A 110539-nucleotide genomic window follows, 5' to 3' on the forward strand; every position below is an offset into this window, starting at 1 on the left:
GGCGCTCGCGCCGTCGAGCTTTGCAGGGGAAGTGCCTCCCTATAATCCGCTGAAGCTCATGACCGACGCCCGCGCTCCCGAAAACGCCGCCGAGGCCGATCTCGCCCCGGATCTCGCCGAAGTCTCGTTCGAGACCCGAGACCTCGCCGCCGTGCCGGTGACGGCTCAGAGTGCCCAATTGACGCTCGCCGAAGCGCAGGCGCAGGTGATTGAGCAGGTCAAATCCAGCCTCGCCGCCGGAACGCAAGCGGCGGCGCTGCCCCTGCCCGGCCAGATGCTGCTCACGCGCACGAGCCGGGCGGCGATCGACCCTCTCGCGCTCGCCTATGCGACCCCAGGCGGGTCGCTGACGCCCTTCTCCGGAATCGAAGTGCGCATGGTGGCGGAAAACGTCACCATCGCGCCGCGCGATACGCTGCAGCCGACACAGATGGAAGAGAAGCTTGTCGTCGTGAAGCGAGGACAGACGCTCGCCGACGTGCTGGACAGCGTGGACGTGCCCAAAGGCCGGGCCGCCGCAGTCGCCGCCGCATTCAAAAACAAACGTGGCGAGCCGGTGCGCGAAGGCCAGCGCGTCAAATTGCTCTTCGCCGACTTCGACGGCTCGGGCAAGAACATGCAGCTGGCCCGCATGTCGGTTTACAACGATGAAACGATCGAATCGGTCGTCGCTGCGACCGACAGGGGCGCATTCATGCAGACGCCGACGGCGCCCACGTCGCTCGCCAACAATGGCCGGTCGAAGTCGCACAATGAGGTCGAGGAAGACGAAGGCGCGATGCGCCTCTACGATTCTCTTTACGAAACCGCTCTCAAGCAGCAGATTCCGCGGCCGATCATCAATGAGCTCGTGCGGGTTTTCGCAAATGACGCCGATCTGCAGCGCGGCGTTTCCGGCGGCGATACGTTCGACGTCTTCTATGACGAAGCGGAGGACGGCGCGAGCGTGGGTCGCGACGCGCTGCTCTATGCGTCGCTGACGACCCGTAACGAGACTTATCGCTATTATCGCTTTTTTACCCCGGACGACGGGCTGCTCGACTACTACGACGAGAACGGCCGCTCGAGCCGCAAATTCCTTGTGCGCAAGCCAATCGCCATCGGCGAAACGCGCTCTGGCTTCGGCATGCGCCGCCATCCGATCCTCGGCTATTACAAGATGCACACGGGCGTCGACTGGGCGGCGCCGATCGGCACGCCGATTCTCGCGGCCGGCAACGGCACGGTCATCAAGGCGCAGTGGGATTCGGGCTATGGACGGCGCGTTGAGATCCAGCACGCCAACGGCTACATCACCACCTACAATCACATGTCGGGCTTTGCGCGCAGCGTGAAGGAAGGCATACGGGTCAAGCAGGGCCAGGTGATCGGATTCCTGGGCTCGACCGGATTGTCGACCGGACCGCACCTTCACTACGAGGTGATGGTCAATGGCCATTTCGTCGATCCGATGCGCGTCAAGCTGGCGCGCACGCGCGAGATCGAGGGCCGACTTCTCGCAGAATTCAGGAAAGAGCGCGATCGCATCGATTCGCTGATGGCGAAGGCGCCGAACAACAACGCGAAAGTGGCGACTCGTCAGGCCCGGTAAGCTTCGATCTCCGTTGCGGCCTCCGGGCTGGCCCCAAACGACCTTTCTTAGGCTGCCTGGCGCCATTCGTAGGCGGGAGCGAACTGGGCGGCGCGAACGCCCCGGACAATATTCTCTATCGTCGCCATCGTCCGGCGGTTGAGCGAGTCGCGCGGGAATTCGACGCGAAAGTCGCGCTCGATCGCGAGCAGCAGGCGAATCGCCGTATAGGGCGTCATGCCCAATTCATAGAGATTGGCGCGCGGCGTCAGATGGCTTGCCGGGATGCAGATCTGGGCTTCCTGATCGATCAGGCTTTGGATCGTCTCGAACATTTCGCTCTCCCTTGCCGCTTTGGATCTCAATGATCGAAAGCTACCCGGAACCCGAGAAAATGTTCGTGCGCCGACACACACGGAGCACCGCAGGGCGATCGGGAGAAGGGCTTCCTCATCCTGAGGAGCGTGCGCAGCATGCGTCTCGACGGACGAGCCTGCTGTCGCTTTTGCGCAATCTTCCGAGGGTGCCGCTTGCCAGCGCCGACGAAGTCCTGGAGTTGATTGACCGGCGCGCGTTGCATGGCGCGGGCATCGGATATGTCGACGCCCATCTGATCGCAGCAACGCTGCTCGCCGCGCCGGCGTCGCTTTGGACAGGGGACAAACGACTGCAATCCGCCGCAGCGCGCATCGGAAACTCGGTTCTATAGGCCCACGCGCCGGCGCACGTCGGCTGGCGTCCAGCCCTCCGCGCGCAGCGCCCGCAGCGCTGTCGAGGCGGCGCTCTTCGCAAGCTTCTCGCCGTTCTCGTCCAGAACGAGGCCGTGATGGCGATAATCCGGCGCCGGCAGGTCGAGAAGACCTTGCAGCAGTCGATGCAGGCTCGTCGCTTCAAACAGATCCTTACCGCGCACGACGTCCGTCACGCCCTGCAGCGCGTCGTCGATGACGACGGCGATATGATAGCTCGCCGGCGTATCCTTGCGCGCAAGGACGACGTCGCCCCATTCCGCCGGATCGGCGACAATGTCGCCGGCGTCAAATTCGCGCCACGAGAGCCCCTGCCCCGCCAGAGCAGCCGCCTTACGCATATCGAGCCGCAGCGCGACGCCGCGCTGCGTTAGGACCTCGCGCGCCGCACGTCGCGGCTTGTCGCGGCAGGTTCCAGGGTAAAGCGGCGCGCCATCGGGGTCGTGCGGCCAATTCGGTTTCGCAACGGCGGCGCGGGCGATGTCCGAACGCCGGCAATCGCAGGCATAAAGCAGCCCCTTGTCGTCGAGCCGTTCAAGCGCCCGCGCGTAATCGTCGAAATGTTCGGACTGGCGCCGCACGGGCACCTCCCATTCAAGCCCGAGCCAGGCGAGGTCTTCATAGATCGCCGCTTCGAACTCATTCCGCGCGCGGCCCGTATCGATATCCTCGATGCGCAACAGGAAACGCCCGCCGCATTGGCGCGCGAGATCGAAATTGAGGAGCGCCGAATAGGCGTGGCCGAGGTGCAGATAACCATTCGGCGACGGCGCGAAGCGGAAGACGCGCTGGCCACCCGCTGTCACTCCCGACGTCATTGCGAGGAGCGCAGCCACGACGCAATCCAGCCGCCCACCAACGCCTGAATTGCTTCGCTTCGCTCGCAATGACCAAACTTCAACGTCGCGCCTTTTCCACCATTCCCCGCGCGGCCGCGAAAGCCTCCTCGATGTCGAGGTCGGTCGTGTCGAGCGTCACCGCGTCGGCGGCCGCCTTTAAGGGCGCGGCGCTGCGGGCGCTGTCGCGGGCGTCGCGCTTCTTTACGTCTTCGAGAATGGCGGCGTAGTCGGCGTCTTCGCCGGCGCGCGCAAGCTCCAGAGCGCGGCGGGTGGCGCGCGTCTCCGGCGCCGCGGTGACGAAAATCTTCACCTTCGCGTCGGGGCAGATCACCGTGCCGATGTCGCGTCCGTCGAGGACGGCGCCTTCCGGCCGCGCCGCGAAGCCCCGCTGCATGTCGACGAGCGCCGCGCGCACCGCCGGCATAGCGGCGACGACGGACGCCGCCTCGCCCATGTCGCGCGCGCGCAGCCGCCTTTCGTCGAAGTCGGTGAGCGACAGGCTGCGCGCGGCGGCGACCGCAGCTTCGACGTCGTCGAGCGGGAGACCCTCCTCCAGCAGCGCGCAGGCCGTGGCGCGATAGAGCAAGCCGGTATCGAGATGCGGCAGGCCGTAATGCGCCGCAAGGCGTCGCGCCAGGGTGCCCTTCCCCGACGCCGCGGGGCCGTCGATGGCGATGACGAAGCTCACGAGAAGCGCGCTCCGAGTCGCTCCATCAGCGGGCGAAACGCCGGAAAGCTCGTCGCGATCATCGTGTCGTCGTCGACCGTGACTTTCTTCTCGGCGGCGAGACCCATGACCAGAAAGCTCATGGCGATGCGATGATCGAGATGCGTCTCGACCATGCCGCCGCCGGCGACCCTGCCGCCGCGCACGATCAAGTCGTCATCGATGATCTCGCAGCCGACGCCATTGGCTTTAAGCCCGGCGGCGACCGCCTCGAGACGATCCGATTCCTTCACGCGCAATTCGGAGAGCCCGCGCATCCGCGTCTCACCCTTGGCGAAGGAGGCCGCGACGGCGAGGATCGGATATTCGTCGATCATTGAGGGCGCCCGCGCCGCCGGCACATCGACGCCGGCAAGATGCGAGAAGCGCGCGCGAATGTCGGCGACCTCTTCGCCGCCCTCCTCGCGCCTGTTCTCCAACGCGATATCGGCGCCCATTTCCTTGAGCGTCGTCAGCAGACCGCTGCGCAGCGGATTGGTCATCACCCCTTCGATGACGATGTCCGAGCCCTCGATGATCAGCGCGGCGACGAGCGGAAAAGCGGCCGATGACGGATCGGCAGGAACCCGCACCTCCCGCGCGGTCATTTCCGGGCGCCCTTCAAGCGTAATCTTGCGGCCATGCGGGCCATGAGGCGCGCTTACGACCTTTGCGCCGAAATGCGCGAGCATTTTCTCGGTGTGATCGCGCGAAGCCTCGGCCTCGATCACCGTCGTCTGGCCGGGCGAATTCAGTCCGCAGAGCAGCACCGCCGATTTAATCTGCGCCGAAGCGACGGGCGTCTTGTATTCGACCGGCAAGGGCTCGCTCGATCCTTGCAGCACCAGCGGCAGGCGGCCGCCCTCGGCCTGCTCCAGAACCTGGGCGCCTTGCAGCGCCAGGGGATCGAGAATGCGCTTCATCGGGCGTTTCCGCAGCGAGGCGTCGCCGTCGAAGCGCGCGAGGATCGGGTGGCCGACGACGACGCCCATCATCAGCCGCGAGCCGGTGCCGGCATTGCCGAAATCGAGGGTCTCCGTGGGCTGCAGCAGCGAGCCGAGCCCGGCGCCCCAGACGCTCCAGCGACCGTCGTCATGGCGCAGGATCTTCGCGCCAAGCTGGCGGCAGGCCTGCGCCGTCCGCAACACGTCCTCGCCTTCGAGAAGCCCTTCGATCTTCGTCTCGCCGATGGCGAGCAGGCCGAAGATCAGCGCGCGATGCGAAACCGATTTGTCGCCCGGCGGGCGCACGCGGCCCTTAAGCGGCCCGGATTTATGGGCGCTGAGCGGCGCGGCGGGAGCATGGGCATGGGCGGCGTGCGGCATAGTCGCTTTCGGTCGAGCGCGATTCAATCGCCATCCGCTTCGCACTTTTGGCGACGATGCTCAACAGCGGCGGCCGGCGTCTGCGGGCGGATTTTTGCGTGGTTGGCTGGAGATTGGAGCGGGCGATGGGAATCGAACCCACGACATTCAGCTTGGGAAGCTGACGTTCTACCTCTGAACTACGCCCGCGCGCTCCTTGTGTAACGCGGGAGGCCGCCCGTTTCAACGGCGCAACCGAGCGCTCCACCCCACCCCGCGCCTTCGGCGCGACCCTCCCCCTCGAGGGGAGGGTAGACCGGCGCGCAGCACACACCCTCCCCTGGAGGGGGAGGGTCGGCGCGCAGCGCCGGGGTGGGGTGAAATTAAGCTCACCGTCCGCTGTTGGGATTCCTTACCTCCCCCTTCTCCTTCTCGATCTCTTTCAGCTTCGCGCGGATCGGGCCATAGGGCCCGTATTTGTGCTGCTCCTCGGAGAAGCCGTCGGCATAGGGGCCGTAAGGCGCGTCGATCGGCTTTTGCAGAAGGTCGGGAAAATCCCTTTCCAGCCCGGCGCGATGCGGCCGTGGCCTTGAGATCATCAGCGCCGCGACGTCCCAGGCCTCCTCCGGGGAAAGTCGCGGATGCAGATAATCGACGCCGTCCGGCATGTTGGAATGAATGAAAGTCGCCGCCGTGATCAGCCGCGCCATGCCGGCGCCGTCGTTGAAACTGTCCGCGCCCCAGAGCGGCGGAAAGGCGTAGCCGGCGCCAAGGCCTGGCAGGCTGTTCTGCACGCCGGCGCCGTCGACGTTGTGGCAGCCGATGCAGCGCGCCTGATAAATATCGCGCCCGCGCATCGGATCGGCGGCGCGGTCAAGCTCCGGCACGGTCCCCGCGCCGAGGCCCGAGAGCTTTTCTCCCTTGCGCACGCCGGTCGAGAGAAACTGAATATAGGCGACGATGGCGCGCATCGGCGCGGACGAAACCGGCAAAGGGCGGCCGTTCATGCTGCGCGTCATGCAAGAATTGATGCGCTCTTGCAGCGTGATCTGCGCGCCCGCGCGCGCGCTATAGGCGGGGAAATCCTCGGCGAGGCCAAAAATCGGCAGGCCGAATTTCTTCACGCCGGCGTCGAGATGGCAATTGCCGCAGGCGAGATTGTTGCCGGCATAGCGCTGCGCGGGGTCGGGCATATCCGGCCCAATATGGGAATAAGTCGCGGTGATGAGATCGCGCCCGTGGCGGATCAGCCGGCTATGCGCGTCGTAAGGCAGCGCGTCGACTTGCGGAACCGACCAGAACTTCGCGCTTGACGCGCCGAGTTCTTCCGCAGCGACGGAAGTCGCGAGCGCCAAGAGCGCGAAGAGCGCGCCGCCAGTAAGCGCCTTGCGCATGAGATCACTCCGCCATGAAATGTTTCGAGAGCTTGAGCCCCTGCCCCTGATAATTCGATACGCCGCTCTGGCCGTAAAGCGCCTTTGGGGTTTCCGCCATGCGTTCATAGACGAGGCGGCCGATGAACTGGCCGTCTTCGAGGATAAAGGGCACTTCGCGCGAGCGCACTTCGAGGACGGCGCGGGCGCCCGGCCGGCCGTCGGGGCCGGCGCCGAAGCCGGGATCAAAGAAGCCGGCGTAATGTACCCGGAACTCGCCGATCGCCGCGTCCATCGGCGCCATTTCGGCGGCGAGATCGGGCGGAATCGCGAGGCGCTCGTGCGAGGCGAGGATGTAGAAATCGCCCGGATCGAGAATGAGCCTTCCGTCGCGCGCCGGCAGCCGCTCCCAATAATCGTCGATGTGATAGGCGCCGATCCGATCGACGTCGATCACGTCGGTGTGCTTTTGCGCGCGATAGCCGATGATTCCCCCGAACGCGTCGGCGTCGAGCGCGACCCGCAGCACGACGCCGTCGCGCAAATTGAGCGGCCCGTCGACGAGCGGCGATGTGCGATGCAGTTCGGCGAGCGCCGCGTCGCCGAGCGTCCCGCCTTGCGATTCGCTCTGCGCATGCGCGCGAAAACGCAGTTGGTTCAATCGCGTGCCGGTGCGGACGCGCACCGAAAAGCTACGCGGCGACACTTCGGCGTAGAGCGGGCCGTGATATCCGGGCGCGACCTCGTCGAAGCGGTCGCCGCGATCCGTGATCAGCCGCGTGAAAATATCGAGGCGCCCCGTCGAGCTTTTCGGATTGGCGGCGCCGAGGACAGCGTCGCCGAGCGCCAGGCTTTCCAGAAGCGGCACGACATAGAAGCAGCCGCGCTCCAGCACGGCGCCGTCGCCTTCAAGCGACATCTCGTCATATTTGAGCGCGGAGAGGAGCTCGTCGACGCCGCGCCGCTTTCCCGGCAGAAAACTGGCGCGCACGCGATAGGCCTTGGGGCCGAGCCGCAGATCGAGACTGGCCGGCTGAATCTGCCCATGCGCCAAAGGCGCGGCAAGGCGGATCTGACCGGCCTCGGCCATCGCCTGAATCTGCCGGCTGGAAAGCACGCCGCCCATTCGTCTACCGCCCTGTCGCCTTTCCTTGCGCTGGCATAAGCGCCAAATCGCGTCGCCTTTCAAGCCAAGGCTGTTGACAGCTGAGGTTCCTCTGGCCTCTATAAGCGCACGTGGTTATTTGAGCCGGCCGGCTTGCCGCCACGAAAAACAACGCGCTAAAAGGCCGGGTCTCCCTATGGAAGCCCCGCTTTTTGCGTAGCAGCGCCGTTCGGCGCGCATCAAGCGAATGGCGCGCCTTCGCGCCGAGGGAGAACCAATGTCCGCCGACGCCCCGCCCCGCAGGCCGCTCAAACCCGCGACGCAACTCGTGCATGGCGGGACGCAGCGCTCTTCCTTCGGAGAATTGTCGGAGGCGCTCTACCTCACGCAGAGCTTCGCCTATCCGACGATGGAGGCGGCCGAGGCGCGATTCAAGGGCGACGAGCCGGGCTTCATCTATTCGCGCTTTTCGAACCCCACCGTGGCGATGTTCGAGCAGCGCATGTGCCTTCTGGAGGGTACGGAAGCGGCCCGCGCCACGGCGAGCGGCATGGCGGCGGTGACCGCAAGCCTGCTCGCCCAGCTCAAAGCGGGCGACCATGTGGTTTCGGCGCGCGCGCTGTTCGGCTCCTGCCTCTATGTCGTCGAGGATTTGCTGCCGCGATTGGGAATCGCTTCGACGCTCGTCGACGGCGCCGACCTCGAACAATGGAAGGCGGCCGTCCGTCCTGAGACGAAGCTCTTCTTCCTGGAAAGCCCGACCAATCCCGGGCTGGAGGTCTATGACCTCAAGGCGATCGCCGACATTGCGCATGAGGCCGGCGCGAAGCTCGTGGTCGACAATGTCTTCGCGACGCCGCTCTTGCAGAAGCCCTTCGATTTCGGCGCCGACGTCGTCGTCTATTCCGCGACCAAGCATATCGATGGGCAAGGTCGATGTCTTGGCGGCGTGATTTTGGCCTCGCAGGCGCTGATCGAAGAGAGCGTCCACAATTTCCTGCGCCAGACCGGTCCGGCCATGTCGCCGTTCAACGCCTGGGTGATGCTCAAGGGATTAGAGACATTGCCGCTGCGCGTCGCGCAGCAGACCGCGAGCGCGGCCAAAATCGCCGACTTTCTGGCGACAGAGAAGGCCGTCGGCCGCGTGCTTTATCCGTTCCGCGCCGATCACCCGCAGGTCGATCTGGCGCGCCGCCAAATGTCGGGCGGCGGCACGCTGGTGAGCTTTAGTATGGCGGGCGGCAAGCCCGCGGCGTTCCGTCTCGCCAATGCGCTGGACGTGATCAAGATTTCGAACAATCTCGGCGACGCCAAGAGCCTCATCACCCATCCGGCGACGACGACCCATCAACGGCTGACGCCGGAAGCGCGCGCGTCGCTCGGCATCGGTGACGGGCTGCTGCGTCTTTCGGTCGGCCTCGAGGACGCCGACGATCTCGTCGACGATCTCGCGCGCGGGCTGTGGGCCGCCGCGCGCGCCTGAGCTTTACGGCCGCGCGCGGGGCCGCCTCTCGCGGCGGGGGGGAATTTTCGCCTCCTGCATCGCGCAGTCGGCGACGAAACAGGACACGGCAAGTATGGCGCAAAGCGTCTCAAGCACGACGCCCGTGATCAGTTCGTTCATCAGCATGCCCTTTGGAAAGCAATCGTGGCGGAATGGTGAAAGTCGAAGCGGCGGCCCGCGGCGGCGGTGGGAGAAGAGAATTGACGCCGACGCAGGCCGTTTCGCGACGCAGCGCTAGGCCGCCGGCGGGGCGCGCGGGCGGTGCGCCGGGCTGGGACGGGGCGTCGGCGCGACGCAGTCCGCCACCGTCCGCGCGAGCATGAAGCTCGGGACGGGCGTCGCGCCGATCGGGCCGGGCCGCGCCGCGAGAGGCGCAAGACCGCTGCAAAACGCCTGACAGAGGATACAGGCGGAGCGATCGTCTTTGGGGCCCAGCCGCCCCGCAAGCGCGCCGGGTTGGGAGGCCCCCGGCGCGAAACAGATAAAGAGTTGAGCGATCAGACGCCCCCCGACGCCCGACTCGGCGACGCCGCGCGCGAGCGGCGCGACGGCAAAGAGCGACGCCGCCGAGAACAGCAGAATCGCACCAAGCCGCGCACGCGCGCGACGCAGCGAAGCGAGCCTGAACGCCGACGGAGACATCGGTTCAGGTCGCGTCGGTCAAAGGCCGCGAGAATCTCGCGCGGCGTTCGAGGTCGATGAGGCGGATGACGCGCTGGTCATTTCCACGCCACAGAGGCGTCGGCACGATTGCGGCGAGCGCCGCCATGCCGGGCGAATGACCCAGCTGCGCGCGCTCCCGCTCGATGAGAGATTCCAGCGTCGCGCCGGCGACGACGCTTTCCCGGCCGCTGGGGCTACGTTTACGAAACATGGGCTTACTCCCGATCCGCCGCTTTGGCGCGGCGTTGTCCTTAAGCTGCGCCCGATGCTGCGCGCGCCCGGAGTTCAGGCGAGAGCGCAAAGCGGCGCGGCAGCGTCGAAGGATCAGGAGTTGGCGGGAGGCGCTCGCGCCTGTCGGGAAAAATCCTGCAGGCGGGTCGGCAGGGCGCAGTCCGCCACCGTCCAATCAAGCGCTGTCCATTGGACGGGCGCCTTGCCGAGATGAATGACGCGTGCGGCAAGCGGCGCAACGCCATCGCAATGGTTTTGACAAAACAAACAGACGTCGCGGTGGCCCTTTGCGTGGCCTGGCGCCTGCGATCGGTCGCTCGAGGCGACGTCGGTAAAGCAAAATTCGCTGACGGCGTCTCCGGCGCCCAGCCGCGACGCGACCTGCGCCGCCGCAGGCGCGAAGGCCTGAACGGTCAGCGCGAGCGCGAACAGCAGAACTGTCAGCCAGTTACGACGCATAAAGTCTCGAGCCTTGGAATCGGCGCGCATGCGGAATTCACATGCGCGCATTGATGTAAGCAAAAAGCGAAGGCCACGACAAGTTAATCTTGGGGCGACCGCCTCGCCGCGGCAATGCGTCTCAGCAGGACGATCGCACGCTCGGAACGTCCTGGCGGCTCACCTGACCGCCGACGTGCCTCCGGAACCACCCCGGTCGATCGTTACGCCCGATCCGTCCGGGCCGCCGAAGTCATAGTTGAGCGCGATAAAGAAGGTGCGCTGCGGATAGGGATTCGGATTCACATAGGCCTTCCAGCGGCCGATGTTGTTCACGCCGACGGACAGCCACCAATTCGGCTCGAGCCGGTATCTCGCCTTCATATCGAAAACGAGGATTTCACTGTCCACATTGCCGTAATTGTTGTGGTTGAAGTCGGTGTTCGCAAAGGTGACGAACGCCGGGGACGAGTAGCGCGCGCCAAGGGCGAACGACATGTCGGGATTGGGGCTGTAGCTCGCGACCCCGCGAAAACGAATTCTCGGGACGCGCGGGAACTGATTGCCGGCAAAGAGAATGCTGTTGAGATTGCCGCTCGACAGATTGGTCTGAATTTTCGCGTCGGTGAAGGTCAGGCCGCCCTCGAAATCCAGTCCCGGAACGAGAATGTCTTTCATATGCGCCGCCGCCTCGATGCCGCGAAACCGAACCTTATCGAGATTGGCGTTTTGCGAGACCTGCGTGCCGAAGATGGAGAGCGCAGTCTGGCTGGCGATGGCGTTCCAGCGGTCGTCGAGGAACAGGCTGATGCGCGGGTTGAAGAGCCCGATCGCGCCGCCGAACGCGTCGACCGTCCGATACTCCCCGGTCAGATCGTAACAGGTGCAGATTTCAGGCTGCAAATTTGGATTGTTGATGAGCACCGAACTTGGGCTCGACAGGGACTGGAACAGTTCCGTGACTGTCGGGAAGCGGTAGGCGCGGGCGATCGAGCCGCGCAATGAAAGCTCTGGCGTAAAATAATACTCGAGCGCCGCCTTCGGCGAGAAGGCACCCTTATAGGAGTCCGGGAAATAGGTAATGTTCGCGGCTCTAAAGGGAAGGCCGACGATCGCCTGGCCCGCAGGGTTCGACGCGTTGGCGAACCCCCCAGTGCCGTTCATGCCGCCAAAGGCGCGCCACCACTCGCCGCGCGCGCCTGCGGTGAATTTCCAGTCCGGCAGAGGCCGCCAGACTTCCTGAACGTAGAGGCCTTTGGTTTCGGTTTTGCCGAAGTTCAACGCCTGGATCCCCATATAGTAATTATTGGGCCAGGACACGGTGCTGGTCTGCTTGGTCGCCAGCGAATAAAGATCGCCATGCGCGCCGAACGACACTTCATGCTTGCCGAGAATGTCGTAAGGCACGCGCCAGATGAAGCGCGCGTCGCCGGTGCGCCAGAACGTTCCGCCATTATTGGTGTTCAGACCGCGCGGATCGACATTATAGGCGGTTCCCGCTGCATTGATGCGTGGTCCGTAGGACTGCGCATTGTTGGTGAAGTCACGCAGGAAGTTGAACGAAGTCGCCGACAGATCGAAATCGAAGACGCCGCCGGTGTCCTGTCGAAGCTCCAGCGCCTGCATCAGGTGGTTTGCGGCGCCGTGCCCGGGATTGACGCCGCCGGGCGTGACGGAATACGGGCCAAGCTGCACGCGCCCGCTCTGGGTGTTGTAGATCGGCATGCCGTTCTTGTCGTTAATGAAGCTTTGGACGCTGGTGGTGTTGTTCAGCGTCCAGAAGCCGACCTGATATTTGGCGCGCAGAAGCGGCAAGATGTCATAAGAGACTTTGACCTTCGCCAAATCCGTTTGGACATAATCGGCGCCAGCCGCCGCCGTGATGATGCGCGGACGACCCTGTTGGTTGAAGTCCTGGAAGCCGCCAGAGAACGCCGAACCTGTGCCCGGCGTCAAAAAGTTGCCGGGGAAAGTTTGCGCCTGTCCTTGATTGTCCAGGTGTTCATAGCCGACCCAGTAACGGAAGTCGTTGATGCGATCTCCGACCAGGACGTTTGTCACGCCGCCGAGATTGAGTTCTTTCCTGCCATAGAGGCTGAACGGCTGCACCGCCACGGTGCCCATGGCGTGGACCTCGAAATCGTCCGGCATGCGCGTCGTCATCGTCAGCACGGCGCCGATCGAATTGCCCGGATAAAGCGCCGAGAACGGCCCGTACATCACATCGACGCGCGAAATTTCGGCGGGGGAAACCATGCCCCAGCGCGGCGCGAAGTTGAAGCTGTTGCCGAGCAGATTCGAGAGCAGCACATTGTCGGCATAGACAAGCGTCAGCGCGCTCTGAATGGTGCCCGTGGTGCGTGTCGAGACGATCGCGTTGCGATCGCCGATATAGCGCTCGCGAATGAGAATTGACGGCATATATCTGAACGCGTCGGAAGAGGTCATGATATTCGTGGTTTTTTGAATCTCTTTGCGCGTCCTGCTCTCGACGACCGCCGGAATGTTCGCCGGCAAGGTGCGGCTGAACGGCGCTGGCGTTGGCTCCGCGTAACGATCCGCCACAGCAGGCCCCGGCACAGGCGCCGCTGTGGTGACGCGTCCCTGTCCGCCGACGGGTCTGCCGACAGGACCCGGCCGCACAGGGCCGCGGACGCCGCCGACGCTGATCGTGGGAAGCGCCTGCTGCGCATCCGCGACCGACGGGGCGAGTAGGCTGATTACGGCGAAAGAGGTTCCTCCGAGGAGGCGAGAACGACGGATCATGACGGTGTTCCTTGGCGCCGACGCCAGTCGGCATAGGGAGAGCGGCCGCAACGTTGAACGCAACGCGCACGCGGACCAGTGATAATGGAGGCTGCTTTTTGGGCGGCAGATCGAGAACCGGACTGCGCGCTCTTGCGCGCGCCAGCGGTCTCAGGCGCGTGAGAGGGGCGGCGCCCGTGCGCTATGTGCGCGCGATGATCGCTCGGAGAGCGACAGCACCGCATATGTGGGCGCGTCGATCAGCGCATATTCGCCCAGCGCCACAACATGGTCCGAGGCCAGCGAAACCCATGCCGGCGGCGGTTCGCCACATAAGAGGCAGGATTGGCAGTTGTGCCGATGGCCAAGCCGATCGTTGGGCGCGGACTGTTCGCCTGCGCGCACCTGCTCGCAATGAGCTGCAAGCGTCTCTTCGGGAGAGATCGAAGCGGCGCGCGCCAGCCCGGCTCCGCCGGCGACGGTCTGGACGACCATGGCCAGGATAAGCAGCAGGGTGCGAAGCGTCGTGAACCGCATTTTGATTCCGGTCAAAACTGACAACCCACTATTTACAATTCACTGCATCGCGGATAGTCGCGGCGCGACGAAATGAGTCCGAAAAGCCGTTGGTGTGGCTATTGGGCCACAGTCTGTGATCGTTTGCGCGCCGATCGGCGCCCAATCAAAAACATTTCACTTTGCTGGCGCCCGTTCTAATCTTGCATCCATGTACATCTCCATCACCAGAGATATTCAGGTCACGGCGCTTCCCGACTTTCTGCCGGATCGCTCAGACCCCGACCAGGATCGCTACTTCTGGTCGTATACGATCGAGATCGCCAATCTCGGGCGCGTTCGAGTGCAGCTTCTGTCGCGTCACTGGATCGTCATCGACGCCAACGGGCGCCGCGAGGAAGTGCGCGGACCGGGCGTCGTCGGCGAACAGCCCGTGCTGGAGCCCGGGGAGACGTTTCGTTACGCCTCCGGCTGTCCGCTTGCCACGCCGTCAGGGATGATGCAGGGCAGCTATCGGATGATCACCGACGCCGGCGAAACCTTCGACGTCGAAGTGCCCGCTTTCTCGCTCGACAGTCCGCTGTCGCGTCCGACGCTGAATTAGGCCGGCGCGATGGACCGCCTGGAAGACGCGATCGACCTGCTCTCCCGATTGGTCGCTTTCGACACGGTGAGCTCCAAATCCAATCTGCCGCTGATCGATTTCGTCGAAGCTTACCTGCGCGAACAGGAGGTGCGCTTCGTGCGCGCGCCGAACGCCTCCGGCGATAAGGCCGCCCTCTTCGTCACGATCGGCCCCGACGCTGACGGCGGCGTGCTCCTGTCCGGCCACACAGACGTCGTGCCGGTCGCCGGGCAAGCCTGGAGCGCCGATCCGTTCACGCTGCGGCGCGACGCGACGCGACTCTATGGGCGCGGCGCGGTGGACATGAAGGGGTTCGACGCCGCTTGCCTCGCGATGATCCCGGAATTCAAGGCGGCGCGGCTGTCTCGGCCGATCCACATACTCTTGAGTTATGACGAGGAGACCACCTGTCTCGGCCCTCTCGACGTCATCGCGCGGTTCGGGGCCGACCTGCCGCGCCCTTCAGCCGTGATCGTCGGCGAGCCGACGTCGATGGAGGTCGCCGACGCGCATAAGAGCGTCGCCACCTATGTGACGCGCGTGCGCGGGTTCGAGATCCATTCGGCCAATCTGCATCGCGGCGTCAGCGCCGTGCATGTCGCCTGCAAACTCGTGTGCGAGCTGGAGCGCCTCGGCGAGGAGTTGCACGCCGCAGGCGATCCGAGCGGTCGCTTCGATCCGCCCTTCTCGACCATTCACGTCGGCGTGATTCACGGCGGAACGGCGCGCAATATCGTCGCCAAGGACTGTGAATTCCAGTGGGAGTTTCGAGCGTTGCCCGGCGCGCCGGCGAATTTCGCTTACGACCGGCTGGAAGCCTATTGCGAGGCTCTAAGACGAACGATTTTCGTCGGCTTTCCCGATGCCGGCGTCGAGACCACGATTGAGAATCAGGTGCCGGGGCTCGCGCCGCAGCCGGGCTCCGAGGCGGAGACCCTGGCGCTGCGGCTCGCCAAGCGCAATGGGACGATCGCCGTCCCTTATGCGACCGAGGCCGGTCAGTTTCAGCGCGCGGGCGTGGCCGTCGTCGTCTGCGGCCCTGGCCGCATCGACCAGGCGCACCAGCCCGACGAATTTATCGACATCGCCGAGTTGGCGGCCTGTCTTGAGTTCCTGCGTGGCCTAGCGCAGCAACTTCGCGCGTAAGAATCCTGCGTTAGCCGCAGACCCACATCCAGGTCTGACGGTAGGGATGCCAGCGCCAGCAACGGCCCACGCCGTAATCCCACCAGCGTCCGCGCCACCAACGCCCGCCGCCATGGCGCCCGCCGCCGCCTCCCCAGCCGCCGTGGTGACCGCCGCCGCCCCAGCCGCCACGGGGACCATGGCTGCCGCCGCCCCATTTGCCGCCGCCGCCCTGGCCACCGCCGCCTTGGCCGCCGCCACCCCATTTGCCGCCGCCACCGCCCTGGCCGCCGCCGCCCCATTTGCCGCCGCCGCCCTGGCCGCCGCCCATATTGCCGCCTTGGCCGCCTCCCCCTTGACCGCCACCGCCTTGGCCGCCTCCCCAGCCGCCGCCCGCGGCGCCGGCCGCAACGGGCATCGCCAGCGCGCCGATGAGCGCCGCGACCACAGAAATGTTCTTGAAAGCTGACATGACTCCACCTTCCGTTGAATTGCTCAGCGATCCGCGGTTCGGCGGAGGCTTGGGCTGAGGCATGACCCCACAGGTCTATGTGGCGTCGTTTGTACAATTTGCGAGCGATCCCTCTCCGGCGCCGCAACTGGGGGACTCGCGAAAGCGCATCGCCCGGCGACAGCGGTTCGAGTGGCCTCAGGCGTTGGCCAAGCAAGAGGCCTCTTCGGCCGCCGCCGAAGAGTTTAGATTTCTTGCTTGGGTTCGAAGCTGGTCAGCACACCCAATGCCACTGGCCGTACCACCAGCGCCAGCAGCCGCCGCCGTAACCGCCCCAGCCCCTGTGGCCCCAGCCGCCATGCCAGCCACCGTGCCAGCCATGGCCGCCATGCCAGCCATGACCGCCATGCCAACCATGGCCGCCATGGCCGCCATGCCAGTGGCCGCCTGCGGCGGCGGGGGAAGAGGCAAAAAGCGCTCCCGCCAAAAGCGCGGCGTAGGAAAGTTTCTTCAACATGATTTTCTCCTGACAACACAGACGCCCTTAAGGCGCCTTACACTGACTATGCTCTCCAGCGGCGAAGGGCGGTGCGTGGCCGCACATTCGGTTGCTCGCGCTTATGCGCGCGCATCACGTGAAGTCGGCCGCGCGCCATTGCTTTCGTGAAGTGACCGGCTATAGTCCGCGCCCGTTCGGCGCTTGGAAATAATCCGCGTCGGGCTCCGAGCCCTTTAAAGAGATTTTCGCGATGAAGCTGATCCCGGACGCTTTGGCCCAAGCCCAGACGCCCTCACCGCCTGCCGCCGAGACGCCTGCGAGCCCGCCGGCGCAGCCGACGGCGCCTTCCACGCCGGCGTCGCCAACTCCGCCACATCCGCCGACCGCCACCCAGACGGGTCAAGCCGTCGAGACGCCGCCCGAAGCGCACCAGCCTCCGACCATGCCGGAGATGCTCGGGCAGCTTATTCCCATCTTCGTGGTGATGGGCATCGTCTACATCTTGGTGATCCGCCCGCGCTCCCGACGCGAGAAGGAGCAGCTCGCGCAGCTGCGCAACGTCCGACGCGGGGACACGCTCGTCACCACGAGCGGAATCGTCGCCAAGGTGACGAAATCCATCGACGACGCTGAAATCGAGGTCGAGATCGCGCCCAACGTGCGGGTGCGCATGCTGCGCACGGCCGTCGCCGAAGTGCGCGCCAAGGGCGAACCCGTAAGGGAGGAGACGCCGCCGACCGCCAAGACTGGCGGAGCCAAAGGCGGCGGAAAGTCGGCGAAGTCTGCTGAAACCAAGTCGAGCGACGTCAAGACCGGCAACGGCAAGGCGGGCGACAGCAAGCCCGGAGACGCCGGATCCGGCTCGCAGAGCTGACGCGGATCCTTTCGATCACTAGCCGATAGCAGGACAATGCTGCGATTCTCGACCTGGAAATTTCTCGCCATTGTGGCGATGACTGTCGCTGCGGTGCTTGTCGTCGCGCCGAGCATGTTGTCGCCGTCCCATTATGAAGAGTTGAAGTCGCGCCTGCCCGCCTGGCTTACGCCTCCGACCATCGTGCTCGGCCTCGACCTGCAGGGCGGCTCGCATGTGACGCTCGAAGTGGATCAGGCGGATCTCATCAGCACGCAGGTGAAAAATCTGCGCGACGACGTGCGCCGAATCCTGCGTGAAGAAAAGGTCGCCATCTCCGGCGGCATCGGAACGACCACGCGCGGCGTACAGGTGCGCGTCGCCGACCCTGCGGATCGAGAGAAAGTCCTTCCAAAATTGCGGCAGCTGCGCAACAGCTTCAGCGGCGCTCTCATGGGCGGGCCTTCCCCGCTCGACGTCGAGGCGTCGCCGGACGGCCTCATCCGCGTGACCGTCACCGACGCGGGCATCACGGACAAGTCGCGCAAGGCCGTCGAGCAATCGATCGAAGTCATTCGGCGGCGCGTCGACGCCCTCGGCACGCGCGAGCCGAGCATTCAGCGTCAGGGCGACGACCGCGTGCTGGTGCAGGTGCCGGGCCTTCAAGACCCCGAAACGCTCAAGGAAATTCTCGGCAAAACCGCGAAGCTCGAATTCCGCCTCGTCGCCGATCCCGGCCAGAATCCGTCGGAAGTCGAGGAACTCGATCAGGTCGAACAGGAAGGCAAGCTCGGCGTCGAGAAGCAGGTGATGGTCAAGGGCGAGGATCTCACGGACGCGCAGCCGGGATTCGACCAGCAAAGAAGTGGCGAGCCGGTCGTCAATTTTCGCTTCAACATCCGCGGCGCCCAGGCCTTCGGCGAAGTGACTTCCAAGAACGTCGGGCGCCTCTTCGCGATCATCCTCGACAACAAGATCATTTCCGCGCCGCGAATCTTGACGCCGATCACCGGCGGCTCCGGCCAGATTTCCGGGCGCTTCACCGTTGAACAGGCGAACAATCTCGCGATCCTGCTGCGCGCCGGCGCGCTGCCGGCGAAGCTCAACATCGTCGAAGAGCGCACCGTCGGTCCGGGACTCGGCCAGGACTCGATCGACGCCGGCAAACGCGCCGCCTATGTCGGCGCGGGCCTCGTCGTCGTCTACATGCTCGTCACCTACGGCGTCTTTGGCGTCTTCGCCAATCTCGCGCTGTTTGTGCACATCGCCTTCATTTTCGCCGGCCTTGTGCTGCTCGGCTCGACGCTGACGTTGCCGGGCATCGCCGGAATCGTGTTGACGATCGGCATGGCGGTCGATTCGAACGTGCTGATCTACGAGCGCATACGCGAGGAAAATCACGCCGGGCGCTCCATCCTCGCCTCGCTCGACGCGGGCTTCACGCGCGCCTTCGCGACCATCGTCGACTCCAACGTCACCATGTTCGTTGCGGCGGCGATCCTTTATTTTCTTGGCTCGGGACCTGTGCGCGGCTTCGCCGTGTCGCTTGCGCTCGGCATTCTGACGACCATCGTCACCGCGGTGACCATGACGCGCATGATGATCGCCGTCTGGTATCATTACGCGCGGCCGACGAAACTGCCGATCTGAAGGGGCGACATTTATGAAACTTCTGCGCCTCGCTCCGGAGAACACCAAGTTCCCGTTCATGCGGTTCCGCCGCGTGAGCTATCCATTCTCGGCTGTGCTGTCGCTGATCGCGGTCGCCCTCTTCGTCTTCAAGGGCATGAATTTCGGCATCGACTTCGCCGGCGGCACGGTGATCGAACTGCGCGCGAAATCCGGCGCCGCGGAAGTCGGCACGCTGCGCACGCTTGGCGAAGGCCTCCAGCTGGGCGACATCGAGGTGCAGGCCTTCGGGAATCCGGCGGACGCCACATTGCGCTTCGGTCTGCAGCCCGGCGGCGACGTCGCCCAGCAGGCGGCGGTGGAACGCGTGCGTGGCGCCGTCGGCGGATATTATGATTTGCGCCGCGTCGAGGTCGTCGGCCCGCGCGTCTCAAACGAATTGGTGCAGTCGGGCACGCTCGGCGTCGTGCTGTCGATCATCGCGGTGCTGACCTATCTTTGGTTCCGCTTCGAATGGCAGTTCGCGATCGGCGCCGTGATCGCGACGATGCACGATCTGCTGCTCACCGTCGGCTTTTTCTCGATCACGCAGCTCGAATTCAACACCACATCGATCGCCGCGATCTTGACCATCGTCGGCTACTCGCTGAACGAAACCGTGGTGGTGCTCGACCGAATTCGCGAGAACATGCGCAAATACAAGAAACTGCCGACAGCGCAAATGGTCGACATGTCGATCAACGCCGTCCTGCCGCGCACGATCATGACCGCGACGACGGTGATGCTTGCGCTGTTCGCGCTCGTCGCCTTCGGCGGCCAGGTGATCCGCTCGTTCTCGGTCGCGATGATTTGGGGCATTTTCGTCGCGACCTACTCGTCAATCTTCATCTGCTCGCCGATGCTGATCTATCTCGGGCTGCGCAATGAAGACGCCGACAAGGCGGCGCAGAAGCACGAGACGGAGCGCAAGGCCGACGCAGCAGTTTCCGCGCGCGAGGACGTTGCGGAAGCGCCGCTCTCCGCGCCGCCGAAGTCCGCCGAAAAAGCGTCCGCGCCCTCTCGGAAGGCGTCCGGCAAACGCGCCAAGACGAGGCCGGCTTGACGGGCGGGTCCGGCGGCTATGTTCCCGGCCGTCACAAAATCGATGACTATGGCGGCGGCGGCTTCCGCTTCGCCGACATGTCCCACCGCGGCTCTATTCTCGCGCTGCCCTCCGGCGTGCGCGCCGTGCCTCTGACCAGCGCTGCGGAGATCGACGATTCTATGATCGATAGCGCGCTTTCCGAAAGCGGCGGCCTCGACGTGTTTGTTGTCGGCACCGGGAAGGATTTGTTGCCGCTTGCCGGCGGCCTGCGTGCGAAGCTGCGCGCGGCGGGCGTCGGTTGCGAAACCATGGCGACGGGAGCCGCCGTGCGGACCTACAATGTTCTCGTCGACGAGAATCGGCGCGTCGGCGCGCTGCTGATCGCCGTGTGACATCATGACCGCCGCCTCGCGGGAGCATTATGTGCAATGCGAGGAACTGCTGCGCGCGCGTGATCGCGACCTCTGGCTCGCCTGCCTCTTTGCACCCCAGGACGCGCGCCCGCACATTCATGCGCTCTACGCCTTCGCCCAGGAAACGGCGGACGTCAGCGGCAAGGTCACGCAACCGCTGCTCGGCGAGATGCGGCTGCAGTGGTGGGTCGACGCGCTGGAGGCCGACGCCGCGCAAGGCGAAGGCGTGCGCGCCAATCCCCTGGCCGACGCGCTGATCGACACGATCGAGCGATTCTCCCTGCCCCGCAGCGAATTCGTCGCGCTGGCGCAGGCGCATATTTTCGATCTCTACGACGATGCGATGCCGAGCTGGACGGCGCTGGAAGACTATTGCCGCGCTACGACGTCGGCCCCGATTCGCTGGGCGGCGCGAATTCTCGGCGCTGATCTTCAAGCCCCGTCGGCGGGGGCTTTCGATGAGGCGGGAGTCGCGCTCGGCCTCACGCGAATCTTGCGCGCTCTTCCTGAGGGTCCCCAACAGGAGAAATTCCTGCCGGACGAGGCCTTCACGCATGACGGCGGAGCCTCAGGCCGGCGCAGCGAGCTTGGTCCGATCGTGAGGAAATTGCACGCGCAGGCGCGCTCCCACTACGAGCGGGCGCGCCGGCTGGCCGTGGATCTCGGACCCGCCCGCGCCGCGCTGCTCCCGTGCGCCATCGCTCCACTTTATCTGGAGCGGCTGGCGCGAAGCGATTACGATCCGTTTCGCCCGCTTGGCGAACCCTCGCCGCTGCGGCGACAGTGGCGCATCTGGCGCGCGTCGCGCGGCGTGGGATTGTGACACGAGCCGGAAGCAGCGCTCCATGGAATTACTGAAATGACAACCGTCGAATATGATTATGACGCGCGGCGCCTGCGCATGGAGACGCTGCTCATGCTCCGCTGGGTGGCCATCACCGGTCAGGCGGCGGCATGTATCGGCGTCTATTTCGTTCTGGGATTCGATTTTCCCGTCGGCCTCTGCTTCGTCTTCATCACGGCGTCGGCGACGCTCAACATCGGCATGCGCTTCGGCACGCCGCGCAGTTTCCGCCTCGGCGACGTCGAGGCCGCCGTCCTGCTGGGATACGACATCATCCAGCTGGGATTTCTGCTCTATCTCACCGGCGGACTGACGAACAGCTTCGCGATGCTGTTTTTGACGCCGGTGATCATCTCCGCCGTGTCGCTGCCGAGCAACCTGACGCTGCTGCTCGGCATCGTCATGATCGCGGTCGCGACGGTGCTCACGGTCGAATATTATCCTTTGCCCTGGTATGCCGACGAAAAACTGACTTTCCCCATCCTCTACCGCACCGGCGTCTGGGCGGCGCTCGCGCTCAGCGCGGCGTTCATCGGCATCTACGCCGCGCGGGTGTCAGACGAGGCGCGGCTCCTCGCCGACGCGCTCGCGGCGACGGAATTGGTGCTCGAGCGCGAGCAGCACCTCTCGCAACTCGACGGCCTCGCCGCCGCCGCCGCGCATGAACTTGGCACCCCGCTCGCGACCATTACGCTGATCATCAAAGAATTGCAGAATTCCCTGCCAGAGAATGCGCCGGCGCTGCGCGACGACCTCGCGCTTCTGGCGCAGGAGACGGCGCGCTGCCGGGAGATCCTGGGCAAGCTGGCCTCGCTTGGCGCAACGGACCAGAGCAGCGTGATGAATCTGCTGTCGATCGACACGCTGATCCAGGAAGTGGTTGAGCCGCAGCGTGAGATCGGCGTTGAGGTCGAAATTTCCAAAAATGGACCCTCCGACCCGCCGGTGCTGGCGCGTAATCCAGCGATTCTTTATGGGCTGGGCAACCTTGTCGAAAACGCGATGGACTTCGCCCATTCACGTGTGAAGATCGACGCTTGGTGGAGTTCAAGCTACGTGACGATCGCCATTCAGGACGACGGGCCCGGCTACTCTCCAGACATTCTTGATCGTCTTGGGGACCCTTATCTGCGGGGTCGGCCGCTCGAACGGCGCACGAAAAACGATGCCGAGTCAGGGCTTGGCCTCGGCCTCTTCATCGCCAAAACCCTGTTGGAGCGCTCGGGCGCTACAGTCGAAACAATGAATGTTTCTCCGCCGCGCACTGGCGCGATCGCTAAAATCACTTGGCCGCGCGCCGCGCTCGAGCCCGCCGCGGCCAGGCCAAGGCTTCCCCAACAGGACAAATAGAATCGACGCGACGCTGGCGATAAGCTAGATTTGACAAAAATCAGGGTTGGAAACGCACGATGTCGACCGAAGAATTGAAGGCGGATCGAGAAGGCGTCTCGGAACCTGAGCAAGTTCCAGCGCTGCCACAGGATCGTTCACTGCTGATCCTGGATGACGACAAGCCGTTTCTTGGCAGATTGACGCGTGCGATGGAGGCCCGCGGCTTCCTGGTGACGCCCTGCGAAACGGTCGCCGAGGGTCTTGCCGCCCTTGAAACGAACCCACCGGCGTTCGCCATCATCGACATGCGGCTTGACGACGGCAATGGCCTCGACGTCATCTCAAAGCTGAAGACGTCACGTCCCGACGCGCGCGGAATCATCCTCACCGGCTACGGCAACATCGCGACCGCGGTGACCGCGGTTAAGCTCGGCGCCTTCGACTATTTGGCGAAGCCCGCCGACGCCGACGAAATCTATCACGCGTTGATGGCGACGCAGGTCGATAAACCCGACGCTCAAGAAAATCCCATGTCCGCCGACCGCGTGCGCTGGGAGCATATCCAGAGGGTTTTCGAGTCTTGCGACCGCAATGTCTCGGAGACGGCGCGGCGGCTCAACATGCACCGCCGGACCCTGCAACGCATTCTCGCCAAGCGTGCGCCCCGCTGACGACTTTAATTCGCCTGTTCGTCGCCGAAGGCCAGCAGGCAGTAACGGTCCGCCGCCATCGCCGCGAAGCGTAACAGCATCGAGCGTCGACGAGCGGGCGCGAGGGGGAAAGCCGGCGCCTCGCGCGTCAGTAGCGCCCCGTGGGCGTCCGCGACGATCAAGCCCGCATCATTTGGAAAAATCGCCGGATCGAGCGATGCGGGAATCGCGAAATAGAACCGATCGCAAAAGCCGCGATACTGCGGCCATTTAAGATCCGCGCGGAAATCCGCGTAGCTCGACTTGACCTCGACGATGCGCAGGCCCCCGTCAGATGCGAGCGCGATGAGATCGGCGCGTCGGCCGTTCGGCAGGGGCGCTTCGCAAACGATCGAAAATCCGCAGGCCCTCAGATAGCGCCGGGCGCCACGGGCCACGCATTTGGTCACGTCGGCGCGGCTTTCGAGCGCCGTCGCGCCTTCTACGAGGATCGCGGTCATAGTGTCTCCGCTGGCGTGTCGCCCGCTCCACCCAGCATGGCGCGTCGCCAAAGCGCGCGCAACCGTGATAGGTTCGCCCCATTGATCCACTACAGGCTTGGCGCATGAAACGGCTTCTTCTCGCATGCCTCCTCTCGCTCGTCGCCGCAATATCGCCCGTCCTGGGCGCAGAGCGCGCCGTCAACATTTTCAATTGGAGCGATTACATCGATCCAAGCGTTCTCGAGGACTTCACCCGAGAGACCGGAATCAAAGTCATTTACGACACCTATGACTCGAACGAAATGCTCGAGGCGCGGCTTCTTGCCGGCGACACCGGCTACGACGTGGTCGTGCCGTCGGCGACGTTCCTCCAGCGGCAGATTGCAGCGGGCGTGCTGCAGCCGATCGACAGAAGCAAGCTGGTCAACGCGCGCAATGTCTGGCCCGAGATCGACTCCAGACTTTCGCGTTTCGATCCGGGCAACCGCTACGCCATCAACTACATGTGGTACACGACGGGCGTCGCTTACGATGTCGCGAAGGTCCAGGAGCGGCTTGGCAAGCCGATAACGAGCTGGGATCAGGTCCTGCGGCCGGAAAATTTAAAGAAGCTCGCCGACTGTGGCGTCTACATGCTCGACAGTCCGGAGGACATGTTCGCGATCGCGCTCAACAACCTGAAGCTCGATCCCAATTCGAAAAATCCGAAGGACCTTTCGCGAGCCGCCGGTCTCTTAGGAAGTCTGCGCCGCTATGTGAAGAAATTTCATTCCTCTGAATATATCAATGCGCTGGCGAACGGCGACATTTGCGTCGCCATCGGTTGGTCGGGCGACAGTTTGCAAGCGCGCAATCGCGCCCGCGAAGCCGGAACCGACGTCGATATCGCTTACGTGATACCGACCGAAGGTTCGCTCCTGTCGCTGGACAATCTCGCGATCCCTAAGGATGCGCGCCATCTCGAGGAAGCCTATCTCTTCATCGACTATCTACTTCGACCAGACATCGCCGCGCGCAATTCGATCGCCACCAATTTCGCCAATGGCGTCGCGCCGTCACGACCGCTGATTGACAAGGCGGTCGCGAATGATCCGTCGGTCTATCCGAACGACCTCACCATGCGGCGCCTGTTTACCGTCACGGCGCCCGATCAGACGGTTCAGAAACTGATCACCAGATTGTGGACGACGGTGAAGACCGGACGATGAAGAGATCCGGCGCCGACGTGCGCCCGACGGAACGCGTCACGCATGACGCGTGAACCCAGCCGAGCGACGCTGTCTACTGCTCGCTCAATATGCGCTTCAGAAGTTCGATGACTTCGGCGAGCCCTTTGTCCTTGGAGGCGAGTTCCTCGATTTTCCGCACCGCGTGCAGCACCGTGGTGTGATCGCGGCCGCCAAATCTACGGCCAATCTCCGGCAGCGAGCGCAGCGTCAGCACTTTCGAGAGATACATGGCGATCTGCCGAGGCCGCACCACATTGGCGGTGCGCCGAGACGACAGAATGTCGGAGCGTGAAATATTGTAGTGGCTCGCCACGAGCTTCTGGATATCGTCGATCTTGACGCGTTTGGGATCCTGTGTGCGCACGAGATCGCGAATGGCCGTTTCCGCGGTCTCGACGGTCAGCGGCGCCCCGGTCAGCGTGGCGTGGGCGAGAAGCCGATTGACAGCGCCTTCAAGATCACGGCCGTTCGTCGCGATCGTCCGCGCCACGTAGGAGATGACCTCCGGCGGCACGTGGAAACTGGATTGCGACTCCTTCGCCGATGCAATGCGCGCGGCGAGGATCTTGATGCGCAAGGACTCGTCCAGCGGGCCGATGTCGACGCAAAGCCCGCCCTTGAATCGCGACAGCACGCGCTCGTCGAGCGTGTCGAGCTCGGACGGCGGCCGGTCGGCCGCGACGACGACCTGACGGCCGGCGTCAATCAGCGCATTCAGCGTGTGGCAGAATTCCTGCTGGATTGATTTGCCTTGGAGAAACTGAACGTCGTCGATGATCAGCACGTCGATGCCGCGCAGCTTCTCCTTGAACGCCAGCGACGTATGCGTGGTCAGCGAAGAGACGAAGCCGCTCATAAAGCGCTCAGCCGTCAGATAAATCGTATGGCGGCGGTTGTCGTTCGACGCATGCGCGAGCGCCTGCAGCAGATGCGTCTTGCCGAGCCCGACCGCCGCATGGGCGTAGAGCGGATTGAACATCGGAAGATCGCCGGAGCGCGCCTCCGCGACACGGCAGGCGGCCGCGTAGGCGAGCTGGTTCGACGGCCCGACGAGAAAGGTCGAGAAGGACAGCCGACGATCAAGCGGCGAGCCGACGAATGCGTCGGCGTCGTGACGCATGGTCATCGGGCGAGCGGCGCGGCGCGCATTTCCTTCGTTGGCCGCTTCGAGAGCAGGCGCGAATGACGCGACGGCGCGCGCGGCGCAGTGCGTCGTGTTGGACTCGACCTGATCTGCGCCGTCTTCACGCGAGCGCGCTTTGCGCATAGGCGAACGTACGTCGATGACGACTCGCTCGACCTTCGAGAATTCGCTCGCGACGCGCGCCTTGATGCGCGGCGCATAGTGCGACTGCACCCAGCTTTTCAAAAATTTGGTGGGCACCGTCAGATGCACCGCGCCGCCGTCGATACGCTCGAGCTCCAATCGCGTGAACCAGGAATTGTAAACCGCGTCGCCGAGGTCGCTCCTCAGTCTGTGTCGGACTCGGTCCCATTTCGAGCGATCTTCAGCGGTTACTCCGTCGTCTGCCAATTGTTCTCTATGATCGGACATATCAGACCTTTTTTCCGAAACGAGCGCCAGAAAGGGAGCCCTCGGCGAATCTCGCCGCTGGCGCTGATCGAAAGGAACCTAGTTGGATCGAGTAATTGCCGCCGCGAACGGCGCTAAATCAACACTCTTGAAGGCGGCCCAATCGCGAGCCGCGCGCATCTGCCGACGCTGGCGTCTTGCGTGAAACAGACGCCGCAAGACGTCCCGAACGACCGCATGTTGATGCGATCGTTGACGCTGCGCGCTCCCTGGACTGTCTCGGCCAACCGCCCCTTCGCCATGGCAAAGCTCTCCCCTGGTCCGGGATCAGCGAGAATCCCGGATTGATGCGCGTCGCAGGAAACGGAATTTACTCTACGCCCGTGCGAACTGATCACTTGAGTTTTCAAGCCGAACGGCTGGAAGGCGGCAATGCGTCTCGCTCTGTGGGCCCCATCCGCGCCGGGGAACGCAGGTCGTTCCCCTCACTATTGCGCGCCCATGAAAAACTGACGCCGACCGCCCTTCGTTCGACCCTTCGAAGCTACACGTCAGCGCCATCACGCGCAACGACGCTCGCAATTAAATCTGTCATAATGATTGGACTTTTGTCGCGTGGCGCCGTGAACTTTCTTCATCTTCGACGATAAGCCGATGATTCGCCGCTCTTAAAATTCCGCGGGTGACATGCGCGTCGGGGCGACCGCTGCGCGCGGAGTAAGCGCCAAAAATAGTGTCAAGTGCCCGCGCTATTTCCCGTTCGTGACAGCTTGATTGCAAGAGATTGAATCGGGAGAATTTTGAATGATCACGACTTATTGCTGCGAAAAAAAATTCCTGGCCGTGTCATCTGCGCTTCATGCGACGAATTGCCGTCGCCGTCCTGCGCAATAAAAAAGCCCGGCTCTCGCCGGGCTCCATAAATGCTGCGTCTACGTTATGCGCGGCGAATTCTCTATGCTTGTGCGGCCAGCGCCTTCACTCGCGCGGTCAGGCGCGAAACCTTTCGCGAGGCCGTGTTCTTGTGAATGACGCCTCGCTGTGCGGCGCGCATCACGATCGGCACGGCATTTTGCAGCGCGTCCGCCGCCACCGAGGCGTCGCCCGAGGCGATCGCCTCCTCGACCTTGCGCACAAAAGTGCGCATACGGCTGCGACGCGCCCGATTGACCGAAGTGCGGCGGGCGATCTTGCGAACGGCTTTCTTGGCCGAACTCGTATTGGCCATGCTTTGCGTGTCCTTGAAAGTGACGGCGATGCCGCCCAAAAACCAAACGGCCGCGAAATCGCGGCCAAGTGGCGTGGTTTATAAGCGCGACGGCCGCCTTTCGTCAATGGCCGCCCTATCGATTGGCGAAGGCCGGCTTCCGCTTTTCCACGAAGGCGTTCATGCCTTCCTTTTGATCGCCCGTCGCGAAAAGTGAATAGAAAAGCCCTCGCTCATGTCGGATTCCCTCGGCGAGCGTCGATTCAAAAGCGCGATTGACCGCCTCCTTGGCCATGAGAACCGCGGGAAGCGACATAGACGCGATCGTCGCGGCCGTCTTGATCGCCTCGGCGAGAAGATCGGCGGCCGGGACAATCCGCGCGACGAGGCCGGCGCGCTCGGCCTCCTCGGCGCCCATCATCCGACCCGTCAGTATGAGATCCATCGCCTTGGCCTTGCCGACGGCGCGGGTCAGCCGCTGCGTGCCGCCGGCGCCGGGAATCACGCCGAGCTTGATTTCCGGCTGGCCGAATACCGCCGTGTCGGCCGCGAGTATGAAGTCGCACATCATCGCGATTTCGCAGCCGCCGCCCAGCGCGAAGCCAGAGACGGCGGCGATGATGGGCTTGCGGGCCCGCGCCACGACGTCCCACCGGCCGATGAAATCGTCGAGAAAGGCGTCGACGAAGCCCTTGTCGCGCATCTCCTTGATGTCCGCGCCAGCGGCGAAGGCCTTCTCGGAGCCGGTGAGGACAACGCAGCCGACGCCGTCATCGGATTCAAACTTCGCGAGCGCGTCGTCGAGCTCGGCGATGAGCCGCGCGTTCAGCGCGTTGAGCGCTTCAGGCCGGTTGAGACGGATCAGTCCGACTCGGCCCTGCGTCTCGACTGCAATCGTGTCATAAGTCATGCGCGCCACCTCGCCAGTCCAGCGACTTCGCCGGCTCGCGCGCTTCATATCTCAAAATCGCCGCTCGCGTCCGCCCTTTCTCCAAAACCGAGCGTGACCGCGCGGGCGTGCAGATCGTCGAGCGTCACGTCGTCCAGTTGCCGGAGCGCGCTTTCTTCGGCTTCAGCGATGATCGGCTCCAGCACCGCCGAGAGCAGCGGCGGCGCCACGTCCGGCGCCTCCTCTTCAGCGCGCAAGGCGACGCGAACGATCTCGCCGACCGAAAGACGGCGCCTCTCGCGGGCCAGCGCATAGCCCCCCGCTGGCCCTCTTACGCTTTTGAGAATCCCCGCTCTCACCAGGGCCTGCAGGACCGTCTCCAAGCGTCGCGGGGGAAGATCGTGACGCGCGGCGAGCTGCTTTGACGACACCGGTCGACCGCGCGCATGAAGCGCCACGTCGAGCGTCGCCATGAGCGCGAAGCGAGCGGTACGCGGCAGGAGCTTCATCACGCGCCTTCTCCGGTCAGTCCCGTCGACCCGAAGCCGCCGGCGCCGCGCGTCGTTGCGTCGAGATCGTCGACCTCCTCAAGCGTCACATGCGCCACCGGCGCGATCACGAGCTGGGCGATGCGCATGCCGCGAACGATCTCGAAGGGCTGCCCCCCAAGATTGATCAGCAGCGTCTTGATCTCGCCGCGATAGTCGCTGTCGATGGTGCCCGGGGCGTTGAGAACGGTGACTCCATGCTCAGCGGCGAGGCCCGATCGCGGGCGAACCTGTCCCTCATAGCCTCGAGGCAGAGCGATCGAGAGCCCTGTGGGGATGACATCGCGGGCGCCCGGCTCCAGCACCAGCTTTTGCCCCGGCGCCAGCGCGGCGTGAAGATCAAGTCCCGCCGCGCCTTCGCTGGCGTAAGCTGGGAACGGCAGACCATCGCCGTTCGGCAGTCGGCGGATCGCGATTTTCATGACGCTTCGCCGCCGATCATCTGCGCCAGGCGCGCCACGAGCCGCTCGGCGAGGTCTTCCTTGCGAAGCCGCGGCCAATCTTCGACGCCCCCTCGCGAGACGAGGTGGGCCTGGTTCGTGGCCCCGCCAAATACGCCGGTCCCCTCGCTGACGTCGTTGGCGACGATGAGATCACATCCTTTTCGGGCGAGCTTTTCCTGCGCGTGGCGGATCAGGTCGCGCGTTTCCGCAGCAAAACCGACCACCAAGCGCGGACGGTTCGGTCCGCGTGAGACGCTCGCAAGAATGTCGGGATTTTCGACAAGCGACAGGCTTGGCGCGCCGCGCTCGCCTTTCTTGATCTTGTCGACCGCCGGCTCCGCGCGCCAATCGGCGACAGCCGCTGCGGAGACGAATATATCCGCCGGAAGCGCGGCCTCCACCGCGGCCAGCATGTTTCGCGCGCTCTCTATATGTATAGTCTCGCAGCCAGGGGGATCTGCGAGGGCGACCGGCCCTGAGATCAACGTCACGCGCGCCCCTGCGCGCGCCGCCGCCGCCGCAATGGCGTGCCCTTGCCGCCCTGACGAGCGGTTGGCGATGTAACGAACCGGGTCAATTGGCTCATGGGTGGGCCCGGAGGTGACGACGACATGCAGCCCTTCGAGCGCGCCGCCGCGCGTCAGCAGGCCTTCGGGCGCGGGCAGCCGGGTGTCCTGCTTCAGCGCGGTCTCGATTGCTTGGACGATCTCCAGCGGCTCGCTCATGCGCCCGGGTCCATATTCGCCGCAGGCCATGTCGCCGACGTTTGGGCCGACAAACCAAGCGCCGTCGCCGTGCAGCGTCGAGACATTACGCTGGGTTGCGGGGTGAAGCCACATGCGCACATTCATCGCCGGCGCATAAAGAACGCGCGTGTCGGTCGCGAGCAGCAGGGTGGTCGCAAGATCGTCGCAGAGACCGCGCGCGGCGCGCGCGAGAATATGCGCCGTCGCGGGGGCGACGACGAGAAGATCGGCGTCCCGCGACAGCTGAATATGGCCCATCTCCTGCTCGTCGGTCGCGGAGAAGAGATCGTCGTAGACTTTTTCGTTCGCGAGGCTGACGAAGGCGAGCGGCGTCACGAACTCCTTGGCCGCCGCCGTCATGACGACGCGCACCCGCGCGCCGCGCTCGCGCAGGCGCCGCACGAGATCCAGCGATTTATACGCGGCGATCCCCCCGCCGACGATCAGCAAGACGCGCTTGGCCTTAAGGCTCCGCGCACAACCCACGCCCGCCACTGAAAAAACTCCGATCGCCGCAGGCGGAGAATACAGATTTTATGCGTAAGGCCAAACGACTTCGCTCATCCAATCAGGAGAGCTTTTCCGCTCGCGGGACGCTTGCGCCAACATGCGCCGCTCTGCGATAAGGTCGCGCGCGACGCTTTCCGGCAGGGCCAGGCCGACAAGCATGGTCTCTCCCGATTAAAACGCGGCTTCGCTGGCCTCAAGAATGACTGAAACGCGTTAGGCTTCAGCGATGCGACTCCTCGTCGCGCATGCCCAACGTCGGCCCCTACGGCGAATGACATTCGATTAGACCTTTCGCAGCGCGGTGCTAGTGTGCGCCGGCGCCGCATATGTCGAGTCGAAAGGAAAAGGTGTGCGCGATGCCGCTTAGCCCTGCCCCGCGTGTTCTTGCCCCGCGTGTTCTTGCGCTCGCTCTGGTCGTGAGCGCTTTCGTCACGGAGTGCGCGGCTCGGTCGCCGCTGCCGTCGGCTCAGCCCGTCATCGTCAGCCCCGACGCCACGACATCAGCTCCGGCGGAGAAACTCGCGCTTCGCGGGCGCACGTTCATTCCGCTGCATTCGACGCTCATCGGGCAAGGCGGCGTGACGCGGCTGAACTTCTCCGGCGCGCTCTCGATCCACAACGCCTCGGCGACGAATATTCTCGCAATCGAAAAGATCGAATACCGCAGCGGCTCGGGTCAGTTGATCGAAAGCTACCTGAATGATCCCATCTATCTGAAGCCTTACGCTTCATCGCAGGTCACCATTGCGCAAGACGACGTTCGCGGCGGCACCGGCGCAAGTTTCACGGTCGACTGGTCAACGGCGCAAGGATCGGACGAACCCTTGATCGAAGCCGTGATGACCTCCTACACAGGTCCCCACAGCTACGCCATCCTCTCGCCGGGCCGCCGCGTTTCCCGGCCACAATGATCGCTCACGCGAAGGCGCCGCGTCGCTTTGACGCGACGGCGTCATGATGACCCTTGCGATAAAAAGCGCGCCGCGCGTGCGCCGCCTGACGCTCAGCGACTTCCGCTCCTATGCGGCGCTCGATTGCCGCTTCGAGTCGACGATCATTGCGCTCTTTGGCGAGAATGGCGCGGGCAAGACCAATCTGCTTGAAGCGCTGTCGCTGTTCTCGCCTGGCCGCGGCCTACGCCGCGCGGAACTCGCCGAATGCGCGAGACGCGGCGGCGCCGGCGGGTTCGCCGTGTCGATCGAAGTCGAGGCCGACGGGGTGGCGACGCAGCTCGGCCACGGGCTGACGCCGTCAGGCGAGCGGCTTTTTCGCGTTGATCGCATGCCTGTGAGCTCTGCGCGGGCCTTCGCGGATCATGTGCGGGCGCTCTGGCTCACGCCAGCGATGGATGGACTTTTCTCAGGCGCGGCGGGCGAAAGACGGCGCTTTTTGGATCGGCTGGCGCTCGGCGTCGACGCCGAGCACGGCGCGCGCGCCAACAGGCTGGAGCGGGCGCTGCGCAACCGAAACCGGCTTCTCGAAGAAGGCGTCGCCGACCGGCGCTGGCTCGACGCCGCCGAGCAGGAGATCGCCGCGCTCGGCGTCGCCGTGGCCGCCGCGCGGCGCGAAACCGTTTCGCGGCTCGTCGCGCTGATCGCCGCCGGACGCGACGACGCCTCGCCTTTTCCTTGGGCGGACGTGACGATCGAGGGCGAACTGGAGCAGCGGTTGGCGCTCGATCCGGCGCTCGCGGTGGAGGAGTGGTACCGCGGCGAACTCGCCGCATCACGACGCCGTGACGCCGCCGCCGGGCGCACATTGACGGGCCCGCAGGCGAGCGATCTCGCCGTGCGCCATGGCCCCAAGAACGAAGCCGCGCGCGCCTGCTCAACCGGCGAGCAGAAAGCCCTGCTGATGGGTCTAACGCTCGCGCACGCCCGCCTCGTCGCCGCCATGACGGGACTCACGCCGCTCGTGCTGCTCGACGAAGTCGCCGCGCATTTCGACGTGACGCGCCGCGAAGCCTTGTTTCAGGAGCTTGAAACGCTCGGCGGGCAGATATGGATGACGGGCGCGGACCCGCTGCTGTTTGCGTCATTGCAGGGACGCGCCCAGCTCTTGCGGGTGACGCCGGGGAAAGTGGAGAAAGCCTGACCTCCTCCGCGATCGTCGAAGCCCGAATCGATCTGGCTGGTCCGCAGCTTGCGTTCCTGATCGCCGCGCGAGCCTCTCCCATGCTATCCCGCCGCCATGGCCATGCTTCCCCCGCAGGCGCGCGTCCTGCTCAAATCGGTTTTCGGCTATGACGACTTCCGCCCCGGTCAGGCCGAGATCATCGTCGCCGTGCTCCATGGCGGGCCGGTGCTCGCGGTCATGCCGACCGGCAGCGGCAAATCCATGTGCTATCAGCTTCCCGCGATCATGGAAGGCGCGCTCACCGTGGTCGTCTCGCCGCTCATCGCGCTGATGCGCGATCAGGTGCGGCAGATGCAGGCGCTCGGCGTTGCGGCGGCGACGCTCAACTCCATGAACGGCGCACAAGAGAATGACGAAGCCCGCCGCGCGATGCGAGACGGCGCGTTACGACTGCTCTATGTCTCGCCCGAGCGCCTGATGATGGACGGGCTGATCGCCGATCTGCGCCGCGCCGGGGCGCGACGCCTCGCCATCGACGAAGCCCATTGCGTATCGGAATGGGGCCATGATTTCCGTCCCGAATATCGCGAGATCGGTCGCGCCGCCGAAGCGCTCGGCGACATCCAGGCGATCGGCCTCACCGCCACGGCCGACGCCGCGACGCGCGAGGACATCGCCAGGCGGCTCTTTCCCTCGCCGCCACAGCTCTTCCTGCACAGTTTCGATCGGCCCAACATCGCGCTTAATTTCGCTCTGAAGGACCAGCCGAAACGCCAGCTCTCGCACTTTCTCGAAAAACACAAAAGCGAGAGCGGCATCGTCTATTGCTCGTCGCGCAAGCGCACCGAAGACCTTGCGGATTACTTTCAGGAGCAAGGTTACGACGCGCTCGCCTATCATGCGGGGATGGATCAGGCGGCGCGCAATCGCAATGGCGACCGTTTCCTGCGCGAGGACGGCGTTATCGCCGTCGCGACCATCGCCTTCGGGATGGGCGTCAACAAGCCGGATGTGCGCTTCGTCGCACATGCCGACATGCCGTCGTCCGTCGAGAGCTATTATCAGGAGATCGGGCGCGCGGGCCGCGACGGGCTGCCGGCCGATACGCTGACGCTCTACTCGCTTGACGACATGGCCTTCCTGCGCCGGCGCATCGACGAAAAGGACGTGAGCGAGGAGCGCCGCCGCATCGAGCACGACCGCTTCTCCGCGCTGGCCATGCTGTGCGAGACGCCACGCTGCCGGCGCCAGACGCTGCTCGCCTATTTCGCGGAAGAAGCCGCGCCTTGCGGATGCTGCGACGTGTGCCAGGGCAAGGTCGCGGTTTTCGACGGCGTCATCCCGACGCAAAAGGCGCTCTCCGCCATCTATCGCACCGGCCAGCGCTTCGGCGCCGGACATATCGCCGACGTGCTGAGAGGCGAAACGACCGACGCCGTGCGCCGGCATGGGCATGACGCGATCAAGACCTTCGGCGTCGGCAAGGAATTCTCCAAATCGCAATGGTCGTCGATCATGCGTCAGCTCTTCGCCGCCGGCGCGCTGCGAACTGCAAGCGCGGAACATGGCGGCTTCGCCCTCACGCCAAAGGGCGAAAAAATTCTCTTCGGCCGCGAGACGATCATGCTGCGCGGCGATCCGCTGACGCGCAGCGACCGTCGCAAAAAAGCCGCCGCCGGCCTCGACGAGACGACGGATCGCATTCTCGCGGCCCTCAAGCGCAAGCGGCGCGAACTTGCGCAGGAGGAAGGCGTGCCGGCCTATGTCGTCTTCGCCGATCGCACGCTGATCGACATGGCCGAAAAGCGGCCGGCGACGCTCGACGACATGCTCGCGGTGCACGGCGTCGGCGAGAGGAAAGTCGCGCGTTACGGCGACGCCTTTCTCGAAGCCTTGGCGGAGGCGCTGCGTTAGCTTTTTCCCCGGCGCCGAGGCATAACCCTGGCCGGGAAGCCGGCGCGGGCCCGCCGCCCGCCGGAAAGGCTGTGAAACCGCCGGAAAGCGCAGTTATTCCGTGCATTTTGCAACCATTCCGGGGTAAAATCGGCCTTCTCGAATCGAGGGTCGTTCGACCCCCCGACAAATAGGTCAAATGAGCGAAGAAACCGAACGGAACGACCCGGCGGAATATGGCGCAGGGTCCATCAGGGTGCTGCGTGGCCTCGACGCCGTGCGCAAGCGTCCCGGCATGTATATCGGCGATACGGACGATGGCACCGGCCTCCACCACATGGTCTACGAGGTGGTCGACAACGCGATCGACGAGGCGCTCGCCGGCCATGCCACCCATGTCGACGTGACGCTCAACGCAGACGGCTCCTGTACGGTCTTCGATAATGGCCGCGGCATTCCGACCGACATCCATCACGAGGAAGGCGTCTCGGCGGCCGAAGTGATCATGACGCAGCTGCACGCCGGCGGAAAGTTCGACCAGAACTCCTACAAGGTTTCTGGCGGTCTGCACGGCGTCGGCGTCTCCGTGGTCAACGCCCTCTCCGTGTGGTTGAAGCTGCGCGTCTGGCGCGACGGCAAAGAACACGCAATCGAGTTCGCCAATGGCGACGCGGTCGCGCCGCTCGTCGTCGTGGGCGACGCTCCGGTCGTCGACGGCGCGCCCAAGCGCGGCACCGAAGTGACGTTTCTGCCGTCCTCCGCGACCTTCACGATGACCGAGTTCGACTTTGCGACGATCGAGCATCGGCTTCGCGAACTCGCCTTTTTGAATTCCGGCGTGCGCATCGTTTTGACCGACGCGCGACACGCCGAGGTCAAGCGCGAAGAGCTTTATTACGAGGGCGGGCTCGAGGCTTTCGTGCGCTATCTCGACCGCGCGAAGACGCCGCTCGTCTCGGCGCCGATCCTCATTCACGGTCAGCGCGACCAAATCAACGTCGAAGTCGCGCTGTGGTGGAACGACAGCTACCACGAAAATGTGCTGGCCTTCACCAACAACATTCCGCAGCGTGACGGCGGCGCGCATCTCGCTGGATTTCGCGGCGGGCTGACGCGCCAGATCACAGGCTACGCCGAATCCTCGGGCGTCGCCAAACGCGAGAAAGTCGACCTTACCGGCGATGACTGCCGCGAGGGACTGACCTGCGTTCTGTCGGTGAAAGTGCCGGACCCGAAATTCTCCTCGCAGACGAAGGACAAGCTCGTCTCCTCGGAAGTGCGCCCGGCCGTCGAGAATATCGTCAACGAATTGCTCGGCCAGTGGCTGGAGGAGCATCCGGCCGAAGCCAAGACCGTCGTTTCCAAAGTGTGCGAAGCGGCGGCGGCGCGCGAAGCGGCGCGCAAGGCGCGCGAGCTGACGCGCCGCAAAGGCGCGCTCGATGTCGCCAATCTTCCAGGCAAGCTTGCCGATTGCCAGGAGCGCGATCCGGCCAAGGCCGAACTGTTCATCGTCGAGGGCGACTCCGCCGGCGGCACGGCCAAGCAGGGCCGTAATCGCGAATTCCAGGCGGTGCTGCCGCTGCGCGGCAAGATCCTCAATGTCGAGCGCGCGCGTTTCGACAAGATGCTGTCCTCCGAACAGATCGGCACGCTGATCACCGCGCTCGGCACGGGCGTCGGCCGCGACGAGTTCAACGTCGACAAGCTGCGCTATCACAAAATCATCATCATGACGGACGCCGACGTCGACGGCGCCCATATCCGCACGCTGATCCTGACCTTCTTCTATCGGCAGATGCCGGAGCTGATCGAGCGCGGGCATATCTTCATCGCGCAGGCGCCGCTCTACAAGGTGATGCGCGGCAAGTCGACGCAATATCTGAAAGACGAGCGCGCGCTTGAAGATTATCTGATCGAAAGTCTGCTCGACGGCGCCGTGCTGCGCACCGGCGCAGAAGATCGCGCCGGCGCCGACCTGCGTCAAACGCTCGAAGATACCCGCGCGTTCCGCAATGTGATGCTCAGCCTGCATTCGCGCTATGACCGCGCCGTCGTCGAACAGGCGGCGATGGCCGGCGATCTGACGCCGCAGACAGATGAAGCAGAGGCGAAGCGCTACGCCGACGACATCTCGCGACGCCTCGATGCGATATCGGAGGAGACCGAACGCGGCTGGACGGGCGAGGTGCGCGACGGCGGGCAGAGTCTCGAATATGTCTTCAAGCGCACGTTGCGCGGCGTGACCCATGCGGTGACGCTCGACGCATCGCTGTTAAATTCCAGCGAGGCGCGCAAGCTGCATGAGCGCGCCGAGAGCCTTCGAGAAATCTTCGCCGCGCCGGCGACTCTGATTCGGCGCGGCGACGAGGCGCCGCTCTCCGGGCCGCTCGCGCTTTACGACGCGATGAACTCGATCGGCCGCAAGGGCCTGACGATCCAGCGCTACAAAGGCCTTGGCGAGATGAACGCCGAACAACTCTGGGAGACGACACTCGACCGCGACGCGCGTTCGCTGCTGCAGGTGAAGGTGAAGGAAGCGGCGGAGGCCGACGATATTTTCGTCAAGCTGATGGGCGATGTCGTGGAGCCGAGGCGCGAATTCATTCAGGAGAATGCGCTGAACGTCGCCAATTTGGATGTGTGAGCCAAAGGCCCTCATCCTGAGGAGCGCGCAATGCGCGCGTCTCGAAGGACGAGGGCCGCCTCCAGAAACCAACGACTGTTAGCGCAGCCCTCGTGCTTCGAGACGGCGCCTTGCAGGCGCCTCCTCAGCATGAGGACTGCTTAGGCAAACGCGGCGCGAGCAAATAATGCGTTCTCTGTCCCAATTCGCCTGCGGGCGAATCCATCATTGTACGAAAGAGTTCGCGTTTGACACTACGCGCAACGACGACGACATTCGCGTTGGATTGATCGAGAGAGGTATCGGCGCCACGGAACTGAGTAATCATGACGGCGCATAGCCCACACATAGATATCGGCCTCTCCTCCGATCCCGAACTCGCCGCGGCGATCGCCGGCGAGTTGCGGCGGCAGCAAGAGGGCGTCGAACTCATCGCCTCCGAAAACATCGTCTCGCGGCTCGTGCTTGAAGCGCAGGGCTCGATCCTCACCAACAAGACCGTCGAGGGCCTGCCCTTTGCGCGCTATTACGGCGGAGCCGAATTCGCCGACGCGATCGAAGCGCTCGCGATCGAACGTGCGAAGAAACTTTTCAAATGCCGCTTCGCCAATGTGCAGCCGCATTCCGGCTCCAACGCCAACGCCGGCGTGTTTCTCGGCCTCTTGAAGCTCGGCGATGCGATTCTCTCCATGAATGTCGCCGCCGGCGGCCACATCAGCCATGGCCATCCGGCGACTTTGACCGGGCGCGATTATAAAATCGTCTCCTATGGCGTCAGCCGCGAGTCCGAACGCATCGATCTCGACGAGGTGCGCGATCTCGCGCGGCGCGAAAGGCCGCGCATGATCATCGCCGGCGGCTCCGCCTATGCGCGCGCCATCGATTTCGCGTCGATGCGCGCGATCGCCGATGAGGTCGGCGCCTATTTCCTGGTCGACATGGCGCATTTCGCCGGCCTTGTCGCGACTGGCCTCTATCCTGATCCCCTCCCCCATGCGCATGTCGTGACGACGACGACGTACAAATCGCTGCGCGGCGCGCGCGGCGGCATGGTTCTGTGGAACGACGAAGGCCTGAGCGGCCGGATCAACGCCGGCATATTCCCCGGCGTGCAGGGCTCGGTGCTGCTGCATGGCGTAGCGGGCAAAGCGGCGTGCCTTGGCGAAGCCTTGCGTCCGGAATTTGCAGCCTACAACCGTGCGGTGATCGACAATGCGCGGGCGCTGGCGCGCGCTCTTGAAGATGCCGGCCTGCGCATCGTCACCGGCGGCACGGATATGGGTTTGATGCTGGTCGATCTTGCCGCGCGCGGTTTGACTGGCGATGTCGCCGCCAAGGCGCTGGAGCGCGCCGGCCTCGCCGTCAACAAGAATATGATCCCCTTCGATCCGCGTCCACCCGAGGCGCCGTCGGGCCTGCGCCTTTCGAGCAACGCCGGAACGACGCGCGGCTTCGGCGCCGCCGAGTTCGAAAGGATTGCGGGATGGATCGATCGCGTGCTGAAAAATCCGAAGGATGACGCGTTGATCGAAGCTGTCCGCAAAGACGTCGCGGCGCTCTGCGCGCAACACCCAATCTATTAAGCGCCCCCGTGAACGCTCCCCCCGTTCGTCTTCTCGTCTGCGTCGGCCCGCGCTGCGACGCCGAAGGGAAAGGCCGCACGCTGCTCGCGTCGGTCGAGACGTCTTTTGCGCAGGACTTTTCGCAGGAGCTGGCTTCCGGCCGTCTCATCATTACGACGCGCGATTGTCTGCGGCTCTGCACGCGCGATCCCGTCGTGCGTTTCGAACCGTCAGGCGACGCCCTGTCCAATCCCTCGCTCGACGACCTCTTGCGTCTCACCCGCGCCGCCCTTGTCGAGCAAATCCCAGCGCCATCGCGAAGTTACGATGAACAACAAAAGCTTAGTTGAACCCGCTTTGCTTTTCTCAAGAACGGTTCTACGCTTAGGTTTGCGCATTACAGACGCGTAGGTGTGAAAGGATCAACATGCGTAAGCTCATTCCGTTTTCGTTTCTCTTGGCGTTCGCCGCCGCGACCCCCGCCTACGCTCAGGGCACGTCGCAGGAACGCTCCGACTGCATGGGCGACGCCCTGAGATTCTGCAGTTCCGACATTCCTTTCGTCGAAGAAATCGAATCCTGCCTGAGCCAAAATGTGGCGCGACTGAGCCCCGCCTGCCGCCGCGAGTTCGGCCCGACGCAGAGCACGAAGCTGCGCGAAGACCACTTCCAGTAAGTAACGCGCCAAACGCGGCCTTTTGCGCCGCGCTCGATCATTGAATCTTGCGCCGAAGGCCGTCGAGCCACCTCTTGGCTCGACCCAGATCAATCTTTTTTGCTTCCTGCAAGCCGATCTCTTGCGCGAAACTCCCTTCCGACCTTGCAGCCGCCGGCGTGGACTCGCGGGCGCTCCCCGACTGGAAAAAACGCGCGAAAATGCGCACGACCACATAGAAGGTCGGCGTGAACGCGAGGCCGAACAGCGTCACGCCGAGCATGCCGAAAAACACCGCCGTGCCGATGGACTGACGCATTTCGGCGCCTGCGCCCTGCGCGACGGCGAGCGGCAGCACGCCGAGAATGAACGCCAGCGACGTCATCAGAATGGGCCTAAGACGCGTGCGGGCGGCGGTGACGGCAGCGTCGAATTTGGACTGGCCACCGTCTTCAGCCTGCTTGGCGAATTCGACGATGAGGATGGCGTTCTTCGCCGCGAGGCCGATCAGCACGACGAGCCCAATCTCGACCAATATGTTGCGATCGAGCCCCCTTGAGACGACCCCGAGCATCGCCGCGAGAATGCACATCGGCACGATGAGGATCACCGAAACCGGCAGGAGCAGGCTCTCATAGAGCGCGGCGAGCAGCAGAAAGACGAAAACCACCGCAAGGCCAAACGCGATGGCGGCGGTATTCCCGGCAAGCTTCTCCTGCAGGGCGATTTCCGTCCATTCGAAGCCGAATCCTTGCGGCAGCTTCTCCGCCGCGAGCTTCTCGACCGCCGCGATGCCCTGGCCGGAGGAGACGCCGCGCGCGAGATTGAGCTGCACCTCCGCGGCCGGATAGAGATTGTAGCGCGGCACGCGGAACGCGCCCGTCGTGTCGCGGAACGCAGCGACGGCGCCGATCGGCGCCATCGCGCCCGAAGCGCTGCGGGTCTTCAGATTGGCGATGTCGCGCAGCGTCAGGCGAAAGGGATCATCGGCCTGCGCCATGACGCGGTAGGTGCGTCCAAGGACATTGAAGTCGTTGACGAAGGTCGAGCCAAGATAGACCGAGAGCGTCTCGAAAACGCGCGAGATCGGCACGCCGATGAGTTCGGCCTTCGTGCGATCGACGTCGGCGAAGATCTGCGGCGTGCGCGTGTTGAACAGGGTGAACGCCTGCGTGAATTCTCCCGACTGACCAGCCGCGCCCGCGAGCGTCCATGTCGCGTTTTCGAGCGCAGGAAGTCCGCGCCCGGCGCGATCCTGCACATAGCCCTTGAGGCCGCCGCCGGTGCCGATTCCGGGCACCGAAGCCGGCGCCAGCACGAAGACGAAGGCGTCATTCAGTTTGGACAGTTGGCCGTAAAGGTCGGCTTGAATCTGCGCGGAGGACAGCCCCTTCTTTGCACGTTCCTCGAAGGCCTCCAGCGTGACGAAGATCACGCCGGTGTTCGGCGCATTGGTGAATGTCGCGCCGTCAAAGCCGGTGAAAACGACAGCATCCTTGACGCCCGCGCGCTTCAAAATAATGTCGGTCGCTTCGCGCATCACCTTGTCGGTGCGATCGAGCGTCGCCCCGGGCGGCAATTGGAAAGCGGCGATCACATAGCCGCGATCGAGTTGCGGAATGAGGCCGGTTGGCGTTCGACGCAGTAGATCGAAGGCGAAAAAGATGAGGATCGCATAGACGGCGAGCATGACGACGCCAAGCCGCACGAGACGGCCCGTCGCCGCGCCATATGCCGTCGACACCCTGTCGAACGCGGCGTTGAAGGCGTCGAAGAAGCGACGCAGCGGCGCATGCGCCCAGCTCAGCCGATGCGTCTTCTCTTCCTCCTCGACATCATGCGGCTTCAACAACATCGCCGCCAGCGCCGGCGACAGCGTCAGCGAAACAAAGGCTGAGATCAGCGTGGCGCTCGCGATGGTGATGGCGAATTGCTTATAGAACGCGCCCTGCAAGCCGCTGATGAAGGCGGTCGGGATGAACACGCCGCAGAGCACGAGCGCAATCGCGATCAACGCCCCGCCGACTTCATCCATCGTCTTGTGCGCGGCTTCCTTGGGCGAGAGCCCTTGCGCGAGATAGCGCTCGACATTCTCAACGACGACAATCGCGTCGTCGACGACGATGCCGATGGCGAGCACCAGGCCGAAGAGCGAGAGCGTGTTGAAGCTGAGGCCGGCGGCCGTCATCACGGCGAAGCTGCCGATCAGCGACACCGGGATCGCCGCCACCGGAATGATCGCCGCGCGCCACGTCTGCAGGAACAGGATGACGACGAGAACGACGAGGACGATCGCCTCGAGCAGGGTATGGACGACTTCGTCCACCGACTGCTGGATGAATTCGGTGGGATTGTAGACGACCGTGTAATCGACGCCGGCAGGGAAATTCTTCTTGAGCCGCTCCATCTCCTGCTTGACGGCCTCGGCCGTCTGCAAAGCGTTCGAGCCGGGACGCTGAAAGATGCCGAGCGCCGTCGCAACGTCGTGGTTGAGATAGGCGTTGAGCGTATAGTCCTGCGCGCCGAATTCGATGCGCGCGATGTCGCGCAGGTAAATCTGCCCATCGGCGTCGGCGCGGATGACGATGTCGCCAAATTGCTCCGGCGTGCTGAGCCGTCCCAGAGTCTGCACCGAAAGCTGGAAGGCGCCCGCCGAGGCCGCTGGCGGCTGATTGACCGCGCCGGCGGCGACTTGCAGATTGGCGCCGCGCAGCGCGGCGATGACGTCGCCCGCCGTCAGATCGCGCGCCTCGACTTTCGCCGGATCGAGCCAGACGCGCATCGAATAGTCTCTCGCGCCAAACAGGCGCGCGTCGCCGACCCCGTCGATTCGGGCGATGGCGTCCTTCACGTAGAGCGTCGCGTAGTTCGAAATATATTGCTGGTCGCGCGAGCCGTCGGGCGACAGCAGATGGACGACCATCATCAGATCCGGCGAGGCCTTCTTCACCACGACGCCGAAGCGCGTCACCTCCTCCGGCAACCGCGGATTGGCGATGGCGACGCGGTTCTGAACGAGCACCTGCGCGAGATCGATGTTGACGCCCGGCTTGAACACGACGTCGATCGACACGCGTCCGTCGCCCGTCGATTGCGACGTGATGTAGAGCATGTCGTCGACGCCATTGACCTCCTGCTCGATGGGCGAGGCCACGGTCTCGGCGATCACGTCCGCCGACGCGCCGGGATAGGTTGCGCTGATATTCACTGTCGGCGGCGCGATTTCCGGATATTCGGAGACGGGAAGCGCGCCTTGAGCAATCGCTCCCGCAAGCGTCAGAAGCACGGAAAGCACCGCCGCAAAGATCGGCCGCTCGATGAAGAAGTGCGAAATGCGCATAGCGTTCCTGATCTCGACGTCTATCGGTCGCTAACCGCGACAGGCGCTTCCTTGATCTCGCCTTCCTTGGGCTGAACGGTCGCGCCGGATCGAACCATCGGATTTGCGAGCCCGCCGATCACGATCCGATCCTTCGCGTCGAGGCCGGATTGGATCACGCGCAGACCATTGTGAATGGGGCCAAGACTCACGGATTTGGCGATGACCTTGTTGTCGTCCGACACGACAAGCACGGTCTTGCTCGTCTGATCGGAGACGACGGAAGCATCGGGAATGAGCAGCGCGGAGACGTCGCCGCCGAACAGGCGCAGGCGACCAAACGTGCCGGGCGTCAGAAAATAGTCCTTGTTGTCGAAGACGGCGCGGCCACGGATCGTGCCGGAGCGCCTATTGAGCTGATTGTCCATGAAGTCCATGACGCCGCTGCGGGTCCACTCGGTCTCGTCAGCAAGCCGCACCGAGACGCGATTTTTGAACTCGCGCGAGGTCTCTTTCGGACGCTCCGCTGAGCGCGCATAGCGAATGTAGTCGGCCTCGGAGGCGTCGAAGATGAAGTGGATGGGATCGAGCGTCACGATCGTCGTGAGCAATGTCGCATCCGCCTGTCCGCCCTGAACGAGATTGCCCGAATCGACGCGACGGTCCGACACGCGTCCGGCGATCGGCGCGCGGACCTGCGTCCATTCCAGATTGAGTTCCGCGTTGCGAAGCGCGGCTTCGGCGCTCAAAACCTGGGCCTTGGCGATATCATTGCTCGCTTTGCGCTGATCGACGTCGCGCGCGGTGATGGTGCGGCCCTGCGTCATCTCCTGCGCGCGGGCATAATCGCGGGTCGACGCCACGGCTTGCGCCTGCGCCCGAGTGAGCTCCGCACGCGCGCTGTCGACCGCGATCTGATACGGCCGCTGATCGATGACGAAGAGGACGTCGCCAGCTTTGACGAACTGCCCATCGGTGAAATTGATCTTCTCCAGAGCGCCGGAGACGCGCGCGCGCACCTCGACCTGCTTTAAGGCCTCGAAACGACCTGTATATTCGTCCCAGCGCGGGATCGTCCTCGCGAGCGGGCGGGAGACCACCACTTCCGGGGCCGGACCCTCTGCGCGCGCCACTGCTGATTGGGCGAGAAACACCAACGCCGCGAGCGTTTTAAACAATGCGCTTGCGACTCTCCCGTGACCATCGCCGCCGCGCGCCGCCACAAAAGCCAACAGCATCTCACCTCCGGTTTTGACGTTCGCATTGAACCGGCCGTTCTTGACCGGCGCATAACGCAGGGACGACGTAAGGGCGGCGCTCCCAGAAGGCAAATCGCGCTGCGCAGCGTCTCCCCCGCCCCGCGTTGCCAAGCATTGCCGAAACGCGCAAACTGCCGCCTCCGGACGGAGGACGAAAACATGCCCTTGTTCCTGGCGCAGTTTGCCTATTCTCCTGCCGCTTGGTCCACCTTCGTCAAGGCGCCCCAGGACCGCGCCGCGGCTTCCGAAGCGCTTCTCAGGCACTTCGGCGGCCGCCTCATCGGATTATATTACACGCCCGGCGCAGAATATGACGGATTTGCGCTCTTCGAAGCGCCCGATGAAACCACCGCCGCGGCTATTGAGATCGCGGACGTCGCCGCAGGGCATCTGAGCCGCAATCGGCTCACCAGAGTATTCTCGGCTGACGAGACGAGCGCGATGCTCCTGCAGGCGGCCACGGCCCCGAGCATGACGCCTAAAAGTACGGCGTAGCACATCAATAGGCGCTGAGCAGGTCGACTTTAGCGTTCGCAAGCACCAAACGCCTCGCCAATAGCGCTGCAAGATTTCGCATGATCCGCTCTCCGCTTGCTGGATGGCTCTTGCGGAACGAAGCATAGGCGTTCAGCGGCAGGCGCGGACGGTCGCGTTTTCTTCGTTCGTTCCGCGCCGCTATTCAATTTCCGGAGCGTAAGATCAGCGGCGAGGCGCTAAAAGAGGCGATCAACTCGTGGCGCCTCGTCCAGTGCAGGAGCGCTCGGCCAAAGAGCGAAGCTATTCCCGTCAGCAGGACGACGGAGCCGAACTGCCAGATGCAGACCGACACTGCCGCGTCCTGTCTGAAGGAAAGCAGCGAGGCCGCCGCGGCCAGGGCCGTCGATGCGAGCGCGGCAAGTCCAATCGTCACGAATGGCGCGCCGCGCTTATCGACTCTGCGCTGGAGCGGGGAGTCCGCTAACGCTCGTTTTAATCGATCAAGCGTCGGCGCGCCATCTCACCTGACTTGCTTGTGCAGAGGAACGCAGACTGTAACCTTTGACGCCGTCGCGACGAAATTGACCCATGAGACGGCGAACGGTCGACTTGAATTGCGCGCCGAATACGTCAGATTTCAACCGATCGCCGTTTATGGATGAATCGGACGCAAGCAGAGGGAGATCAGAATGTCAGACAAGAAGCTTTGCGCCGCGATTGCGATCGCGGGCGCCTTCGCGACGGCCGTCGCTCTGGCTGAAACGGCTAAGGCCGCGAACGACCAAGAAAAGTGCTTCGGCGTCTCCTTGAAGGGCAAGAATGATTGCGCGGCGGGCCCGGGAACCAGCTGCGCAGGAACGTCAAAGACCAATTATCAAGGCGACGCATGGAAATATGTTCCGAAGGGCACGTGCACGTCTATCGTAACGCCCAAGGGCAAGGGCAGTCTCGAGCCGATTTCGCACTGAGGCCAGGCATGGGCGCGCGTTCCGCCCCCGAACATTGCCGCGAGCGCGCAGCGTCCTCGCTGCCCGCTCGCGCTGGAGTCGGTTTCAAGAGCGTGCATTTCCCCGACATCGAAGCCTCGGCGCGCGATGTCGGTTTTTTCGAAATCCACGCCGAGAATTACATGGGCGCCGGCGGGACTCCGCACGCGCAGCTTATGCCTTTGCGCCGAGATTCGCCCCTCTCGATCCATGGCGTCGGCCTGTCGATCGGCGGCGCTGAGCCTCTCGATCGCGCGCATCTTGGCCGTCTGAAGACGCTTGTCGAACGCTATGACCCGGCCGCGTTCTCCGAACATCTCGCCTGGTCGACGCAGGGAACGCGCTTTCTGAACGACTTGCTGCCCCTGCCCTATAACGCGACAACGTTGGCGCATGTCGTCGCTCATGTGGATGAAATCCAGGAGGCGCTCGGCCGGCCGATCCTCCTCGAAAACCCAGCAGCCTATCTGCGGTTCCAATCCTCGGAGTATTCGGAGATCGAATTCCTGCGCGAGGTCGTGCGCCGCACGGATTGCCGGCTGCTGCTCGACGTCACCAACGCCTATGTCAGCGCAGCAAACCTGGGTTTCTCAGCGGATGAGTATATCGACGCCTTCCCAATGTCCTATGTCGAAGAGATTCATCTTGCCGGATATGCCGACGATGTCGATGAAGTCGGCGCGCCTCTGCTGATCGACGCGCATTGCGCGCCCGTCCCTGACGCGGTTTGGCGCCTCTATGATCGCGCGCTGGCGCGACGCGGACCGGTCGCGACGCTAATCGAATGGGACAACAACATTCCCTCCTGGCCGACCCTCTTGGCGCAAGCCACGCAAGCGGAGGCGTTCCTTGGAAGGCGGCGGCGTGCTGTCGAAGACAGCTTGAGATCGGAGGCGCTTCATGACGATCTCGGCTGACTTCGATCAAGGCGCATTTGTCCGCGCCCTACTCGACCCAGAGCTGCCGCCGCCCAACGAGCTCGAAACCCCCGGCGGCTTTCGGCCAGAGCGACGGTTCGCCGTCTATCGCAACAATGTGTGCGTCGGACTGGTCGACGCGCTGGCGGAGCGCTTTCCAATTTGCTTACAGTTGGTCGGCGATGAATTTTTCCGCGCCATGGCGCAATGCTATGTGCGCGAACGCCTTCCGCGCACGCCGATGCTTTTCGAATATGGCGACGCGTTTGCGACATTCGTCTCGAATTTCAAGCCGGCGCGCGAACTTCCTTACCTTCCGGACGTCGCGCGGCTCGAGTATGCCGTGGGCGCAGCCTATCACGCCGCTGACGCCGCGCCGCTACCGTTGGAATTGATCCGCGCCCTGCCGCTCGATCGATTGGAGAGCGCAACGGCTGTTCTGCATCCCTCGACGCAGGTCGTAGCGTCCGCCTATCCGATCGTTTCGATCTGGCGGCGGCATATGTCAGATGAAAAGATGAAGCCGCTGGAATTGGACCGCGGCGAAGAGGCGCTCGTCGTTCGTCCTGAGCTGGCGATCAGCGTGTCACCGCTTCCTTCCGGCGGATCGGATTTCGTGGATGCGCTTAGGAGCGGAGGAACATTCGGCGAAGCCGTGAATGCGGCGACCGCCGTCGCGATGGATTTCAAACTGACCGACTGCTTGCGCGAGCTTCTCTTGACTGGAGTCTTCGTAGCCGTCAGCGTCGCGCACTGAATTTAAAAAACGCGTTTTGGCTTGGCCGCGGCGATCATTGATGGAGTTTGAATGCAATGAATTTCATAAGAAAGATCGCACGCTGGTTGGATGCGATCCCCTACGCCCTGATCGCCCTCTTCCTGCGCATCGTCGCCGCGCATCCGTTCTTCGTCTCCGGTCAGACAAAGATTGAAGGACCGACTCTAGGCCGCGAAATTTTCGGCTTTGATCTTTCGATCCAGATTCCGACAGCGGTTCGCAGCGCGACCTTCGCGCTATTCGCCGACGAATATAAACTGCCGCTCATTTCGCCGACCGCCGCCGCCTATGTGGCAAGCGGCCTCGAATTCGTCCTGCCGCTGCTGCTTGTCCTTGGGCTTTTGACGCGCCTATCGGCGTTCATTCTTCTGGCGATGACAATCGTCATCCAGATCTTCGTCTATCCCGATGCATGGTGGACGGTTCATGCCTATTGGATGGCGATCCTCACCGTGTTGGTCGCCCGCGGGCCCGGCGCGATCTCCCTCGACCATCTGCTGTTTCGGCGCCGAAGCTAAGCGACGCGGCCCCTCTTGAGCGGCGGCGAAAAGCGCCGTCGCTGCATCCGAGACGCAAGCTCCATCTGTTCGTCGCCCACGCCTGATTCACCGCTTACGGCGCCTCGACATAGACAACAGATCCTGTCTGCTGAGGCGCAGTATGGGCATGAGCCAAACCGGTGCCGACTCCGAAGAAGATGACCGACCCGATGACGGCTCCGACAATCGCGCTGGTAAAATTCGACATGACGTCCTCCTGTTGTTTTGCTGAGGAGAACGCTACTCGTTACAGATCCGTGCGAATGTGCGCCATCGCACGTGGCCCTCGAGAGGACCAAGTCGCGTGGCTTCTCAGCGCCTTCAGCAGGAATTGCGTCAGCGGCGATTTGCCCACACGCCGAGGATCGCTCCGCCGATCGCGCCGGCGATGGCGCACACGAATGCAACGGAAAGTCCTGCCGCGGCGACGCCCAAACCTGCGGCCAGTGCGGAGCCGATTCCGGCAAAGGCGAGTGGAGCCGTCGCGCCGCTGATGTCGTCAGAGGTCTTTGCGTCGGTCGTGGCGTATGGCTTGGCGTATGGCTTGGCCATCTTCGGTGTCTTGGCCATTGTAGTGTTCCTCGCTTGCGCTCAGGCCTTCCGCCTGATCGCGCTCGCAAGGACAGATAGGGCGCCACGCTTCGAAGGGACGAGGCGTGCGAACGCTGAAGCAGCTTAAGGAGGGGACCCCACGACCATTGCGCGCGTGGTGCGACGCCGCGCTCTAGCAAGATTTTCAATCCGACTTCAGGCGCGGCCGTCTCAGGCGCGATACACGGCTTTACATCACCGGCGGCGTAACGGGTAATCTTCGCTGTCGTAAAGCGGCCGAATCTCGCGGCCGAAAAAGTGCTCTTCATCCACTTCCAGGGAGCAGCCGGCGAGCGCTTTTGGCGTGAGCTCCTCTACGGCGAAGCGAATAGCCTCCGAGGCGTGCTCGAAGCGCCGAAAATTGAGGGACTTCGAATGCGAATTGGCCGCCTTGGAAAAATAGAGAGCGGCTTCCGTTGTATATTGCTTCGCGTCCATCGACCACCTCCAGAAACTATTGCATGAACTCTTCCCGCGCCACGAGTTCGAGAGCGGATTCTACGGCGACCCTTTCCTGCCCATCGCGTTCTCTCTTCATCCGGTACTGCAGGCCGGCGCCGGCGTCTGGCAGATGGCGCGTGACGCTAAACGAATCGGTTCCCGTCGCGGCTCCGAATTTTTGGATCACGCGAACCCCGATCGCGAATTTATGCGATGGGGTGGCGGTAAGCCTTTGCGCCGGACGCCGAAAGCTTCGGATCGTATCGTTGTCATTGGTCATGTGGAGGCGCTCCTCGAGTGATCGTCATGAGCGCATTCAGGCGATGAGCCCGCGATGCGCTCGACTTAACGCCGTCGCTTCGCGTCGGCTTCGCGCGCCTGAAGCTTTTCAACGGTCAGCCAGGACGAATCCTTAAGGACCGCCGCCGCACCCCCGTCGCGGGTTTTGTCTTTCTTGGGCTTTTTCGCTTCGCGATTACTGCGCCGTTGGCCTTTAGCCATGTCCGCCCCCTCGTGTGAATGGGCCTCGCGCTCAACGTCCACTGCTGCGCTTTTCTGCGCGGACGCTTAGTAGTCTCGTTCCTCCTGAAAGGAACATTCCCGGCCCCTGCCGATCGGCCGCATTGCGGCTGGACCACCAGGGGCCGGGAAGATGATTAGGCTGCGACCTGCAGCTGATCGGCAGAAGATTTTCCGCTACGACGATCGATGGCGATTTCGTAGTTGAGCTTCTGGCCTTCCGCGAGACCCATAAGTCCCGCGCGCTCAACCGCGCTGATGTGGACGAATACGTCCGGGCCGCCGGACTCCGGCTGGATGAAGCCAAAGCCTTTTTGGGCGTTGAACCATTTTACGATACCGGTCTGCATTGACGTGTCCTTTCGAGAACAGCTGTCTGCGCCATGCAGATTGCGTGGCGCTTGGGGATCGAAGTTCTGGAGAGGAAGTCAGAAGCCGACGCGCCAAGGGAGCGGAAGCAAGATCATTCGGCCGAAACTCGATATGTAATATTTAGCGCATATCGGCGAAAATACAAGCTGCAACGCGGGAAGGACTGAGCGAATATGAGGCCTCGGCCGACCATCGAAGGCGAAACATTCCGACCCTTTGATGGAGGCAAGAATAGGCTCAGCTTCACCTTCGAGACGAATTAAGTCCAGAAAGAAATTGCTTTCGTCGATCGCAACGCCCATTTCGTGGACACCCTCCGGCTTCGCGGCAGTGAGCACACGGCGAAGGAGCAAGGGCGATGAGCGAAAAAGCGATTCTCCGATTTGCGTCATCCGCGTGGTGGGCTGAGCATCCCCGCACGCATCTGGTTGTCGTGCATGCGATTCTTTTCGCTCTCCACCGAGATCTGACCTCAGAGGAGATCTGGCTCTCGCCCACCACCGACGAGTGGCGAAAAGTTGCTGAACTCGCCGCTGACTGCTGCGATGACGGCGATTTGGCGTTGACCGGAGATAGAATGGCTTGGCGGATCCTATCGAGAACATTTCGCGGAGACGCGCCGCCCTTCTCGATCTAAAGGCGTCGGGCGCCAGTAGCGGAAGCCGCTCCGACTTTCTGCCCCATTCCGCCTAAATAGACGGCTGACACGCCAGCTCCCGCGCGTCATCCGCAGCGCTCGCGAGTAGACCAGCAAGTTTCAATTCGCATTCGATCGCGGAAACTCCAGCTTGAACGTCGCGCCGCCTCCGGGCGTGTCCTCGACCCAGATATGGCCGCCGTGTGCGTCTACGATTTCCTTGGCGACGGCGAGGCCAAGGCCCGTGCCGGGAGTGGTTTCGTTCTTTCGCCAGAAGGCCTCGAAGACCAATTCGCGGTCCGTCTCTTCCACGCCGCCACCATGATCGATTACTTCGAGCGTTGCGTTCTCGGCGACGCGAACGTGAACCATGCCGCCCTCTGGCTCGGCGCGAAGAGCGTTGTCGATGACATTCGAGATGACGGACTCAAGCGCCGGCCGATTGCCCTGTATAAGAGCAGGCGCGCTGGGCGCGTCGAGAACGATCTGGCGCCGCGCCTTCAGCGCCAGAAGCGCTGCGTCCGCAATGATCGTTCTCGTCAACGCGACGAGGTCGATCGTGTGATCAAGCTTTGTCGATTGTTGACCGAGCCGCGCGGAAGCCAGCAGCTGCTCGACGATGTTGCGTATTCGCCGATGATCGCGTTTCAGATCATTCTTAAAGGTCGGCTCCTCAGGCGCATCAAGCCGCACGCCGAGCACGTTAATGGGCGTGCGGAGTTCATGCGCGGCATTTGCCGTAAAACGCCGTTGCCGGGCGACGCCGGCATCGAGCCGCGCCAAAGCGTCGTTTACCGCGTCGACGAGGGGTCCAACTTCGCTCGATACGTCATTTGCATCGAGGCGTTGGTCCAGGCTGCTCATGTCGATTCGTGACGCCTGTGCCGCCACGCGTCTGAGCGGCCTCAATCCCCACCGCACGGCGAACCAGGCTGCGCCTGCCGACATCAAAATCGCCATGACCAGGTAGGCGGTCAACCAGCGCGTTTCCTCAATGGCGGCGTCGACAATGTCGCCCCAACGAAATTTCTGTCCGTAGACGGCGATGTGAAGGCGCCCGAAGGGAGTCCATTCTGGTTCCATAAGGCCCGCACGAATAGCGCTTGGATCGCCAGGCAGGATGAAATGCACATGGGTCGGGCTGATCTCGATGAGAGGCTTCAGCATCGCGATGAGCTCTGGCGAGGAACCGGCAATTGGGTCACGGCTCAGCCTTCGAAACGCCGCGAACTTCATAGCGGGCGCGCGCTTCAGATCTTCTAGCAGGTCCGGCGTCGGCCTGATCTCCAGCATTTTATCTTCATTCATCGCCAACGATGCGATGATCTGCTTTTTTGCGCGAATCGCCGACAACTCATCGAGCGATGTGGCGAAAATTTCTACTCCCGTAAGGCCGATGCCGATCGTTACCAGCCATGCGATCGGAAAGGCTATAATTTGTGCAAGGAATAGACAGCCGACAATGCGTAATACGAGCGAATGCCGTCTCAATCAAGCAACTCCGTCACCATGTAGCCAACGCCGCGAATAGTGTGAATGGCGACGCCAGCGTTCAACACGATGACCCGTCGCCGCAAACGCGACACCGCCATATCGAGCGTATTGTCCTGAACGTCGTCGTGTGGAGAGAAGACCTCGTCGAGAAGAGTCTCGCGCGAAACCACGCGATTGACGCGCCGCAGAAGAGAATCGAGCAGGACCAATTCCCGCCGGTGCAGCGTGACGATTCTGTTCGAGATACGGACGTCACGCGTCGTCGGGTCAAAAGACAGCGCGCCCACGACGATCGGCTTTGGCGCGCCGCTTCCCGGACGCCGAACGCAGGCCCGTATTCTCGCGACCAGCTCCTCTCCTTGAAAAGGCTTCGTCACATAGTCGTCCGCGCCGAGATCGAAGCTCGACACCTTTTCTCCCGTGTCATCCATTGCCGTCAGCACCATGACGCGAATGCCCGGCCTCAGTTGCCGCGCAAGCGGCATGAGCGACAGCCCATCGCCATCAGGCAGACGACGATCGAGAAGCAAGAGGTCATAGTTTGATCGTTCGACAGCTTCTCGCGCAGCGCTCAGACAGCGGGCTTGATCAACGTCGAAACCGGCCTGGGCGACTAACGACGCCGTCAAACGCGCCGCGTCCAGCTCGTCTTCAACCAACAATATTCGCATCTGGGCAACGATCCCTTCGCGCCGTTGATTATCGAATTTGGTTTCTAAATTCGCAAGACAGGACAGATCGGCGCGAAGGGCCGGCTGTTGCCCGAAAGACACAGCGTCTCGAATTCGCGCCAAAATTTCTCACGTCAGACTCATGTCAGGCACATCGGCCCCGCTTTGGCTATTTATTCTCCACCAGGCGAAGAACGGCGACGATGCGGCAGATCGGAAGTCCCGCGACAAAGACGAGCGAGAACGCTGATTGGCGTTTCGGACGCGTTCGCGCGGCTCTGTTCGGCTTTGTCGCATTTGTCATGGCGCTTCAGGGAGTTGTTTTCGCTTCGCCCTGGGCGCGAAGCGCTTCTCATGAAGAGATTGCCGTAGTCTCGATCGCGGCCGTCGTCGATTGTGCGCAAGATGACTCGCGCCTGCCAGCGAGCGACGGTCACGCGCATAAGTGCTCTTTGGCTGGCCTCTGTTGCTTGGCAAGTTGCAAGGTGCAGACGTTTGGTCTCCCGGGAGCGGCATTTAGCCTAGCGCCCTGGCGCCGATTGGCGGCCGATGCTGTTAAGCGACACGCTCCCGCACGCAGCCGACTCGCGCTTGCCGGTTGGGCGAGCGCCTGGTCTTCGCGCGTCCCGCCGCAGGCGGCCTAATTCGCGGCTCGCGCCCTAAGCTCTCCTCTTCTTCTTCTCGTCTGCTCGAGCGCCGTGACAATCGCTCTGGAGTTTCTCAATGAACTCGTCCGTTCTACTGCGCGGCGTTTCCGCCGGCGCGCTGTTGCTCGCCTTCGCGTCTGAATGCGCCCGCGCTCAGCAAGCGTTGCCTACGATCAGCATCGGAGGGCGCCAGCGCGCGCCATCGACTCACATATCGGGTCCGCCAACGAACGAGCCCGCCACGTCCGATTCGGGACCGTCATCCAATTTCCCAAGCGAGCCGAAGACGCCCGCCGAAGGCTATGTGGTGAATGACGCCACGACGGCCACCAAGACCGACATCCCAATCAGGGAAACGCCTGTGTCGGTGAACGTGGTCCCCAAGCAAGTGATGATCGACCAAAACAATACAACCGTCCAGGAAGCCCTAGAGAATGTGCCAGGCGTGCGGTCCAACAACAACGAGGTCGAAGGATACAACTTCAAGATTCGCGGCTTTCAGAGCCTCAATATCTATCGCAACAATCTGTCTCTCGGCAATGTCAACCCCGGCATGCTCGACACCGCCAATCTGGAGCGCATCGAGGTGCTCAAGGGACCAGCGTCGATACTTTACGGACGCGCGGAGCCCGGAGGATTGATCAATCTGGTGACCAAGCAGCCGCTCGATCGCGCCCGCTACGTTGTCGATCAACAGTTCGGATCTTTCAACTGGTATCGCACGCAGTGGGATTTCACCTCTCCTGTCGCTGAGGTTCCGGGGCTCGCCTATCGTGTCTCGGGAACCTATCAGAACAATGGCTCATTTCGCGGATATTCAGGGGGCGGAGAGCGCGTGCTCGTCGCGCCGGTGGTAAGCTACCGTCCGAGCGCCTGGACCGAGTTCACCCTAGAAGGACAATATTCAGGTCTGAAGGCGCAAAGCGACGTCGGAATCCCGACAATCGGACCGAAGTCCGCGCCGGTCCCGTTGAGCCGCTCATACCAGGAGGCCAATGATCCGCGCGACCGCTTCGAGAACTATCTAATCAGTTATAAACTCCGTCAGAATCTCAATGAGGATTGGAAGGTCACCAACCGCTTTCTTTACGCCGCCGCCCCAATTTTCGATAAGCCCAATATCACGCCACTCTGCGTGACGCCGATGTGCGTCGACACGGATGGGCGAATGCTGCAACGCATCGGGCAATACCAGTTCGCGTCCGCTCGTACCTTCTCGACCAATATTGACATCGAAGGGAAGTTCGTGGCGCTTGGCGGCAAACACACATTTCTGATGGGGCTCGATTATCTGAACACCTATTACGACTATTACTTCGCCAACGGTGCCGCACTCTATCCGATCGACATTTTTAGCCCGATCCATGGAACGGTACCGTCCTTCGCCTATTTTGATTCACAAATTGGATCGGGAGGCAAATTTCATTCATCGACTCTCGAGAGACAAAAAGGGCTTTATGTCCAGGATTATGTCACATGGTTTGACCGTCTGCATGTGCTTGTCGGCGTCCGCTACGATGTAGCGGATCAAACGATAGGAACGTCATCGAGCTTTGAGAATGGCGGCGGCGTTTACGATGCGAGCAAGGACTTGGCGATCGCCAGTCGACTGCGATCGCCGACGGCCATCGACAGGGGTTGGAGTCCGCGCGCTGGCGTCGTCTACGACATTCTTCCCCAGGTCAGCGTTTACGGCAGCTACTCAAGATCTTTCGGCCAGAACAACGGCTTTACCGCCGACAGACAGCCTTTAGGGCCGCAGCGCGGCCTGCAATGGGAGGTCGGTCTGAAGGCCGAGCCTCTGCCGGGCCTGAGCGCCACGCTCGCCTTCTTCCAAATCACCAAATCCGGGGTGCCGACACGGGATTTCGCGTCATTGGCACCCATCGCGCAGAAGCTTGCCGGATTGCAGCGCAGCCGCGGAATCGAGGTTGACGTACTCGGCCGCGTTACCGATCGCATGACGATCGTGGGCAACTACGCATTGATCGACGCGACGGTTATCGCCGACAATCCGGTGAATCGATTAAACCCTTTTGGCTTTTTCGATGCCACGATCTTCGGAGAAGGTGGCGGCCTTCTCGGCAACCACCTCGACAATGTTCCGCGTCATTCGGGCAAAATCTTTCTGACCTACGCTTTTGGCGACAACGGCCTCGGATTACGTGTCGGCGGCGGCGTAACGGCCTCGACGCGTGCATGGGGCGATATCCAAAACACATTTGTGCTGCCGGGATGGGCGCGTCTCGACGCCTTCGCGAGCTACGCGACGCTGGTCGAAGGCTATAAGGTGACCGCTCAGCTCAATCTCAAGAACATCAATAACGCGCAGTATTTCACCGGTGTGGACGATTTCTTCAACTACAATGTTCCACCGCTGAATGCCATTCCCGCTAATCCCTTCACCGCGACTGGGCAGATCAGAGTGGAGTTCTAGCGATGCCGCGCGCGCTGTTCGTATGGCTGCATCGGTGGGCTGGACTGACGATGGCAGGCTTCCTGATTGTAGTCGGCCTAACGGGAAGCCTGCTCGCGTTCTGGGGCGAGTTGAATCACTGGCTGACGCCGGAACTTTATCCCGGTCAGCGCGCTGGGATAGAGCTCGACGCGGCGACGCTGGCGCGCCGCGCCGAATCCATCGTCCCGCAGGCGCGCGCAGCGACCGTCTACATGGGCCATCCAGGCTCGGTCTCGATCGGCATGGAGGCGAGCGACGGCGCGCCGCCGCTCGACTTCGAATTTATCCATCTCGATCCGGTCGATGGCCATGAACTCGGGCGCGTCACGTGGCATGGATTGCCCAAACGCAAGAACGACATCATGCCCTTCGTCTACGGCCTTCACATGTATCTGGCGATGAGCGGGATCGGCGACTGGATACTGGGCTTCGTAGCGCTCACTTGGACGCTCGATTGTTTCGTCGGCTTTTATCTGACGCTGCCCGCGGCCGGCCAGCGCTCGCGCAAAGGCTTCTTCGCGCGCTGGAGGCCGTCATGGCTGGTGAAGCTCAAGAGCTCCTTCTATCGCGTCAATTTCGACCTGCATCGCGCGAGCGGCCTGTGGCTCTGGGCGATGCTGCTTGTCTACGCCTGGTCGAGCGTGTTTTTCACGCTGCCCAATTTCTACACGCGTGCGACGCAGCTTGTTCTCGATTCCGAAACTCCCGTCTGGGCGCAGGAGGGAACGCCGCAGAACGATACGCGCGCGCCGATGGAATGGGAGGCGGGGCAAGCGACCGGCGAGCGGCTAATGCAAGAGCAGGCGCGCGAGCACGGCTTTGCGATAGAACGCCCGCTAGCGCTCTATAATCTGCGCGACAAGGGCCTTTACGAATATCGCGTGCGCTCGTCGCGCGATATCGGCGACAAGGCTGGGTCTACTTCGATCCTGTTCGATTCACGCTCGGGCGAACTGAAGACCATCAGCCTGCCGACAGGCCATCGCAGTGGAACGACGCTGACCACCTGGCTCGTCGAACTGCATATGGCCAATCTCTTCGGTCTTCCCTACCGCATCTTCGTGTGCGCGATGGGGCTCGTGATCGCGATGCTTTCTGTGACGGGGATCTACATCTGGTGGAAGAAGCGTTCGGCGCGGCTGTCGCATGTTCAGCGGCGGAGTGCGGTCCGGCCCGCGCCGGCGGAGCGAACGCCCGCGTGATTTGAACGCGCATGGATTGACTTATTGATGGAGCGACAAATGGATTTAGACCGGATCGAACGTGGAAGTCTTGTCCAAAATCTGCGCCGCGCGCTGCCGCTCTCGGCGCATCCTAAGCAGGCGCTCATCGCTTTTTTGCGCGAACGCGGCGTCGTCACGCGCGGCGCGCCGCGGCTCGTCGTCCTCGATATTTTCGACGCCGGAGCGGCGGGCGGCCTGATGTGCCGCTTCGCCATCGCCGAGGATGGCGAGGCCTCAAGCTTCATCGCGCCGCTGACGCAAGTCGCGCTCTACCGCAGACATCCCGGCGCGCGTTCGCGTGTCGTACGCCGTCGAAAGGCGCCGCCTCCCGGCGCGGCATGAGAGCGACGCTTGTCGCTCTGCTTTGCATATGCGTCGGCGCCGCGCAGGCGCACGCCGAGGAGCAGCGGGAGAACGAGCGCAAGGAGACGCTGCAATGCGAGGGCAAGAGGCGCGGCAAAGAGACGAGCGGCGCCGAAGAGCAGAACAAGGAGCGCAGCCAAATCGAGCGCAGACAAGGCGAGCGGCGCGCCGACGCGCCCAATGCGCAGACGCTCGGGCGCGACCAGAGCGGCGTCTATGTCAACGCGCCCGCCGCCAACAGCGCCTATTCGCCAAGCTTCGTCATGCGCGGCTTTCCGAGCGGACTGACGCTCTTCGACGGCGCCTCGCACGGCTTCACGGCCCAGGACGTCGATCTCTCCACCGTCGATCACGTCGAATTCTTCAAGGGTCCGGGCGCCATGCTGTTCGGCAAGGCGCTCGGGGGCTATGGCGGCGCCGCCAATTACATCCGCAAGGCGCCGACGCAGGAGACCTTCGCCCGCGCCGTCGCCACCAAGGCCAGCTTCGACGTCACGAGGTTCACCGCCGACGTCAACGCGCCGCTCAACGACGAGAAGAGCCTCTTGTTTCGCATGACCGGCTCGGCCCAGAGCCTCGGGAGCTTCGTCGATTTCACGCGCACCCGCAGCTTCGATATCGCGCCGATGCTCGCTTTCACCGCCGACGATGGCGACCGCGTCAGCCTGCGCGCCGAGCACAATGGCGCAAGGGTCGTCTGGCGCGACGGCCTGCCGGCCGATCCGGTGTTTCTGCATGTCCCCAAGGAGTTCTACGCCGGACTTCCGGCGAATGAACATGAAACCCCCTTCTTCGACGATCTCACCTTGCGCTATGAGCACGCCTTCAACGCCGACTGGAGGGTCGCCGCGGTCGTCGATTATTTTCTCACCGCCAACCGCTGGGGCTGGTTCACCGGCTGGGGCTATGACGGATTCCAGTCGGTCGTCTTCGGCAGTCCGGTGCGCGCGCGGACCGCCAACCGCAGCTTCGACGCGCAGTTGCGCCTCAACGGCCGTTTCGACACGGGCTTTCTCGCCCACAGCGTCTTTCTCGGCCTCGAACATTGGGACTTCTATTTCGGCTACGACAATGACGTCGCGCGTTATGAGGCGGCGCCGCTCAATATCTTCGCGCCCGTCTATTCGCCCGGCGTCAGTTACGCCGGCGCCTTCTGGTCGAATGGCGTGGCGCGCGCCATCAGCCGTTCGGTCTACGGCCAGGACCTGATCGACCTCAACGAGAACTGGCGCATTCTTGTCGGCGGGCGCTACGATCTTCTTTCGCAGCGCGAACGCGTCTTCGATCCCCTCGGCGCGCTGACCGGCGAGCCGACATCGAGCCTGAGCAAAGGGACCAGGGGCTATTTTTCGCCGCGCGCCGGCATTCTCTATAGGCCCGACGAAGAGACGCAGTTCTTCGCCGCTTACGGCAAATCGCTGATCCCCAACACCGGCGTGCGCATTCAAAGCGGCGAAGCGCCGCCACCGCAGCAGGACACCCAATATGAGATCGGCTTCCGGCGCGAGTTGCTGGATCGCAAGGTGAGTTTCGAAGTCGGGCTCTTCGACATCACCCGCGACAATGTCGCGATCCCCAATCCAGCCAATCCGAGCGGCTTCTATTCGGTCGTCACCGGCCAGCAGCACAGCCATGGCGTCGAGGTCAACCTCGGCGGCGAGATCCTGCCGAATCTCAAAATCAACGCCGCCGCCACTTTCCTGCATGCGCTCGTGTCGAAGGACGACAATATCCCCTCGCAGCGGGGTAGCGATCTCTTGGGCGCGCCGCGCCGCGTCTACAACTCTTCCGCCAATTACACATTCGACACGGGCGACCTCAAGGGGCTCGAACTCGGCGCAAGCTACTACTACGCCAGTCGCCTCGAAGCGACGCTGCCCAACACCTATGGCTTCACCCTCGCGCCCCAGCAAATGCTCGGCGCGACGCTCGGGTACGCCCTCAACGACAATCTCAAGCTGGAAATCAACGCCGCCAACTTCACCAACCGTCCAAACTGGACCTCAAACGGCGCGCTCTACCATGGCGAGCCGCGGACCATCGCCGCGAGCCTCAGTTACAAATACTGATGGCTTTCGACATTCGCGCATGGCGGCGAGCAAGCGTCGTTCGGCAGCTGAGAGATCCTCTCTCTCCTGCTCCGGTTTGGCGTGCCGGCAGCGCGGCGCTGACCGCGCCGCTGGTCGTGAGCAGGCCGACGCTTCTGATACTGATGCGCCCGCCGCGACCATCTGCGCGCCCTCGCCCCGAGGGTCGAAGTCGGCGAGCGGGAAGTCCGCATCATCGGCAACAAGAGCGCCTTGCTCCGCACCCTCCTCCCCGCGTCAGGCGGGAAATCGACGGGAATTGGCGTCCCCAGTTTTGTTCGGAAGTGGCGCGCCCGAGAGGATTCGAACCTCTGACCTCTGCCTTCGGAGGGCAGCGCTCTATCCAGCTGAGCTACGGGCGCAGGCGCAGAGCTTTTCTACAGGAAGGACCGTTGCGCCGCAACGGCGGCGTCTGCCCGAGACGACGTTCCGGCGACATGCTAAGGCCAAGACCTGAATCCTGAGGGTAAGACCTTAAGCTGAGAGACCGTCTTGGCGTTACTCGATCAATGGCTCGAGCGATTGCGCAACGCGCGCGATGAGCTTGTCGCCAATCCGCGATTCCAGCGCTGGACGTTGAAAAATCCCATCACGCGGCCCTTGGCGCGGCGCGGCGCGCGCGCCGGCCTCGATCTCGCCGCCGGCTTCGTCTACTCGCAGGTTCTCGTCGCCTGCGCCCAACTGAAGCTCTTCGACGTTTTGCGCGACGGCCCGTTGAGCCTCGACGCGCTGGCGTCGAAACTCGCGCTTTCTGAGCCCGCCACGCGGCGCCTGCTGGAGGCTGCCGCTTCGCTGGGCCTTGCCGAGCGACGCGGCGCGAAATACGGGCTGGGATTGCTCGGCGCCGCCTTCGCCGGCAATCGCGCGGCGCTCGCGATCGTCGAACACCAGCCGCTGCTTTACGCAGATCTCGCCGATCCCGTGGCGCTGCTGCGCCAGGAAAAGCGTGGGCGGCTCGCCGATTATTGGCCCTATTCGGATGGGGATGCGCCCAAGGCGTTGTCGGCGCAACAAGTCGGCCCTTACAGCGCCTTCATGGCTGCGACGCAGCCGATGGTCGCGCAGGAAGCGCTCGACGCCTACGACATTTCGCGTCATCGGCGCCTCCTGGACATCGGCGGCGGCGAAGGCGTGTTTCTCGCAGCCGCCGCGGCCCGCGCGCCGCATCTGCAGCTTGCTCTCTTCGATCTTCCCGCCGTGGCGGCGCGCGCCAAAGAGCGGCTCGAAGAGTCCGGCCTCCTCTCGCGCGCCGACATTCATGGCGGCGACTTCCTCAATGACGCTCTTCCAGAGGGCGCCGACGTCGCGACCCTTATTCGCATCGTGCATGACCATGACGACGCTTCGGCGCTGAAGCTCTTGCGCAATGTGCGCAAGGCGCTCGCGCCCGGCGCGACGCTGCTCATCGTCGAGGGCATGTCCGGCGTCAAAGGCGCCGAGCCGCTCGACGCCTATTACGGCTTCTACACGCTGGCCATGGGCCGCGGCGAGCCGCGCCGCGTCGAAGAGATTGAGGCGCTGCTGCGGGAAGCAGGCTTCGGCAAATTCCGACTCCTGCGCAATGCGTTGCCGGCTCTTGCGAGCATACTTTCAGCTAAGGCAGTCTGAGCCGTTTAGACTGGATTCCCGATCGCGCGTCGCGCGTCGGGAATGACAGCCAATGGAACGAAGCTGCAGAATGTCATTCCCGACAAGCCGCAGGCCTGATCGGAATTCCGACTAAAGGCGAAGAAAGCTGCGTCTTCGCGCCTTTGGCGGTCGACTCAGTGCGCCCTTCGCCACGCGATCAAGCCTGCGGTCGAGCCGTCCAGCCCTTGCGTCGATTCGTCCCTGTTCTCGACGATCGGCGCCAGGCGGTTGGCGAGTTCCTTGCCCAGTTCAACGCCCCACTGGTCGAAGGGATTGATGTCCCAGATCACCGACTGAACGAAGACCTTGTGTTCGTAAAGCGCAACGAGTCGCCCGAGCGTGCGCGGATCGAGATGTCGGTAAAGCAGAACGCTGGACGGGCGATCGCCTGGAAACGTCTTATGCGGCGCGAGGCGTGCGATTTCCTCCTCGCTCAGCCCCTGCCCGCGCAATTGCACTTTCGCTTCCTCTAGCGTTCGACCGCGCATAAAAGCTTCGGCTTGCGCCAGGCAATTGGCGAAAAGCAATTCATGATGGTGCTCGTCGGCGGCGGTGGGCTCGGCCGCGACGAGGAAGTCGATCGGGACGACGTCGGTTCCCTGATGCAGCAGTTGAAAGAATGCGTGCTGGCCATTGGTGCCAGGCTCGCCGAAAATCACCGGCCCGGTTTCATAATCGACAGGCGCGCCTTCGCGCGTCACCGACTTACCGTTCGACTCCATGTCGAGCTGTTGCAGATAGGCCGGAAATCGCGCGAGGCGCTGATCATAAGGGATAACCGCATGCGCGGCGCATCCCATCACGTTTCTGTGCCAGACGCCGAGAAGTCCCATCAGCACGGGAATGTTTTGCTCAAGCGGCGCTTCGAAGAAGTGCGAATCGATATCGTGCCCGCCCTGCAGAAACTGCAGGAAGTGTTCCGGTCCCACGCCGATCGCGAGCGCAAGGCCGATCGACGACCACAGCGAGTAGCGCCCGCCAACCCAATCCCAGAAGCCGAAGACGCGCGCGGGATCGATTCCGAATTCGGCGACCTTGTCGAGCCTGGTCGAGACGGCGGCGAAATGCGACTTCACCGCAGCTTCGCCGAGCGCTGCGACGATGCGGGTGCGCGCGCTTCTCGCGTTCGCCATCGTCTCCTGCGTCGTGAACGTCTTCGATGAGATGATGAACAGCGTGCGCGCCAAATCGAGATTTTGCAGCGTGTCATCGAGATCGGCGCCGTCGACATTGGCGACGAAATGCATGCGCGGACCCTCGCCGGCAAAGGGCGAGAGCGCGCGCGACGCCATCGCCGGACCCAGGTCCGAACCGCCGATGCCGATATTGACCACATCGCCGAACGGCGCGCCTGTCGCGCCGCGAAGGTCGCCAGAGCGCACGGCGCGCGCGAAGGCGAAAACCTTGTCGCGTTCGGCTTCGATCAGCGGCCGCATGTTTTCGCCGCCGACGAGAAGCGGACGCGACGAGAGATCGCGCAGCGCCATATGCATGGCGGCGCGCCTTTCGGTGTTGTTGATGCGTTCGCCAGAGAACAACGCTTCGCGCCGCGCGTCGAGATCACGCGTCTTCGCCAGCGAGGTCAGCAGCGCGATCGTCTCGCGCGTCACTCGGTGCTTGGAGAAGTCGAAGAGAAAATCGTCAAGCTTGACGCTGAAATTTCTAAAACGCGCGGAGTCCTCCGCAAAGAGATCGAGCGTTCGCGTCCGCGCCAAAGCGGAAGCGTGGAACTTCAGCGCCTCAAAAGCGACGGCGACGGCGTCCGACATTCTATTCTCGAAAAGCAAGGGTGTTTCCTTAGCGATTTGTAGCCGATTCGAAGGCGGAGGGCGCGCAACGACTTTACGCCGAGAGGCTGGACCCTAAATTTTTACTGTATTGTGACAGAGGGATGTGAAATCCATATCTGTTCAATGACGGTTTTCTGACAGCAAGGACGACGATGGACGCGATTCACTTCCTCGACGTGCGCGACGGCGGCCCGGTCGCCCATGCGACGGCGCGGATCGACGCGGCGGCCGCGCTTCGCAAGGCCTGTCTTGGCGCGGCGGCGCCGGTCGGCCGCCTGTGCCTGCCGCCGATTGACCGTATCGCCGCGAATTGGCTGAAACGCTCCGCCTCCGCCTATCGGGGGGAGCTTGAGCGCATCGTCGCCATTCTCGGCTTTCCCGGCGCGATGACGCTGAACATGTCCTATCTCTTCGCCTGCACCACCCAGGCTTACGAGGACGAGCACGGTCTGCCGCGCCTGCGCCGCACGCTCGACTGGCCCTTTCAGGGCCTCGGCAGGGGCGTCGAAATCGCGTTGCAGTCCGGCGCGGCCGGCGAATTTTACAACGCCACCTGGCCGGGGGCCGTGGGCGTGCTGAGCGCGATGGCTCCCGGCCGCTTTTGCGCCTCGATCAATCAGGCGCCGATGAAGCGGCGCACGCAGGGCTCCATCGGCTTCGCCTATGACGCCGTCCTCAATCTGCGCGACGCCTTGGCAAGCGAAGGCGGCTGGCCGCCGGACCATGTGCTGCGCTATGCCTTCGAAAATTGCGCGAATTTCGAGGCGGCCGTCGAGTTTATCGCCAGCGCGCCGATTGCGCGTCCAACGCTCTTCACCCTGGCGGGGGTCAGGCGCGGCGAGTTGGCGCTGATCGAACGCACGGAACATGAGGCGCGCGTTCTGCGCGGGCCGGTCATCGTCGTCAATGATTGGCAGGAGCCGCAGGCCGGCTGGCAGGCGCGCATGAGCTATGAAAACAACGTCAATCGCAAGGCGGCGATGCGCGCCGTCGCGCCCGACGCGCCGCCCTTTTCCTGGGTGCGTGAGCCCGTGCTCAACCGCTTGACGCGCCTCGCGGTGGAAATGTGCGCCGTCGGCGTGGGCGATTTCGCTGCGCGCGGCTACGAGTGCCCCTATTTGAAAGGCCAGCCGGAGCCTGTGACGCAGGATTTCTTTCTGAACGCGGCCACGCCCACGGCGCTCGCCGCCTAATTGAGTTTCGGCGCGCTGGCGCGTCGCAGCCGATCATTGATCGCCTCGCCCAGCCCCCGCTCGGGTATATGCGCCACGGCGACATTGGCGATTTGGCGCGCGTCGAATTCCCGCAAATGGGCAAAGAGGTTAGCCGCCGCCTCCACGAGATCGCCCGACGGCGATAGATCGAGCACAAAGGCTCCGGGTTTGGCGCGCGGGGCGAGCCGGGCGCCAAAATCGAGCGCCGCTTCGCCTTCATTGAGGTCGAGCGCCTCCAGACGCAGGCGCGCGGCAGGCGCGTAATGGGACGGCGTCATGCCGGGCGCGAGGATTTCAGCGTGCGCCTGCGCCGCAAGCTTTGCCCCGAGGATCTTCTCGATCGCCTCGCGCGCGACCGCGCCGGGACGCAGCAATACGGGGGAGCTTTCACAAAAGGACACGATCGTCGACTCCAGCCCGGCGGCGGTGCGGCCGCCGTCCAGGATCATGTCGACCTTGCCCGAAAGATCTTGCGCGACATGCGCCGCAGTCACCGGGCTCACATGGCCGGAGCGGTTGGCCGAAGGCGCCGCGATCGGCCGGCCGAGCGCGGCGATCAGCGCTTGCGCGACAGGATGCGCCGGAATCCGAACCGCGACGCTCGGCAGGCCGGCCCGGACGAGATCGCAAACCGCCCCGCCCGGCGCGACGGGCGCGACGATCGTCAGCGGCCCCGGCCAGAAGGACGCGGCGAGACGCAGCGCAAGCTCAGGCAGAGCCGCCTCGCGACGGGCGGCTTCGAGATCGGCGACATGCGCGATCAGCGGATTGAACGAGGGGCGGTCTTTGGCGTCGTAGATCCGGGCGACCGCCCACGCCTGCGTCGCATCGGCGCCGAGGCCATAGACGGTCTCGGTCGGGAAGGCGACCAGTCCGCCCTCGCGCAGGATCGCCGCGGCGCGAGCAATGGCGGCGGCGTCAGCCGGCGCAACAATCGTCACGCGTTGCGGCCGCTGTACGGAGGCTTGGGGATCGCCATATGCGCCTCGCGCAGCGCCTTCGACCAGCTCTCGCGCAAATCGCGAAAATACGGATCGTTCGAACCGATCCGGGTCGCCACCTCCGTCTGCAGCGCGTCGCGACGCAGCAGCGCGATATCGATCGGCATGCCGACCGAAAGATTCGAGCGCATGGTCGAATCCATCGAAATAAGCCCGATCTTCAGCGCATCATAAATGTCGGTGTCATAGGCGACCGCGCGGTCGAGTATGGGCTTTCCATATTTGTGCTCGCCGATCTGCAGATAATTGGTGTCCGGCGTGCATTCGATGCTGTTGCCGGCCGTATAGATCATGAAAAGACGGAGCGGCCCCCCGGCGATCTGACCGCCGAGCAGCAGGGACACGTCGAAGCTGACGCCCTGCGCCGCAGGCTCCCCCTCGGCGTTGCCCATCTGGGAGCGCGAAAGGCGGACCGCGCGCCCCACGAGCTGCGCGGCATGCAGCATGTTCGGCGTATTCATGACGCTTTCCACGACGCCGCTCTCGGGATGCTCGATCCCGTCGCCGATCAGGTTCACGACGCCCTGCGTCACCGAGAGATTGCCCGAGGCGGCAAGCATCAGCACGCGCTCGCCGGGCCGCTCGAAGAGATACAGCTTGCGGAACGTCGAAATGTTGTCGAGCCCGGCGTTGGTGCGGGTATCCGCGATCATCACCAGTCCATCGCGCACCAGAATGCCGCAACAATAGGTCATGTGACTCCGCAGCGGTTCGCGCCAAACGCTGCAGGACTTACAAGTTTCAGGCCATGAGGCAAGTGTGGCGGAGCCACAGCGAAGGAAAATCAGTCGCCGTTTTCGCTCTTGTAAGGAAGCTCTGCCGCATGTTCGGCGGCCCATTCCGCCACCGCCGCGCGCTCGCGCGCCAGATAGTCCGAGACCGCCTCGGCGAGGCGCGGGTCGGCCAGGTAATGAGCCGAATGGGTGATCACCGGCCGATAGCCCCGCGCGATCTTATGCTCGCCCTGGGCGCCGGCTTCGACGCGCTTGTAGCCGTGGCGGATCGCGAATTCGATCGCCTGATAGTAGCAGACCTCGAAGTGGAGAAACGGCAGCGCCTCCAGCGCCCCCCAATTGCGCCCGTAGATTGCGTCGTCGCCAAGAAAATTGATCGCTCCGGCGATATGCCGCGCGCCGCGACGCGCCATGACCAGCAGGATGCGATCCGCCATGCGCGCGCCGATCTCGTCGAAGAACGCGCGAGTCAAATAGGGGCGACCCCATTTGCGCGCGCCTGTATCCATGTAGAAGTCGAAAAACGAATCCCAGTGCTCCGAACGAATGTCGCTTCCCGTCAGCAGATCAATTGTGATGCCGTCGCCGAGCGCTTCGCGTCGCTCACGCTTGATCGCCTTGCGCTTGCGCGCCGTGAGCCGCGCCAGAAAATCCTCGAAGTCGGCATAGCCTTCATTGACGAAGTGGAACTGTTCTCCGGCGCGGTAAATGAATCCGGCGCCGCTCAGCGCAACGCATTCCTGCTCCGTGCAGAACGTGACGTGAATGGAGGACGCGCCGCTCGCCTTGCGCAATCCCTGCAAGGCGGCGATCAGCGCATCGCGCGCCCCTTCGGGCGCATCACGCGCGATCAGCAGCCGACGCCCGGTCACAGGCGTGAAGGGCGCGGCCACCTGAATCTTCGGATAGTAGCGTCCGCCCGCAAGCTCATAAGCCTGCGCCCAACTTTGATCGAACACATATTCGCCGAGGCTATGCGTTTTGATATAGGCCGGCGCGCAGGCGACAAGCCGCCCCCGCGAATCTTCGACGAGCGCATGCGCCGGCGCCCAGCCGACGCGCGCGCCGACCGACTTCGACGATTCGAGCGCGCGCAAAAACGCGTGCGAGATAAAAGGATTATATCGCTCGCCGACCGCGTCCGGCAGGCCGGGCGGATTGGCGCAGGCGTCCCAAGCCTCAGCCGCGACGGAGTCGAGCGATTCGGCGTATCGGACCGAAAATTCTTGCGCCGAAAATTCTTGCGCCATGTGTCCGGTGGAGCAGCCGCGTTTCAAAGCTTTCTAGCACAGCGTCGCGGAGCCCTCTAACATGGCGCTGAGGGCGACCTCATCCAAGCGCGACGTTTTTGATGGAAGCAAAAAGCGAGCCGCATGAGAATTAACAGTCGCGACTACAGAACGATCTGGCTCGATTCGGACGGGCGGCGGGTGCATGTCATCGATCAGACCGTGCTCCCGCATCGCTTCGAGACGAGAACGCTCGCGAGTTGCGAAGACGCCGCTGAAGCGATCTGCGCGATGAGGGTGCGCGGCGCGCCGCTCATCGGCGTGACCGGCGCCTATGGCATGGCGCTCGCCGCCTGGCGCGATCCAAGCGACGCCGCCATCGAGAGCGCCCATTCGGCGCTGCTCGCCACGCGGCCAACGGCCGTCAATCTGCGCTGGGCGCTCGATCGGCTGCGTGCGCTTTTGCTCGCCGCGCCGATCTCCGCCCGCGCCGGCCTCGCCTATGCGGAGGCCGCCAAGATCGCTGAAGAAGACGTCGCCGCCTGCCAAGCCATCGGCCGCTTCGGCGCCGAACTCATTCATAAAGCGCGCCTCGGCGAGGGTCCCGTCAACATCCTCACCCATTGCAACGCCGGCTGGCTTGCCACCGTCGATTGGGGCACGGCGCTGGCGCCGATCTATACGGCGGCGCGGCAAGGCGCGTCGATACATGTTTGGGTGGACGAAACGCGTCCGCGCAACCAAGGGGCGAGCCTAACGGCCTTCGAACTGCTGGGCGAAGAGGTTCCACATACGATCATCGCCGATAACGCCGGCGGCCATCTGATGCAACATGGTCTTGTCGATCTCGTCATCGTCGGCAGCGATCGTACGACGCGCGCCGGCGACGTGTGCAACAAGATCGGCACCTATCTCAAGGCGCTCGCGGCGCACGACAATGACGTGCCGTTCTATGTCGCGCTGCCGTCTTCGACCGTCGATTGGCGCATCGCCGACGGCGTCCGTGACATTCCGATCGAAGAGCGCAGCGCGCGCGAAGTCACCCATATCAGCGGCCGGGGCGTCGACGGCGCGCCGATCGAAATTCAGCTCACGCCCGACGGCTCTGCGGCGCGCAATTTCGGCTTCGACGTCACGCCGTCGCGCTTTGTCACGGGCCTCATTACCGAGCGCGGCGTCTGCGCCGCGACGGAAGAAGGGCTGAGGGGATTGTTCCCGGACCTTGGCGTTTAGCGAAGCTCTTTCGAACTCTCGCGGGTTCCGTAGTTCTTGAAGCGCTCCACCGTGCGCATGATCTCATCATCGGAAAGCACGACGGGTTCACCGGCGAGCGCGCCGAGGTAGAAGACCTGCGCAAGCGCTTCGAGCTCGACCGCGCGCCACAGGGTTCTGCGCATAGTCGCGCCGGTGACGATGGCGCCGTGATTGGCGAGCAGCACGCCGTCGCGATCCGCAAGCCCCGCCACGACGAGCCGCGACAGCTCCGCCGTGCCGTAAGGCGCGTAACCGACGCAGCGCACGGTCGGGCCGCCGAAGGCGGCGATCATGTAATGCACGGCGGGAATGTCGCGCCGCAAGGTCGCGATCGTCGTCGCATAGGGCGAATGCATATGCGCGATAGCGTTCACGTCCGGTCGCGCGCGGTAGATGTCGAGATGGAACCGCCACTCGCTGGACGGCGGCAAAGGACCCTCGAAGACACCCTCGCCCGCCAGCGGCAGGCGCGCGATCAGACCAGGGGAAAGCTCGCGGCTGGGAACGCCGCTCGGCGTGACAAGCGCGGCCTCGCCAACCCGCAAGGACAGATTGCCCGCCGAGCCGTGATTGAGCCCCAGCCGCTCCATCTCCTTCGCGGCGTCGACGATCTCCGCGCGCGCGTCGCGTTCGTTCATGCGGGAAGCCTTACAGGCGCGGCGCGGCCCGTGGCAAGACAAGCTGTCGTATGCAGACGGCCCGCGCGCCAGGGCGAACGGGAGCGCGCGATGAGAGCGATTGCATGCAAGCCCGCGATATTGCGCGCGCTCGGGTTGCGGTATAGGAGGGGCGTCCCCGTCTCGGGGCCGGTAGCTCAATGGTTAGAGCCGGCCGCTCATAACGGTCTGGTTGCAGGTTCGAGTCCTGCCCGGCCCACCAGCAAATTCAATTACTTAAATTACGCTTTGAAACCAGTAGCTTGATCACCCCTCCAGTTCACGCACTCAACCGCTGCAGATCAGTCCGGTCCATGTCCGCCGTAGCTCCCTATATATTTCAAAGCGCCCTTTAGCGCCCGCACCTTTCGATCGCTATTTGTCCAAAGCATTATTCCAGAACGGCCAGGGCGCCACCCAGTTTCAGTTCATCCTCAAGATCAGCCGGTTATAATCAAATGGATTTGCCAGCCCTCGCCTGGCCCCGCTTCCTCGTGACTTGCGCGGAACGAACGCTGGCAAGCTGCGTTATAGGGACGCTCGCTTCCGCAAACGCGAACGTAAGCTTTCGATCCGTCGAAGCGACGATCTCCCCAAGATGCTTGTGAAATTGGCTGAGGGATTTTGCGCATGTACATGACGCCCATCGACTTTATCGACCTCGGGTTTCGCACGTTCATGCGCAATCCATTTTCCGGTCCCGAACACATCTCGCTCCGGAAAGGGGAAAGCGACTTTCGCTTGTTGGGCGCGCGCGAGGGACTCGTGGTGACGCTCGGTCCGGAGACGTCCTTTTTTGATCGGCCAAGCAGGTCTGTTTGCCGGTGGCCTGGAACACGGACCATCCCGCGCCAAAGTCCTCACTTCGTGCCGAAACGCGCCTGGATCGCAAATGAGTTCGCGACATTCCTTTACGTGTTCTGCGGCGGCGGAGACGTGAAACTCAATCGGATCGCCACTTCGGAGAAACAAAGGGAAATTTTGTTGACGGCTGGCGAAGGCAACGTCGTCGAGAAAATCGATCTGACGAAACTTGCAGGAGACAATTCTCCGCCGCTTCTGTTTCTCCAGCCTGCCTATCTTTGTTCATCCGCCAATGCCACGATTGAATCCGTTCCCTGTGACGCGTCGACCATGAGTTGGGCGCGAGCGCCCTATGTCTACAGGACTTGCCCAGTCGACGATTCGTCGACGCCTGCGATCTTATGTCTTGCTGGTAAGACGATGATCTGGTGCGAACGGATCGAGCCCGGCGAGAGTCGGGACTATGCTCTGGGAAACGTCATTGCGACGACCGCCAATGTCGTTTCCAAACTGCGGCCAACCAGCCAGACTCATCCTGAGGATCGCAAGGCCGCCACATCAAAACATGGTCGTTCTCAAGCGAATGCAATTTCGGCGTCCGCAAAGACGAGCCGCGATAGTTCGATCCGCGGGCGACTGCGTGAGTGCGCCGCCGCCACGAAAATCCTCTTTGAATCGATGCGCGCCCGTGAAGGATTTTTTGTGTGCGAAGTGACCAATGAATCTGACGCGCCGGCCCATGTTTTTATCCAACTCAACAAAGGCAATTTTTATGGCGGCTCAGGGCTCGTTGGCATCGTGATAAAACTCGTATCCAGCATCTTCCGTATGTCGCACCTGTCGCTGGGTCATTAGTCGACTGGCGGACGCGCGCGAGTCAAAGCCGAGCGCCGCAAGGCGCGCCGGTGAAACTCAGGCCAGCGGCAGCTTTCTGTCGTGGTTAAATGAACGATGTCGTGGCGAGAAAAAGCCGCTCCGCGACGCGGTCAGTCGAACATCGGCTTGCACGTTGAGCAGGCGCGCATGCCGAATTCGTCTTATTGACGCGCCCCCGCTCTTGAAAACAGCGCCGGCCTGATTAATTCGCCAGTGCGGCTCTTTCGCGCGAGGACTTTGCAATGGCTGACGACGAAAACCCCACCGTTAAAAAGAACAAATATCTTTTCGGGGGCGTAGGGGCCGTTCTCGGCGGTCTGACCGGCGTCGCGATCGGCGGCCCGCTCATCGCGGTGGTCGGGGCGGGACTTGGCGGCCTGCTCGGATACAATATGCTGAAGCGGTTGTGACGGGTTAATCGTCGCGCTGACCCAGAAACAGCAACACCAGCGCCGCGCAGCCGATGAAGCGGAACGCGGCTTGCTCGGCGTCTGGCTGGGACCGCCACATCTGGAACCATTCCCCGCCGACGGCCATGAAGCCGAACAGGTAAAGGCCGACGGCGAGCGCAAGACCCGCAATCGCGACGCCCTTTGCGGCGTTGAACCGCGCGGCCTCCGCCTTGCGCCTCAGCAACAGCCGCCACACGCCCGCCAGAATGAGCGCGCCGGCGGAAAACTCCACCGCGATGATGAAGGCGTAAAACATCCGATGCAGCGCGGGACTGGCGACGGCGCGCCACTCCAGCGGGCTGCCGGCCGGCACCTGATCCATCGACATCACATGGCTGACGAACTGGTAATTCGTGGCGTAGTCGGTCACATTATTGATCGCGACGAGCAGAATGAGCGCGCCGAGCGCGGCCGTCAGCAAAATCTTCGAATATCTCATCAACATGTCGACCACTCCCGGACCCAGCCTAGCATGACCTGAGCCATTGATCTTGCGACGCGAGGGCTTACAACACAGTCTGCTCTCCCGTCGGACATGCGACCATGATTGATCTTTATTACTGGCCGACCCCCAACGGCCACAAAGTCACGATTTTTCTCGAGGAAGCGGGACTCGCTTATCAGATCAAGCCCGTCGACATCACGAAAGGGGACCAATTCAAGCCAGAGTTTCTCGCGATTTCTCCGAACAATCGCATGCCTGCCATGGTCGACCGCGCGCCGGCCGATGGCGGCGCTCCGGTAGCGCTCTTCGAATCGGGCGCGATCCTCGTCTATCTCGCGGAGAAGACCGGACGGCTTTTTCCCGCGGACCTCCATGCCCGCGCGCGAACGCTGCAGTGGCTGTTCTGGCAGGTCGGCGGACTTGGCCCGATGGCCGGTCAAAACCACCACTTCGCCAAATACGCGCCGGCAAAAATTCCCTACGCGATCGAGCGCTACCGTAACGAGACCGGTCGGCTCTACGGCGTGATGGACGGTCAGCTCGCCAAGACGCCTTTTCTCGCAGGCGAGTATTCGATCGCCGACATCGCCTGCTATCCCTGGATCGTTCCGCATGAGGATCAGGGCCAGGATCTGCACGACTTCCCGCATCTCAAGCGCTGGTTCGAGGCGATCCGTTCCCGGCCGGCGGTGATCCGCGCCTATGCGGCGGGCGCTCCCTATGAGCGGTCGCGTCTCGATTTTACGGCGCTGGAGCGCGAAATACTTTTCGGCCAGACCAGCGAGCGCGGCGGCGCAAAATAGGTTATGGCTGCGCGGCTTTTTTAAACAGGGACACGCCGCATCCATGTCGAACGACCGCCAAACCGCCGCGCGAGAGACCGCCAAGGCGCTGATCGAAGTGCAAGCGGTGCTCGTGAATGTCGATAAGCCTTTCATAACCACCGCCGGCTGGGCGTCGCCGGTCTATATCGACATGCGCAAGATCATCGCCTTTCCGCGACTGCGGCGTCGCCTCGTCGAATTCGCAACGCGGACCATCGAGCGCGACATCGGCTATGAATCGCTCGACGTCGTGGCGGGCGGCGAGACGGCCGGCATTCCCTTCGCGGCCTGGATCGCCGACAGCCTCATGCTGCCGATGCAATATGTGCGCAAAAAGCCCAAGGGCTTCGGCCGCAACGCCCGCATCGAAGGCGATGTGATGGAGGGCGGCCGCGCCCTGCTCGTCGAGGATCTGGCGACCGACGGCGGCTCGAAGAAGGATTTCGTGCAGGCGCTGCGCGACTCAGGGCAGCGCTGCGACCATGTCTTCGTGTTCTTCTTCTACGATATATTCGCCGGCGCGCGCGAGGAGCTGGCCGCGCTCGGCATAAGCCTGCATGCGCTCGCAACCTGGCGAGACGTGCTCGCCGTGGCCCGCGAGCACAAATATTTTCCCGATGACGCGCTGAACGAAGTCGAAGCCTTCATCGCCGATCCCGTCGCCTGGTCGGCCGCGCATGGCGGCCTCGCCAAGGCGAAGGGATAGCCCGGCCGAAGCGGGCGCTTTAGCTGCAGCGGATAAATTCACGATAGAGCCAGCCGAGCCGCTTGCCGCCGGGGCTCGCCACATAGGCCCAGGGCTTGCCGTGATCGTCCTCGCCATAGCGCTGCACGATAATTGCCTTCCCGTCTTCAATGGCGCCGATGACATTTTTGCGCTGATCGCGGATGGCGATCGAAGCGCCCATGGCGTCCGTCGCCTTGCAACGATCGCCAGCGAGCGCCGTCGCGCCCCACGCGATCGCGGCGGCGAGAGCGGCAAGAGTGAGGCCGGCGAAAGGCGCGAGTTTCTCGGACATGAAAGGCCTCCCGATTGCGATGGAAAGACCTATAGTCAGGGTTCGAGAGTTACGAATTGCGCCAACGCACGTGGAGCCGCCATGCGCAGAGTGATGTTTCTTCTTATCGGGGTGTTTTCCGCACCATCGGCGCACGCCGGCGAACCGCCGCCAGGCTTCGCGCGCCTTGCTGACGTCGCGCCGGGCATCGTTCAGGAGATGCGCTATGCCGGCGCCGACAATTTCACCGGCGCCCCAGTGCCCGGCTATGACGCGCCGCAATGCTGGCTGCGCACTGAGGCCGCCAAAGCGCTGGCCGCCGCGCAGAAGGATGCGCGCGCCCGCGGGATTTCGCTCGTCGTCTACGATTGCTACCGACCGCTGCGCGCCGTTTCGGCCTTCGTCGACTGGTCGCGCAACGCCGATCAGCGGACGAAGACCGAACATTATCCGCGCCTCGCCAAGAGTGCGCTGTTTCCCGAGGGCTATATCGCCGAACACTCCACCCATTCGACGGGATTGGCCGTCGATATGGGCGTCAAAGGCTGGAATTTCGGCACGCCGTTCGATTTTTTCGATACGCGCTCATGGACGAAAGCCAAAACCTCAAAGACGGCGCGGGCGCATCGCGACGCGCTCGTGGCGCTGATGCGCCGCCACGGCTTTGAAAATTTTCCGCGCGAATGGTGGCATTTCACCTACAAGGGCGCGGAGGGCGCGCCGAGCTACGATGTCGAGATCAAGTGACCCGTTCCGCGCCGGCGAGCTGAACTGAACCTTCATGCGTCCCTCCCTGCTCGACCCCTTCTTCGGTCGCGTCGCCGCACTGCCTGGCGTCGGGCCGAAAACCGCCAGGCCGTTCGATCGGCTGCTCGCCAAGCCGGGGACGGAAGCGCGCCTCGTCGATCTGCTTTTCCATCTTCCGTCGACTGTCATCGACCGCAGCGTGCGGCCCACGATCGCCGCCGCCCCGCTCGAAACGATGGTGGTGTTGAAGGCGCGCGTCACCGAGCATCGTCGCCCTCAGGGCCGATATTCGAAATCGCCCTATCGCGTGCTCGTCGAGGATGACACCGGCGACGTCGAACTCGTGTTCTTTCTCGCCAATCCCGACTGGATCGAACGCAGCCTGCCGCTTGGCGCGACGCGCTGGATTTCGGGACGCATCGAGCTTTATGACGGGCGCCGCCAGATCGTGCATCCGGACCGCGTGCTCGACGAAGCCGGATTGGCGAAGCTCCCCCCATATGAAGCCGTCTATGGCCTCACCGAGGGCCTGCAGGCGCGGTATGTCTTACGCGCGACGGAAGAAGCGCTGACGCGCCTGCCGAATCTTCCGGAATGGCAGGACGCCAGCGTTCTCGCCGCCAATAAGCTTCCCGCATTCGCCGAGGCGCTGCGCGCGGCGCACCGGCCGGCAAGCGCTGATGCGCTCTCGTCGCAGCATCCTGCTCGTCAGCGTCTCGCGCTCGATGAATTGCTCGCGAGCCAGCTCGCGCTGCGCCTCATTCGCGCAAAGATGCGCCGCCCTCCGGGTCGCGCGCACAAGGGCGACGGCCGCTACGCCCGAGCGATCGAATCCGCCCTGCCGTTTCGCCTGACGCGCGCGCAGCTGCGCACGCTTGACGAAATCCGCGCCGATCTTGCGTCGGAACAGCGCATGCTGCGGCTCGTTCAGGGCGATGTCGGATCCGGCAAGACCGTCGTCGCGGCGCTCGCCATCGCGAGCGTGGCTGAGACCGGCCGGCAAAGCGCCTTGATGGCCCCGACCGAGATCCTTGCGCGTCAGCACCACGATCGGCTTACGCCAACGCTCGCATCCGCGGGACTGCGCGTCGCGCTGCTGACAGGCCGCGCCAAGCCGAGCGAGCGCGCAGCGCTCCACGCCGCCATTGGAGCGGGCGAAGTCGACGTCGTCATCGGCACGCATGCTCTCGTGCAAAGCGATCTCGCCTTTCACGACCTCGGCCTCGCCGTCGTCGATGAGCAGCATCGCTTCGGCGTCGAGCAGCGGCTGGCGCTCGGCGCTAAGGGCGACGCCGTCGACGTGCTGGTGATGACCGCGACGCCCATTCCGCGCACGCTGGCGCTGACCGCCTTCGGCGACATGGACTGCTCGGCGCTCGACGAAAAGCCGCCCGGCCGCACGCCGATCTCAACGCGCGCGCTTCCGGCCGAGAGAATCGACGAAGTAATTGCGGGGCTGCGCCGCGCCTTGGCTGAGGGGGCGCGGGCCTATTGGGTCTGTCCGCTCGTCGAGGAGAATGAGGAGCTGGACCTCTCCGCTGCGCAAGCGCGGCACGCTGATCTGTCGAAGCTTTTTGGAGCGGCGGTCGGCCTCGTTCACGGCCGAATGAAAGGCGGCGAGAAGGACGCGGTGATGGAAGCCTTTCAGCGCGGCGAAGTCAAAATTCTGGTCGCGACCACGGTCATCGAAGTTGGCGTCGACGTTCCGGAAGCGACGATCATGGTCATCGAACACGCGGAGCGCTTCGGCCTTGCGCAGCTGCACCAGCTGCGCGGACGCGTTGGGCGCGGCTCGGGAAAGTCCTCATGCCTGCTTCTTTACAAGGGTCCTTTGAGCGAAGCGGCGAAGGCGCGGCTGATGATCATCCGCCAGACGGAAGACGGATTTCGCATCGCCGAGGAAGATCTGCGGCTGCGCGGCGAAGGCGAAATTCTCGGCGTGCGCCAGGCCGGTCTGCCGAGCTTTCGGCTCGCCGACCTTTCCGCCCACGCGCGCCTCCTCGCCGTGGCGCGCGATGACGCCGAATTGATTCTGCGTCGCGATCCCGAGCTTGCGAGCGACAGAGGCCGGGCCTTGCGCGCCCTGCTCTACCTCTTCGAACGCGACGACGCCGTGCGCCTGCTGCGCGCCGGCTGATGCGACGTCAAAAGCGACGCGCGATCACGATTCGGTTGCTGTTGACGCCCTTCACATTGTTGGCGACGCCCCAGCAGTTGCTGGTTTTCGTGAAGCTTTGCTCGTTGACGAGCACGCCCAATCGCTCGAACGGAAGATCGTCGAGCGCGCGCCAGACCAGCTGTTCGAGCGGGAGCGCCCCGCCCCTGACCTCGCCAACCTCATAAGCGACGTGACCGCCCGGCTTCACGACACGGGCCAGTTCTTGGAAAACGTCGCGAGTCATTGCGCGCCAGTCTTCCGGCGCGCGAAGCTGCGACAGGCGGATGCTGTCGACGTCGATTCCCGCGAACCAGTTGCGCAGCCAATTGTCGCCGCGATAGTCGACGACGTCGAGAAAAGGCGGCGACGTGACGACGAGATCGACCGTCGCATCGACGATGTGCTCCAAACGGGCGGCATCCGCCACGACGAGTTGCGCGTCGCAAGCCGTCGGCGCGTCCTCGGCGAGCAAAGCGCGCGATTTCTTGAAAATCAGCTCCCCGATGTCGCGCCGCGGCGGCGTTTGTTCCCGACGCGCATTGATTTTCAATTGCGCCTTAACAGACACGGCCTGGTTCGGGGGCATCGTATAAACTGAAAAGAATCCGGGCGAGTGGCCCGTCAATCGATTGAGCGCCACCATGCGGATCCAGCTGTCCACGTCGTCGAGGCAGCCATCATTTGCGCGGATCAGCAGATAGCGGCGCAGCGCGCATATCTGCCGCAGCGTCTCAGAGTGGTAAAAAGCGAGAAGGTCTTCGCGATCAACTTCGCCGCGCCCCCAGGGCGCGGCCGCAAGCCGCGCCTCGATATCACAAAGCGCAGGAGGCCGCAGCCGCGGGCGCGTCAGCAGCAACGACAGCGGATTGGCGTCGGAGCCGATGGGCCTCCGCCCCATCAGCGCCGCTTGCAGGATGGTCGTGCCGCGACCCATGAACGGATCGCAGACGACATCTCCCGGCTGCGTCAGCCGGTCGATGAAAAACGCGGGAAGCTGCGGCTTGAAACAGGCGCGATAGCTGATCTCATGCAGCGGATGGGCGCGCCTTTGCCCGGCGGTCCAGAAGGCGTTGAGGTAATAAGGAACGCCGTCTGCGACAACGGCGCGGGTCGCCGCGCCGAATTCTGCGGACCAACGCAGGTCGTGGAAGAATTCCGTTTCCGCGAGCTTTTGAACTGCGCCCATGCCTCAGTCGCGCTGACGATCGGCGAGGCTTGGCAATGACTTGATCCTCGCGCCGGCAGCGCGGCGCGCGAGCGAAAGCTCATATTGCGTCTGCAGCTCCAGCCAATCTTCTGGCTGGACGCCGAACCAGTGTCCGAGCCGCAGCGCGGTATCGGCGGTGACGCCCCGCTGGCCATTGAGGATGGCGGTGACCCGATTGACCGGCACGTCGATATCTCGCGCCAGATCCGACGCCGTCAGTCCGAGTTCCTGCAAATGACGGGCAAGAATTTCGCCAGGATGCGACATCCCATTCTCCATCGACGCCAGTTTGGATTTTGACGGGCGCGTGCGAACGCTCTCGCGTCGCAGATGCGTCGGCCGACGCGCCTTTGCTGGCGCTTCCCGCCGAACGCCGATCAAAAATCTTCTGGTGAGCTCTTCATGGTAGCGGCCCATGTTCCGCCCCCGCCGAATATTGTTTTCGTAAACCATATTATCTGGTCCGTAAACTCGGCTGAGGTCGTTAAGCGCTTTCGCCCTCGATCCATTTGGCGCGCGTTTCGGCGATGAAGTCGGCGAGGCGCCCGGCGCCGATGGCCCCGCGCAGGCCCGCCATCAGCTCCTGGTAATAGGCGACATTGGCCTGGGTCAGCAGCATCATCCCGAGGATTTCCCCTGCTTTGACGAGGTGATGCAGATAGGCGCGCGAATAATCGCGCGCGGCCGGGCAGGACGACGCCTCGTCGAGCGGCCGCGGATCGTCGGCGTGGCGCGCATTGCGCAACGTCACCCGTCCGTGGCGGGTATAGGCAAGGCCGTGTCGGCCGGCCCGAGTCGGCATCACGCAGTCAAACATGTCGATTCCCCGCGCGACGGCCTGAACGATGTCGTCAGGCGCGCCCACGCCCATGAGATAACGAGGTTTTGATTCGGGCAAATGCGGGGCGGTCGTCTCGAGCATGTCGAGCATCACGCCCTGAGGCTCGCCGACGGCCAGACCGCCGACGGCGATCCCGTGGAACTCCATGCCGGCAAGCGCCTGGGCGCTTTCGATCCGAAGCCGCTTCGATTCACCGCCTTGCACGATGCCGAACACCGCCCTGCCCGGGCGCTCGCGAAACGCCTTACGCGAACGCTCGGCCCAACGCAGCGAAAGACGCATGGCGCGTTCGGCCTCGCTTTCGGAACATGGCAGGCGCACGCATTCGTCGAGCTGCATCTGAATGTCCGACCCGAGGAGATCCTGAATTTCCATCGAGCGCTCGGGCGAAAGATGATGGCGTGAACCGTCGATATGCGACTGAAACGTCACGCCGCTTTCATCGAGCTTGCGCAGCTTCGCAAGCGACATCACCTGAAAACCGCCGGAATCCGTCAAGATCGGATAGGGCCAGCGCATGAATTCATGCAGCCCGCCCAGCCGCGCGATCCGCTCTGCGCCTGGTCGCAGCATGAGATGGTAGACATTGCCGAGAAGAATGTCGGCGCCCGCGGCGCGTACGTCTTCGACGAACATCGCCTTCACCGTCGCTGCGGTGCCGACCGGCATGAAGGCGGGCGTACGGATCGATCCGCGCGGCGTGAGAATTTCGCCCTGGCGGGCGAGGCCGTCGGTCGCGAGAACGGAAAAGGAAAAAGCCTGCGTCACGTCCTGTCCTTTGCGCCGAGCGCGGCAATTTTCACAATGCGATAGCGGCCGCTGTCGCATTCGTTGAACCATACGGCGAACTCTGAGCCGACATTTATCGTCGCCTCGCGCAGGTCAGATCGCCAGCTCTCTCCATGACCGAAGTCGATTCGTCCGTCGCGCCGTAGAACGAATGGGCGCACGCTATCGCCGTCGAGCGCAAAGGCGCCGAAAAGATTCCATGCCGAAACGATTCGCGCGCCGTCGATCCGCGCGTCAATGGTCATCGGCGCCTCTCGCGGATCGTCACGCCAGAGCGCGAGGATGCGCATATCGCGAGGCTCGCTCATGTTTTGGAGCGCTGAAGCAGACAAGCGTCGCCGTAGGAATAAAAGCGATAGCCGCTTTCGATGGCATGCGCATAGGCGGCCTTCATGCGCTCAAGGCCGGCAAACGCCGCGACCAGCATAAACAGCGTCGAACGCGGGAGATGGAAATTGGTGAGCAGCATGTCCACGGCGCGGAAATGATAGCCGGGCGTAATGAAGATCCGCGTGCGCGCGGCATAAGGCGCAAGCCGTCCGGCGTCGTCCGCGGCGCTTTCGAGCACGCGCAACGCCGTCGTGCCGACGGCGACGATGCGTCCGCCTCCCGCCCGCACATCGTTCAGCGCCTGCGCCGTTTCAGCGTCAAGCCGCGCGAATTCCTCGTGCATCCTGTGCAGGTCCGTGTCATCCGCCTTCACGGGAAGAAAGGTGCCGGCGCCCACATGCAGCGTCACGCGATAAAGATGAACGCCCCGCGCTTCGATCGCAGCGAGCAGCTGCGGCGTAAAATGCAGGCCCGCCGTGGGCGCGGCGACCGCTCCCGCTTCGCGCGCAAAGATCGTCTGATAGTCACTTTCGTCACGCGCGTCGGCCGAGCGCTTGCCGGCAATATAGGCCGGCAGGGGCATGACGCCCGCCTGCTCTATCGCGATATCCAGAGCGGGTCCGCGAAGCTCGAAAGCGAGCGTGATTTCGCCGTCCTCTCCCTTTGCTTCGACGCGAGCGTCGATCTCGCCCCCATGGCCCATAAAGCTTATGCGATCGCCGATCGCGAGCTTCTTTGCCGGGCGCATCAGCGCGCGCCAGCGGGAAGCGTCCAGCCGTTCGATCAGCGTCGCTTCGACATTGGCGCTCAACGCGCCGCGAAAGCGCCGACCGGAAAGCCGCGCGTGAATGACGCGCGAATCATTGACGACGAGCGCGTCTCCCGGACGAAGGTAATTCGGCAGATCGCGAACAATCCTGTCCTCGAAAGGCCCGCCCGACGGGACGACGAGCATACGGGCGCTGTCGCGAGGATCGGCGGGCCGAAGTGCGATTCTGTCTTGCGGGAGGTTGAAGTCGAAAAGGTCGACGCGCATGCGGAGCTTGCAAAAACCATAAGCTCCGTCAGGTCAAGTACGCCAGAACGGTTGGCGGCGCCGATTGTCGACCAACCGGCGCCGCGGCGAGAGCTTATTGGTAGGAGCCGACGCGTCGGCGACGCTCGTCGAACCGGAACTCCGGAGCGTTCCGCAGATCGTCGCGAGTCGTGTTCACAATCGCTTCGATGTCGCCATCTTGGTTCCTCGAAACGACCATTGATGTCGGGTCAATTGCGATATGGCGCTCGCCGGTGCCGAGGAAACCGCCGACGCTGACGATGACCGCACGCACGTTTCTATTGTTGTCGAAGATGACGTCTTCGATCTCGCCCACGTTATCATTCTGAAGATTGCGGACGTCGCTGCCGATCAGCTGAGACATGCGCATATCGGTGGGGCCGAGCCTGTAAAAAATTACGCGGGCGGAGCCGAGCTGCTCCAGTTCGCGCATTTCAGCTGCGGATCTCCCTTTCGTCGTCCGCCGATCCATGCCCGTCCGGTCCATGCCTGACTGGCTATCCTGATCGCGCATCCGTTCCCGCGCTGCGCTGCCTCGCCAAGTCGGCGAGGGGTCGTCGTCGCGGCCCATCTCCCGCCAGCCGCCGCCAGATCTCGTATCCTCCATATCCTTGGCTGGTTGGCCTTGTTTCTCCTGCCACTGATTGCTGCTGCGAGACTGAGTTTGACTTTTGCTCGAGCTCGCGCCCGTGCGATCGCGCCCTGCATTCGCTGTCACGCCGGCGGAAAGCGCGATCGCCGCGACTGTAGCGATCAACAACTTGAGCGATTTCATCGGATACTCTCCACTGTTCCGCTCGCCCGTCGGCGAGCGATACTTTGCAACCAGCGTCTGGAGAGATAGTTCCGAATCCTGCGTCGAACTCAGGACTTTACTGCACATGCGCCCAAGGCCGGGGCGCATGCTTGACCAAGGAGTTCATTCTCGCGTCAGTCGATCAGCCCAACGTGGCCTTGACGATCTTGTCGGGATCTTTCACCGGCTCGCCGCGCTTGATCTTATCGACATTCTCCATGCCGGAGACCACTTCGCCCCAGACCGTGTATTTATTGTCAAGGAAGCGCGCGTCATCGAAGCAGATGAAGAACTGCGAATTGGCGCTGTCTGGGCTTTGCGCGCGGGCCATCGAGCAGGTGCCGCGCACATGCGGCGTGCTGTTGAACTCGGCCTTGAGGTCTGGATATTGCGATCCGCCCGTGCCCGTGCCGCGCGGGCAGCCCGTCTGAGCCATGAAGCCGTCAATCACGCGATGAAAGACGATGCCGTCGTAGAATCCTTCCGAGACGAGCTTCTTGATATGCGCGACATGATTGGGCGCGAGGTCTGAACGAAATTTGATGACGACCGGTCCCTTCGTCGTCTCAAGCGTCATGGTGTCGGCGGCTTCGGTCATTATCATTTCCTTTGATTTTTGCAGGCGTAGCAGCTCTTCAACTCAGCTCTCGTCGCCAGCGACGCGCATCTTGATGATCTTATCCGGATTATCGACCATGCCATTATTGGACTTCGAACCCTTCTTGATCTTGTCGACGACGTCCATGCCGGAGACCACCTCGCCGAACACGGTGTATTTGCCGTTGAGCTGCGGCGCGTCCGCGTAGACGATGAAGAACTGCGAATTGGCCGAGTCATTGTCGCCCGGCTGACGCGCCATTCCGAGGACGCCGCGCTTGAACGGCGTATTCGAGAACTCCGCCTTAAGATCGAGATAGCGGGAGCCGCTCATGCCCGTCCCGGTGGGATCGCCGGCCTGAGCCATGAAACCGTCGATGACGCGATGGAACGCAATGCCATCGTAGAAATGCTCTTTCGCGAGCTTCTCAATGCGCTCGACATGTTTGGGCGCGAGATCAGGCCGCAGCTTGATGGTGACGCGGCCGTCTTTTGTGTCGAGGTAGAGTGTGTGGTCATCGGCCGCGCTGGCAGGCATGGCGCTCAGCGCGGCGGCGGCCGCAGCGGCAAGGATGAGACGGCGCGTGAATTTCATGAAGCCTCCCTATGTGTTGCCGCGCCTTTTGACGGCGCGTTCAAGTGCGGCGACGGCGGCGGCCGGCGCAAAGGCCGACACGTCCCCGCCAAGCGCCGCGATCTGGCGCACGAAGGTTCCGCTAACATGGCGTAGCCCTGGCGAAGCAGGCAGGAAAATCGTGCGAATGTCGGGCGCAAGCGTCCCGTTCATCCCCGCCATCTGCATCTCATAGTCGAAATCGGCGCTATCGCGCAAACCGCGGAGAATGGCGCAGGCGCCGTGCTGGCGCGCGGCCTCGACGACGAGTCCGTCAAAGCCCGCGACCTCGAAGCCGCAAGACGCGCCCAGCCCGGCGCAGGCGTCGCGAATGACCGCCGCGCGCTCGTCGAAAGAGAGCCACGGTTTCTTGCCGTGGTGCACGCCGATCGCCACGACGATCCTGTCAAACAGCGCCCCGCCCTGCGCCATCACGTCGAGATGGCCAAAGGTCAAGGGGTCGAACGTGCCGGGGTAGAGGGCCGTCCGCGCGGTGGTGGCAGAGGTGGCGGTCATCGCAGCGGTATAGGAGATTTTGCGCGGCTTCGCGAGACGGTGAGCGCCTTCGCCAATCCGACGGCCTGCCAAAAGCCGGCGTCCGGTCGGCAACGCGTCGCGCAGGCGTTGCTTTTCGCCGAGGTCCGCCCTCCTGCGTTGCGAACGGAGCCCTACAATAGGTCAGCGTATCCGGCCAAGGGTCGGACGCCTGCGACGGAGGCTCTAATGGGACTGTTGGATTTTTTGACCGGAAAAGGCAAACCGGGGCCTGCCCCAGACGCGCTCAAGAAGACGGCCGACGCCACCCCTAAGGCTGATGAGAGGCCCGGCGCGGCCGCGTCCGAAACTTTCTATGTCGTGAAGCCAGGCGACACGCTGTGGAAGATCGCGGAAGCGCATTATGGCGCCGGCAAGGGCGCCAAATATATGGAGATCTTCGAAGCCAATCGCCCGATGCTGACAGATCCTGATAAAATTCAGCCCGGCCAGCGCCTGCGCATTCCGCACGGCTCGACCGGCCCCAGCGGCGAAGTCGCCGGCACGCATTAGTCGGCGGTAAAGGCGAAGGCGAGAGTGATGTGAAATTAGGCCTTCGTGGCTTCGAAGGCTGGGACGGCGCACGCAAATTTTTCGAGCCAGGCGACAAGGCGCGGGTGATTCTCCCGCCATGCGCCCGCGAAACGCAGGTCGAGATAGCCGAGCGCACAAGCGACTGCGATATGGCCGATGTCAATCGAGCCGGCCGGCGGAACTGCGCCGAGCACAGCGAGCGCCCGGTCGATCTTACCTTGCTGAAGCGCGATCGCTTCGTCGTAACGCAAGGCTTCTGGGCGATTGAACGTTTCGTAGCGGATCAATAGAGCGGCGTCATTGATCCCGTCGCCGAGCGCTTGCAGCCGCAAGGCCGCGAAGCGGGCCGTCGCCTCGGTTGGAATGATCCGCCCGCCGCCGGCGAGATGATCCAGATATTCGGCGATGACCCGACTGTCATACAGCGACGAGCCGTCCTCCAAAACCAAAGTCGGGATTTTGCCGAGCGGGTTTTGACGACGCAGACTGTCGGCGGGATCGGCCGCATTTGCGGTCGTGATTTCGATCCCATCCGACAAGCCGAGCACGTCGGCGGCGATGCGGATCTTCCTAGCGTAGGGCGAAGCGGGAGAATAACGCAAGATGAGCATGGCCGCTCCTACCATCCGATTACGAAACCAACAACGGCGTTATGGGGACCGTCAACCTTTGGGGCCTCCGCCGGATGGACTTGATAAGCGCGCATATTGGTCCAGATGTCGAAAGACCGACATGCATGACGGCGCAGTGATTTGAGTCGTTCTAGCAGGGAGAGGTTAAGATGGAACGCCGCACCTTTATTACGGCGCTGCTCGCCGGCTTTGGCGCGACTGTCGTCGTCTCACAAGCGCAGGCGCTTTCTGGGCTGGCGCCGCTGCAAGATGGGATGGCTCCCGCGCAGCCCGAGTTCGGCGTCGCCACGCCTGAAGACATGCAGAACGCAAAGATCGAAAAAAGCTGGTGGCGCCGTCGCTGGGGTTGGCGAAGGCGGCGTTGGCGTCGTCGTTGGTGGCGCCGCCGCAGGTGAGCGCGACAGTACGCTCCTTAGTTCGAACTACTCTTCCGAGGCCGGCCAAGGTCGGACTCGGAAGCTTGATCAGGTCATTCACCTGCGAGCCAGGCAATCTCGTAGCCCGCGCCTTCGCCCTGCGCCATCCGTGCAGCGAGGAAGGAAAGGATAATTCGCGCTTCTTCTTCGAACACGAAGGGCGGATTGACGACCGCCATTCCGCAGCTGCGTAATCCCGCTCCGTCTCCGCCAATGCTCAATGAAAGCTGCAGGATGCGCCGTATGCGGCTTTCCCTCAGCCTATTATGCAATTTTCGAATGTCGCGATCGCTCTTCGAGGGATGCCACAAGGCGTAAATGCCGGAACTCCATTTCGCATATGATTTACTAAAGGCGTCGAATGCGGCTTCGAACTCGTCCTCGCGCTCGAAAGGCGGATCAATCAACGCGAGCCCACGCCGCTCCTTCGGCGGAACATAAGCGCCAAGCCCCACATAACCGTCGATATGAATCGCCTTAATGCGCTCGTCGCGCGAGAACCGGCGACGCAGCGCCGCGAAGGCGTCGGGCCGCAGCTCGCAGAAAATCGCGCGGTCCTGCGGGCGCATCAATTTCTGCGCGATCGACGGCGAACCTGGGTAGAGCGCGGGCTTTCCCTCGTAATCGCGCGGCCCGAGACAATCGATGTAGGGCGCAAGCAGCGTGCGAACGTCCGCACTCGCGCCGGAGAGATCAGCGAGACGTCCAACGCCGCCGCGCCACTCGAGCGTGCGCTCCGCCTCCTCCGCTGAAAGATCATAGGCGCCCTCTCCTGCGTGCGTATCGATCACGCGAAACGGCGTCTCCTTGCGCCTCAGATAGACCAAGAGGCGCACCAGCAGCGCATGTTTGAAGACGTCGGCGAAATTGCCGGCGTGAAACCCGTGGCGATAGTTCATATGCGCTACAGCGGCGCGGGCGCGCTGATTTCTCGAACGTGGCAACCGCGCTGCGCAACGGCAGGACAGGCGCGAAACTCGCGCAGGTCCTTGGACAGGCAGATGCGCACGCCGTCCATAACGCCCCGCCGGCACGACACCGCCATCATGCCGGGCCGCAACCGTGGATTGGCTTCGTAGAAGGCGCGCTCGACGTCGATCGGCGTAAAGGTCTGGTCCCGCATGGGTTTGACGAAAAGCGCCGGGATGGCCACGGCGGCGTGGGCGCGCGCCACATCGGCGAAATAGTCGCTCGGGCTTTTGCCGCTGCAGACTCCATGCTTGCGCCACTCGTAGCGCGCCAGCCGCTCGTCGGGAAACAAGCCCGCCGCTTTTTCGATCGCGACGCGCGATGGAGAGCGCGCGCCCGGACATTCGCTCGTGACGCCGCTTTCATATTGCGGCCAGAGCCCGTGAACGACGAAGCCGAGTCCCTTTCCCGGCTCGCATTGGTCGCGCGCGCCCGCGACGCTTTCGCAGAAGCCGGGCGACCAGCTGAGCGCCAGCACGTAAAAGTCGAAATCGCGCGCCGCGCCGGCCCGCGAGGCCGCGCGATTCGCGCAGTCCTCCGCCGAGCAGTCGCCTTCTTTCGCGATAGCGCCCAAAAATCCGCCCGACGCCACCGCGCCGACCAGTAACGCCCATGCGGCGCAACGAACGAAAACTCTTCTCATTTCAAACAACTCTGCAAATAGGACGAGCTAAGGTCCGGCGGCTCGACAATTAGGACTGAAGGCATGATTACGGTCCAGCCCGACGACGCACCATGTCACGCCAGGTCCCGCGCCGATGAAGCCCAAGGATTCTCCGATATTATAGACGACCTCGCGTCTCACGCCGTCGTTAAAAAGCGCCAATGCGCGACAATAGCGACGGGGAATATAGCTCAGGCCGTTGTTGCGGGCGCCGATGTCCTCGACGCCGTCAAAGGCCACAATGACCAGAGGCGAATTCCAGAACCAGGCTTCTCTTGCAGCAAAACCCTTGACGACTTCGTTGAGAATCGTCGGATCGATGCAATAGGGCGTCAGTCCTGAGTAAGGCAGAATTCGAAATTCCGCCGGCGGGTTTTCCTCGCGCGCAGGCTGGGCGGCCGCCGTGGCCGCGGCAAGCGCGAAAAGCGCGGTCGCGGCGGCTCGCGTCCAAACTCCGCTAGACCCCCGGTTGCGGCGCCGCATCTCGCTTCTCCTGAATCCCGCCCAGTTGCTGACGATTGACGCCAAAACCGCTCCCTGCGTCAAGGCTATGCGCCACACATTAAGCGAAGAATCGCAGCAAGGATGCCAAGGCGTTCGGGACGCGCTATAATGGCTTCATGTCTAGGAACGTTCAGACCCTGCGCCGCGTAATGGCGCTCTTCCTTGGCGCATTGTTGACGAGCGCGACGCCCGGCGCGTCCTTCGCGCAGGACCCCTTTACGGAATTCTTTGGCGGCATCTTTGGCGGCCATCCGCAGCATGGCTGGGGGCCTCGCGGCGAGCCGAGGGTGCGACGGATTATGCCGCACCGCGAGAATCGCGCCCCGACATACTGGCACGGCCAGACGGATAATCCGCGACGCGCGGCGAAGCGTACGGACGGCGCCACCACGGACCAGTCTCAGAACACGACCGTCACCCAGCCGACGTTCTTTGTCGCGACGATCGGCGACACTCTGGGACTGCTTCTCGCAAACGGACTGAAAGACGGGTTCTCGGATCGCCCAGACGTCGCCATCCTTCGAAAAGGCCGGGAAAGCAGCGGTCTTGTGCGCGAAGACTTCTACGATTGGCCCAAGGCGGCGAAAGAGATCGCCGCCGACCCGCAGAAGATCAATGTCGCCGTCGTCATGCTCGGCAGCAATGACCGTCAAGCGATCCAGCAGGGTCAAGAGTCAATCGAGCCGCTGTCGCCGCGATGGCGCGAAATCTACGCAGCGCGGGTCGACGCGGTGATTGCGGCTTTCAAGGAAAAGAATATTCCGGTCATTTGGGTCGGTCTGCCGGTCATGAAGAACGAGCGCCTGTCCGCCGACATGGCGCAGCTCAATGAGATCTTTAAGGCGCGCGCGGCCCACGCCAATATTCCCTATGTCGATCTCTGGGAGGCGATGACCGACGAACATGGGCAGTACAGCGCTTTCGGGCCGGACATCAACGGCCAGATCGTCAAGCTGCGCTCCGCGGACGGCGTGCACTTCACCGAAGCCGGCGCGCGCAGCGTCGCCCATTTCGTCGAAGGCGAGCTCAAGAAATATTACGACGCCTCTCGCCAGCAGGCTCCGGTCGCTGACGCGCCGGCGACATCCCAACCTGACGCGCCGGGCGCGACTCCGTCACAGCAGCCAATAGCGGCGACCCCGGCGGACGGTCAGCCGATCGTATTCCGCTCGCCTGTCGGCGGGCCGTCGGCGGCGCCGAGCCTGCCCGAACGACCTGCCGTTGGGCCGACGCAGCAACTGACGGGCGCCGGAGCGGCGACAGAGCTCGCCAGGCGAACCCCGGCCGGCAAAGCGGCGACCGACGCAGGCACGCCCGCGCAGGCGCTCGCGCGACATGTTTTCATCGAGGGCGGGGACCAGAATCCACGCAGCAACCGCGCCGACGACTACAGCTGGCGCCCGGCGGCAAACGCACCTTCTCAGCCGCGCTAACGATTTGTGCGTTGGCGCACGGAACGCTTTTCGGTGGTTCTGCATTCTCTCTGCACGACAGAGAAATTGTGGAGCCGCCGTCATGTCCCGCCGTCAATTCAACGCCAGCCGCTTTCTGAAGGTCGCCGCCGTCGCCGCGTTCGCGGGACTTTCGTCTTCCGCCGTCAACGCTCAGGAAAGCTCCTTCATGGCGCTGTTTGATCCGTCGGCGGGCGCGCAGGAAATGACCGCGTCCTACGATGACGCCCGCGAGCAGCAAGCCTATTACGGCGGCCAGGATCAGGAGGCTCATTACGCCGCGCAGGACCCGCAGGCTTATTACGGAGATCAAGAAGACGCGCGGCTCGCGCGCGAATATCCGACCACGACGCGCGAGATCGTGCAGGATCCGACCAATGAGCGTCCTGGCACCATCACCGTCGATACGAACAACCGCTATCTCTATCTGTCGCTGCCGAACGGACAGGCCGTGCGCTACGGCGTCGGCGTCGGCCGCCAGGGCTTCACCTGGAAAGGCCGGACGCATATCGGCCGCAAGGAAGCCTGGCCGGATTGGACGCCACCGGCGGCGATGTTGAAGCGCCGTCCCGATCTGCCGCGCCATATGGTTGGCGGCGAGGACAACCCGCTGGGCGCGCGCGCGATGTATCTTTTCTCGGGCAATCGCGACACGATGTTCCGCATCCACGGCTCGAACGAGCCCTGGACGATCGGACAGGCGGTCTCGTCGGGCTGCATCCGCATGCTGAACAACGACGTGACCGATCTGTTCAGCCGCGTGAAGGTGGGCGCCACGGTCGTCGTGCTGTAAGCCGGCTCTCTGTCAAACGAAAGGCCCCGATTGCCGGGGCCTTTTTATTTTGCGCCTATTCGAGCGAGCAACTGAACACGAGATTGGTGAGCGCCGAAAAGATCACTTGAGTGGCGACCCAAAAGCCGATCAGAGACCAGGCGAGCTTGTATTTCTCGCGGCCATAAAAGAAGGCCCCTACGAGCGGCACGATGAGAAAGTAAAATTGCCAGGGTGTGCTGACGAAGGTGTCACAATACCAGAGATTTAGCTTTTCACTGACCATTTACTCTCACCTTGGCAGATTGGTTTCGCCCATCAGGAATTCGTCCACCGAGTGGGCGCATTGGCGTCCCTCGCGAATGGCCCAGACGACGAGCGATTGTCCGCGCCGCATGTCTCCGCAGGCGAAGATCTTCTCGCGAGACGCCCGATAGGCGCGCGTGTCCGCCGCGACATTGCCGCGCGAATCGAGATCGACCCCGAGCGTTTCGAGCAAGCCTTCCCGCACCGGCGACACAAAGCCCATCGCAAGCAGCACCAGATCGGCCTTAAGCTTGAAGTCGCTTCCGGGCTCCTCCTGCATTTTTCCGTCGACGCGCACGCAGCGCAGCGCCTTCACCGCGCCTTCGGCGCCTTCGAATTCGCGCGTCAGCACCGAAAATTCGCGCGACGAACCCTCGTCGTGAGAGGAGGAGGTGCGCAGCTTCAGCGGCCAATCGGGCCACGTCAGCAGCTTATTCTCCTTCTCGGGGGGAAGCGGCATGATTTCGAGCTGGGTGACCGAAAGCGCCCCCTGGCGCACCGAGGTGCCGATGCAGTCCGAGCCGGTGTCGCCGCCGCCGATGACCACGACATGTTTGCCGGTGGCCAGGATCGGCTCGTTGGTTGAGAGCGGCTCGCCCGAGACCCGGCGATTTTGCTGCGGCAGAAAATCCATGGCGAAGTGAACCCCGCGCAATTCGCGGCCCGGGATCGACAAATCGCGCGGCTGTTCGGCGCCGCCGGCGAGGACAACGGCGTCATGGCCTGCGACCAGATCGGCGGCGGTGAGATCGACGCCGACATGAACGCCGCAGTGAAACACCGCCCCTTCCGCCTCCATCTGCTGAACCCGACGGTCGATGAGATGCTTCTCCATCTTGAAGTCGGGAATGCCGTAGCGCAGCAGGCCGCCGGCCTTGGCTTGCTTTTCGTAGACATGCACGTCATGGCCGGCGCGCGCGAGCTGCTGCGCCGCCGCAAGTCCCGCCGGCCCGGAGCCGACCACGGCGATCTTCTTGCCTGTTTTGCGCTTGGGCGGCTCGGGAACGACCCAGCCCTGCTCGAATCCGCGGTCGATGATCGCGCATTCGACGGTCTTGATGGTGACCGGCTGGTCCTGGAGATTCAGCGTGCACGAGGCTTCGCAGGGCGCCGGACAGACGCGGCCGGTGAACTCCGGGAAGTTGTTGGTGGAATGGAGATTGACGAGCGCGCGCCGCCACTCGCCGTGGTAGACGAGGTCGTTCCAATCTGGAATCTGATTGTTGACCGGGCAGCCATTGTGGCAAAACGGAATGCCGCAATCCATGCAGCGCGAGGCCTGGCTGCGCGTGGTCTCGTCCGACAACGGAATGACGAATTCGCGATAATGGCGAATGCGGTCTGCCGCCGGCTTATATTTGCGGTCATGCCGGTCGATCTCGAGAAACCCGGTCACCTTACCCATCTTGTCGCGCACCTCTCGCGCCGCGCGTCGCGGCGGCAACGGCAATTCTCATCGGCGGCGGCAGTCTCGCGTGGAAAAGCCAATTCGCTTTCCCGAGCGCCCTGAGCTGTCGCAATCTTGGATGTTTTCTAAACGCTTTCGAGGGGTCGCCGTCAAGCCGCGAAGCTTCCGCGTCATGAGCTGACGGTCGCCAGCATCCACTATTGAGTGCTGGGGCGCATGCCGCGCGCCGCCGACGCGATGCGGCGAGACTGATCCTCCTTAACGAGGGTGTGCAGCAATTTCACCTGCCGCTGAGCCTTCGCCTCATAAAGCGCTTCATCAGCCACCGCGAGAAGCGCCTCCGCGTCTGCGCCATGTTCCGTCACCAGAGCTATGCCGACGCTTACGCCGATCGTCGCGTGAACACCGTCGCCGAGGTCATAAGGCGCCGAAATGGAATTCGTCAGCCGGTGACTCAGCTCCGCCGCCTGCTCGCTCGTCAAATTCTTGGCGAGCACCACGAATTCGTCGCCGCCAATCCGCGCCGCCACGTCGGTCGCGCGCAAGGACTGGCGGAGGCGCTCCGCGACCAATTTGAGCAGCCTGTCTCCGGCGGCGTGTCCGTACGTGTCGTTGACGGCTTTGAAGTTGTCGAGATCAAGAAAAAGGACAGCCAATTCGCCGCCCTGTATCGGCGCGCTTTTCATGTTCGCGTCAACCGCGGCGGCGAGCCCGACGCGGTTCGACAGGCCGGTGAGCGCGTCATGCTTGGCGCGATGGTCGTTAACGCGTTCGGCCTTCATCGTCGCAATAAGCATTTTATTCAGGCTGTAGGCGGCGGCGATCATGGCGGCGAGATAGAGGGGCACCTGCAGAAACACGAGATAAAGCAACGGCTCGCCAGAGAGGGCGGCGCCCGGCAGGAACGGGCCGAGGCTCGTCAGGATCATCGCGCCAGCGAGACGCGGCGCGCCAAAATTACGAAATCCGATGCCGCCGACCATGGCGGACCCAGAGAGACAAGCGAGCGTCGCGGCAATCCAGTCGCCGCTCGCGAGGCTTATAAAGGCGCCGTAGCCGACGCCGCTACTCCAGAAAAGCTGAAGCAGGAGATAAACATCGGTCGGCGTCTGGCGATGCTCGAGAGCGGCGCGCCGCGAGACTCTCAGGACGATCAGGCGCACGGCGCCGAGCACGATTTCAAAGACGAACCAAGCGACGAAAGGGAACGTCTGTTCGCGCGCGGCAATCGCTCCCGCCACGACAATGGTATTGATGACGCCGCCAAAGAAGACTGGCAGGGTTCCGAACAACCCGCCAATCAACGCCACCTGGATGTCGCGAGTCGCGCCATGCCCAGGGTTCACGAGCCAGCGCATCGCGGGCCAGCGCGGCAAGCTGTAAACTCTAGAGTCGTCTCGCATCAGGCTTCCTGGCCGCCGTCAAGGAAAAACCGCCGAGTTTAAATCAGGTTAGCCCGACTCCCTCTCTTTAACAATCGCTTCTGACAAAGGCAAAGGCTACGCCCAAGCATTCCGCTCATCCGTCGCCCAGGTCACTCGCCCGCAGCTTTCAGCTGTTGCGGCTGCTTTTTGCGCGCGTTGAGTTCGTTGAGCGCGCGCCGATACTCGACCGGCATCACCTTACGGAACTTGCCTACGTAATTTGGCCAATCCGCCAGAATGTCGCGCGCCCGCGTCGAGCCGGTGTAGCGCAGGTGATTGGCGATCAGCTGCCGAAGCCGCTCGGCGTCGAAGCGCGTCATGTCGCTCATCACGTCGACGCGGCCATGGCCTTCCAGATCGCCGGACTGGTGATAGGTCTCGGTCATGACGGCCTCCTCGTCGCGCACCGGCTCGAGGTCGACCATCGCGAGATTGCAACGCGTCGAGAACGCGTCGTCCTCGTCGAGGACATAGGCGATGCCGCCCGACATGCCGGCCGCGAAGTTGCGGCCGGTCTGCCCAAGAACCACCACGACGCCGCCCGTCATATATTCGCAGCCGTGATCGCCAACGCCCTCGACGACGGCGAGCGCGCCCGAATTTCTCACCCCGAAGCGTTCGCCGGCGACGCCCCGGAAATAGCATTCGCCGGCAATGGCGCCATAGAGAACGGTGTTGCCGACAATGATCGAATTCGAGGGGTCGATCTGCCCGGCGTCGCGCGAGGGATAGATGATCAGCTTGCCGCCCGAGAGGCCCTTGCCCACATAGTCGTTGGCTTCGCCTTCCAGACGCAGCGTCACGCCGCGCGCGACAAACGCCCCAAAGCTCTGGCCCGCGGTGCCTGTCGCGCGAATGTCGATCGTGTCCTCGGGCAGTCCCGCATGGCCGTAGATGCGGGCGACCTCGCCGGAGAGCATCGCGCCCGTGGCGCGATCGACGTTGCGGATCTGCGTTTCGATGGAAACCTTCGCGCCGCGATCGAGCGCCGCGCGCGCCTCAGCGATGAGCTTGTTGTCGAGGACTTTATCCAGGCCGTGATCCTGCGTCTTGCTGTGACGGATCGCTCCGCCTTCTCCCTGCGGCTTGAAGAACAGCTTGGAGAAATCGAGACCGCGCGCCTTCCAATGCGCAATCGCCTTCTCCTTGTCGAGCATTTGCATCTGCCCGATCATTTCGTCGAAGCTGCGATAACCCATGGAGGCCATGAGTTCGCGCGCTTCTTCGGCGACGAAGAAGAAGAAGTTGATGACATGTTCCGGCAAGCCGACGAAGCGCTTGCGCAGAACGGGATCCTGAGTCGCGACGCCGACCGGGCACGTGTTGAGATGGCACTTGCGCATCATGATGCAGCCCGCCGCGATGAGCGGCGCCGTCGCGAAGCCGAACTCGTCGGCCCCAAGCAGCGCGCCGATCACGACGTCGCGGCCGGTGCGCAACCCGCCGTCGACCTGCACGGCGATGCGCGAACGCAGATTGTTCAGCACGAGCGTCTGGTGCGTTTCAGCGAGCCCGATCTCCCACGGCGAGCCCGCGTGCTTGATCGACGTCAGCGGCGAAGCGCCGGTGCCGCCCTCGAAGCCGGAGATCGTCACATGATCGGCGCGGCCCTTGGAGACGCCGGCGGCGACCGTGCCGACGCCAACTTCCGAAACGAGCTTCACCGACACGGCGGCGCGCGGATTGGCGTTCTTTAAGTCGAAGATGAGCTGCGCCAAATCCTCGATCGAATAGATGTCATGATGCGGCGGCGGCGAGATCAGGCCGACCCCAGGCGTCGAATGGCGCACCTTGGCGATGACCGCGTCGACCTTGTCGCCGGGCAGCTGGCCGCCTTCGCCGGGCTTTGCGCCCTGCGCCATCTTGATCTGAATCATGTCCGCGTTGACGAGATATTCCGTCGTCACGCCGAAGCGGCCGGACGCCACCTGCTTAATGGCGCTTCGCATCGAATCGCCGTTCGGCAGCGGCTTGAACCGATCCGCCTCTTCGCCGCCCTCGCCGGTGTTCGATCTGCCGCCGATGCGATTCATGGCGATGGCGAGCGTCGTATGCGCCTCGCGCGAGATGGAGCCAAACGACATGGCGCCCGTCGAAAAGCGCTTGACGATCTCGTTTGCCGACTCGACCTCGTCGAGCGGAATCGGCTTCCGACCGTCCTCCTCGGCTCCTTTGATGCGGAACAGCCCGCGCAGATTGAGAAGCTTCTCGTCCTGCTCATTCAGCAGCTTCGCGAAGGCGCGATATTTGTCTTGCGCATTGCCGCGCACCGCATGCTGCAGCAGCGACACGGTTTGTGGCGTCCAGCTGTGCGCTTCGCCTCTGATGCGGTAGGCGTAATCGCCGCCGACGTCGAGCGCCTCCTTGTAGACGGGCGCGTCGCTGAAGGCGAGGCGATGGCGACGCACGGTCTCGCGCGCGATCTCTTCGAGCCCGACGCCTTCGATGCGCGTCGTCGTGCCGGTGAAGAATTCGTCGATAAAGCTTTGCGCAAGGCCGACGGCGTCGAAGATCTGCGCGCCGCAATACGACTGATACGTGGAGATGCCCATCTTGGACATCACCTTGAGAATACCCTTGTCGACCGCCTTGATGAAGCGCTTGACGGCCGTCGGACCGTCGACGTCGGAGGGAAACTCCTCCGCGGAGGCGATGAGCGTTTCAAAGGCGAGATAGGGGTTGATCGCCTCGGCGCCGTAGCCCGCGAGACAACAGAAATGATGAACCTCGCGCGCCTCGCCGGTCTCGACGACGAGGCCGACGGAGGTGCGCAGCCCTCTGCGGATCAGATGATGATGCACCGCCGCGGTCGCGAGCAGCGCCGGAATCGGGATGCGGTCCGGCCCGACCATGCGGTCCGAGAGAATAATGATGTTGTAGCGGCCGGTGACCGCCTCCTCGGCGCGTTGACATAGCCGCTTGATCGCGGCTTGCATGCCTTCGGCGCCCTTTGCGGCGTCGTAAGTGACGTCGATCGTCTTGGTGTCGAAACTATCCTCGACCGTGCCGATCCAGCGGATCTTTTCGAGATCCTCGCTCGTCAAGATCGGCTGGCGCACTTCGAGGCGCTTCTTGTTCGCCGAGCCTTCGTGGTCGAGAATGTTGGGCCGCGGACCGATGAAGGACACGAGGCTCATGACCAGCTCTTCGCGGATCGGATCGATCGGCGGATTGGTCACCTGCGCGAAGTTCTGCTTGAAATAGGTGTAGAGCAGCTTCTCCTTGTCGGAGAGAGGCGACACGGGCGTGTCCGTGCCCATCGAGCCAATCGCCTCCTGGCCTGTGACGGCCATTGGGAAAAGCAAAAGATCGAGGTCTTCCTGCGTGTAGCCGAAGGCCTGCTGACGGTCGAGCATCGACACGTCCCATCGCGCGGGACGCGTATCGACGGGCTTTAGATCCTCGAGCTGAATTTGCGTGCGCGCCAGCCACTCCTTGTAGGGGTGAGAGTTCGACAGCTCCTTCTTGATCTCGTCGTCGGAAATGATGCGTCCCTGCTCCAGATCGACAAGCAGCATCTTGCCGGGCTGGAGACGCCACTTGGTAATGATCTTCTCTTCGGAAATCGGCAACACGCCCATTTCTGAAGCCATGACGACGAGACCGTCGTCGGTGACGAGATAGCGCGCAGGCCGCAGCCCGTTCCGGTCGAGCGTCGCGCCAATCTGGAGCCCGTCGGTGAAGGCCATGGCGGCCGGACCGTCCCACGGCTCCATGAGCGCCGCGTGATGCTCATAGAAAGCCTTGCGGTCGGCATCCATCAGCGGATTGCCGGCCCAGGCTTCCGGAATTAGCATCATCACCGCATGCGCGAGCGAATAGCCGCCGCGCACGAGGAATTCGAGCGCATTGTCGAAGCAGGCGGTGTCGGACTGGCCCTCATAGGAGATCGGCCATAGCTTGCTGATCTCGTCGCCAAACAGCGGCGAGGAGACCGACGCCTGGCGCGCCGCCATCCAGTTCAGATTGCCGCGCAGCGTGTTGATTTCGCCGTTATGCGCGACGAAGCGATAGGGATGCGCAAGCCGCCAGGAGGGGAAGGTGTTCGTCGCGAAGCGCTGATGCACGAGCGCCAGCGCCGAGATAAAACGCTCGTCCTTGAGATCGAGGAAATATTCGCCGAGCTGCGAGACGAGCACCATGCCCTTGTAGACGATGGTGCGCGAGGAGACCGAGACGGCGTAAAACTCCCGTCCGCCATTGCCGAGCCGGTAAATTTCGTTCGAGGCCGCCTTGCGCGCAAGATAGATGCGCCGCTCAAAGATGTCTGCGTCAGCGACGTTCGGCCCCCGCCCGATGAAGATCTGCGCGTGGTGCGGCTCGACGGCCTTCACCGCCTCGCCGAGATCGCTCGAGTCGACGGGCAGATCGCGCCAGCCAAGAGCGACGAGCCCCTCTTCTTCGACCGACTTTTCGATGATGGCGCGCGCGCGCGCGCGCGTTTCGGGATCTCGCGGCAGGAAAAACTGCCCGATGGCGTAATCGCCGGCGGCAGGAAGCTCGATGCCGAGCTTCGCGCACTCCGCCTTGAAGAACTCATGGGGGATCTGAAGCAGGATGCCGCAGCCGTCGCCGAGCTTGGGATCAGCGCCGACGGCGCCGCGGTGATCGAGATTGAGCAATATCTGCAAGCCCATCTCGACGATAGCGTGCGACTTCTCGTTGCGCATGTTGGCGACGAAGCCCACTCCGCAGGAATCATGCTCCTTGGCGGGATCATAAAGCCCTTGCGCCTGCGGAAGAGCGGGGTCGCGGCCGAGCGGCTGCGGTCCGGCTTCAGCGAAGTGCTCGGCGGGTTTCGTCATTTCGGCGTCTCCTCGACAGGACCGCGCGCCTTTTCCTGCGCCCCTCCCGCCCGCTCATCGAACCATAAAACTGTCGTAGGCGTGACCTAAATCGTCGCAGCCCGACTCTCGCATTCCCGTAACGCAGGTTTCGCAACGTCGATTGCGAATCTCTCGCGTCCTCGTCTCACGTTCGGGCGCAAGGCAAGGGACGCGCCACTTTTGCGAGCCCTCTCATTTACGTTGGCCGGGGCGCGTGTCGAGCGACGACCATGAAAATGAAACAGAGCTTCCAAAAGCGAGCGCCGCTTTAAGGTCAGCAACGCTGACATATCTGCGGGCTAAATTACTGCCAGATTTGCGCTGAAGTGACAAGCAATCGCTTGGGCTTTGGGCGCTTGGCGGTCCAATGCTCGCCGCAATGTTGTCAGAGCATCCGCGCGGCCGAGAGGGCTTATAGGGAAGAAACAATGCGGTCATTCAATGGGAAAGCGGTTTTGCCGTTCGTGTTGGCGCTGGCGGCAAGCGCCGCCGTTCCGCAGCACGCCTTCGCGCAGTTTTTCTTTCGGCCGTTCGCCAACATCTTCCGCACTCGAATTCCCGACGAGGGTCGGCCGGCCTTCGCCTCCCGTCCCGCCGTCGCTTCGATCCTCGGGCGCACCGGCTTTCAATTGGTCGGACCGCTCGGTCGCCGAGGCGATCAGATCGTCGCCACCGGCGTCAGTCGCCGCGAGGGCGAGATGCGCTTTATCATCGACCCCTACGAGGGCCGTATTTTGCGCGCGGTGAGACTTGGACCTCCGCCGATGTATGATCGGGGACCACGCTATGGCGGCGATTACGGTCCCTCCGGCGGCGATGCTTATGGCGCGCCCCCGTCGACCGGCGCAGCTCCATACCCGCCCCCGGGCGCCGGCAGTCCCGGGGCGGTCGGCCCGGCTGCGGATCGCAGACGCCAGCAGCCCGGCGGCGCAGCTTTGGCGGATAAGGCGCCAAATAGCGCCAGCCAACAGCGCGCTCGGGCGGCGCAGAAAACCGCGGTGCCGAAGAGTTCGCGCGCAATCGCCCCGACGACGAAGCCCATAGCGCCCCCCGGGGCGCCGATTGCGATCGCGCCGGCCGCCTCCCCTGCTCCGGCGCCGTCCGCGGCTACGCCGATCGAGCCCAAGACCGCGCCGGCCGCCCTGTCGCCGGAGCCCAAGCCGAACGCTCAGAGCGCCAAGACGGCGCCCGCGCCGAGCACGGAGCAGAAAGGGCCCGATTTAACGGCGACGACAGCCGATAAGACCGCTGGCGACAAGCCGGGCGCCTCTTCGGCTCCGTCAGAACTGAAGTCGAATGAAGCCAGCGCCCCCGCGCCGTCGCAAGCGTCCCAGGCGCCGCAGCCAAACACGGAAAGCTCAACTAAGCCGGAGCCGACCTCTGCTGAACAGGCGCCGGACTCTGGCGCGACTCCGCCGCCGGCGCAGGCCGCAAAGGAAACGCCCGCCGATAAGCCGGCGGCGGATTCAACTTCGATGCAGACGAACGCCGAGCCCGCCAGCACACCGCCGCAAGCGCAAGCGACGCAGCAGTCGCCGCAAAGCCCTGAAAGCGCCCCCACATCGCCGGCGCCGGTCTCGGCTGATCATGCGCCAAGCGCTGCTCCAGCGGAGCAGATCGCCGATAAGCCCGCCGCTCCGTCGCAAAGCGTGTCCACGCCTGCGAAGCGCGCAGCGGCCGCCCGCGCCGCCGGAGGCTCCTCGCGCCGCGCGATCGTCCCGCCATCAGGCGCGAGCGGCACGACTGTCGTGACCCCGACGGCGTCGACGCCGCCGGCCTCCGCCCCGATGGGTTCAGCGACGGCGAAGACGCCCGAGGACGCCGCAAAGCCGAAGACCGGCGGATAGCAAGAGAGGCGCCCGAAAGGGGCGCCTCTGGCATTTTCTTCGAACGTTCCGCCGTTACTTTACGCAGCCTTGGACTCGACGATCGTCGCGGACGGCGTCGTCACGCCGATGTCGATGCGGCGTGGCTTCTGCGCCTCCGGAATCTCGCGGACGAGGTCGACGTGCAGCAAGCCGTTGACGAGGCTGGCGCCGGTTACGACCACATGGTCGGCAAGCTGGAACCGACGCTCAAAGGCCCGCGCGGCGATGCCCTGATGCAGGACCGCGCGGCCGTCGGAAGGCTGCGCCGGCTCTTTCGAGCCTTTGACGGACAGCGTGTTTTCCTTGGTCTCGACGGACAGTTCCTCGCGCGAGAAGCCCGCGACCGCGAGGGTCACGCGATAGGCGTTCTCGCCCGTGCGCTCGATATTGTATGGCGGGTAGCTTTGGGACGTCTCGAAGCCGCTGGCCTGATCGAGCAGGTTGAACAGACGGTCGAAGCCGACGGTCTGACGGTACAGCGGAGAGAGATCGAACTGACGCATGACATATCCTCCAGTTGAGCGACATGCGGCGCGCTAGCGTTATCGCGCCGCGCCTCTTAGCGCGTCCGTTACGGCCCGCGCTGCCAACGATTTAGGAAGCGCTGCGGCGTCGTTCAAGAGGCGCCCGGCGGGGGTCGGCGACACAGAATTTCAGGCCGGCAGCGAATGGCGCTCGGGCGCGCGAAACGGCGACTCGAGAGCCAGCACGAGCCTGACCAGATCCGCCTGACGGCTCGCGCCGGTCTTCTGGAAGATGCTTTTCAGATAACCCTTGACGGTTCCTTCGCTCAGACCAAGCGCGCGCGCGGTCGCCGGGACGCCGCCCACTTCGGCGATGGCGAGCAGCACCGAACTCTCGCGGGCGGTGAGGCCGAACACGCCCGCGGCGACGGCTCCGCCCTCGCCCTCGCTGGAGTTGAGCGCAAGCCTGCGCAGAAACAGCGCCGTCAGTCCGTTCGACAGCGGCAGCACATGCATCACGCAGCAGCGCGAGTCCCCGCGTTTCACCATGATCGCGAAGGTTTCCGCATCAGCGCCGCCGATCCGGGCGAGCGCACGCTCCAATGCCTCCTTTGCGCGCGGATCGCACAAAGTCAGCGTTTCGCCGCAGATCGCCAGCGCATCTCCTTCGCCGAGCATCTCGTCGGCGCTGCGATTCCGATGGACGACGCGCATCCTGCTGTCGACGACAAGCACGGGCGACGTCAGCTCCTCGAACAGTTCGACGAGAGCCGACGTGTCAGGCGCCGGCTTGTGCCGCGCGATGGCCTTCGCGAGATGCGGCAGAAGCGCGTCAAGGCGCCTCTTCGCCTCGATGTCGGCGAGACCGGCGGAATCATCGCGAAAGGCGACGAATAGGCAGACGCCCATCTCGGATCGGTGAATGACGCCGCCGATGATATCGGCGAGGCCGAAGGGCGCCATCCAGCGTTGGTAGGCGCCGCTTTGATGAAGCTCGCCCCGCGAGACGAAGTCTTCTATCGAGAACGCCCGACCGACGCCTATCTCGGCCAGCACGCGCGCCTTGATCGGATCGAGTTTGCGATGATTGCGCAGATATTCGACGATCCGCGCTCTCTCAGCGCGTGTCGAATGCTTGAGCTCCAACAGCGCCGAACAACGGTCTTCGAACAGCAGCGCTGCGAAGCGTGCATCTAGGAAACGCGCGATCTCGTCGAGCGCATCTGGCCAGTGCTGTGCTTCGGCGCCCGCAGCTTTGATCGCCACGATGACGCGCGCATCCGCATCTTTCGTCGAGGTCATTTCTTCACCCGGTGCGACCTCTCGCCACACCTTCGCAAAGCCGGTCGTCGCGATGGCGCTTTCCGCGCAGCGAAACGTCACACTGCCTTGGAGCCTTAGAAAACTCTGTAGAAACGCCAGGGCGCCAATCACTCGCAGCTTAGCGTCTGTGTTGCCCAACTGCAACAAGGACAAGAATTTACGCAAACGCCGAGCGCCCCCTCCCGATCGGGGGGAAACGGAGAAAAACGTAGCGGCTAAGTTGCACAAAATGAATCGGCGCGGCGGCATGGCGACTTCGGCTTCAATGACGACAGCAAAGACGGACGCACGGAAAGGCCTACGCGCCTTTCTTGCCGCGACGCTTTTCGTCGTTTCGGCATTGTTGCAGACGACGATCGCGCCGCATGCGGCCCTGTCGGCGACGCAAGAGTTCTGCGTCACAAGTCACGCCGCTGCGGACGAGACGGCGCCAAGCCGCACGCCGGCGCTCGGCTGGCATGCGCATTGTGGCGCCTGCCCAATCGCCGCGGCGCCGATCCTTTCCGAAAAGCCGCCGATCGCGCGGCTCGAACAGCCGCCAACCCCGCTTGTCTATTTCGACGCCTGGCCTTTTGAGCCGCGCGAACGTCGCCGTCCCGGCGAACCGCGATCGCGCGCGCCTCCTACGCTCTCCTGACGAAACAAAACTCGCACTGTTTCAACCGCCGGCCGCCCGGCGGACCAGGAGATATCATTCAATGCAACGTACCGCTTTACTGCGCGGCGCCAGCGCGTGCGCGCTGGTTCTCGCGTCGCTCGCAACCGCCGAAGCCCAAGTCGCCCTCCCGCAAATCGTCATAGGCGCGCCGCAACGCACTGCGGCGCCAGCCACGCCGCAAAAGCCGAGCGACGTCGAGATTGTCGACCAAAAGGAAATCGACAAAGAAAAACCTGCTATCGCCGACACGACGAAGCTCTTAGAAAACACCCCCGGCGTCAGCATGTACGAAGCCGGCGGCGTTTCGCGCCTTCCAGCAATTCACGGCATGGCCGACGATCGGTTGAAGATCATCGTGGGCGGCGTGCAGCCGACTTCGGCCTGCGCCAACCATATGAATCCGCCGCTCTCCTATATCGATCCGAATAATGTGCAGAAGATTGAAGTCTATTCGGGCGTGATGCCCGTCAGCAAAGGCGGCGATTCGATCGGCGGGTCGATCATCGTGACTCCGAAACAACCCGTTTTTGCGCCGCCCCCAGGCGCGCCGCTCCCGCCACCCGTCGTGGCGCCGGTCCAACCCTTCCTGCTCGGCTCGCCCTACCCGCCGTTCCTGCCGTTCACCGGTCAGGGCCTGCGCTTCGGCAATCAGAACGAGTTGCTCGCGACCGGCGTCGTGTCAGCCTTCTTCCGCTCCAATTACAACGGCATCAGCGTTGCCGGCACGACGAATGTCGCAACTGACCATTGGAGCGTGCTCTATAACGGCGCTTGGTCGCGCGCGACCGATTATCACCAGGGCGGAAACGGCCCGAAAGTGCTGTCGACCAATTTTATTTCAGAACAACACTCGCTCACCGGCGCATACCAGTATAACGGGCATCTGTTCTCGATCAGAGGCGCCGTTGAGCATATCCCCTATCAAGGCTTTCCCAATCAGCGGATGGATATGACCGGCAACCGCGGCTACACCGCCGAAGCCAAATATCTGGGCGCTTATGATTGGGGCCTCGTGGACGCGCGCGCCTTTTGGCATCACGTGACCCATACGATGGGCTTCCTCTACGACAAGCAGCCCGCGAACATGCCGATGAACACCGTCGCGCATGATTTTGGCTACTCGGTGAAGACGGAAATTCCCTTCACGCAACTCTTCGGCCACGACCTGTTGCGGCTGGGCAGCGAGTATCACGGATTTCGTCTCAATGACTGGTGGGAGCCGGTCTACAGCCCGACCATGATGATGATGGGTCCATACACCTACTGGAACATCAATAATGGCCAACGCAATCGCGTCGGCCATTACGCCGAGTGGGAGGCGGCCTGGACGCCGCAATGGTCGACGCTCCTCGGGCTTCGCAACGACGTCGTGTGGATGACGACGGGCAACGCCTATCCCTATAATCAGCGGAATCCCATTCCGATGGGCATGATGGGAGGCATGGGAGGCATGGGCGGCATGATGATGTACATGCAGAACCCCGATGCGCCCGCCTCCCGAATCTTCAATGCGCGCAGTCACGCCCGCACCGACGTGAACTTCGACATGGTCGCCAGGGCGCGTTACCAGCCCGACGCGGTCAGCACCTATGAAATCGGCTATTCGCGCAAGACCCGCTCACCAAATCTTTATGAGCGGTACGCGTGGGGCGTAGGGTCGATGGCGACCGCCATGGTCAACTGGTTCGGCGACCTCAACGGCTACACAGGCAATCTCGACCTCAAGCCGGAGGTCGCGCATACGTTTGGGATTGTCGGCTCTTGGATCGATCCTGAAGGCAATTGGGAGGCGCGAGTCAATCCGTACTATAGCTATATCGAAAACTTCATCGACGCCGATCGCGTCAGCAATCTCACCGGACCGTCAGGACTCGTATTTCCTATACTTCAGTTCCGCAACCACAAGGCGGAAATCTACGGCTTCGACGTTTCCGGCCGTCTAAAGCTATGGGAAACCCCAGAATACGGACTGTTCTCGACCACGGGCAGCATCAGCTACGTCTACGGCAAGGACCTCGACATGCCAAACTACACGGCTTGCGGCCTGTCCGGCGCTACCTGTTATCTACTGGCGCGAAACTTCTCCAAGGGCGACGGCCTCTATCACATCATGCCGTTGACCGCCCGGGGCGCGCTTGAGCACCGTTTGGGCGGATGGACGAGCGCAGTCGAGTTGCAACTGGTCGATAGCAAGACGCATGTTTCCGTCGCCCGCAACGAATTGAAGACAGGCGGATATGCGCTGGTCAATCTGCGGACGGCCTACGACTGGGGAACCATGCGCTTCGATTTCGCAGTCGAGAACCTGTTCGATCAGCTCTATTATCCGCCGCTCGGCGGAAGTTATTTCACCCTAACGAAAGTCACCGGCAATCCGCTCAACTACGGACCGGTGCCGGGAATCGGCCGCAACTTTGTCGCCGGCCTCACTGTTCGGTTTTGACTGACCGAAGCTGCTACACGAGAGAGACGCGCATGCGTCTCTCTCTTCTGGAGGCCTCTGATGAAGCATCTCTTGGTCCCCCTCGCGCTGGCTGCGCTTTTCGCCAACAGCGCGCACGCCGAAATCATCGGCGTGCAAGCGTCGCGTGCGGTTTCCGAGGATGAGATGAAGGCCTCTGTGGGGGAGGTCGATCTCGTCGGCGCAAATGGCGCGCCGCTCGATCTGCGCGCGCTGATGGCGAACGGCCGGCCGACGCTCGTGAGCCTGTGGGCATATTGGTGTCCGAATTGTCTCGCTGAAATGAAAGGCTTCAAGGCGATCGCCGCCGCCTGTCCGGATCGCTGGAACATCGTCTTCGTCTCGGCGCGCGCGAGCGACTACGCCAAGGATGCGACGAAGTTCAAAACCTACGGCCTGCCCTGGAAAATCTTTCGCGTCGGCGATTCTACGAAAACCGAGGTGGCGAAGGCAAAGAGCGCCCGGGCCTTCTATGGCGCGACGGCGGACGGCGGCGTCGTTACCCCTCTCCACTATTTCATCGGCGCTTCCGGACGGGTCGACGCCATCGTCAGCGGCAGACTGAACTTCGCGGAACCCCAGCGTCTCGCCGCCTTCTGCGCCGATTGAAACGGCGCCGTTCGGCCTTGTCGCCAAAATGCATTATCTTGGCGCGAAGATTCGGCTCTGAAGCGCCGAGGAGAGCCCATGCGAGAACTTGTCGCGTCGCCCGGCAACCCGATCCCCGAAGGCGCCGCCGTTTACACCCTGAAGACGCGGGACGGCCGGCGATTGCGCGCCGCCGCTTTTCCCTGCAGCGAGAGGGCGCGCGGCACGGTGGCGCTGTTTCAGGGCCACAATGAATTTATCGAAAAATATTTCGAGACCATCGAGGAGTTGCGCAGCCGCCGCCTCGACGTGGTGGCGCTCGATTGGCGCGGCCAGGCCGGCTCGGAACGCGAGCTCGCCGACCCGCGCAAGGGCCATATCGACGACTTCTCGCAATATCAGCGCGATCTGGAGGTTTTCATCTCCCAGGTGTTGAGCGACCGGCCGCAGCCCTGGTTCGCCCTCGCCCATTCGATGGGCGCGGCCATCCTGCTGGACGCGGCGCATGCAGGAAAAACGCCGTTCCAGCGTTTCGTGCTGACCGCGCCCATGATCGATCTCGCCAATCTGCGGTTTCCGCGCGCCTCACGCTGGCTCGCTGACACGCTCGACATGTGCGGACTGGGCGGCATGTACATTCCGGGCGGAACCGGCGCCTCCTTTATCGAGAAGCCCTTCGAAGGCAATCTGCTGACCACCGATCGGGTCCGCTTCGAACGAAACGCCGCCATTCTCAGGGTGGCGCCGCAGCTCGCCATCGGCGATCCGACGATCGGCTGGGTCAACGCCGCCTTCCGTCTCATGAGGGGCTTCGAATCGCCAGACTATGCCCGAAGAATCCGCGCGACCATCCTGATGTTCGGCTGCGGGCGCGAGATGATCGTCTCCAACGCCGCCATCGAGCGTTTCGCTCAAAATCTCGACAGCGGCGCTCTCGCGATGGTCCCCGGCGCCAAGCATGAACTCATGATGGAGCGCGACGAGTTTCGCAGTCAGTTCTGGCGCGGCTTCGACGCTTTCATTCCGGGCGAAGCGCGCGTCTCATAGAGCGCGCTGAGCGCACGCTCTAAACTTTGAGATCAATCACGCTGCAGTGCAGCCTGGCCTAATCGCCGAGCAGCTTCAACGCCTCTTCGTGCAGCGCCGGGTCGCCCGCCGCGACGATGGCGCCGCCCAGCGCCGCCGCGCCGCCGCTCCAGTTGGTGATGACGCCCCCCGCTCCCTCGATGATCGGAATCAGCGCGACGATGTCGTAGGGGTGCAAATTCGTCTCGATGACGAGGTCGACATGGCCGGCCGCAAGCGCGCAATAGGCGTAGCAGTCGCCGCCGTAGCGGGAAAGCCGCGCCCCGCGCTCAACGCGGTGAAAATGCTCGCGCAGCGCCGGATCGATCAGCAGCGGCGAGGTGGTCATCAGCGTCGCCTGCGCGAGCTTTGGACAGTGGCGCGAGGCGATCTTGCGCGTCTCGAGAACGCCGCGCGCGCCCTCCGGCCCGCGCGCCGGCCCGCGCCAATACGCGGCCTCGCCGTCGCCGAAGAACCGCTCTCGGGTAAACGGCTGGCTCATCAGGCCGTAGCAGGGACGCCCGCGATGCGTGAGGCCGATCAGCGTGCCCCACAGCGGCAGGCCGCAGATGAAGCTCTTGGTGCCGTCGATCGGATCAAGCACCCAGACATATTCGGCGTTTTCGCGTAAGTGTCCGAATTCCTCGCCATAGACGCCGTGGTCGGGGAAGGTCGCCTCAATCAGCCGCCGCATGGCGAGTTCGGCGCCGCGGTCGGCTTCCGTGACGGGATCGAACGCCCCGCCATGCGCCTTGTCGTCGGCCGCGAGCGCGGTCCTGAAAAAAGGCATGATAGCTTCCGCCGAAACGTCGGCGAGGCGCTCAACGAACTTCTCGAAATCAACGGCGGTCATGCCAGCTCCCAGCGGGGCGCGTCGAGCGCCCGGCTATTCGGCCGCCGCCCGCCGCTCGCCGCCCAAAATCTCGCTCAAGTCTTCGTGCCGCGCCACCACCGCCATGACGTCCGCAAGGTCGCGGGCGACGGCGTCGAAGCGCTCGTTCTTCTGGAGCGTAGACTCGTCCATGTAAAGACCACGCGACACTTCGATCTGCAGCGCGTGCCAGCCCCCGACGGGCTTGCCGTAATGCTCGGTAATGAAACCGCCCGCGTAGGGCCGATTGCGCATGACGTGATAGCCGCGGCCGCGCAATCGATCCTCGACGACGTCGACGAGTCCGGTGGAGGCGCTGGCGCCGTAGCGGTCGCCGATGACGAAGTCGATGCGCCGCTTGTCGCCCCGCGTCGAAAGCAAGGGGTCGCGCGCGCCGGTCGAAGGCATCGAATGGCAGTCGATCAGCACGGCGACGCCAAAACGCGCCGCAGCGCGCTCCATCAGGCCGCGCAAGGCCGCATGGTAGGGCTTGTAGAGGCTGTCGATGCGCCGCAAGCCCTCGTCGAGCGTGAGGCGGCTCGCATAGATCTCGCGCGCGTCGGCGACCACGCGCGGGATCGTCCCAAGTCCGGCCGCGACGCGCAGAGAGCGCGTATTGGCGAAGGACGGCAAAGCGCCGTCGAAGAGCTTGGGGTCGAGTTCGTAGGGTTCGCGATTGAGATCGAGATAGGCGCGGGGAAAGCGCGCCCGCAGCAGAGGCGCTCCCAGAGATGAGGCCGAGGCGAAGAGATCGTCGACAAAGGCGTCTTCCGAACGGCGCAGCGTCGCCGCGTCGAGCGGCGTCGCGGCGAGAAAGCGCGCAGGATAGATCCGCCCGGAATGCGGTGAGGAAAAGACCAGCGGCGAAACGAGCGCGTCCGGCTCGATGATGTCGAAGGCGCGTTCAAATTCCGGTTCGCAGCAGGGCGTCGCCGTCGAATTGGTTTCGCGCCACTCGCGCATGCCGTCGTTCATTCGTTTTTCTCGGTTCCGCGCCGCGACCGCCTCTTCAGACGAGCGCCGGCGTGGCGGATCAGCTCAAAAAGGACGATGCGTCGCGCTATACTGGGCGCTAAGTTAACGCGGCGCCACCCCGGTTTCACCTGAAATTTACGAAGCTCGGGCGATATGGCTAAAAACCCGCGAGGATGGCGATGAACGATAGACCAACCGCAAGAATTCTGCTTGCGGAAGACGACAACGACATGCGGCGCTTCCTGGTCAAGGCTTTGCAGCAGGCCGGTTTCTCCGTCACCTCATTCGACAACGGGCTTTCCGCTTATGATCAGCTGCGGGTCGAGCCCTTCGAACTCCTGCTGACCGACATCGTCATGCCCGAGATGGACGGAATCGAACTCGCCCGCCGTGCGACCGAACTCGATCCCGACATCAGGGTCATGTTCATCACCGGCTTCGCCGCCGTGGCGCTCAACCCCGACAGCCACGCGCCGCGACAGGCGAAAATCCTCTCCAAGCCCTTCCATTTGCGGGATTTGGTTACCGAGGTGCACAGGATGCTTGCGGCATAAGTGCTTTAGATCGTGCTGCTTTTGGGCCTGATCGCGCAAATGCAGATCACACAGCGCGCGCTAGCCGCAGGCTTCGCAGATCGCGACGACATGGCGGTCGTCCGTCCCGCAACACCCGCCCAGGATACGCAAGCCGGGATATGTCTCGCGCAATCTCCGATATCTGCGGCCGAGATCGATGGGATCGCCTGAGTCGAGCGTTTCCGAACCGTCTAGCTCGGCGTGGCTCTTTGTCGAAGCGTTGGCCTTGACGCCCAACAGCCGATTTATCCAAGGCGCGTCCGCAGAGAGCGCTTGCTCGAAATGCGCCGGATGGGCGCAGTTGATCATGTAATAGGCAGGCGCCGCGTCGGTTTCGCGATCCACCGTCTCGACCGCGTCGCGCAAGCTCCGTCCGCCGATAAGTTTGCCGTCGGTCTCCACCGTGAAGGAAATTGAGCAGGGCATGGCGCGCGCGCGGGCGGCGCGGGCGATCCCGATCGCCTCCTCGACATAATTTAGAGTGTAGGCAGCGACCATGTCGGCGGCCGTTTGGGCGAAGGAGGCGATCTGCGGCGCGTGATAGTCTTCCGCTTCCGTGGCGCTCATGCGCCCTTCCGCGTAGCCGTCTCCGCGCGGCCCGATCACGCCGGCGACGACGATCGGCGTTTGAGCCCTCTCCCAGGCCTGCCGAAGTTCGTCGAGCAGCGCGATCGATGCTTCATTGATGCGCTTCAGCCCTGCCGCGTCATAGCCGAGCTTCGCGCCCCAGTCGGGATTCGCGCGCCAGGTCGGACTGTCCAGAATCAAGCCGCGTCCGTGGCGCCGCGCGATCGCGAGGTAGCGCTCGTAATAGGCGCGGAGTCGCGCCCGTCCCTCTTCACTATCGAGTAGGACAAACGACGCGAAATGCGGCAACTCGACGCCCTCATGAAAGATCAGCGTCGTCTCCATGCCGCCGTCGCTGACAAAGAGACCAGGCTTCAGCTGCGGCAGATCGGCTCGGTATCCGGTCATTTTCTATATTCCTCGCCTGTGGCGCCCGGCCGTTAGGGGCCAACTTGCCCATTTGCCCGCAGTGCGTTATCAGCGCCAGCAAATTCGCTTGTTTCGAACGGCCGACCCCGCGCCGCTGCGGCGTGGGTCTTCAGTCGTTTCCATCGCAAAAAGGATGCATCGCTATGAAAAAGGACATCCACCCCGGATATCACATGATCAAGGTCGTGATGACCGACGGCACGGAATTTACGACCCGTTCCACCTGGGGTAAGGAGGGGGACACGATGCACCTCGACATCGACCCGAAGACGCACCCGGCCTGGACGGGCGGGTCGACGCAACTGCTCGACCGCGGCGGACGTTTGTCGCGCTTCAACTCCCGCTTCGGAAATCTCTCTTTCGGCAAGAAATAAAAAGAAGGCGGCGGTCAAACCGCCGCCTCCAGTTGGTTCGCCTGAAGGATCTCACTGGGCGAAAGCGGCGCGCAGCCTCGCGATCTGCGCTTCGACCGGACTGGACGTCGGCGCCGGCGTCGCGAGCGCCGGCTCGAGCGCATGGATCAGCCGGTCAAGGTGGATAATCCGCGCTTGCAGGCGCAGCGACTGCAGCGACAGCTCGCGCAGGCGCAGCGGCAGGCGCTGGAAGAGTTCGGGGGCCGAGGCCAGCTCCTGCTCGCGAAGCTTGACGCGATGCCGGTTGCTCGCCGCCTGATGGCGCGTCAGCTCTCCCTGATTCACCGCGCGCTGCAGCAACAGCCAGGACGCAATCTGCATCAACCTTGTGGTCAGCCGCATGCTCTCAGCCGCGTAGGCGAGAGCTTCGGTCCGTGGCAGCGACTTCGCGTCGAGACGTCCGTCGCCGTCGAGATAGGAGGCCGCCTCCTCCACGAGGCTCATTCCCTCGCGAAACAGAGCGCAAAAGCCCTCCGATCCCGCCAGTCTCTCGATAAAAGAGACCGGCTGCTTCTCCCCCACGCTGCCTTTGACTCGAGCCATACGAACGTTCACGCAAATTGGACGCGGGTGCGTCTCCGATGGCTTGAACTGTAACGCAGAGGACGGAGGGGCGCGCGCTTAGCCTTTCTTTAACCTTAACGGGAGGCCTTCGCCGAGCCGAACGCAAAAAGAGAGCCGCGACGGCGGCTCTCAAGGCTTCTTGACAGGGAGGCATCAAGGACGAGTGGAGAAGAAGCCACTCGGATGTCCCACTTAAGGGACCCATTCAGGCTGCACGAAAATCCTTAATTTAACGTTAACGCGCGCCAAACTGCCCCTGCGTCGAGCGTTTTTGGCCGATGGAGACGAAGCGAGCGGCAAAAGAGCTTCCCATCGCGGGGGCCGGTTAGCGCCGCTCGCCAGCATCGGCGACATAAAGAAACGCCGACCCAATTACCGGACAACGCCTCAGGTCAACCCAATGTTCTGTCAATCAAGCCGAAAAAGGGACTGGCTCCAGGGCGAAAACTGGCGCATTTGAACAACCCTCCGCATGCGTCCCCGGGCGCCCGCTGCGCTCGAAAAGCGTTGAACCTCCCACAACCCTCCCCCTAGGCTCTCCTAAAATGATTCGCTCCGCCTTGATGAATGTGATGACCGCCGCCGCCCTGAAAGCGGGACGCGGCCTTAAACGCGATTTCGGGGAGGTGGAGAACCTTCAAGTTTCGGTGAAGGGTCCAGGCGATTTCGTTAGCGCGGCCGACAAGCGCGCCGAGAAGACTCTGTTCGACGAGCTGTCGAAGGCGCGCCCCGGCTACGGCTTCATTCTGGAGGAAGGCGGCGTCGTCGAAGGTGCCGACAAGAGCCACCGCTGGATCATCGATCCGCTCGACGG

At 63.4% G+C, this 110539-nt stretch carries 111 protein-coding genes, 3 tRNA genes, 1 pseudogene and 1 riboswitch (2 of these 116 running past the window's edge); of the genes and pseudogenes, 51 read left to right on the forward strand and 64 right to left on the reverse strand.

The window, feature by feature from the left end:
* Positions 1 to 1591, forward strand: partial view of a M23 family metallopeptidase gene (locus tag HUN39_RS10005; protein WP_175094381.1) — the 3' portion only. It extends 425 nt beyond the left edge of the window; the window shows 1591 of its 2016 coding nt (coding positions 426-2016); its start codon lies beyond the left edge, outside the window; it ends in the stop codon at positions 1589 to 1591.
* 47 nt (positions 1592 to 1638) lie between these two features.
* On the opposite strand, the gene HUN39_RS10010 is transcribed toward HUN39_RS10005, so the two are convergent.
* Entirely contained in the window at positions 1639 to 1905 is a 267-nt protein-coding gene (locus HUN39_RS10010) for a phosphopantetheine-binding protein (protein WP_175094382.1), read from the reverse strand.
* A gap of 29 nt (positions 1906 to 1934) precedes the next feature.
* On the opposite strand from HUN39_RS10010, the gene HUN39_RS10015 reads away from it, so the two are divergent.
* Entirely contained in the window at positions 1935 to 2279 is a 345-nt protein-coding gene (locus HUN39_RS10015; protein ID WP_175094383.1) for a type II toxin-antitoxin system VapC family toxin, read from the forward strand.
* Here the strand turns inward: HUN39_RS10015 and gluQRS are convergent.
* The 6 genes from gluQRS to HUN39_RS10045 form a co-directional block, all read right to left on the reverse strand.
* The gene (gene gluQRS / locus HUN39_RS10020) at positions 2274 to 3137 is read right to left on the reverse strand and encodes a tRNA glutamyl-Q(34) synthetase GluQRS (RefSeq protein WP_175094501.1); all 864 of its coding nucleotides are present in this window, start codon (positions 3135 to 3137) and stop codon (positions 2274 to 2276) included. The two genes, HUN39_RS10015 and gluQRS, sit on opposite strands and share 6 nt — an antisense overlap.
* A gap of 79 nt (positions 3138 to 3216) precedes the next feature.
* A complete protein-coding gene (gene cmk / locus HUN39_RS10025) occupies positions 3217 to 3846 on the reverse strand; it encodes a (d)CMP kinase (RefSeq protein ID WP_175094384.1) in 630 nt (209 codons plus the stop codon).
* Complete coding sequence (gene aroA, locus HUN39_RS10030) at positions 3843 to 5189, reverse strand: 3-phosphoshikimate 1-carboxyvinyltransferase (protein ID WP_175094385.1); 1347 nt, start codon at positions 5187 to 5189, stop codon at positions 3843 to 3845. The genes cmk and aroA overlap by 4 nt, the downstream gene beginning before the upstream one ends.
* Before the next feature lie 114 nt (positions 5190 to 5303).
* Positions 5304 to 5378 (reverse strand) — tRNA-Gly (locus tag HUN39_RS10035).
* Positions 5379 to 5557: 179 nt separating this feature from the next.
* A complete protein-coding gene (locus tag HUN39_RS10040) occupies positions 5558 to 6562 on the reverse strand; it encodes a c-type cytochrome (protein WP_175094386.1) in 1005 nt (334 codons plus the stop codon).
* A 4-nt stretch (positions 6563 to 6566) separates the two neighbouring features.
* Positions 6567 to 7667 (reverse strand): 2'-deoxycytidine 5'-triphosphate deaminase, encoded by a 1101-nt coding sequence (locus tag HUN39_RS10045; RefSeq protein WP_175094387.1) that lies wholly within the window; start codon positions 7665 to 7667, stop codon positions 6567 to 6569.
* Positions 7668 to 7767: 100 nt separating this feature from the next.
* Positions 7768 to 7846, forward strand: a riboswitch (SAM riboswitch).
* A 77-nt stretch (positions 7847 to 7923) separates the two neighbouring features.
* On the opposite strand from HUN39_RS10045, the gene HUN39_RS10050 reads away from it, so the two are divergent.
* Positions 7924 to 9129, forward strand: a complete 1206-nt coding sequence (locus tag HUN39_RS10050) for an O-succinylhomoserine sulfhydrylase (RefSeq protein ID WP_175094388.1) — start codon at positions 7924 to 7926, stop codon at positions 9127 to 9129.
* Between the two features lie 3 nt (positions 9130 to 9132).
* On the opposite strand, the gene HUN39_RS10055 is transcribed toward HUN39_RS10050, so the two are convergent.
* The 6 genes from HUN39_RS10055 to HUN39_RS10080 form a co-directional block, all read right to left on the reverse strand.
* The gene (locus HUN39_RS10055; RefSeq protein WP_175094389.1) at positions 9133 to 9270 is read right to left on the reverse strand and encodes a hypothetical protein; all 138 of its coding nucleotides are present in this window, start codon (positions 9268 to 9270) and stop codon (positions 9133 to 9135) included.
* 114 nt (positions 9271 to 9384) lie between these two features.
* Positions 9385 to 9792 (reverse strand): hypothetical protein, encoded by a 408-nt coding sequence (locus HUN39_RS10060; protein WP_175094390.1) that lies wholly within the window; start codon positions 9790 to 9792, stop codon positions 9385 to 9387.
* Between the two features lie 4 nt (positions 9793 to 9796).
* Positions 9797 to 10024, reverse strand: a complete 228-nt coding sequence (locus HUN39_RS10065) for a hypothetical protein (protein WP_175094391.1) — start codon at positions 10022 to 10024, stop codon at positions 9797 to 9799.
* Positions 10025 to 10137: 113 nt separating this feature from the next.
* The gene (locus tag HUN39_RS10070; RefSeq protein ID WP_175094392.1) at positions 10138 to 10533 is read right to left on the reverse strand and encodes a DUF2946 family protein; all 396 of its coding nucleotides are present in this window, start codon (positions 10531 to 10533) and stop codon (positions 10138 to 10140) included.
* Between the two features lie 129 nt (positions 10534 to 10662).
* Positions 10663 to 13248, reverse strand: a complete 2586-nt coding sequence (locus HUN39_RS10075; RefSeq protein WP_175094393.1) for a TonB-dependent receptor — start codon at positions 13246 to 13248, stop codon at positions 10663 to 10665.
* 150 nt (positions 13249 to 13398) lie between these two features.
* Positions 13399 to 13764 carry a hypothetical protein gene (locus tag HUN39_RS10080; protein ID WP_175094394.1) on the reverse strand — a complete coding sequence of 122 codons (366 nt, stop codon included), beginning with the start codon at positions 13762 to 13764 and terminating at the stop codon, positions 13399 to 13401.
* 190 nt (positions 13765 to 13954) lie between these two features.
* Between HUN39_RS10080 and apaG the strand changes: the two genes are divergently transcribed.
* Both apaG and argE read left to right on the forward strand, forming a co-directional pair.
* Positions 13955 to 14347 (forward strand): Co2+/Mg2+ efflux protein ApaG, encoded by a 393-nt coding sequence (gene apaG / locus HUN39_RS10085; protein ID WP_014889499.1) that lies wholly within the window; start codon positions 13955 to 13957, stop codon positions 14345 to 14347.
* A 9-nt stretch (positions 14348 to 14356) separates the two neighbouring features.
* The gene (argE, locus tag HUN39_RS10090; protein ID WP_175094395.1) at positions 14357 to 15514 is read left to right on the forward strand and encodes an acetylornithine deacetylase; all 1158 of its coding nucleotides are present in this window, start codon (positions 14357 to 14359) and stop codon (positions 15512 to 15514) included.
* 10 nt (positions 15515 to 15524) lie between these two features.
* Here argE and HUN39_RS10095 read toward each other — a convergent pair whose 3' ends face one another.
* On the reverse strand, positions 15525 to 15965 hold the full coding sequence (locus HUN39_RS10095) for a hypothetical protein (protein WP_175094396.1): 441 nt from the start codon (positions 15963 to 15965) through the stop codon (positions 15525 to 15527).
* 253 nt (positions 15966 to 16218) lie between these two features.
* Positions 16219 to 16461, reverse strand: coding sequence for a hypothetical protein (locus HUN39_RS10100; RefSeq protein ID WP_175094397.1), 243 nt, complete (start codon positions 16459 to 16461; stop codon positions 16219 to 16221).
* Between the two features lie 232 nt (positions 16462 to 16693).
* Here HUN39_RS10100 and yajC point away from each other — a divergent pair, with 232 nt between their 5' ends.
* The 7 genes from yajC to HUN39_RS10135 are packed head-to-tail and all read left to right on the forward strand — an operon-like array spanning position 16694 to position 23269.
* Positions 16694 to 17317, forward strand: coding sequence for a preprotein translocase subunit YajC (yajC, locus tag HUN39_RS10105; RefSeq protein ID WP_232366027.1), 624 nt, complete (start codon positions 16694 to 16696; stop codon positions 17315 to 17317).
* 36 nt (positions 17318 to 17353) lie between these two features.
* Entirely contained in the window at positions 17354 to 18946 is a 1593-nt protein-coding gene (gene secD / locus HUN39_RS10110; protein WP_175094398.1) for a protein translocase subunit SecD, read from the forward strand.
* A gap of 13 nt (positions 18947 to 18959) precedes the next feature.
* Complete coding sequence (secF, locus tag HUN39_RS10115; protein ID WP_175094399.1) at positions 18960 to 20027, forward strand: protein translocase subunit SecF; 1068 nt, start codon at positions 18960 to 18962, stop codon at positions 20025 to 20027.
* Positions 20024 to 20401, forward strand: a complete 378-nt coding sequence (locus HUN39_RS10120) for an Mth938-like domain-containing protein (protein ID WP_123176343.1) — start codon at positions 20024 to 20026, stop codon at positions 20399 to 20401. Before secF ends, HUN39_RS10120 begins: the two co-directional genes overlap by 4 nt.
* Positions 20402 to 20405: 4 nt before the next feature.
* Positions 20406 to 21245, forward strand: a complete 840-nt coding sequence (locus HUN39_RS10125; protein ID WP_175094400.1) for a phytoene/squalene synthase family protein — start codon at positions 20406 to 20408, stop codon at positions 21243 to 21245.
* Positions 21246 to 21281: 36 nt separating this feature from the next.
* On the forward strand, positions 21282 to 22616 hold the full coding sequence (locus tag HUN39_RS10130; protein ID WP_175094401.1) for an ActS/PrrB/RegB family redox-sensitive histidine kinase: 1335 nt from the start codon (positions 21282 to 21284) through the stop codon (positions 22614 to 22616).
* Between the two features lie 59 nt (positions 22617 to 22675).
* Positions 22676 to 23269, forward strand: a complete 594-nt coding sequence (locus HUN39_RS10135; RefSeq protein ID WP_029651700.1) for an ActR/PrrA/RegA family redox response regulator transcription factor — start codon at positions 22676 to 22678, stop codon at positions 23267 to 23269.
* Between the two features lie 5 nt (positions 23270 to 23274).
* Here the strand turns inward: HUN39_RS10135 and HUN39_RS10140 are convergent, their stop codons facing one another.
* Complete coding sequence (locus HUN39_RS10140) at positions 23275 to 23748, reverse strand: MmcB family DNA repair protein (RefSeq protein ID WP_175094402.1); 474 nt, start codon at positions 23746 to 23748, stop codon at positions 23275 to 23277.
* 104 nt (positions 23749 to 23852) lie between these two features.
* Here HUN39_RS10140 and HUN39_RS10145 point away from each other — a divergent pair, with 104 nt between their 5' ends.
* Positions 23853 to 24938, forward strand: coding sequence for a polyamine ABC transporter substrate-binding protein (locus HUN39_RS10145; protein WP_175094403.1), 1086 nt, complete (start codon positions 23853 to 23855; stop codon positions 24936 to 24938).
* A 73-nt stretch (positions 24939 to 25011) separates the two neighbouring features.
* Here the strand turns inward: HUN39_RS10145 and dnaA are convergent, their stop codons facing one another.
* The 6 genes from dnaA to coaBC all read right to left on the reverse strand — a co-directional run bounded on the left by dnaA (position 25012) and on the right by coaBC (position 30821).
* A complete protein-coding gene (gene dnaA, locus HUN39_RS10150) occupies positions 25012 to 26514 on the reverse strand; it encodes a chromosomal replication initiator protein DnaA (RefSeq protein WP_175094404.1) in 1503 nt (500 codons plus the stop codon).
* Positions 26515 to 27448: 934 nt separating this feature from the next.
* Complete coding sequence (gene rpsT / locus HUN39_RS10155; protein WP_014893140.1) at positions 27449 to 27721, reverse strand: 30S ribosomal protein S20; 273 nt, start codon at positions 27719 to 27721, stop codon at positions 27449 to 27451.
* Between the two features lie 115 nt (positions 27722 to 27836).
* Complete coding sequence (locus tag HUN39_RS10160) at positions 27837 to 28610, reverse strand: enoyl-CoA hydratase (RefSeq protein ID WP_175094405.1); 774 nt, start codon at positions 28608 to 28610, stop codon at positions 27837 to 27839.
* A 44-nt stretch (positions 28611 to 28654) separates the two neighbouring features.
* The gene (locus tag HUN39_RS10165) at positions 28655 to 29098 is read right to left on the reverse strand and encodes an RrF2 family transcriptional regulator (RefSeq protein WP_175094406.1); all 444 of its coding nucleotides are present in this window, start codon (positions 29096 to 29098) and stop codon (positions 28655 to 28657) included.
* Positions 29098 to 29559, reverse strand: coding sequence for a dUTP diphosphatase (dut, locus tag HUN39_RS10170; RefSeq protein ID WP_175094407.1), 462 nt, complete (start codon positions 29557 to 29559; stop codon positions 29098 to 29100). The genes HUN39_RS10165 and dut overlap by 1 nt, the downstream gene beginning before the upstream one ends.
* Positions 29556 to 30821, reverse strand: a complete 1266-nt coding sequence (gene coaBC / locus HUN39_RS10175; protein WP_175094408.1) for a bifunctional phosphopantothenoylcysteine decarboxylase/phosphopantothenate--cysteine ligase CoaBC — start codon at positions 30819 to 30821, stop codon at positions 29556 to 29558. The genes dut and coaBC overlap by 4 nt, the downstream gene beginning before the upstream one ends.
* Positions 30822 to 31192: 371 nt before the next feature.
* Between coaBC and HUN39_RS10180 the strand changes: the two genes are divergently transcribed.
* The 7 genes from HUN39_RS10180 to HUN39_RS10210 all read left to right on the forward strand — a co-directional run bounded on the left by HUN39_RS10180 (position 31193) and on the right by HUN39_RS10210 (position 39666).
* Positions 31193 to 31747, forward strand: coding sequence for a DUF3124 domain-containing protein (locus HUN39_RS10180; protein ID WP_232366028.1), 555 nt, complete (start codon positions 31193 to 31195; stop codon positions 31745 to 31747).
* A gap of 43 nt (positions 31748 to 31790) precedes the next feature.
* On the forward strand, positions 31791 to 32930 hold the full coding sequence (recF, locus tag HUN39_RS10185) for a DNA replication/repair protein RecF (protein WP_175094410.1): 1140 nt from the start codon (positions 31791 to 31793) through the stop codon (positions 32928 to 32930).
* Positions 32931 to 33026: 96 nt separating this feature from the next.
* The gene (recQ, locus tag HUN39_RS10190) at positions 33027 to 34826 is read left to right on the forward strand and encodes a DNA helicase RecQ (RefSeq protein WP_175094411.1); all 1800 of its coding nucleotides are present in this window, start codon (positions 33027 to 33029) and stop codon (positions 34824 to 34826) included.
* Between the two features lie 178 nt (positions 34827 to 35004).
* Positions 35005 to 37449 carry a DNA topoisomerase (ATP-hydrolyzing) subunit B gene (gyrB, locus tag HUN39_RS10195; protein ID WP_175094412.1) on the forward strand — a complete coding sequence of 815 codons (2445 nt, stop codon included), beginning with the start codon at positions 35005 to 35007 and terminating at the stop codon, positions 37447 to 37449.
* A 305-nt stretch (positions 37450 to 37754) separates the two neighbouring features.
* Positions 37755 to 39011, forward strand: coding sequence for a serine hydroxymethyltransferase (locus tag HUN39_RS10200; RefSeq protein WP_210266925.1), 1257 nt, complete (start codon positions 37755 to 37757; stop codon positions 39009 to 39011).
* An 8-nt stretch (positions 39012 to 39019) separates the two neighbouring features.
* A complete protein-coding gene (locus HUN39_RS10205) occupies positions 39020 to 39340 on the forward strand; it encodes a (2Fe-2S) ferredoxin domain-containing protein (protein WP_332310747.1) in 321 nt (106 codons plus the stop codon).
* Positions 39341 to 39417: 77 nt separating this feature from the next.
* Positions 39418 to 39666, forward strand: coding sequence for a hypothetical protein (locus tag HUN39_RS10210; RefSeq protein ID WP_175094413.1), 249 nt, complete (start codon positions 39418 to 39420; stop codon positions 39664 to 39666).
* A 37-nt stretch (positions 39667 to 39703) separates the two neighbouring features.
* Here the strand turns inward: HUN39_RS10210 and HUN39_RS10215 are convergent, their stop codons facing one another.
* On the reverse strand, positions 39704 to 42985 hold the full coding sequence (locus HUN39_RS10215) for an efflux RND transporter permease subunit (RefSeq protein ID WP_175094414.1): 3282 nt from the start codon (positions 42983 to 42985) through the stop codon (positions 39704 to 39706).
* Positions 42986 to 43005: 20 nt separating this feature from the next.
* Positions 43006 to 44202 (reverse strand): efflux RND transporter periplasmic adaptor subunit, encoded by a 1197-nt coding sequence (locus HUN39_RS10220; RefSeq protein ID WP_175094415.1) that lies wholly within the window; start codon positions 44200 to 44202, stop codon positions 43006 to 43008.
* Between the two features lie 180 nt (positions 44203 to 44382).
* Between HUN39_RS10220 and HUN39_RS10225 the strand changes: the two genes are divergently transcribed.
* Positions 44383 to 44718: a GYD domain-containing protein gene (locus tag HUN39_RS10225; protein ID WP_175094416.1), complete on the forward strand. Its 336-nt coding sequence runs from the start codon at positions 44383 to 44385 to the stop codon at positions 44716 to 44718.
* Positions 44719 to 44902: 184 nt separating this feature from the next.
* Here HUN39_RS10225 and HUN39_RS10230 read toward each other — a convergent pair whose 3' ends face one another.
* Positions 44903 to 45133, reverse strand: coding sequence for an NrsF family protein (locus HUN39_RS10230; RefSeq protein WP_332310748.1), 231 nt, complete (start codon positions 45131 to 45133; stop codon positions 44903 to 44905).
* A 256-nt stretch (positions 45134 to 45389) separates the two neighbouring features.
* Between HUN39_RS10230 and HUN39_RS10235 the strand changes: the two genes are divergently transcribed.
* From HUN39_RS10235 to HUN39_RS10250, 4 genes are read left to right on the forward strand one after another with little or no spacing between them, the layout of a single operon-like run.
* Positions 45390 to 45668, forward strand: coding sequence for a BufA1 family periplasmic bufferin-type metallophore (locus HUN39_RS10235; protein WP_175094417.1), 279 nt, complete (start codon positions 45390 to 45392; stop codon positions 45666 to 45668).
* Positions 45669 to 45676: 8 nt separating this feature from the next.
* Positions 45677 to 46603 carry an MNIO family bufferin maturase gene (bufB, locus tag HUN39_RS10240; protein ID WP_175094418.1) on the forward strand — a complete coding sequence of 309 codons (927 nt, stop codon included), beginning with the start codon at positions 45677 to 45679 and terminating at the stop codon, positions 46601 to 46603.
* On the forward strand, positions 46587 to 47360 hold the full coding sequence (locus tag HUN39_RS10245; RefSeq protein WP_175094419.1) for an HvfC/BufC N-terminal domain-containing protein: 774 nt from the start codon (positions 46587 to 46589) through the stop codon (positions 47358 to 47360). The genes bufB and HUN39_RS10245 overlap by 17 nt, the downstream gene beginning before the upstream one ends.
* A 56-nt stretch (positions 47361 to 47416) precedes the next feature.
* Positions 47417 to 47899, forward strand: a complete 483-nt coding sequence (locus HUN39_RS10250; protein WP_175094420.1) for a DoxX family protein — start codon at positions 47417 to 47419, stop codon at positions 47897 to 47899.
* Between the two features lie 94 nt (positions 47900 to 47993).
* Here HUN39_RS10250 and HUN39_RS19505 read toward each other — a convergent pair whose 3' ends face one another.
* The 8 genes from HUN39_RS19505 to HUN39_RS10285 all read right to left on the reverse strand — a co-directional run bounded on the left by HUN39_RS19505 (position 47994) and on the right by HUN39_RS10285 (position 52645).
* Positions 47994 to 48128, reverse strand: coding sequence for a hypothetical protein (locus tag HUN39_RS19505; RefSeq protein ID WP_269750326.1), 135 nt, complete (start codon positions 48126 to 48128; stop codon positions 47994 to 47996).
* 128 nt (positions 48129 to 48256) lie between these two features.
* On the reverse strand, positions 48257 to 48490 hold the full coding sequence (locus HUN39_RS10255; RefSeq protein ID WP_175094421.1) for a hypothetical protein: 234 nt from the start codon (positions 48488 to 48490) through the stop codon (positions 48257 to 48259).
* A gap of 216 nt (positions 48491 to 48706) precedes the next feature.
* Positions 48707 to 48949 (reverse strand): hypothetical protein, encoded by a 243-nt coding sequence (locus HUN39_RS10260; RefSeq protein WP_124738057.1) that lies wholly within the window; start codon positions 48947 to 48949, stop codon positions 48707 to 48709.
* 16 nt (positions 48950 to 48965) lie between these two features.
* On the reverse strand, positions 48966 to 49232 hold the full coding sequence (locus tag HUN39_RS10265; protein WP_175094422.1) for a hypothetical protein: 267 nt from the start codon (positions 49230 to 49232) through the stop codon (positions 48966 to 48968).
* Positions 49233 to 49297: 65 nt separating this feature from the next.
* A complete protein-coding gene (locus HUN39_RS10270) occupies positions 49298 to 49495 on the reverse strand; it encodes a hypothetical protein (protein WP_175094314.1) in 198 nt (65 codons plus the stop codon).
* Between the two features lie 113 nt (positions 49496 to 49608).
* Positions 49609 to 49821 carry a cold-shock protein gene (locus HUN39_RS10275; RefSeq protein WP_014893112.1) on the reverse strand — a complete coding sequence of 71 codons (213 nt, stop codon included), beginning with the start codon at positions 49819 to 49821 and terminating at the stop codon, positions 49609 to 49611.
* A gap of 779 nt (positions 49822 to 50600) precedes the next feature.
* Positions 50601 to 51971, reverse strand: coding sequence for a HAMP domain-containing sensor histidine kinase (locus HUN39_RS10280; RefSeq protein ID WP_175094423.1), 1371 nt, complete (start codon positions 51969 to 51971; stop codon positions 50601 to 50603).
* Complete coding sequence (locus HUN39_RS10285) at positions 51968 to 52645, reverse strand: response regulator transcription factor (protein WP_175094424.1); 678 nt, start codon at positions 52643 to 52645, stop codon at positions 51968 to 51970. The genes HUN39_RS10280 and HUN39_RS10285 overlap by 4 nt, the downstream gene beginning before the upstream one ends.
* A 954-nt stretch (positions 52646 to 53599) precedes the next feature.
* On the opposite strand from HUN39_RS10285, the gene HUN39_RS10290 reads away from it, so the two are divergent.
* Genes HUN39_RS10290 through HUN39_RS10305 form a run of 4 tightly spaced genes read left to right on the forward strand, consistent with a single transcriptional unit; the run spans position 53600 to position 59405 of the window.
* Positions 53600 to 55729 carry a TonB-dependent siderophore receptor gene (locus tag HUN39_RS10290; RefSeq protein ID WP_332310749.1) on the forward strand — a complete coding sequence of 710 codons (2130 nt, stop codon included), beginning with the start codon at positions 53600 to 53602 and terminating at the stop codon, positions 55727 to 55729.
* 2 nt (positions 55730 to 55731) lie between these two features.
* On the forward strand, positions 55732 to 56952 hold the full coding sequence (locus HUN39_RS10295; RefSeq protein WP_175094426.1) for a PepSY-associated TM helix domain-containing protein: 1221 nt from the start codon (positions 55732 to 55734) through the stop codon (positions 56950 to 56952).
* A gap of 39 nt (positions 56953 to 56991) precedes the next feature.
* Positions 56992 to 57315, forward strand: coding sequence for a hypothetical protein (locus HUN39_RS10300; RefSeq protein ID WP_175094427.1), 324 nt, complete (start codon positions 56992 to 56994; stop codon positions 57313 to 57315).
* Positions 57312 to 59405 carry a TonB-dependent receptor gene (locus tag HUN39_RS10305; protein ID WP_175094428.1) on the forward strand — a complete coding sequence of 698 codons (2094 nt, stop codon included), beginning with the start codon at positions 57312 to 57314 and terminating at the stop codon, positions 59403 to 59405. The genes HUN39_RS10300 and HUN39_RS10305 overlap by 4 nt, the downstream gene beginning before the upstream one ends.
* A 303-nt stretch (positions 59406 to 59708) precedes the next feature.
* On the opposite strand, the gene HUN39_RS10310 is transcribed toward HUN39_RS10305, so the two are convergent.
* A tRNA-Arg gene (locus tag HUN39_RS10310) sits at positions 59709 to 59785 on the reverse strand.
* Positions 59786 to 59915: 130 nt separating this feature from the next.
* On the opposite strand from HUN39_RS10310, the gene HUN39_RS10315 reads away from it, so the two are divergent.
* Complete coding sequence (locus HUN39_RS10315; RefSeq protein ID WP_175094429.1) at positions 59916 to 61031, forward strand: methyltransferase; 1116 nt, start codon at positions 59916 to 59918, stop codon at positions 61029 to 61031.
* Positions 61032 to 61186: 155 nt separating this feature from the next.
* On the opposite strand, the gene pgi is transcribed toward HUN39_RS10315, so the two are convergent.
* Positions 61187 to 62821, reverse strand: a complete 1635-nt coding sequence (gene pgi / locus HUN39_RS10320) for a glucose-6-phosphate isomerase (RefSeq protein ID WP_175094430.1) — start codon at positions 62819 to 62821, stop codon at positions 61187 to 61189.
* Between the two features lie 173 nt (positions 62822 to 62994).
* Between pgi and HUN39_RS10325 the strand changes: the two genes are divergently transcribed.
* Complete coding sequence (locus tag HUN39_RS10325; protein WP_175094431.1) at positions 62995 to 64035, forward strand: Ntn hydrolase family protein; 1041 nt, start codon at positions 62995 to 62997, stop codon at positions 64033 to 64035.
* On the opposite strand, the gene HUN39_RS10330 is transcribed toward HUN39_RS10325, so the two are convergent.
* From HUN39_RS10330 to HUN39_RS10340, 3 genes are all read right to left on the reverse strand, one after another.
* Entirely contained in the window at positions 64032 to 64997 is a 966-nt protein-coding gene (locus tag HUN39_RS10330; protein WP_175094432.1) for an L-threonylcarbamoyladenylate synthase, read from the reverse strand. The genes HUN39_RS10325 and HUN39_RS10330 overlap by 4 nt on opposite strands.
* Positions 64994 to 65752: a peptidase gene (locus HUN39_RS10335; RefSeq protein WP_175094433.1), complete on the reverse strand. Its 759-nt coding sequence runs from the start codon at positions 65750 to 65752 to the stop codon at positions 64994 to 64996. The genes HUN39_RS10330 and HUN39_RS10335 overlap by 4 nt, the downstream gene beginning before the upstream one ends.
* 89 nt (positions 65753 to 65841) lie before the next feature.
* Positions 65842 to 67041, reverse strand: a complete 1200-nt coding sequence (locus HUN39_RS10340) for a GNAT family N-acetyltransferase (protein ID WP_175094434.1) — start codon at positions 67039 to 67041, stop codon at positions 65842 to 65844.
* A 123-nt stretch (positions 67042 to 67164) separates the two neighbouring features.
* On the opposite strand from HUN39_RS10340, the gene mtnA reads away from it, so the two are divergent.
* Complete coding sequence (gene mtnA / locus HUN39_RS10345) at positions 67165 to 68253, forward strand: S-methyl-5-thioribose-1-phosphate isomerase (protein WP_175094435.1); 1089 nt, start codon at positions 67165 to 67167, stop codon at positions 68251 to 68253.
* On the opposite strand, the gene HUN39_RS10350 is transcribed toward mtnA, so the two are convergent.
* Complete coding sequence (locus HUN39_RS10350; RefSeq protein WP_175094436.1) at positions 68250 to 68912, reverse strand: class II aldolase/adducin family protein; 663 nt, start codon at positions 68910 to 68912, stop codon at positions 68250 to 68252. The two genes, mtnA and HUN39_RS10350, sit on opposite strands and share 4 nt — an antisense overlap.
* Before the next feature lie 165 nt (positions 68913 to 69077).
* On the opposite strand from HUN39_RS10350, the gene HUN39_RS10355 reads away from it, so the two are divergent.
* The 3 genes from HUN39_RS10355 to HUN39_RS10365 all read left to right on the forward strand — a co-directional run bounded on the left by HUN39_RS10355 (position 69078) and on the right by HUN39_RS10365 (position 71020).
* A tRNA-Ile gene (locus tag HUN39_RS10355) sits at positions 69078 to 69153 on the forward strand.
* Positions 69154 to 69560: 407 nt separating this feature from the next.
* On the forward strand, positions 69561 to 70589 hold the full coding sequence (locus HUN39_RS10360) for a hypothetical protein (protein WP_175094437.1): 1029 nt from the start codon (positions 69561 to 69563) through the stop codon (positions 70587 to 70589).
* Between the two features lie 263 nt (positions 70590 to 70852).
* Positions 70853 to 71020, forward strand: coding sequence for a hypothetical protein (locus tag HUN39_RS10365; protein ID WP_175094438.1), 168 nt, complete (start codon positions 70853 to 70855; stop codon positions 71018 to 71020).
* A gap of 4 nt (positions 71021 to 71024) precedes the next feature.
* Here the strand turns inward: HUN39_RS10365 and HUN39_RS10370 are convergent, their stop codons facing one another.
* The gene (locus HUN39_RS10370) at positions 71025 to 71507 is read right to left on the reverse strand and encodes a DUF2165 family protein (RefSeq protein WP_175094439.1); all 483 of its coding nucleotides are present in this window, start codon (positions 71505 to 71507) and stop codon (positions 71025 to 71027) included.
* A 98-nt stretch (positions 71508 to 71605) separates the two neighbouring features.
* Here HUN39_RS10370 and HUN39_RS10375 point away from each other — a divergent pair, with 98 nt between their 5' ends.
* Together HUN39_RS10375 and HUN39_RS10380 are read left to right on the forward strand one after the other, a co-directional pair.
* Positions 71606 to 72310, forward strand: coding sequence for a glutathione S-transferase N-terminal domain-containing protein (locus tag HUN39_RS10375; protein WP_175094440.1), 705 nt, complete (start codon positions 71606 to 71608; stop codon positions 72308 to 72310).
* 43 nt (positions 72311 to 72353) lie between these two features.
* A complete protein-coding gene (locus HUN39_RS10380; protein WP_123176393.1) occupies positions 72354 to 73037 on the forward strand; it encodes an orotate phosphoribosyltransferase in 684 nt (227 codons plus the stop codon).
* 19 nt (positions 73038 to 73056) lie between these two features.
* On the opposite strand, the gene HUN39_RS10385 is transcribed toward HUN39_RS10380, so the two are convergent.
* Entirely contained in the window at positions 73057 to 73350 is a 294-nt protein-coding gene (locus HUN39_RS10385; protein WP_175094441.1) for a peptide-binding protein, read from the reverse strand.
* Between the two features lie 81 nt (positions 73351 to 73431).
* Here HUN39_RS10385 and HUN39_RS10390 point away from each other — a divergent pair, with 81 nt between their 5' ends.
* Complete coding sequence (locus HUN39_RS10390; protein WP_175094442.1) at positions 73432 to 74076, forward strand: M15 family metallopeptidase; 645 nt, start codon at positions 73432 to 73434, stop codon at positions 74074 to 74076.
* A 34-nt stretch (positions 74077 to 74110) separates the two neighbouring features.
* The gene (gene recG / locus HUN39_RS10395; protein WP_175094443.1) at positions 74111 to 76213 is read left to right on the forward strand and encodes an ATP-dependent DNA helicase RecG; all 2103 of its coding nucleotides are present in this window, start codon (positions 74111 to 74113) and stop codon (positions 76211 to 76213) included.
* Positions 76214 to 76220: 7 nt separating this feature from the next.
* Here the strand turns inward: recG and HUN39_RS10400 are convergent, their stop codons facing one another.
* The 9 genes from HUN39_RS10400 to coaD all read right to left on the reverse strand — a co-directional run bounded on the left by HUN39_RS10400 (position 76221) and on the right by coaD (position 82980).
* Positions 76221 to 77420: a DNA methyltransferase gene (locus HUN39_RS10400; protein ID WP_175094444.1), complete on the reverse strand. Its 1200-nt coding sequence runs from the start codon at positions 77418 to 77420 to the stop codon at positions 76221 to 76223.
* Positions 77421 to 77423: 3 nt separating this feature from the next.
* On the reverse strand, positions 77424 to 77894 hold the full coding sequence (locus HUN39_RS10405; protein WP_232366029.1) for a HigA family addiction module antitoxin: 471 nt from the start codon (positions 77892 to 77894) through the stop codon (positions 77424 to 77426).
* Between the two features lie 31 nt (positions 77895 to 77925).
* Positions 77926 to 79050, reverse strand: coding sequence for a tRNA guanosine(34) transglycosylase Tgt (gene tgt, locus HUN39_RS10410; RefSeq protein ID WP_175094445.1), 1125 nt, complete (start codon positions 79048 to 79050; stop codon positions 77926 to 77928).
* Positions 79047 to 79379 carry a hypothetical protein gene (locus HUN39_RS10415; protein WP_175094446.1) on the reverse strand — a complete coding sequence of 111 codons (333 nt, stop codon included), beginning with the start codon at positions 79377 to 79379 and terminating at the stop codon, positions 79047 to 79049. Before HUN39_RS10415 ends, tgt begins: the two co-directional genes overlap by 4 nt.
* On the reverse strand, positions 79376 to 80437 hold the full coding sequence (gene queA / locus HUN39_RS10420) for a tRNA preQ1(34) S-adenosylmethionine ribosyltransferase-isomerase QueA (RefSeq protein ID WP_175094447.1): 1062 nt from the start codon (positions 80435 to 80437) through the stop codon (positions 79376 to 79378). The genes HUN39_RS10415 and queA overlap by 4 nt, the downstream gene beginning before the upstream one ends.
* Positions 80438 to 80531: 94 nt before the next feature.
* Positions 80532 to 81233 (reverse strand): PRC-barrel domain-containing protein, encoded by a 702-nt coding sequence (locus HUN39_RS10425; RefSeq protein ID WP_175094448.1) that lies wholly within the window; start codon positions 81231 to 81233, stop codon positions 80532 to 80534.
* 163 nt (positions 81234 to 81396) lie between these two features.
* Positions 81397 to 81852, reverse strand: coding sequence for a peptidylprolyl isomerase (locus HUN39_RS10430; protein ID WP_018408601.1), 456 nt, complete (start codon positions 81850 to 81852; stop codon positions 81397 to 81399).
* A 42-nt stretch (positions 81853 to 81894) separates the two neighbouring features.
* Positions 81895 to 82446, reverse strand: a complete 552-nt coding sequence (locus HUN39_RS10435; protein WP_175094449.1) for a peptidylprolyl isomerase — start codon at positions 82444 to 82446, stop codon at positions 81895 to 81897.
* A gap of 9 nt (positions 82447 to 82455) precedes the next feature.
* Complete coding sequence (gene coaD, locus HUN39_RS10440) at positions 82456 to 82980, reverse strand: pantetheine-phosphate adenylyltransferase (RefSeq protein ID WP_175094450.1); 525 nt, start codon at positions 82978 to 82980, stop codon at positions 82456 to 82458.
* A 330-nt stretch (positions 82981 to 83310) separates the two neighbouring features.
* Between coaD and HUN39_RS19250 the strand changes: the two are divergent.
* Positions 83311 to 83511, forward strand: a pseudogene (locus tag HUN39_RS19250) (LysM peptidoglycan-binding domain-containing protein); the annotation flags it as partial.
* 35 nt (positions 83512 to 83546) lie between these two features.
* Here the strand turns inward: HUN39_RS19250 and HUN39_RS10450 are convergent.
* A complete protein-coding gene (locus HUN39_RS10450) occupies positions 83547 to 84143 on the reverse strand; it encodes a glutathione S-transferase (protein WP_175094452.1) in 597 nt (198 codons plus the stop codon).
* Between the two features lie 170 nt (positions 84144 to 84313).
* Here HUN39_RS10450 and HUN39_RS10455 point away from each other — a divergent pair, with 170 nt between their 5' ends.
* Positions 84314 to 84559: a hypothetical protein gene (locus HUN39_RS10455; RefSeq protein ID WP_175094453.1), complete on the forward strand. Its 246-nt coding sequence runs from the start codon at positions 84314 to 84316 to the stop codon at positions 84557 to 84559.
* 74 nt (positions 84560 to 84633) lie between these two features.
* On the opposite strand, the gene HUN39_RS10460 is transcribed toward HUN39_RS10455, so the two are convergent.
* Genes HUN39_RS10460 through HUN39_RS10470 form a run of 3 tightly spaced genes read right to left on the reverse strand, consistent with a single transcriptional unit; the run spans position 84634 to position 86696 of the window.
* On the reverse strand, positions 84634 to 85479 hold the full coding sequence (locus HUN39_RS10460; RefSeq protein ID WP_175094454.1) for a 23S rRNA (adenine(2030)-N(6))-methyltransferase RlmJ: 846 nt from the start codon (positions 85477 to 85479) through the stop codon (positions 84634 to 84636).
* Between the two features lie 5 nt (positions 85480 to 85484).
* Positions 85485 to 86192: a ribonuclease T2 family protein gene (locus HUN39_RS10465; protein ID WP_175094455.1), complete on the reverse strand. Its 708-nt coding sequence runs from the start codon at positions 86190 to 86192 to the stop codon at positions 85485 to 85487.
* Between the two features lie 27 nt (positions 86193 to 86219).
* A complete protein-coding gene (locus HUN39_RS10470) occupies positions 86220 to 86696 on the reverse strand; it encodes a hypothetical protein (protein WP_175094456.1) in 477 nt (158 codons plus the stop codon).
* A 137-nt stretch (positions 86697 to 86833) separates the two neighbouring features.
* On the opposite strand from HUN39_RS10470, the gene HUN39_RS10475 reads away from it, so the two are divergent.
* Positions 86834 to 88150 carry an SGNH/GDSL hydrolase family protein gene (locus tag HUN39_RS10475; RefSeq protein WP_175094457.1) on the forward strand — a complete coding sequence of 439 codons (1317 nt, stop codon included), beginning with the start codon at positions 86834 to 86836 and terminating at the stop codon, positions 88148 to 88150.
* 82 nt (positions 88151 to 88232) lie between these two features.
* Positions 88233 to 88961 carry a L,D-transpeptidase gene (locus tag HUN39_RS10480; RefSeq protein WP_175094458.1) on the forward strand — a complete coding sequence of 243 codons (729 nt, stop codon included), beginning with the start codon at positions 88233 to 88235 and terminating at the stop codon, positions 88959 to 88961.
* A 55-nt stretch (positions 88962 to 89016) separates the two neighbouring features.
* On the opposite strand, the gene HUN39_RS10485 is transcribed toward HUN39_RS10480, so the two are convergent.
* From HUN39_RS10485 to gltB, 4 genes are all read right to left on the reverse strand, one after another.
* Positions 89017 to 89226 carry a hypothetical protein gene (locus tag HUN39_RS10485; protein WP_123176412.1) on the reverse strand — a complete coding sequence of 70 codons (210 nt, stop codon included), beginning with the start codon at positions 89224 to 89226 and terminating at the stop codon, positions 89017 to 89019.
* Positions 89227 to 89232: 6 nt separating this feature from the next.
* Complete coding sequence (locus tag HUN39_RS10490) at positions 89233 to 90651, reverse strand: glutamate synthase subunit beta (protein ID WP_175094505.1); 1419 nt, start codon at positions 90649 to 90651, stop codon at positions 89233 to 89235.
* Between the two features lie 200 nt (positions 90652 to 90851).
* Positions 90852 to 92057: a GGDEF domain-containing protein gene (locus HUN39_RS10495; protein ID WP_175094459.1), complete on the reverse strand. Its 1206-nt coding sequence runs from the start codon at positions 92055 to 92057 to the stop codon at positions 90852 to 90854.
* Positions 92058 to 92188: 131 nt separating this feature from the next.
* Positions 92189 to 96883, reverse strand: a complete 4695-nt coding sequence (gltB, locus tag HUN39_RS10500) for a glutamate synthase large subunit (protein ID WP_175094460.1) — start codon at positions 96881 to 96883, stop codon at positions 92189 to 92191.
* Positions 96884 to 97332: 449 nt separating this feature from the next.
* Between gltB and HUN39_RS10505 the strand changes: the two genes are divergently transcribed.
* Entirely contained in the window at positions 97333 to 98751 is a 1419-nt protein-coding gene (locus HUN39_RS10505; RefSeq protein ID WP_175094461.1) for a hypothetical protein, read from the forward strand.
* 59 nt (positions 98752 to 98810) lie between these two features.
* Here the strand turns inward: HUN39_RS10505 and HUN39_RS10510 are convergent, their stop codons facing one another.
* Positions 98811 to 99275 carry an Hsp20 family protein gene (locus HUN39_RS10510; RefSeq protein ID WP_124738506.1) on the reverse strand — a complete coding sequence of 155 codons (465 nt, stop codon included), beginning with the start codon at positions 99273 to 99275 and terminating at the stop codon, positions 98811 to 98813.
* 150 nt (positions 99276 to 99425) lie between these two features.
* Positions 99426 to 100538, reverse strand: coding sequence for a helix-turn-helix transcriptional regulator (locus HUN39_RS10515; RefSeq protein ID WP_175094462.1), 1113 nt, complete (start codon positions 100536 to 100538; stop codon positions 99426 to 99428).
* Positions 100539 to 100824: 286 nt separating this feature from the next.
* Between HUN39_RS10515 and HUN39_RS10520 the strand changes: the two genes are divergently transcribed.
* The 4 genes from HUN39_RS10520 (at position 100825) to HUN39_RS10535 (ending at position 105313) form a co-directional block, all read left to right on the forward strand.
* A complete protein-coding gene (locus HUN39_RS10520) occupies positions 100825 to 101196 on the forward strand; it encodes a DUF2946 family protein (RefSeq protein WP_232366030.1) in 372 nt (123 codons plus the stop codon).
* 61 nt (positions 101197 to 101257) lie between these two features.
* A complete protein-coding gene (locus tag HUN39_RS10525; protein ID WP_175094464.1) occupies positions 101258 to 103660 on the forward strand; it encodes a TonB-dependent receptor in 2403 nt (800 codons plus the stop codon).
* A gap of 60 nt (positions 103661 to 103720) precedes the next feature.
* Positions 103721 to 104287 (forward strand): TlpA family protein disulfide reductase, encoded by a 567-nt coding sequence (locus HUN39_RS10530; protein ID WP_175094465.1) that lies wholly within the window; start codon positions 103721 to 103723, stop codon positions 104285 to 104287.
* Positions 104288 to 104365: 78 nt separating this feature from the next.
* Complete coding sequence (locus HUN39_RS10535) at positions 104366 to 105313, forward strand: alpha/beta fold hydrolase (RefSeq protein ID WP_175094466.1); 948 nt, start codon at positions 104366 to 104368, stop codon at positions 105311 to 105313.
* 58 nt (positions 105314 to 105371) lie between these two features.
* Here HUN39_RS10535 and hisN read toward each other — a convergent pair whose 3' ends face one another.
* Positions 105372 to 106184 (reverse strand): histidinol-phosphatase, encoded by an 813-nt coding sequence (gene hisN, locus HUN39_RS10540; protein WP_175094467.1) that lies wholly within the window; start codon positions 106182 to 106184, stop codon positions 105372 to 105374.
* Positions 106185 to 106217: 33 nt separating this feature from the next.
* The gene (locus HUN39_RS10545; RefSeq protein WP_175094468.1) at positions 106218 to 107177 is read right to left on the reverse strand and encodes an N-formylglutamate amidohydrolase; all 960 of its coding nucleotides are present in this window, start codon (positions 107175 to 107177) and stop codon (positions 106218 to 106220) included.
* Between the two features lie 179 nt (positions 107178 to 107356).
* Here HUN39_RS10545 and cpdR point away from each other — a divergent pair, with 179 nt between their 5' ends.
* Positions 107357 to 107731: a cell cycle two-component system response regulator CpdR gene (gene cpdR / locus HUN39_RS10550; protein WP_026223012.1), complete on the forward strand. Its 375-nt coding sequence runs from the start codon at positions 107357 to 107359 to the stop codon at positions 107729 to 107731.
* A gap of 60 nt (positions 107732 to 107791) precedes the next feature.
* Here cpdR and HUN39_RS10555 read toward each other — a convergent pair whose 3' ends face one another.
* Positions 107792 to 108727, reverse strand: coding sequence for a homocysteine S-methyltransferase family protein (locus tag HUN39_RS10555; RefSeq protein WP_175094469.1), 936 nt, complete (start codon positions 108725 to 108727; stop codon positions 107792 to 107794).
* A gap of 164 nt (positions 108728 to 108891) precedes the next feature.
* On the opposite strand from HUN39_RS10555, the gene rpmE reads away from it, so the two are divergent.
* Positions 108892 to 109122 carry a 50S ribosomal protein L31 gene (rpmE, locus tag HUN39_RS10560; RefSeq protein ID WP_175094470.1) on the forward strand — a complete coding sequence of 77 codons (231 nt, stop codon included), beginning with the start codon at positions 108892 to 108894 and terminating at the stop codon, positions 109120 to 109122.
* A 51-nt stretch (positions 109123 to 109173) separates the two neighbouring features.
* Here the strand turns inward: rpmE and rcdA are convergent, their stop codons facing one another.
* On the reverse strand, positions 109174 to 109704 hold the full coding sequence (gene rcdA / locus HUN39_RS10565; RefSeq protein WP_175094471.1) for a protease adaptor protein RcdA: 531 nt from the start codon (positions 109702 to 109704) through the stop codon (positions 109174 to 109176).
* A 566-nt stretch (positions 109705 to 110270) separates the two neighbouring features.
* Here rcdA and HUN39_RS10570 point away from each other — a divergent pair.
* On the forward strand, positions 110271 to 110539 hold the 5' end (the start) of the coding sequence (locus tag HUN39_RS10570; protein WP_175094472.1) for an inositol monophosphatase family protein. 523 nt of this gene lie beyond the right edge of the window; 269 of the gene's 792 nt are visible here — the first part of the coding sequence; its start codon is at positions 110271 to 110273; the stop codon falls past the right edge of the window.

This window comes from Methylocystis silviterrae, from assembly GCF_013350005.1.
Taxonomy (GTDB): domain Bacteria; phylum Pseudomonadota; class Alphaproteobacteria; order Rhizobiales; family Beijerinckiaceae; genus Methylocystis; species Methylocystis silviterrae.

Excerpts from the sequence above, each read along its gene's own strand:
- HUN39_RS10010 (WP_175094382.1), bottom strand. The coding sequence starts at position 1,905 with ATGTTCGAGACGATCCAAAGCCTGATCGATCAGGAAGCCCAGATCTGC.
- HUN39_RS10015 (WP_175094383.1), top strand. The coding sequence starts at position 1,935 with ATGATCGAAAGCTACCCGGAACCCGAGAAAATGTTCGTGCGCCGACAC.
- gluQRS (WP_175094501.1), bottom strand. The coding sequence starts at position 3,137 with ATGACGTCGGGAGTGACAGCGGGTGGCCAGCGCGTCTTCCGCTTCGCG.
- aroA (WP_175094385.1), bottom strand. The coding sequence starts at position 5,189 with ATGCCGCACGCCGCCCATGCCCATGCTCCCGCCGCGCCGCTCAGCGCC.
- HUN39_RS10040 (WP_175094386.1), bottom strand. The coding sequence starts at position 6,562 with ATGCGCAAGGCGCTTACTGGCGGCGCGCTCTTCGCGCTCTTGGCGCTC.
- HUN39_RS10045 (WP_175094387.1), bottom strand. The coding sequence starts at position 7,667 with ATGGGCGGCGTGCTTTCCAGCCGGCAGATTCAGGCGATGGCCGAGGCC.
- HUN39_RS10050 (WP_175094388.1), top strand. The coding sequence starts at position 7,924 with ATGTCCGCCGACGCCCCGCCCCGCAGGCCGCTCAAACCCGCGACGCAA.
- HUN39_RS10055 (WP_175094389.1), bottom strand. The coding sequence starts at position 9,270 with ATGAACGAACTGATCACGGGCGTCGTGCTTGAGACGCTTTGCGCCATA.
- HUN39_RS10060 (WP_175094390.1), bottom strand. The coding sequence starts at position 9,792 with ATGTCTCCGTCGGCGTTCAGGCTCGCTTCGCTGCGTCGCGCGCGTGCG.
- HUN39_RS10065 (WP_175094391.1), bottom strand. The coding sequence starts at position 10,024 with ATGTTTCGTAAACGTAGCCCCAGCGGCCGGGAAAGCGTCGTCGCCGGC.
- HUN39_RS10070 (WP_175094392.1), bottom strand. The coding sequence starts at position 10,533 with ATGCGCGCCGATTCCAAGGCTCGAGACTTTATGCGTCGTAACTGGCTG.
- HUN39_RS10075 (WP_175094393.1), bottom strand. The coding sequence starts at position 13,248 with ATGATCCGTCGTTCTCGCCTCCTCGGAGGAACCTCTTTCGCCGTAATC.
- HUN39_RS10080 (WP_175094394.1), bottom strand. The coding sequence starts at position 13,764 with ATGCGGTTCACGACGCTTCGCACCCTGCTGCTTATCCTGGCCATGGTC.
- apaG (WP_014889499.1), top strand. The coding sequence starts at position 13,955 with ATGTACATCTCCATCACCAGAGATATTCAGGTCACGGCGCTTCCCGAC.
- argE (WP_175094395.1), top strand. The coding sequence starts at position 14,357 with ATGGACCGCCTGGAAGACGCGATCGACCTGCTCTCCCGATTGGTCGCT.
- HUN39_RS10095 (WP_175094396.1), bottom strand. The coding sequence starts at position 15,965 with ATGTCAGCTTTCAAGAACATTTCTGTGGTCGCGGCGCTCATCGGCGCG.
- HUN39_RS10100 (WP_175094397.1), bottom strand. The coding sequence starts at position 16,461 with ATGTTGAAGAAACTTTCCTACGCCGCGCTTTTGGCGGGAGCGCTTTTT.
- yajC (WP_232366027.1), top strand. The coding sequence starts at position 16,694 with ATGAAGCTGATCCCGGACGCTTTGGCCCAAGCCCAGACGCCCTCACCG.
- secD (WP_175094398.1), top strand. The coding sequence starts at position 17,354 with ATGCTGCGATTCTCGACCTGGAAATTTCTCGCCATTGTGGCGATGACT.
- secF (WP_175094399.1), top strand. The coding sequence starts at position 18,960 with ATGAAACTTCTGCGCCTCGCTCCGGAGAACACCAAGTTCCCGTTCATG.
- HUN39_RS10125 (WP_175094400.1), top strand. The coding sequence starts at position 20,406 with ATGACCGCCGCCTCGCGGGAGCATTATGTGCAATGCGAGGAACTGCTG.
- HUN39_RS10130 (WP_175094401.1), top strand. The coding sequence starts at position 21,282 with ATGACAACCGTCGAATATGATTATGACGCGCGGCGCCTGCGCATGGAG.
- HUN39_RS10135 (WP_029651700.1), top strand. The coding sequence starts at position 22,676 with ATGTCGACCGAAGAATTGAAGGCGGATCGAGAAGGCGTCTCGGAACCT.
- HUN39_RS10140 (WP_175094402.1), bottom strand. The coding sequence starts at position 23,748 with ATGACCGCGATCCTCGTAGAAGGCGCGACGGCGCTCGAAAGCCGCGCC.
- HUN39_RS10145 (WP_175094403.1), top strand. The coding sequence starts at position 23,853 with ATGAAACGGCTTCTTCTCGCATGCCTCCTCTCGCTCGTCGCCGCAATA.
- dnaA (WP_175094404.1), bottom strand. The coding sequence starts at position 26,514 with ATGTCCGATCATAGAGAACAATTGGCAGACGACGGAGTAACCGCTGAA.
- rpsT (WP_014893140.1), bottom strand. The coding sequence starts at position 27,721 with ATGGCCAATACGAGTTCGGCCAAGAAAGCCGTTCGCAAGATCGCCCGC.
- HUN39_RS10160 (WP_175094405.1), bottom strand. The coding sequence starts at position 28,610 with ATGACTTATGACACGATTGCAGTCGAGACGCAGGGCCGAGTCGGACTG.
- HUN39_RS10165 (WP_175094406.1), bottom strand. The coding sequence starts at position 29,098 with ATGAAGCTCCTGCCGCGTACCGCTCGCTTCGCGCTCATGGCGACGCTC.
- dut (WP_175094407.1), bottom strand. The coding sequence starts at position 29,559 with ATGAAAATCGCGATCCGCCGACTGCCGAACGGCGATGGTCTGCCGTTC.
- HUN39_RS10180 (WP_232366028.1), top strand. The coding sequence starts at position 31,193 with ATGCCGCTTAGCCCTGCCCCGCGTGTTCTTGCCCCGCGTGTTCTTGCG.
- recF (WP_175094410.1), top strand. The coding sequence starts at position 31,791 with ATGATGACCCTTGCGATAAAAAGCGCGCCGCGCGTGCGCCGCCTGACG.
- recQ (WP_175094411.1), top strand. The coding sequence starts at position 33,027 with ATGGCCATGCTTCCCCCGCAGGCGCGCGTCCTGCTCAAATCGGTTTTC.
- gyrB (WP_175094412.1), top strand. The coding sequence starts at position 35,005 with ATGAGCGAAGAAACCGAACGGAACGACCCGGCGGAATATGGCGCAGGG.
- HUN39_RS10200 (WP_210266925.1), top strand. The coding sequence starts at position 37,755 with ATGACGGCGCATAGCCCACACATAGATATCGGCCTCTCCTCCGATCCC.
- HUN39_RS10210 (WP_175094413.1), top strand. The coding sequence starts at position 39,418 with ATGCGTAAGCTCATTCCGTTTTCGTTTCTCTTGGCGTTCGCCGCCGCG.
- HUN39_RS10215 (WP_175094414.1), bottom strand. The coding sequence starts at position 42,985 with ATGCGCATTTCGCACTTCTTCATCGAGCGGCCGATCTTTGCGGCGGTG.
- HUN39_RS10220 (WP_175094415.1), bottom strand. The coding sequence starts at position 44,202 with ATGCTGTTGGCTTTTGTGGCGGCGCGCGGCGGCGATGGTCACGGGAGA.
- HUN39_RS10225 (WP_175094416.1), top strand. The coding sequence starts at position 44,383 with ATGCCCTTGTTCCTGGCGCAGTTTGCCTATTCTCCTGCCGCTTGGTCC.
- HUN39_RS10235 (WP_175094417.1), top strand. The coding sequence starts at position 45,390 with ATGTCAGACAAGAAGCTTTGCGCCGCGATTGCGATCGCGGGCGCCTTC.
- bufB (WP_175094418.1), top strand. The coding sequence starts at position 45,677 with ATGGGCGCGCGTTCCGCCCCCGAACATTGCCGCGAGCGCGCAGCGTCC.
- HUN39_RS10245 (WP_175094419.1), top strand. The coding sequence starts at position 46,587 with ATGACGATCTCGGCTGACTTCGATCAAGGCGCATTTGTCCGCGCCCTA.
- HUN39_RS10250 (WP_175094420.1), top strand. The coding sequence starts at position 47,417 with ATGAATTTCATAAGAAAGATCGCACGCTGGTTGGATGCGATCCCCTAC.
- HUN39_RS19505 (WP_269750326.1), bottom strand. The coding sequence starts at position 48,128 with ATGTCGAATTTTACCAGCGCGATTGTCGGAGCCGTCATCGGGTCGGTC.
- HUN39_RS10255 (WP_175094421.1), bottom strand. The coding sequence starts at position 48,490 with ATGGCCAAGACACCGAAGATGGCCAAGCCATACGCCAAGCCATACGCC.
- HUN39_RS10260 (WP_124738057.1), bottom strand. The coding sequence starts at position 48,949 with ATGGACGCGAAGCAATATACAACGGAAGCCGCTCTCTATTTTTCCAAG.
- HUN39_RS10265 (WP_175094422.1), bottom strand. The coding sequence starts at position 49,232 with ATGACCAATGACAACGATACGATCCGAAGCTTTCGGCGTCCGGCGCAA.
- HUN39_RS10275 (WP_014893112.1), bottom strand. The coding sequence starts at position 49,821 with ATGCAGACCGGTATCGTAAAATGGTTCAACGCCCAAAAAGGCTTTGGC.
- HUN39_RS10285 (WP_175094424.1), bottom strand. The coding sequence starts at position 52,645 with ATGCGAATATTGTTGGTTGAAGACGAGCTGGACGCGGCGCGTTTGACG.
- HUN39_RS10295 (WP_175094426.1), top strand. The coding sequence starts at position 55,732 with ATGCCGCGCGCGCTGTTCGTATGGCTGCATCGGTGGGCTGGACTGACG.
- HUN39_RS10300 (WP_175094427.1), top strand. The coding sequence starts at position 56,992 with ATGGATTTAGACCGGATCGAACGTGGAAGTCTTGTCCAAAATCTGCGC.
- HUN39_RS10305 (WP_175094428.1), top strand. The coding sequence starts at position 57,312 with ATGAGAGCGACGCTTGTCGCTCTGCTTTGCATATGCGTCGGCGCCGCG.
- pgi (WP_175094430.1), bottom strand. The coding sequence starts at position 62,821 with ATGTCGGACGCCGTCGCCGTCGCTTTTGAGGCGCTGAAGTTCCACGCT.
- HUN39_RS10325 (WP_175094431.1), top strand. The coding sequence starts at position 62,995 with ATGGACGCGATTCACTTCCTCGACGTGCGCGACGGCGGCCCGGTCGCC.
- HUN39_RS10335 (WP_175094433.1), bottom strand. The coding sequence starts at position 65,752 with ATGACCTATTGTTGCGGCATTCTGGTGCGCGATGGACTGGTGATGATC.
- HUN39_RS10340 (WP_175094434.1), bottom strand. The coding sequence starts at position 67,041 with ATGGCGCAAGAATTTTCGGCGCAAGAATTTTCGGTCCGATACGCCGAA.
- mtnA (WP_175094435.1), top strand. The coding sequence starts at position 67,165 with ATGAGAATTAACAGTCGCGACTACAGAACGATCTGGCTCGATTCGGAC.
- HUN39_RS10350 (WP_175094436.1), bottom strand. The coding sequence starts at position 68,912 with ATGAACGAACGCGACGCGCGCGCGGAGATCGTCGACGCCGCGAAGGAG.
- HUN39_RS10360 (WP_175094437.1), top strand. The coding sequence starts at position 69,561 with ATGTACATGACGCCCATCGACTTTATCGACCTCGGGTTTCGCACGTTC.
- HUN39_RS10365 (WP_175094438.1), top strand. The coding sequence starts at position 70,853 with ATGGCTGACGACGAAAACCCCACCGTTAAAAAGAACAAATATCTTTTC.
- HUN39_RS10370 (WP_175094439.1), bottom strand. The coding sequence starts at position 71,507 with ATGTTGATGAGATATTCGAAGATTTTGCTGACGGCCGCGCTCGGCGCG.
- HUN39_RS10375 (WP_175094440.1), top strand. The coding sequence starts at position 71,606 with ATGATTGATCTTTATTACTGGCCGACCCCCAACGGCCACAAAGTCACG.
- HUN39_RS10380 (WP_123176393.1), top strand. The coding sequence starts at position 72,354 with ATGTCGAACGACCGCCAAACCGCCGCGCGAGAGACCGCCAAGGCGCTG.
- HUN39_RS10385 (WP_175094441.1), bottom strand. The coding sequence starts at position 73,350 with ATGTCCGAGAAACTCGCGCCTTTCGCCGGCCTCACTCTTGCCGCTCTC.
- HUN39_RS10390 (WP_175094442.1), top strand. The coding sequence starts at position 73,432 with ATGCGCAGAGTGATGTTTCTTCTTATCGGGGTGTTTTCCGCACCATCG.
- recG (WP_175094443.1), top strand. The coding sequence starts at position 74,111 with ATGCGTCCCTCCCTGCTCGACCCCTTCTTCGGTCGCGTCGCCGCACTG.
- HUN39_RS10400 (WP_175094444.1), bottom strand. The coding sequence starts at position 77,420 with ATGGGCGCAGTTCAAAAGCTCGCGGAAACGGAATTCTTCCACGACCTG.
- HUN39_RS10405 (WP_232366029.1), bottom strand. The coding sequence starts at position 77,894 with ATGGTTTACGAAAACAATATTCGGCGGGGGCGGAACATGGGCCGCTAC.
- HUN39_RS10415 (WP_175094446.1), bottom strand. The coding sequence starts at position 79,379 with ATGAGCGAGCCTCGCGATATGCGCATCCTCGCGCTCTGGCGTGACGAT.
- queA (WP_175094447.1), bottom strand. The coding sequence starts at position 80,437 with ATGCGCGTCGACCTTTTCGACTTCAACCTCCCGCAAGACAGAATCGCA.
- HUN39_RS10425 (WP_175094448.1), bottom strand. The coding sequence starts at position 81,233 with ATGAAATCGCTCAAGTTGTTGATCGCTACAGTCGCGGCGATCGCGCTT.
- HUN39_RS10430 (WP_018408601.1), bottom strand. The coding sequence starts at position 81,852 with ATGACCGAAGCCGCCGACACCATGACGCTTGAGACGACGAAGGGACCG.
- HUN39_RS10435 (WP_175094449.1), bottom strand. The coding sequence starts at position 82,446 with ATGAAATTCACGCGCCGTCTCATCCTTGCCGCTGCGGCCGCCGCCGCG.
- coaD (WP_175094450.1), bottom strand. The coding sequence starts at position 82,980 with ATGACCGCCACCTCTGCCACCACCGCGCGGACGGCCCTCTACCCCGGC.
- HUN39_RS10450 (WP_175094452.1), bottom strand. The coding sequence starts at position 84,143 with ATGCTCATCTTGCGTTATTCTCCCGCTTCGCCCTACGCTAGGAAGATC.
- HUN39_RS10455 (WP_175094453.1), top strand. The coding sequence starts at position 84,314 with ATGGAACGCCGCACCTTTATTACGGCGCTGCTCGCCGGCTTTGGCGCG.
- HUN39_RS10460 (WP_175094454.1), bottom strand. The coding sequence starts at position 85,479 with ATGAACTATCGCCACGGGTTTCACGCCGGCAATTTCGCCGACGTCTTC.
- HUN39_RS10465 (WP_175094455.1), bottom strand. The coding sequence starts at position 86,192 with ATGAGAAGAGTTTTCGTTCGTTGCGCCGCATGGGCGTTACTGGTCGGC.
- HUN39_RS10470 (WP_175094456.1), bottom strand. The coding sequence starts at position 86,696 with ATGCGGCGCCGCAACCGGGGGTCTAGCGGAGTTTGGACGCGAGCCGCC.
- HUN39_RS10475 (WP_175094457.1), top strand. The coding sequence starts at position 86,834 with ATGTCTAGGAACGTTCAGACCCTGCGCCGCGTAATGGCGCTCTTCCTT.
- HUN39_RS10480 (WP_175094458.1), top strand. The coding sequence starts at position 88,233 with ATGTCCCGCCGTCAATTCAACGCCAGCCGCTTTCTGAAGGTCGCCGCC.
- HUN39_RS10485 (WP_123176412.1), bottom strand. The coding sequence starts at position 89,226 with ATGGTCAGTGAAAAGCTAAATCTCTGGTATTGTGACACCTTCGTCAGC.
- HUN39_RS10490 (WP_175094505.1), bottom strand. The coding sequence starts at position 90,651 with ATGGGTAAGGTGACCGGGTTTCTCGAGATCGACCGGCATGACCGCAAA.
- HUN39_RS10495 (WP_175094459.1), bottom strand. The coding sequence starts at position 92,057 with ATGCGAGACGACTCTAGAGTTTACAGCTTGCCGCGCTGGCCCGCGATG.
- gltB (WP_175094460.1), bottom strand. The coding sequence starts at position 96,883 with ATGACGAAACCCGCCGAGCACTTCGCTGAAGCCGGACCGCAGCCGCTC.
- HUN39_RS10505 (WP_175094461.1), top strand. The coding sequence starts at position 97,333 with ATGCGGTCATTCAATGGGAAAGCGGTTTTGCCGTTCGTGTTGGCGCTG.
- HUN39_RS10510 (WP_124738506.1), bottom strand. The coding sequence starts at position 99,275 with ATGCGTCAGTTCGATCTCTCTCCGCTGTACCGTCAGACCGTCGGCTTC.
- HUN39_RS10515 (WP_175094462.1), bottom strand. The coding sequence starts at position 100,538 with ATGACCTCGACGAAAGATGCGGATGCGCGCGTCATCGTGGCGATCAAA.
- HUN39_RS10520 (WP_232366030.1), top strand. The coding sequence starts at position 100,825 with ATGACGACAGCAAAGACGGACGCACGGAAAGGCCTACGCGCCTTTCTT.
- HUN39_RS10525 (WP_175094464.1), top strand. The coding sequence starts at position 101,258 with ATGCAACGTACCGCTTTACTGCGCGGCGCCAGCGCGTGCGCGCTGGTT.
- HUN39_RS10530 (WP_175094465.1), top strand. The coding sequence starts at position 103,721 with ATGAAGCATCTCTTGGTCCCCCTCGCGCTGGCTGCGCTTTTCGCCAAC.
- HUN39_RS10535 (WP_175094466.1), top strand. The coding sequence starts at position 104,366 with ATGCGAGAACTTGTCGCGTCGCCCGGCAACCCGATCCCCGAAGGCGCC.
- hisN (WP_175094467.1), bottom strand. The coding sequence starts at position 106,184 with ATGACCGCCGTTGATTTCGAGAAGTTCGTTGAGCGCCTCGCCGACGTT.
- HUN39_RS10545 (WP_175094468.1), bottom strand. The coding sequence starts at position 107,177 with ATGAACGACGGCATGCGCGAGTGGCGCGAAACCAATTCGACGGCGACG.
- cpdR (WP_026223012.1), top strand. The coding sequence starts at position 107,357 with ATGAACGATAGACCAACCGCAAGAATTCTGCTTGCGGAAGACGACAAC.
- HUN39_RS10555 (WP_175094469.1), bottom strand. The coding sequence starts at position 108,727 with ATGACCGGATACCGAGCCGATCTGCCGCAGCTGAAGCCTGGTCTCTTT.
- rpmE (WP_175094470.1), top strand. The coding sequence starts at position 108,892 with ATGAAAAAGGACATCCACCCCGGATATCACATGATCAAGGTCGTGATG.
- rcdA (WP_175094471.1), bottom strand. The coding sequence starts at position 109,704 with ATGGCTCGAGTCAAAGGCAGCGTGGGGGAGAAGCAGCCGGTCTCTTTT.